Source organism: Sporotomaculum syntrophicum, from assembly GCF_009932395.1.
Taxonomy (GTDB): domain Bacteria; phylum Bacillota; class Desulfotomaculia; order Desulfotomaculales; family Desulfallaceae; genus Sporotomaculum; species Sporotomaculum syntrophicum.
Map to the genome: position 1 here is coordinate 198,355 of NZ_LSRS01000003.1, position 115,343 is coordinate 313,697.

Genomic DNA, 115,343 nt, shown 5'->3' on the forward strand with positions numbered 1-115,343 from the left:
ATCTGCTTCTTAGCTTTTGTTTTACAGGTTATGCTGGCCAAACTACTTAAAGACAGCAAGCATAGATTTAAAGATTTAATGCTTGACCTAAGGAAACTACATGCTGTTAAATTTACCATCGGTCAGGAAGAGTTTATTTTGCGCACAGAGTTAAAGGGCAATATCTTTGATATTTTTAAGGCTGTTGGTAGCAGACCGCCAAAAAGGATACTAGGATACAAATCTACCATATAAAGGAATATTGTAGTGGTACGTCTATTTGGTGTGCCCGGAAACCGTTGATATTACTGAATTCCTTTGGATAGTGCTGTCAAACTTGAGTATGAATGAATACATTACTTAGATACAGGGATAGTAACTTAAATATTAACCCAAAGGAGGATTGCTTATGTCCGATAAGCTCCGACTACCCTAGCTTTACTCGGGCCGGCCATGGGCCGCCTACATATATTATTTTTACCCGAGTTAAGATATTCATTGCAATAATTTCTAAAAAATTCTACACATTTCATACTTACGGGATTATAATCTAAAAAAACCTGAAAGTAACGGTCGAAAAAGCTTACAATGAAAACAAAAAACATTGACCTTAATTAAGTGCTTTGTTATCCTTTAAATGGCAGATACACAATATTGGTATAACGGTAATCCACTAAACAGCGAAGCACACATTTACTTGGCGGAAGGCATACGGGAGGCGAAACTATGACTAAGTGGCTGTATCCGGGTATGTTTTTTAAGCGCTGGCTTTTTCTGGCGCTGTTGGGGTGCGGGCTGTTATTAACCGGTGTAACGCTGGTGGTTTATTCCTTCACTCCTTACACAGGATTTTTTTTAGAAAAAATGATTAATAATATAACCGGCCAGAGCGGAATGCTGCTGCCAAGCATGGTTATTATGGTCGCAGGCGCTGGGTTAATGGTTTACGGATTATGTAAGGCCATGTATTCAGTAATCAGCGCGGTCACGCCAGGCGGAGACAAACTGGTGGATGTGATTTATCACCGGCGCCGGCGAAAGAAGGGACCACGGATAGTGGTTATCGGCGGCGGCACGGGAACTCCGGTTTTATTGCGCGGTCTAAAAAAATATACGGACAATCTGACAGCCATTGTTACGATGGCCGATGACGGCGGCAGCTCCGGACGGTTAAGGGATGATTTGGATATTTTGCCCCCCGGCGATATCCGCAACTGTCTGGTCGCTTTAGCCGACCGGGAACCTCTGGCTAAGGAACTGATGCAGTATCGTTTTGCTGCGGGGGAACTTAAAGGGCATAGTTTAGGCAATCTTGTACTGGCGGCTATGTGCGATATTACCGGCGGCTTTGACCGGGCGGTGCACAGACTCAGCCGGATGCTGGCGGTGCGAGGCCGGGTAATCCCTGCTACTTTGACCAATGTCCGGCTGTGCGCGGAAATGGAAGACGGCTCGGTTGTTTGCGGGCAATCTAAAATTCCACAAAGCGGCAAGAAAATTAGGCGTGTATTTTTAGAGCCTGGTAACTGCTATCCCATCGAGGATGCTTTGCAAGCTATCGAGGAGGCAGATGCTATTATAATGGGGCCGGGGAGTCTTTATAGCAGCGTTATGCCCGGGCTGATGGTGCAGGGGATTTCCGAGGCTATAGCCCGTGCCCGGGCCGCTAAAATTTATATTTGCAATGTTATGACCCAGCCCGGTGAAACTAACGGTTACTCTGCTTCCCAGCACTTACACGCTATCTTGAAGCACGCCGGTGCAATAGTGGATTATGCTGTTGTAAATACGGAAACCGTACCGGCCAAGTTGGTGGACTGGTATAACAGGGAGGGTGCCGCGCCGGTTGTGGCGGATCTCGAAGCTATTAACGCTTTGGGGGTAACTCCTATCTCCGGTGAGCTGCTGCAGGAGGGTGGAGTAGTGCGTCATCACCCCGACAGGCTGGCTCATTTACTGATCGGGCTTATCAATGGTTATCACCACCAGCCGAAGCACGCGGTGTATATAAACAATTATCTCCAACCCAAACATGTTGCTGGTGAGTAGAAAAATGAGGCGTGGGGGTAAGACAAATACTCTGTGTTTTTTTACTTTAGTAAATTATAAGCACTGAAATGGGCGCGCTTTTCTTGCGGCAGGCTCGCCATAGGCTATAACCGGGCGGGTAAAATAAATATGGCCGGTCGGGTATTGTTTGCTTTATAAATAAGACTGGGAAGTGGACAGAGTGGATTTTATAATTGAACTACTGGATACGCATGGACCTTTAACTGGGAGGGTGCTGCTGGAAAAAACAAAAATGGATGAGTTTAGTTTATGGAAAATTTGTAATAGCAGCGAAAAAATAATAACTATAACAATTGGCAGGAGATACCTGAGGCTTGATAAGCATGTTAAAGGATACGCCAGACTTTCACCATCCATCATCAGGGAGTTTTATGATTATACTATTATTGGCACCGCCAAAACCTTTTCGGAGATGTCCACCAAAGCAGAATTACTACATCAAGAGATCGTAAAAATAAGTAAAAATAAGCTCGAACTTGCCCGAGAGGTTATTAAAAAGATTTGTGAATCCCATAAGGATTCACAAACCATCAAAAATCGTGCTTGTTTCATTATGGCAGGTGATGTAGCTTACAGCATGGCCCACTTGGAACCCAGGCCTGAAACATCTACGGGAGAACTGGTTAAGGGCTCAGATCTGGATATTGTGGTAGTAACCCAGGATCTATCCGACAGTATAATTCAAAGCCTTGATTTAGCTATCTATGACCAAAAAAACTATCTTTTGAAAAATCCCAGTTATAAAGAAGAAATTGATTATGTTATCAAAGACATGGCCAAGGTACATGAGCAATTAAAATTCGACTGCTTTGAATCCATGGTAGCGGCAAAGATTCTTGATGAAGGAATTTTTCTTTATGGTAACCTGGATATTTTCCAAAAGGTTAAGCAGTTGCTCTTTGAGCAGCGCATACCGGATAAAATTGCAGACTTAGAAGAAATGGCTTTTGATAATCGAAATAACGCCATAAACTTTCTCTTAAAATATGAAGGAACACTTTCCGATGAAGATAATATGCAACTTTTTTATACCAAGGAAGAAAAAGAAGAGTTTTTTTAGTCTAGCAAAAACCATAATCACGCTTTAACTTTTCTACATGCATATAATACTCCAAGTTATTAAGGCTTGAGGCAGCATCCCTATCCAGTACAACGGTAACTCCCCCGCTGTGCAGTTGGATTGCCGAAGCCGTGATTTGAGAAGTTATGGGACCTTCAATGCTTTTGGCCACCACATCCGCCTTCTTTTTCCCATTGGCCAGCATGATGATATTCTTCGCCTCAAGAATAGTACCGATCCCCATGGTGAGGGCGAAATGCGGCATATCCTCCCTGGCTATGCCGGCTTTTTTATAAAAGCTTTCATAATTGTCATCGAGGGTTTGTGGGGTTAAGGCCTGTAATCTTGTCCTTGAGCCCAGCGATGACCCCGGTTCGTTAAAGGCCCAATGACCGTCACCGCCTATACCCAAAACTTGTAAATCAATTCCCCCGGCTTTGACAATCTCATCTTCATACCACCGGCAATACTTTTCAGGTTCTTTGGTCAGCCCGTCGGGAACATGTACGTTTTCCGGCTTAATATTAATATGCTTAAAAAGGTTCTCGTACATAAACCTGGCATAACTCTGATCTAAATCGAAGGGTTTATTCAAATCAATACCCACCCCATAGTACTCATCCAGATTGAAAGTTTTAACGTTGGAAAAATCGAGTCCTTCCTTATGCATTCTGACCAGTTCCTGGTAGGTTCCGATAGGTGTGCTGCCGGTCGCCAGCCCAAGTACGCAATTGGGCTTGGCTTTTATATAACCTGCAATTACCTCGGCTGCATACCTGCTCATTTCTGCATAACTTTCTCTTACTATAATATCCATGTTATCTATTCCCTCCTCAATTAGTTATTAAATATGTAAAATATTCTCTATTACAGGTCCTGGCAACCCAACTACACGCTCTAAGCTTTCACCACCTTTTAACTCTAATTAATATTTTTAAATTTAACGATACATTTTACCATAATAATTCAACTTTCTGCTAGTCTGTTATACGGGTTTGCTAAACTTTCCCGATATCTATCTATTCATACATTAAAGTATTGATACGGTTAATTCATTCGAAATATGGCATTTTCATGAAATAAATACCGCGAAATCGCCCGGCACGGGTTTACGACCCTGCTTGAAACAATTGTGCTGCCGTTCATTTTAAATTAAGCGAAAAAAACGCCCGGGGCTGCCCCCGGACGGGTTTTACTGTCCAGTAATGTTTTCTGGGTTTTCTTGCTCAGGCTCCTCCTCCGGATCCGGCTGCGGCTCAATTACCTCCGGTATAATTTCCACAGCAATATGCACCTGCTTGGGCTGTAACGAGATAACCCCGTTCGGCGGAACCAGCCCCACTTCCCTTGACACATCTTTAGTCACCCCGGAAATATCAACAGCCTGCGCGTTTACTTCGGTAAGAGCTTCAATTACCTGCTTGGGACCTGTTACCTGCACCGTAGCGGGCAGCACCGCTACCTCCCCCACCAAATATCCTTCCGCCGGCGCACCGGTAAGCTCGACCCGCACCGGCAGTTCTTTGACCGGCAACGAGGTCACCGGCACAGTTACCAAAACCCGTGAAGGACTGGCGGTAACACCTTTAACCCCGGTCTGCACAGTCACCTCTTTGACCAGGTCGTTCTCCACACCGGACAGGTCTACTGCGACACCAACGTGATTAATTCCCGCGAGAAGTTTACCCGGCCCCTCCAGTGTTATTGTCTGGGGCTGCAATACAGGCTTACCCTGGACCAGGCCACGAGCAACTTCACCCTTCAGGTTAAGCGTCACCGGTACATTTTTTTGGGTTATTTTGTCCGCGGCAACTCTTACCACCTTGGGGGTGACTTGAATCACCTCAACCCCCGGAGGGGCAGTAACCTGTACCGGCAGTTGTTGTTCACCTTCCGTAATACCTCTCAGGTTGACCTGGGCAGTGAAATCACTCAACCTCAGGGTAGCACTGAGATTTCTGGGGATCTTAGCTTTTATACTAACTTTGCCGGGCAACCCGCTGAGCACGTAACCTTCAGGTTTTCCCTGGACAGTTAAAGGTACTTGGTAGGTATGACTGCTCACCGGATTTTGCTCGTTAGTCACATATACCCAAAGGAGCACAGCCATAAAAAATGCAATTAGGCGAATGGAATTATCCCGCCAGCGGATCATCATAAGCACATCACCTTTTTTGCCAGAGTGAGGAAAGCGCACTGCGTGTGGTAGTAGGCTTGAGGAACTTAACCAGCAGGTCATGCAGTTCCACTTCCGTTAAACGCCGGTAAAGGATCCCTTCCAGGGTCAAAGACACAGCTCCTGTCTCTTCGGATACGACTACCGCTACGGCATCTGACTGCTCGGATAGCCCTACCGCAGCCCGGTGTCTGGTGCCCAGCTCCCTGCTTAAATGCCGGCTTTCGGATAACGGCAAAACACAGGCCGCCGCAGCCAGCCTATCCCCCCGGATAATTACGGCACCATCGTGCAGCGGTGACTTGCTTATAAATATATTCATCAACAGTTCGGCTGAGACAAGACCATCCACTTTGATGCCGGTATCAATAAGCTCCTGGAGGCCGGTTACGCGTTCCAGCACAATCAGCGCTCCGGTCCGGCTGGCGGACATATTCTGGGTAGCCCGAACCACTTCGTTGATTAAGGCACTCCGATCGTCTTCAGCCATCTGGGTCAGCGGGCGGACAAAGAAATCGCCGCCGCCCAGTTTTTCAAGGGCACGGCGCAGCTCAGGCTGAAACACAATTGGCAGTGCCACCACTAAAACCGTCATCGCCTGTCTTAGCAACCAGTGTACGGTATTTAAATTTAGCAGGCTGCTCACCGCGGTGGCCACCAGCAGCACCGCCAGGCCTTTGATTAACTGCACTGCCCGGGAACCCTGAATCAGCATCATCAACCGGTATAAGACAAAGGCTACGATTAAAATATCAATAATGCTGACAATATTAAATAAGTCTAAATTAAGATTCAGGTTCTCCTTTAGCCCCCTGAGATATTCCATGCCATTGCCCCCGATTTATTCACTTGCTTAACTATTTTAACACATGGCCTGGATAAAAACGAGTGTTCCAGTATTATTAAGCTTATCCCGGCACTCTAATATTTCCTGTCCAGCCTTAGGGCTGTTTCTCCAACCAACTCTCCGCAGCCAGCAGGGCTGCCCGGTACACATTTTGCAGTGGCACCTGTTGGTCCCGTGCCCTGGTCAGGCAATCTTCAAATTCCGGGGAACAGCGCAGCGGTCGCATCCCCGGCTCCTCCCGGGCCAGTTTAACCCGTACCGCACCATAGCTGGTCTGCACAGTGATAAGTTCCCGGTGCAGACACCTGCGACGCTCGGTGCGCAGGCGCACCCCCAGAGTAGAGGTTTCGGAAAAAATTATCTGCAATAGGGACTCCTGCCGGTCTTCCCGTGCGACTACTACAAGCATTACCCCGGGCCGACCTTTTTTCATGATGATGTGCTTCAGGTAGACATCCAGCGCACCGGCCTCCAGCAACCTGGCCATCAGGTAAGGATAGTACTCCGGGTTCATGTCATCAATAGCGGTTTCCATAAGCAGCACTTCTTCGCTGATTTTCCCTGCCTGTACATTGCCCGAGACCGGCTCGCCGAGCACGACATTAACCAGGGCTTTAAATATTGGTTCAGCTAAATTAACGCCGGGCTTTCCACCGGTCTTACCTCCCTCTGCCAGTTCTGCCCCGCAACCCGTTGCCCGCAAAATAAGCCCGGGCATTTGCAGGTCAGGTTTGGCCAGGCCCTTAAGTATGGCGGCACCTGTGGGGGTAATAATCGTTGCCTGGCCTGCTGCAGGACCAACGACAAAACCATTAAGCAAGGCAAGGACATTGAAAGACTGGCCGGACAGCCCGCCACCGGCACTGTCCAGGGGCAGCGGCGCAACAAATAGCTTAGCAGCCTGCAACGACTCCAGTGCCAGCACCGTACCCAATATTTCCACCAGCAGCTTGTCCGACAGGTAAACCGGTCCTGCCAACCTGGCCTGGTAATAACTGCTCAACTGCTCCATAACTTGAGCAAACCGCTCCAAAGCACCAGCGTCCAACCCCCTGGCTTTGAGCTCTTTGACCAAACCTTCTGCCGGGTATTGCTCACCGGCGAGTGGCTGAACCTTAACTCCGGTATACAGCAGCCCGTGCCCGCTGCACCCGGTAAAAGCGCTCAACCGCCCCGGCACCAGCTTTAAGTCCGCTAACCGGCTGTTCATCTCCTCAACATCTGCACCCGCCCCGATTAAGGCAGCCAGAGCAGCCCCGGGGCTAAAACCATATCTGCAGTTAAAATGAGCTACCGTCATTGGCTCACCATCCCCGCTCATAAAAATTTTCACCTATTACACCGGTTACTCCTGCACAAAATCTAGCCGGCCAATATACCGGTAAAGCAAGTAAAAAAAGCAATGCACGCCACCGCCTCTTTTAGGCCGGGGCATGATTGCCGGAGTTTCTAGCCTCTTTAAGTATTTCGTCTAAACTGCCGCTACGCAAACCGTGCAGGTCCAAAGTTACATATTGAAAACCCAGGTTCCGCAAGCAGCTTTGCACCTTAGACAGCACCGGCGGGCGCAAAAGTTCAGCCATTTGTTCAGCAGGGATTTCAATCCGAGCTATACTGCCATGATGCCGCAGCCGGACTTCAGGAAAGCCGGCCTCATGCAAAAACCTTTCCCCGGCTTCGATTTGCCTCAGCTTTGCAACTGTAATCGGGCTGCCGTAGGGAATGCGCGAGCACAGGCAGGGCGAGGAGGGTTTGTTCCAGACGGGTAGCCCCAGCTCTCTGGCCAGCTGCCGGATTTCCTGCTTGGTTAACCCGGCGTCGAGCAGGGGACTGAGCACTTGCAATTCCCGCACCGCTTGCATACCGGGTCGGTAATCACCCGCGTCGTCGGCGTTGGAGCCTTCGGCTACCGCAGCCAGTCCCTGTTGCCCTGCCAGGGTTTGAAGTTGACTCAAAATAATCCGTTTACAGATGTAGCAGCGGTTGGGGGGATTGGCACAAAAAGCAGGATTATCCAGTAAGCCTTCATCCTCAAAGACCGCTAACCGGCAGTTTAGGTGGGCGGCTAATTCCTGCACCCCGGTTAATTCGCCGGCCCCGTGTATAGCGGCATGGAAGTTAACGGCCAGCACATTACCCGGCCCCAGGGCGTCAATGGCCGCACCAAGAAGTAGAGCGCTGTCCACACCGCCGGAAAGGGCTACCAAAATACTTGGGTAGCCCCGCAAAATATCCTTTAACAGCCGGTATTTTTGCTTGGCCAGCAACTTGCATTCACCTTAGCTTAACATTTATTACGGATAAACCCGTTAATGATTTGGTCGGTGGCCAATTCACCTTTGTTTTCCAGCCGCAGCAAACCATAGGCAATGCTATCCACCAGCGCTTCCCAGCTGGCCTCAATGATATTGGGGCTTACCCCTACCGTACCCCAGGAGCTATGGCCGTCACCGGATTCCACCAGCACCCGTACTACTGCCCCGGTACCTTCTTTTTCATCCAGTACCCTAACCTTGTAGTCATTGAGCTGGAAGCTGGAGATTTCCGGGTAGAATCCTTCCAGCGCTTTGCGCAGCGCGTTATCCAGGGCGTTTACCGGGCCGTTCCCCTCGGCAGCAGTGTGCATCACCTGGCCGTTGACCTTAATTTTTATAATCGCCTCGGAATAAACCGTTCCCTCACGCAATTCAATTAACACTTTCAGGCTTTCCAGAGTAAACGGCTCCTGGTAATCATAAAAGGCCTTGCGCACCCGCAGTTCAAAAGAGCCCTCGGCACCTTCAAATTGGTAACCCTGATTTTCCAATTCTTTTAACTCATCAAGTAACTTGCGGTTATCTTCTTTCTCTAAACCTAGCCCCAAGCCCAGGTCAGACTCCTGGTATTTGTACACCAGGTTACTTAAGCCGCTCAGCTCGGAAACTAGCACCCGGCGCCGGTTGCCCACCTTTTCGGGTTCGAGATGCTCATAGGTCTGGGGGTTCTTCAGCAACGCGTTCACATGTACCCCGGCTTTGTGGGCAAAAGCACTGCCCCCCACAAAAGGCTGGTTATTCATCGGATGCATATTGGCCAGTTCGCTGACAAACCGGGACAGATCGGTGAGCTCCGCAAGACTCTCCTCCGGCAGGCTGGGTATATGACACTTAAAGGCCAGGTTAGGTATGATGGAGATCAGGTTGGCATTGCCACAGCGTTCCCCATAACCGTTAATGGTGCCCTGCACCTGAATTACCCCGGCCTGGACTGCAGTTATCGAGTTAGCCACCGCCAGCTCACTATCGTTATGACAGTGTATCCCCAGGGGCAGATCAATCACCTGCTTCACCGCAGATACCAGATCAAAAATCTCGTTGGGCAGGTGGCCGCCGTTGGTATCACAGAGAATTATCCTGGCAGCACCGCCTTTTTTAGCCGCCTGTAATGTGGCCAGGGCGTATTCCCGGTTGGCAATAAAGCCGTCAAAAAAGTGCTCGGCATCATAAAAAACTTCCATTCCCTGCTGTTTCAAATAAGCAACCGACTCTTCAATCATGTTCAGATTGTCTTCCAGGGTGGTCATCAGGGCATGTGTTACATGGAAATCCCACGTCTTTCCAAATATAGTGGCAACCGGGGCTTTGGAACGGACAATCTGCTGCAGATTTTCATCCTGGTCGGCGGCTGTACCGGATTTTCTGGTGCTGCCAAAAGCACAGATGCGCGCGTTTTTAAGTTGGTGCTCCCTGATCAGCTCAAAAAAACGCAAATCTTTAGGATTGGAACCAGGCCAGCCTCCTTCAATGTAATGAAAGCCCAGTTCGTCAAGCTTGAGGGCTATTTTAACTTTATCCTTGGCAGATAAGGATATACCCTCTCCCTGGGTTCCGTCCCGCAAAGTTGTATCGTATATTTCCACTCTTGGCAAGTCTATCTCCGTTCCTTTCATCTAAAAAAATTAATGACTGTTAACACAGGGCGGGAAGCGACACCTTTCCCGCCCTATGGCTAAAATTTCGCTATAAAAATCACAATAACACTATATATCAATAGGATTAAGTTTAAGAAAGTTTAAGCCTGACCCCAATTAGCTCGGCCATTTCGCGGGTACCTACTTGTTTCATGCCTGGCTGCATAATATCGGCGGTACGGTAGCCTTCGTTAAGCACGCCGGCCACAGCCTGTTCCACGAGGCCGGCGGTTTCGGGCATATCAAAGGAGTAGCGCAGCATCATGGCCACCGAAAGAATGGTGGCAATGGGGTTGGCCTGGTTTTGTCCCGCAATGTCCGGGGCGGAGCCGTGAATGGGCTCATACAATCCAATCTTACCACCAAGGCTGGCCGAGGGCAGCATGCCGATGGAACCGGTCAGCTGCGAGGCTAAATCGCTGAGGATGTCGCCAAACATATTCTCGGTGAGCATGACGTCAAACTGTTTGGGATTGCGCACCAACTGCATGGCGCAGTTATCCACCAAAATGTGGTTCAGTTCCACGTCGGGATATTCCCCGGCCAGAGATGTCACCACCTCCCGCCAAAGGCGCGAGCTTTCCAGCACATTGGCTTTATCCACCAAAGTAACTTTGCCGTTTCTTTTGCGGGCCAGGTCAAAGGCCACCCGGGCTACCCGCTCGATTTCCCCTGTGCTGTACTCCATAACATCCACTGCTTTAACATTGCCGTCCGGCAGCGTTTCCCGGTACTTGGCGCCAAAATAGATCCCTCCGGTGAGCTCCCGCACCACCATAATATCCAGGCCGTCAACCACTTCCCTTTTCAGAGTGCTGGCATCGGCAAGGGCTGAGAAAACTGTCGAAGGCCGCAGGTTGGCAAAAGCCCCCAATAGTTTGCGCAGGGGCAACAGCGCACCTATTTCGGGGCGCTTCTCCACCGCCAGGTTATCCCACTGGGGACCGCCCACCGCCCCCAGCAGCACCGCATCCCCCTCCAAGCAAAGCTTTTGGGTTTCTTCCGGAAACGGGTCGCCGGTAGCATCGTAAGCGCAGCCCCCAAAGAGAGCCTCCCGGGTAACAAACTGTACACCGGCGCGCTCCTGTACCGCCTTCAGCACCTGTACGGCTCCGGCCACTATCTCGGGGCCGATACCGTCACCAGGCAATAGCGTGATTGTATACATTTACTTCACTCCTTGATACTGCGATGTAGCTGGACCGCCCCGGTGCAATCACTCTTGAACAGCCCAACAGGGCACATTAGGCCTGGTCTGTTGGCCGCAGTCTCTTCGCTACGTAATCGATCAGTCCACCGGCATCGATGATTTGCTGCATAAATTCAGGTACAGGGGTGGCCTGGTAGGTCTCGTTTTTAGTTAGATTTTTCACTATCCCCCGGGCCGCATCAACCGCCACCTCATCACCTTCCTCGATAGCCTCCGCTGCTTCGGCGCACTCGAAAATAGGCAGCCCGATGTTAAAGGCGTTGCGGTAAAAGATCCGGGCATAAGACTTGGCAATCACACAGCTTACACCTGCCGCCTTGATGGCGATGGGGGCATGCTCCCGGGAACTGCCGCAGCCAAAGTTCTTATCGGCCACAATGATATCGCCGGGCTGCATTTTATTGGGGAATTCCGGGTCGGCATCCTCCATGCAGTGCTTGGCCAGCTCAGCCGGGTCAGAGGTATTCAGGTAGCGGGCCGGTATAATCGCGTCGGTATCCACGTCGGCGCCGAACTTCCATGCTTTTCCTTGCAATGCCATTTACTCCACCTCCCAGGGGGCGGCAATGCGGCCCAGCACCGCCGAAGCGGCAGCCACGGCCGGGTTGCACAGGTAAACTTCACTTTCCGGATGCCCCATCCGGCCCACAAAATTGCGGTTAGTGGTAGCCAGGGCCCGCTCGCCCCTGGCTAAAATGCCCATGTGCCCGCCCAGGCAGGGCCCGCAGGTGGGTGTGCTCACTGCCGCGCCGGCATTGATGAACTGTTCCACTAATCCTTCCTTCATGGCCTGCAGGTAAATCTCCTGGGTGCCGGGAATGACCAGCAAACGCAGGTTATCGCTGACCCGGTGACCTTTAAGCACCTCGGCAGCCAACTGCAAATCCGACAACCGGCCGTTGGTGCAGGACCCGATTACCACCTGGTCAATGGCCACATCAGTGGCTTCACTAACCGGGCGCGTGTTCTCCGGCAAGTGCGGGAAGGCAATCTGGGGCTCCAGCTTGCTCACGTCAATTTCTATTACCCGGGCGTAGTTCGCATCCGGATCGCTTTGGTAGAAGGTATACGGACGCTTGGCCCGGTTTTCCACATAGGCACGGGTGACCTCATCCGGAGGCACAATCCCGTTTTTGGCCCCGGCTTCAATGGCCATGTTAGCCATGGTCATGCGCCCATCAATGTTTAGAGCCTCAATGGCCGGGCCGGTAAACTCCATGGCCATGTACAGCGCCCCGTCTACGCCGATTTGCCCGATGATGTACAGGATCAAATCCTTGCCCCCCACCCACCTGGGCAGTTCGCCATTAAATACAAATTTAATGCTTTCCGGCACCTTGAGCCAGGTTTCCCCCAGCGCCATGGCCGCCGCTAAATCAGTGCTGCCCACGCCGGTGGAAAATGCCCCCAGGCCGCCGTAGGTGCAGGTATGGCTGTCGGCACCGATGACCAGATCCCCCGGGCCCACCAGGCCCTGCTCGGGGAGCAGGCAGTGCTCCACACCCATCCGGCCTACTTCGAAATAGTTTGTGAGCCGGTGCTTACGAGCAAATTCCCTTAATTGCTTGGCCTGTTCAGCGGACATGATGTCCTTGTTGGGCACAAAATGGTCGGGCACCAGCACTACCCGCTCCCGGTCCCAAACTGTCTCTACACCAATACGGTCAAACTCCCGAATGGCCACGGGGGCGGTTATGTCATTGCCCAATACCAGGTCAACTTTCACATTGATCAGCTGCCCGGGTTCCACCCGGTCCATCCCGGCATGGGCGGCCAGTATCTTTTCAGTGATGGTCATGCCCATCATTTGTCACCCCTATTTTTCTCATAAATCATTTTATTTACCGCGTCCACATAAGCCCGGGCACTGGCCTCCAATACATCGGTGCTGATGCCCCGGCCAATGTATTTTTTATCCTGGCTATCTTCGGCTATCCGCAGGGTCACCTCACCCAACGCGTCCTTACCTGACGTGATGGCGCTAATGCTCCAGCTGGCCAGGCTGCAGTTATAGCCCGTAATTTTATCCACCGCCTTGCAGATGGCGTCCACCGGGCCGTTGCCACAGGCCGCTTCCTCACGAATTTCCTCATCCTTGACCAAGCCCACTGTGGCAGTGGGCACCACGGTGGTGCCGCTGCTGATATGCAGGTAGGACAGTTCATAGGCCGCCGGGACCTTGAGGATTTCATTTTCCACGATTGCTTCAATATCCTGGTTAGTGATATCCTTCTTGCGGTCGGCTAAATCCTTGAAACGCCTAAAGGCCTTGTTAAGCTCTTCATCATTTAACTCAAATCCCAGCTCAATCAGCCGGTTACTAAAAGCATGCCGCCCGCTGAGCTTGCCCAGCACCAGGTTAGTGTGCAAGCCGACCATGGCCGGGTTCATAATCTCATAGGTGGTGCGCTCCTTGAGCACTCCGTCCTGGTGAATGCCCGATTCATGAGCAAATGCGTTCCTGCCCACCACCGCCTTGTTGGGCTGCACCTCCATGCCGGTGAGCTTGCTCACCAGCCGGCTGGTGCGAATGATCTCCCCGGCTCTGATACCGGTCTCCATACCGAAGCGGTCCCGCCTGGTATACAAAGCCATGGCAATTTCTTCGATGGAAGCATTGCCGGCCCGTTCACCGATACCGTTGATAGCCCCCTCAATTTGACGGGCTCCGGCCACTACAGCTGCCAGAGAATTGGCTACGGCCATGCCCAAGTCATCGTGGCAGTGCACGCTAAAGATTACCTTTTCAGCGCCCTTGGTACGGTCTATAACAGTGCCAATAAACTCGGCATATTCATCCGGGGTGGCATAGCCTACGGTGTCGGGCAAATTAATAGTGGTAGCCCCAGCGTCAACCACAGCCTGCACTACCCGGCACAAAAAATCAACATCGCTGCGGGATGCGTCCTCAGCGGAAAATTCAACATCGGCAGTGTAACTTTTAGCCCGTTTCACACCGGCCACCGCGGATTCAATAACCTGCTCTCTGGTCATGCGCAGTTTATGCTGCAGGTGAATGTCCGAAGTGGCGATAAAAGTGTGAATGCGCGGCTGTTCGGCTTCTTTAACGGCTTCCCAGGTCCGGTCAATATCCTCGAAATGAGTGCGGGATAATCCAGTTACGGTTACTCCCCTCACTTCACGGGCAATGTTCCTTACCGCTTCGAAATCACCCTGGGAACTGATGGGAAAACCCGCCTCAATGATGTCCACACCCAGCCGGGCAAGTTGTCTGGCAATCTCCAACTTTTCGCTGGCATTTAAACTCACCCCCGGGGATTGTTCCCCGTCCCGCAGGGTTGTATCAAAAATATACACCCGGTTGTTCATGTGGATCCCCCCATACTAACAATCGATAGCTTCACTGATAGCTTTACCGGCCGGCACCATTGGACTAACCCATTCCCCGGCGCTAACCAGACAATTAATCAAAACCGGCCCCGGCTCAGCCAAAGCCTGAGGCAGCAGCGTATCCACTTCTTCTTTGGTACGCAGGGTATAACCCTTAATGCCATAGGCTCGGGCCAACATTTCAAAGTCCGGGTGGAACTTGAAGTTTACCGCCGTGTACCGGCCTTCGTGATATACCTTTTGTAGCTGGCGTACCATACCCAGCACGTAATTGTTTAAAATAATCATTTTCAAGGGCAGCTTGTTTTCTACAATGGTGCCCAGTTCCTGCATCGTCATCTGGAACCCGCCGTCACCAGCCACCATGACCACCTGTTCACCAGGCAGTCCGAATTGAGCGCCCATGGCAGCAGGCAGTCCAAACCCCATGGCACCTAAGCCTCCCGACGATATTAAACCGCCGGCCCGTTTAAACCTGTAATATTGGGCTACCCACATTTGGTGCTGGCCAACATCGGTGGCTACCACGGCCGTGCCTCCGGTGATTTCAGCAAGTTTTTCCACCACATATTGAGGTTTCAGCTTGCCCTCCACCTCGTAGCGTAGGGGATACTCCTCCCGCCAGGCGTTAATCTGTTCCAACCATGTGGTGTCGGTTCTTTTTTCCAGACGGGGCAGCAATTCCTGCAGCACCTGTTTCACATCGCCCACAATAGGTATATGCACAGCTACATTCTTACCTATTTCTGCCGGATCAACATCCACATGAATAACCCCGGCCTGGGGCGCAAACTCGCTGATCTTGCCGGTCACCCGGTCGTCAAACCGGGCCCCCAGGGCAATGAGCAAATCGCAGTTGGTTACCGCCAGATTGGCGGCCCTGGTGCCATGCAGGCCCAGCATACCCAAAAACAACGGGTGGTCACCGGGAAAGCTGCTCAACCCCTGCAGGGTGTTGGTAACCGGCGCGTTAATGGTTTCAGCCAAAGCTAATAACTCGTCGCTGGATCGGCTGCGGGTGATACCGCCACCGGCGTAAATGACTGGTTTTTGCGACCGGGCAATCAGTTTAGCCGCCTCGGCTATCTGATTGTGATGCCCGCGAAAAGTAGGCTTATAACCACGCAAATGCACTGTTTCCGGATAATTAAATTTGATTTTAGTTTCAGCTATATCCTTGGGCAGGTCAATCAGCACCGGGCCTGGCCGCCCGGTAGTGGCAATATAAAAGGCGTTTTTTATCATCCTGGGTAACTGGGCAGCGTCTTTAACCAGGTAATTATGTTTGGTGATCGGCAGGGTAATGCCGGTGGTATCCACTTCCTGAAAGGCATCGGTACCTACCATGCCGGTGGCCACCTGGCCGGTAATGATCACCAGCGGTACCGAATCCATATATGCGTTGGCTATACCGGTGACCAGGTTAGTGGCACCTGGTCCCGAAGTGGCCACCACGACCCCCACTTTCCCGGTGGCCCGGGCATAGCCGTCCGCTGCATGCACCGCACCCTGCTCGTGCCGCACCAGCACGTGCTTAATGGCTGAATCATGCAGAGCATCGTATACTGGTAATATAGTCCCACCGGGGTAGCCGAAAATGAGTTCTACTTGTTCTTTTTCCAGGCACTGCACCAAGGCTTGGGCAGCCGTTATTTCCATGGCTAATCCCCCTCAAGCAATTATTTATTTCAAGTTAAAAAGGGTTATATCTATCTTCTGGTCTTTTTTAACCAGGGCATCAACGCCCGAATCTCCGCGCCCACCTCTTCAATGAGACTTTCTTTCTCCTGCTTACGAATGGCGTTCATAAAAGGTTTGTTGGTCTGGTTCTCCAGTAAAAATTCCTTGGCAAAGGTGCCGTCTTGAATCTCAGCCAGCACGTTCCGCATTTCCTCCCGGGTTTCCTCGGTGATAATGCGCGGGCCCACCATATAGTCGCCATATTCGGCAGTGTTGCTCACCGAATAACGCATTAAGCTCAGCCCGCCCTCGTTAATCAGGTCGACGATTAATTTCATTTCGTGCAGGCACTCAAAGTAAGCCATCTCAGGAGCGTAACCTGCTTCCACCAGTGTGTCGAAGCCGGCTTTAATCAGCTCGGTGACACCGCCGCACAGCACGGCTTGCTCGCCAAATAAATCGGTTTCGGTTTCCTCCTGGAAGGTGGTTTCAAACACACCGGCTCTGGTGCATCCGATGCCCTTGGCATAAGCCATGGCGATGTCCCGGGCTTTACCGGTGTAATCCTGCTGCACCGCAACCAGACCCGGCACACCTGCGCCCTCAGTGAACATCTGGCGCACCATGTGGCCGGGGCTCTTGGGGGCTACCATGATTACATCAACATTGGCCGGCGGCACAATTTGGCCAAAGTGAATATTAAAGCCGTGGGAAAACATCAAAGCCTTGCCTTCAGTGAGATAAGGCGCAATTTCCTCAGCATAAACCCGGGCCTGTAATTCATCAGGCAGCAGGATTTGGATCAAATCTCCCTGGTTGGCCGCCTCGGCCACAGTCATTACCGTCATACCGTCGGCTTCCGCCTTTTCCCAGCTGTCGTCAATTCCCTTGGCCAAGCCCACCACTACATCCAGGCCGCTGTCCTTCAAGTTCTGAGCCTGGGCATGCCCCTGGCTGCCGTAACCCATCACAGCAATCTTTTTCCCCTTGAGCATCGCTAAATCTGCATCTTGATCATGAAATACCTGTACCATAATTATAAACTCTCCTCCTTGGCACCATTTTCCTGGTAACCTGTATTTTTTGTACCTCTAACCATAGCAATTTTTCCTGTGCGCACTAATTCTTTAATGCCGTAAGGGCGCAGTGTTTCTTCCAAAGCATTTATTTTACCGTGATTGCCTGTGCATTCCAGGGTTAGGGTCTTGCGGCCCATATCCACAATGCGTGCCCGGAAGACATCACAAATTTGGATTACTTCGACCCGCTGAGTATGATCCGCATTTACTTTTATTAACACCAGTTCCCGGTCAACATATTCATCAGCGGTAATATCATTTATTTTAATTACATCCACCAGCTTGTGCAATTGCTTTGTGACCTGTTCCAGCACCCGGTCGTCGCCATCCACCACAATGGTCATCCGGGACACTTCGGGATCTTCAGTGCGTCCCACCGCTAAACTATCAATATTAAAGCCACGCCGGCTGAATAGCCCGGCCACCCTGGTCAGAACGCCCGGGCTGTTTTCCACCAGCACTGCAAGGGTGTGCAGCATATCCTACCCCTCCTATCCCAGCATTTTATGAATGGGTTCACCGGGAGCTACCATGGGATATACATTTTCCTCCCGTTCCACCGGGATATCCAGCACCACCGGTTTGTTCACCCCCAGGGCTGCCTCCAGGACATCCCGCAACTCAGATTTATTGTTCACCCGCATGCCCACAGCGCCATAGGCCTCAGCCAGCTTGACAAAGTCGGGGTTTTTTAGCTCGGTATATGAATAACGGCGATTATAGAACAACTCCTGCCACTGCCGAACCATACCCAAAAAACCGTTATTGATAATTGCTATCTTTACAGGCAAATTATAGTTCACCGCAGTGGCCAGTTCCTGGATGTTCATTTGGATACTGCCGTCCCCGGCGATATCGATCACCGTTTCATCCGGGCAGGCCACCTGCACGCCAATGGCTGCCGGGAAGCCAAACCCCATGGTACCTAAGCCCCCCGAGGAAATGAAGGTCCGCGGCTTAGTAAAGGTGTAATACTGGGCGGTAAACATCTGGTGCTGGCCCACTTCCGTGGTAATCCGGGCATTGCTCCGGGTAACGTTGCAAATCTCCCGGACAACCTCCTGGGGTTTCAGCTGCCCGTTGGTCACAAAGTCCAGGGGATGTTCCTTTTTCCACACCGTGATTTTATCCCGCCACTGGGTAGCCACCCGGGGCTTTAAACGATCAATGATCTGGCGCAGCGCCAGCCGGACTTCGCCAACTACGGGTATATCCACGCCCATATTTTTACCTATTTCCGCCGGATCTATGTCAATATGCATAATGGTAGCGCCGGGGGCAAATTCCTCAAGCTTGCTGGTTACCCGGTCATCAAAACGCACCCCAATGCCAATTAACAGATCACTTTCACTGACTGCGTAATTGGCGTATTTGCTGCCGTGCATACCCAGCATACCCACCGACAGCGGGTGGTCACCCGGGAATCCTCCCAAGCCCATCAGCGTAGTGGCCACCGGCATGAGCATCATTTCAGCCAGCTCCAGCAGTTCTCCGTGAGCCCCACCACTGACCACACCGCCACCGGCATAAATAACGGGCCGCTCGGATTCTTCAATTGCCCTGACGGCCCTGGCTATTTGTTCGGGATTTGGCTTATGATTAAATCGATATCCCGGCAGCTGCACCGGGCCGGGATCCAGGTGCTCGGCCATGCCTGTGGACACGTCCTTGGGCATATCGATGAGTACCGGCCCGGGCCGGCCGCTGGTGGCGATATGAAAAGCCTCCCGCACCGTCCTGGCTATATCCTTGGTATCTTTAATCAAAAAATTATGTTTAGTGATAGGTAAAGTTATCCCGGTAATATCGGCTTCCTGAAAAGAATCCCTGCCCAATAAGCTAGTTGCCACTTGCCCGGTTATCGCTACCACCGGCACCGAATCCATATAGGCATTAGCAATACCGGTTACTAGATTAGTTGCCCCGGGTCCCGATGTAGCCAGGCACACGCCAGGTTTACCGGAGGCCCGGGCATAGCCATCGGCAGCATGGGCTGCACCCTGTTCGTGCCGGGTCAGTATATGTCGAAGCTCAGAATCATAAAGCACATCATAAATCGGCAGTACTACCCCGCCCGGGTAGCCGAAAATAGTATCCACCCCCTCGGCCAGGAGACTATCGACCAGGATTTGTGCCCCGGATTTTTGCATACCCCTTCACCCTCCGGAAAATAATTTAGCAGCTGGCCTGTTAACTTGCATAACAGGCCAGTGTTCTATGCAGGCTAACTGTACAGGATTTGCGACCGGTACAGTATTTTTTATTAAATAACAAAGCTATTGCTTTATAACTTCTTTAGCACAGCACCGCGATCAGATGAAGTAACCAGCTGAGCATAACGAGCCAGGTATCCTTTAGTCACTTTGGGCTCCGGCTTTACCCACCTAGCCATCCTGGCGGCCAGTTCCTCGTCGCTGAGCAGCACATCCAGTTTGTTCTCGGGAATATTAATCTCAATCAGGTCCCCGTCCTGAAGTGCGGCAATGGGGCCGCCATCAGCGGCCTCAGGAGCCACGTGACCGATAGAGGCACCCCGGGTGGCCCCGGAAAAGCGCCCGTCGGTAATCAGAGCTACATCCTTATCCAGCCCCAATCCGGCCACAGTAGCGGTAGGGGTAAGCATTTCCCGCATCCCCGGACCACCCTTGGGCCCTTCATACCTGATCACGATGACATCACCCTTTTGAATTTGCTTATCAATCAGCGCCTGATAAGCCTCATCTTCGGAGTTAAATACCCTGGCCGGGCCGCGGTGTTTGAGCATTTCCGGATCTACCCCGGCCTTCTTCACCACCGCCCCGCTGGGGGCTAAGTTGCCCCGCAGTACGGCAATACCGCCGCTGGCACTGTACGGGTCGGCTACGCTGCGAATCACCTCGCCACGTTTAATGGCAACCCCCGACACATTTTCGCTCAGGGTTTGGCCGGTGACCGTGATAGCACTGCCGTCGGCAAACCCGTGGGTAATCAGCTCGTTAAGCACCGCCGATACGCCGCCGGCCTCATCCAAATCAAGCATAAAATGCTCGCCCATGGGACTCAACTTGCACAGGTTGGGCGTTTTTTCACTAACCTGGTTAAACAGGTCCAAATCTATTTCCACTCCGGCCTCGTGGGCAATGGCGGGCAGGTGCAGCACCGTGTTGGTGGAGCAACCTAAAGCCATGTCAAGGGCCAGGCCGTTGGCAAAAGCCTTGGCGTTCATAATATCGGATGGGCACAGGTTTTCGCGCACCAGATCCACCACTCGCATGCCGCTAAGCTTAGCCAGACGCCGGCGGGCCGCAGATACCGCGGGCATTGTGCCGTTGCCGGGCAGGGCCATGCCAATAGCCTCGGTCAGGCAGTTCATTGAATTGGCGGTGAACATACCGGCGCAGGAACCGCAGCCCGGGCACACCGACTCTTCAACCTCAGTCAGTTCCGCCTCGGTCATGTTACCGGCCCGCACTTTGCCAACCGCCTCAAAAATATTGCTCAGGGACATATCCCGCCCCTGGTAGCGACCGGGCAGCATTGGGCCGCCGCTGACAATAATGGTTGGGATATCCACCCGGGCTGCGGCCATCAGCATGCCGGGAATTACCTTATCACACGAAGTAATAAGCACCATGCCGTCAAAGGGATGGGCCATACTCATCACTTCGACTGAATCGGCAATAATATCCCGGCTGGCCAGGGAATATTTCATACCGGCATGGTTCATGGCAATCCCATCGCACACCGCAATCGAGGGAAACTCGATGGGAGTACCGCCATTCATCCGGACACCGGCCTTAACTGCCTCGGTGATTTCGCGCAGGTGCATGTGTCCGGGCACTATCTCGTTATATGAATTGCATACTCCAATGATTGGCCGCTCCAATTCCTGCTCAGTTAGACCCAACGCCTTGAACAGGGAACGGTGGGGGGCTTTTTCCAGTCCTTTTTTCATGGCATCACTGCGCATATTTAATCCTCCTATCAGAGCTGATAATGCTGACAACGTCTATTCAAATATAACTGGTCCGTCTTCTTTGGTCAATTCCCGGAAACCCTTGAGCAGGCTCCAGAATACTTCGCCGGGCTTGCCGGTGCCGATAGGCCTGCCATCCACCCGCACGCAGGGGATTAATTCCGCCGCCGAGCCGGTCAGGAAACATTCATCTGCATTATATACATCATGCCGGTTAAATAACTTTTCCTCCACCACCATGCCCATGGCTCGGGCTACTTCCATAACGGTATTGCGGGTAATTCCTTCCAGTAACCCCAGATAAACCGGCGGAGTAATTAGCTTGCCGTTTTTAACCAGGAAAATATTATCACCGCTGGCCTCAACCACATAACCCTCCTGGTTAAGCATCAGGGCCTCGCCAGCACCGGCTAATTTAGCCTCCATTTTGGCGTATATGCTGTTCAGGTAATTGAGGGACTTAACCCTGGGGTTGCAGGCCTCAGGAAGATTACGACGGGTAGCCACGGTAACCATCTCCAGACCATTCTCATACAATTCATCCGGATAAAGCTGGATGGATGAGGCAATACAGAACACCGTCGGCCGGGGACAATTTTGGGGATCCAGGCCCAGGTCACCCTTGCCCCTGGTTACCACCAGGCGGATGTAGGCATCCCGCAGGTTATTGCGACGCAATGTTTCCAGCACCGCTTCCTGCATTTCCTCAATGCTGATGGGAATCTGCAGGCAAATAGTGCGGGCTGATTCATATAACCTTTCCAGGTGATCCTGCAGTTTAAAAACATGGTTATTATAAGCCCGAATGCCCTCGAAGGCACCATCTCCGTACAGCAAACCGTGGTCAAATACCGATACAACCGCTTCTTCCTCAGGTACATATTTACCGTCCAAGTAAATGATCAAACCCATAATTTCACACTCCTGCTATAATTCAATAAGATTTATCTACACAATCCTTCACCAATCATGGCCCAAGCTTTTACCGGTAGCTGACCGGTTATTTGCGGAGATTGATTTCACCTCCCGTGCTAACTGAAAAGCCTCTTAAAATAAATAAGACCCGCTGATATTTTCCAAGAGTGGAACCTATCCGCTTGGGTCTTTTATCCCCACGGTGTAACCTCCGGCGTTTCAGCCCCGGCGGCCTGTACCGCTTGGTCCAGTCCCTCGCAATCGAGGCGGAACCCTCAGGTACACTTCCCTCCATGAACAGTCTATCAGCTAATTCTACCGCAAAGCTAAACCAAGGTAAATCATATGCCACAAAAAAACCAAAGCCCCTCATCCCTGGTGAATAAACACCAGGGACGAGAGGCATTCAATTCCTCCCGCGGTACCACCCTGCTTGTTCCCGCAAAATGGCGGAAACCTCTTGAGTGTGTCAGCGACACAATGGCAATAACGGGCCATCTGTTCCCGACTCTGCCTACTAGGCGACTCCTTTCAGCAAAGCAGTTCCGGGGCGATGCCTCCACCTGTTCCGGCACTGGTTTTCAGCACCCCAGCTCTCTGTGGCGCGGCTTGCAGGTATTGCTCCCCTTCATAACCTTTAATATAAATTTCAGTATACAGTAAACCAAAATCAAGGTCAACCATTTTTTCACTTATTTCATCGCATATTGCATCATTACCGTAAAAACACCCAGCAAGGCTCCCAGCAGGGCGCCCAACCAGGTAATGGCCACCAGCTCCTTGCGCATGATGCTCAGCAGCATCTCTTCTACCTGCAGCTCATCCAGCTCCTCCACTCTGGCCCGCACCATGCTCCTGATATCAATAAAGCGCATCAACCCCGGCAAAACTCTTTGTACTAAATAGCGGTAAAGCCTGGTGGCCAGGCCTTCCGGTTCGGACACAAAGCCTTCAGGCAGGCAATCCAGCAACCTGCCCAGGGGAAACTTCCAGGCGGCAGCGACTTCCCGCCGCACCAGGGCCTCCGCATACTGAGCCGGTGTATCCCGCTCCCAGAGGTCTTCCACCAAACCTTCCACAAAGACAGTTACTTGTTTAGAAGCAGCCGGATTTACCTGGTTAAGCATTTCCCGCCAGGTTAAATTACGGTTATTAGCTAGTATTTCCCTGATTCCGCCGGCCAGCCGCTCAAATACAGCCGGTTCACGCAGCTTAGCCATACCCCAGGCAGCAATTTCAGCCGCCTTTTCCCGCTTACCGTCCTCACCCAGGCCGGCGGCAATATCGGTTATGCTTTTACCCAGAGCTTCCTCAGCCAACCCATGCAGCATGCGCATAAATTCCTCCCGGTTTTTAGTATTAGCAAAAAACCGGGTAATTTCCGCAGCCAAACGCTGCACCAGCGTATCCGCGCTATTGCCCATCAGCTGGAATATTCCGTTGATAAACCGTTTAACCGCCGAGCTTTCGAAGAATCCTTCAATCCGATCTTTAATCGCCTGCCTGGCCGAGGGGGAATTAATAAACTGCTCAATAGCCTCAATTATACGGGGAGCCTGGTCATCAATAAACTGGTGGATGCCCTCGTGCACCGCCCCGGGCAAGTAATAGCCAATGGTTTGGGGGCTGTTGAAGAAATTTTCAATATGAACGGCCAGACGGCGCTGCAACTCCTGCTGCACGGCCGGCTTTTGCATTATGGCTGCGGGCAGCCGCTCCAGGGTTCCGGCGATACCTCCCCGACCACCCGCGTCAACCATGGCGGCCACAGTCTGGTCCAGCAGGTAATCTGCGGCCTCTTTAGCCAGCTGACTCATCGCCCGGCGCGCTGATTCACCCCGGACATACTTTAAGGCCAGGCCGGATACCAGCTCAGTAAATTCCGGCAAAAAGGACAAATCGTCCGCCGGGCTGCCCAGCACTTCACCTAAACTGACTTCCCGCTCCCGCAACCCGGCCATGCTACTGGCCAGAAAGCCTCGCATCTGTTCCTCCACTTCAGGCTGCAACAAATGCTGCACCACCTTTTTCTCGGTGAGCAGCATACCGCCCACCGCCTCTCCAATAGCCCTGGCCAGGCGTCCCTTACCACGGGGGATCACACCGGGAGTAAAGGGCAGACGCATACCCCACAGTCTCTTTTCCTGCAGGGGCCGGAACAGCATACGAATGGCCACCCAGTTGGTAATATAACCGATCACAGCCCCACCCAGCACCGAGAGGGCCATTTGCTGCCAATTCATTGGGATACCTTCCTTAACTTTGCTTAATAAGCCTTATACTTAGCAAGCCGCTGCCGGGCTGTCTGAATAACCTGTTGCACCGCTTCCGGGGCCGGGCCACCGGTAACGCGGCGGGCCGCCACGCAGTGAGCCACGCCGATGGCCTCATAAACATCCGCCTCAATAGCTGAAGAAAAGCTATGCAGCTCCTCGAGGCTCAACTCGTCCAGAGATTTATGCTGCTCCAGACAGTAAGCCACCGACCGCCCCACAATCTCATGGGCCTCCCGGAAAGGCACACCTTTTTGCACTAGATAATCCGCCAGGTCGGTGGCATTGGTAAAACCACCCCGGGCAGCCCGGGCCATGTTATCCTTTTTGACCCGCATAGTGGCCACCAGGGGCCGGAAAATTTTCAGACACTGCTTCACAGTATCCACCGCATCAAACAAGGCCTCCTTATCCTCCTGCATATCCTTGTTATAAGCTAGCGGCAGCCCCTTGAGCATGGTCAATAGAGCAGTTAAATCTCCAAATACCCGACCGCTCTTACCCCGGATCAGCTCAGCCACATCCGGGTTCTTCTTCTGGGGCATCATACTGCTGCCCGTGCTGTAAGCATCATCCAGCTCGATGAAATCGAATTCCGCTGAAGACCAGAGAATAATTTCTTCACAAAACCGGCTCAAATGTACCATAATCAAGGACCCGGCCGCCGCAAACTCAACTGCAAAATCCCGGTCGCTCACCGCGTCCAGGCTGTTCTCAGTAACCCCGGCAAAATCAAGTTCCCGGGCTACGAACTCCCGGTCCAGGGGGAAGGTAGTGCCGGCCAGCGCCCCGGCTCCCAGAGGCAGCACATTTACTCGCCGTCGGCAATCCTTTAGCCGCTCAATATCCCGGCTGAACATCTGGCAGTAAGCTAGCAGGTGATGGGCCAGGGTGATGGGTTGCGCCCTTTGCAGGTGCGTGTAGCCCGGCATCACCGTGGCCAGATGTTTTTCCGCGATATCCAGCAGTTCACCGATCAGACCGGCCAGCAGCTGTCCCAACCCGTCCAGCTCATCCCGCAAGTACATGCGCACATCCAGCGCCACCTGGTCGTTGCGGCTGCGGGCGGTGTGCAGCTTTTTGCCCACCTCACCAATTCTTTCAATTAACAACTGCTCCACATTCATATGAATATCCTCGGCGGCCACGGAAAATTCCACCCGGCCTGCTTCGATATCGTCCATAATACCGGTTAGACCGCTGACGATGGCCTCAGCCTCCGGCCGGCTGATAATGCCCACTTTTGCCAGCATTTTGGCATGTGCCATACTGCCGATAATATCATATCGGTAAAGGCGGCAATCAAAGGAGATAGAAGAATGAAAATCATCCACTATCCGGTCGGTTTCTTTTTGAAAACGCCCGCCCCACAACTTAGCCACTGCATCAACCTCTTTCAAATTTATATATGGTACACAGGCGATTCATTACCTGTGCTGCTTCATTTTGCCAAGAAATATGCTAAAATATTATAACATAGCTATAGCAAAGTTGGAAAAAGGACGAAAGAAAATATTAAATATCCGGCATAATCTGCTGTTTCGGCCCATATACTTTTTCCTGAACCAGCTGGCATTATTAGTTGTCCCAATCTCCCCTGCCAGGTTCTAGCTAAAAATTAATAGGTGCTTATTTAAAAAAATGTTATACTAATTAACCATTATGCACGATATATGTTAAAATAATAATTAATTAAACTGTTGTTTATAAAGGAGACGACATATTATGGAAAGAGAACTGACGCTGGAATTGGTGCGCGTCACCGAAATGGCCGCCCTGGCCTCCGCCCAGTGGATGGGCCGCGGCTGCAAAAATGAAGCCGACGAGGCCGCCACCAACGCTATGCGCACCGTGTTCGACTCAATAGCTGTGAACGGTACCGTAGTCATCGGCGAAGGGGAAATGGACGAAGCTCCTATGTTATATATCGGTGAAAAGGTAGGCAACGCTGAGTCACCGGAAGTGGATGTGGCGGTGGATCCCCTGGAGGGTACCAACATTCTGGCCAAGGGACTGCCCAACGCCCTGTCGGTGATTGCCGTTGCAGATAAAGGCAATCTGCTGCATGCTCCGGATATGTATATGGATAAACTGGCCGTGGGACCGCGGGCAGCCGGTCTGATTAACCTGGACGATCCAATTGAAAAAACCCTGGAAATTGTAGCCAAGGCTAACAATAAACGCATTGTGGACTGCACGGTAATGATCCTGGATCGCCCCCGGCACCAGAAGCTCATTAAAGCGGTACGCAAAGCAGGCGCCCGGGTACGCCTCATCGGTGATGGTGACGTAGCCGCGGTACTGGCTACGGGCTTTGAAGAAACGGGCATCGATATTTGCGCCGGCATCGGCGGTGCCCCGGAGGGCGTAATCTCCGCAGCAGCCCTAAAAGCCCTGGGCGGTGATATGCAAGCCCGCCTGGTACCCGAAGATGAAGCCGAATACCAGCGCTGCCTGAGCATGGGCATAACAGACCCACATCGCATTTTAACCCTGGACGACCTGGTGTGCGGAGACGACGCTATATTTGCAGCCACCGGCGTCACCGACGGCGAGCTGCTTAAAGGAGTGCGTTTTATGGGTGGTGAACAAGCTGAAACGTACTCACTGGTACTGCGGGCTAAGAGCCGTACAATACGCTTTATCAACACGATACATAACTTAAAATATAAGCCGCACTACGGACTGATTAAAGATAAATAAGTTTATTATTATCCTTTCTGACCCCGCTGATACTTTCCAAGGACAAAACATATCCGAACAATGCTTAGAGGGAGCGCTAAAGGCTCCCTCTAGTCCCTTCAATCATACCGGTTATCCAAATTTCTTTCAGCCTTTCTTATTCCAAAAACCCCGGGTTAAAGCTTGCTTTTAAAAAAGTATTGCTCCGGTTTTTTTATATTTTAATAGTAAATAATCGAAAGAACGATTCTCTCGATTTTTTACAGTAGTGAGACAAACCACACTCATTTGAATTACCCCGGAAATCATCCGTTTCCTATACTACCATAATAAAGACAAAATTAAAAAAATTGGTTATAATTAATTTAGAATTTACGCTAATCTAAATCACATTATGGAAATAATGGCGAGAAAAATATTTTTATACTGTCCATTGTTGTCCCGAGTAACCTGGACAGCTTAGCCTGCGAAAAAAAGCAAAAACAATTAAAAATATGCCCGCGCAACCGTTCTTCTTTCTTGTTGAATAGACTTAAACCAGGCTTCTATTTACAAACATAAATTCTATTCACTTGTCATGGCCCTTTTTAGCTCAGTGCTACTCCTGCCGATAACTGCGCACAATTAATATGCATCCAATATTCACCACGTATAACGCTTCTTGTTTATAAACACCGTAATTTATTTTGGCAAACTCACTACACTTTTGTAGTTTATAAGATATCTACCCTGATTTATTAGAAATATTAGGAATAAGCCTCTAAATAGTGGTGGCAAACTGTCCAACTCTTGTCAACACTCTATGAAAGGGGTGTTAGAATTGGAAATTACTAAAGATGCAAATATTTTCAATTGCATATTATTTTATCTTATAATATATGGGATATTTACTTTTTTAATCTTACCACGAGTAGTGAAAGCAGTTAACAGAACAGATAACCTGCCGCAAATAAGGGAAGCAGTTAAAAAAACAGATAACGAGATTACTGTATTGAAATTGGACGATAAAGATAAGATTGATATGGTTATTGATAATGTTTGTGGATGTATTTTGCCCTGGTCGAAAGCATATGTCCTAATTATAAATAATACAAGACATTACTTTTGCAGTTGGGATTGCAGGGAAAAATTTATTAATTCCAACAGCACATTATACAAAACTCCATTTAAATCCTAATTGTCCTTCTTAACCCATATATAAGATGCAAGCAGGGCGTTAAGTTGCCCGTTATTGTTGTTTCTGACCGGTAAAGCAAGCTGCTGTACAAAAAAACTGCGCAACATGGGGCAAATCTGGACAGGCTTAATAAAAATGCCTATAATTGGTGTAAGAAGCCAGGCTCAGCATATCTTTTGCATGAATGGCCGGATACAATACGCCGGTAATTATTGGTCAGAAAGTATAGCGCCACAATAGAAAGGACGAGGTTGATAAATGAGTTTTTTAGAACTAGCGCAAAAAAGATACTCGGTTAGAAAATATGAATCCAAGCCTGTGGAAGAGGACAAGCTGGTCAAAATCCTTGAAGCGGCCAAAGTTGCGCCCACGGCGGTAAATTACCAGCCGCAGCGTCTCATTGTCGTGCGCCAACCTGACAGGCTGGCCAAATTACAAAAAGCAGCCAATATCTACGGCGCCCCGCTGGCCATCATCGTCTGCGCGGACTACAACGCAGCCTGGAAAAGACCCCATGACAACAAAAACTTCGCCGATGTGGACGCCAGCATCGTGACCGATCACATGATGCTGCAGGCTACCGAACTGGGCCTGGGAACAGTGTGGGTAGGCCATTTCAAGCCGGACGTAATCAAAACGGAATTTAACCTCCCTGACCAGGTTGAGCCAGTCAATATTTTGGTGATCGGTTATGCCGCCGTAGATAGCGTCCCCACGGACAGGCATACAGACCGCAAACCGCTAACTGAGACGGTATTTTACGAAACCTTTTAGCACCTGCCGCCGGCCAGCAGCCCCGGAGGTAGAAAAAATAATCGCCAGTATTGAGCCAAAACAACCCTTGCCCTTATCAAATGGGGTAGGGGTTTTTTGTTTTTTAGGATATCCCAGCGGCGGCAAGACGCGGGCACTTGCACACCGGTTTGCCTAGCTGGTCAACGAAATAAGCATCCTGCCCGCCAGCATTCTCTGCGTCACCTTTACTAATAAAATGGCATGCATCCTGCTTGTCCGGCTCATGGCAGAGTTTTAACCGGTCACAAAAAACGAAAGCAATCTTGTAACTCAATCACATAATACATATGCTTTTTGGTGAACCTTAACTTAGTTATCTGCCTCCTGCCGCCGCCCCGCCGGTAGTTCAATCAAGTCACACGCCGGGTTGTAGCCAGGACAGCCGCGCTAAATTCTTTGTAAATACGTGAAAAATAGACTTTATTACGCCTATTCCTCCAAGGAACCCAACTTAATTAATTCCAATGTCGAGTTTTGGGTTGACGAATTTTACCTGACAACCTAAAATTATAATAAGTGTTGTCAGGTGTTTCTGTAATATTTTTTCTTGAGCGGGAACTTGCCAAAAAAATCAAATGGAGGGTGTAACATGAAAAAACCAGGGCGCTTATCAATCTTAATAGCCGTGCTTTGCGTATCTTTTGTGGTCATGCTGACGGGTTGCTCATCACCGGATTCAGAGAACCAGGTGGACAAACAAAAGGCTAAGATTGTACTTGCCGATCCCCAGTGGGACAGTGTGCAGTTTTGCAATGCGGTTGCGCAGTATATTATCGAAAAGGGTTACGGCTACCCAACAGAAGTTATGAGCGGAGCCTCTGCAATTGTTTTCGAGGGAGTAGTTAATGGAGATATCGACGTTGTTCTTGAGGCGTGGACCGAAAATTGGCAGCCTCGATATGACGAAGAGATCAAGAAGGGCACTGTTCAGGAACTCGGTATAAATTATGATGATAATGAACAAGGGTTTTATGTGCCGACTTATTTGATCAAGGGAGATCCGGCCAAGAATATTGAAGCACTGGCTCCTAACCTGAAAAGCGTGCAAGATTTACCGCAATACTGGGAGCTGTTCAAGGATCCTGAGGACCCATCCAAAGGGGTTATCTACGGTTCCCCGGCAGGCTGGGAGGCGGACAACATACTCCAGGCTAAAATCAAAAGCTATAACTTGGATAAACATTATAACTACCTCAACCCGGGTTCAGACACCGCACTGGCCGCTTCCATTACTAAAGCTTATAAAGAAGGCAAGCCGTGGCTCGGCTACTACTGGTCACCCACCTGGGTCACGGGTAAATATGATATGACTCTACTAAGCGACAATCCTTATTCGGAAGAAGCATGGAATAACGGCTATCAAACAGAATTTCCTTCGGTGAGGGTTGCCATTGCTGCCAATAAAGATTTATCCAAAAAAGCGCCGGAGGTTGTTGACTTTTTGAAAAATTTTCATACCAACAGTGCGTTACTAAGCGACGTCCTGGCTTATATGCAGGACAATAACGTTAAAGCCGATCAAACAGCGATCTGGTTCCTGGAAACCAGGGAAGATGTCTGGGTACCCTGGGTACCGGAGGATATCGCCACTAAGGTCAAAGCAAGTCTGTAATTATATATTTTAAGCAATAAGGGCAAGGCCGTGTCAAATTGCCGGCTTTGTCCTTTTAGTTAAGGAGAATGCTATGAGTTATTTCCCCGATAGTTTGCGTATTGATTTAGGCATGTACATCGACAGGGCTATTGAATGGTTAATGCATAACTTTGGCGGCTTCTTTGACGCGGTTTCAGCCGGGATCATCTGGTTCCTCAGGCAAATTGAAGAAATCATGTTCTTCGTGCCCTGGTGGGCGGTATTAATTGTCATCTTTCTGATCACCTGGAAAATAATCAACACCAAGGCTGCTTTAGTGTACAGCTTTATGATTTTTTTAGTCGGCTGCTTGGGCCTGTGGGAGTCGATGATCCTAACGCTGGCTATTGTACTCAGTTCAGTGGTATTTTCCATGGTTATTGGCATACCACTGGGGATACTGATGGCGGCCAGCGACCGTTTTAACGCCTATACCAGGCCGGTACTTGATGCGATGCAAACCATGCCCAGTTTTGTGTACCTGATTCCCGCTTTGTTATTGTTTGGCATGGGTAAAGTCCCGGCGGTTTTTGCCACGATGATTTACGCCATTCCCCCGGTGATGCGCTTAACGGATCTGGGCATCCGCAATGTGCCCAGGGAAATGATCGAAGCTGCCCATTCCTTTGGCTCTTCCAATTCGCAAACCTTGCTCAAGGTTCAGCTGCCTCAGGCGCTTCCCACCATTATGGCCGGGATTAACCAGACCATCATGATGGCTCTGTCCATGGTGGTGGTGGCTTCTATGATCGGTGCCAGAGGCCTGGGGCTGGACGTGTTGCAAGCTATTCAGCACATTGATATCGGACAAGGCTTCGAAGCCGGTGTCTGTATCGTTTTCCTGGCCATCATCATTGACCGGCTAACCCAGTCCATCGGCGGTAAATTTAAGTATCCCAAATAGGAGAGAAAAACGATGACAGTAAAACTACAGGTCGAGGGGTTGACCAAAATATTTGGCCATAACCCCCGGGCTATGTTGGAAAAAATTGAACAAGGTCTGACGAAAGAAACTATCCTCAAGGAATTTGGCCACACGGTGGGGATTAATCAGGTTTCCTTTATGGTCAATGAAGGCGAGATCTTTGTTATTATGGGACTGTCCGGCAGCGGCAAATCAACGCTGATCCGCTGCTTAAACCTGCTGAACAGGCCAACTGCAGGCAAAATCAAGGTTGATGGCGAGGATATTGTGAAATATGACGGGAAAAAACTGAAGGCCTACCGGCAGCATAAGGTGGCAATGGTGTTTCAGCATTTTGGACTCTTTACGCACCGGAAGGTGATCGATAATGTTGCCTATGGCCTGGAGATAAGGCGTGTTTCCCCGACTAAACGCAGGGAAATGGCCCAAAAGGCTATTGACATTGTAGGGTTAAACGGCTGGGAGGAGATGTATCCCAATGAACTTAGCGGCGGGATGCAGCAGCGTGTAGGCCTGGCCAGAGCCCTGGCCACCGATCCGGAGATTCTCCTGATGGATGAACCTTTTAGTGCACTGGACCCGCTAATTAGACGGGAAATGCAACAGGAACTGCTGGACATCCAGGCCAGGCTTAAAAAGACGATCATTTTCATCAGCCACGATATTAATGAAGCCTTTAAGCTTGGTGACCGGGTGGCCATTATGAAGGATGGGGTTATCGAACAGTTGGGCACTCCGGAAGAAATATTGGCTCAGCCGAAAAACAACTATATTAAGACTTTTGTTCAGGATATCGATCGTTCCAAAATATTGCAGGCTAAGAACATCATGGTCAGGCCTAATGCACTGGTTTCCCTGAAGGATGGACTTAAAGTTGCCATCAAGGAAATGGAGCAGGCCGGTATTTCCAGTATCTTTGTATTGGATCAAGAGCGACGGCTGCAGGGGTTGGTGACCATCGATGATGCTCTCAAGGCGCTTAAAGAGCACAGACAGATCAAAGATATACTGCAGCACACTTATTCGACAACTGGTCCGGAGACTTATATGAACGAACTGATCCAAATAGCCACAGAAACCAAATATCCTATAGCCGTCATCAATGACGAGCAGAAGTTACTTGGTATTATCGCGCGGGTAACCGTGCTTTCCAACTTAGTATAAATCGTTCAGGCTGAGTGCAACAGCCCTGCCTCCCCTCAAGGCTCTGTAATGTTAAATTACTGTCCCGACCTGCCTGCCGCCGGCAGGGCCACAAGCAAAGCCTGCTGCCCTTAACTGCTTGGCCAACCGGCGCGCTTTCCCCCACCCAGCCAAAGCCCGGCTTGCCATGGCTCACTTACGCCCACCCTTGGTTGGGTGACCTATCCGGCAAAACTACTTTCCCAGGTCTACTTGGCTTCTCCTTACCGTCCGCTCTAACTCGCTGCAGTCAATTTGATAGCTGCTCCCCGGCTTCCCTTTCAGGCAGCTGTTCCATGTACCTGAAAAAACCTTATATATTAGTATTGGAATTTTGGTTCATAGCAGCAATATGACCACTACACCCGGGTTTTAACCCTGTTCCAAGCGGGTTCCAACCTGATTCGTTTGGTGCGCTTGAAACAGCAAGTGACTTGGACTAGCTTATGCCGGTGGTCGCATATCTCGACTCCCCGGTTAGACTCCCCCTGGCTATCAGGTATTGCCTGGCCTGGAAGACCAGACTGGCAATAAATTCGTCCCGGTTAGTGTTGTCCCGGCCATCGTAGTAAACCGTGATAATGGGGAGGCCGGTTTCTCTGCTCAGCATGCCCTGATGCGCCTCCACCACCGAGGAGGGCATACAGGTAAATGGCGCTACGAAGATGGCCCCGCCGATTCTTTCACGCCCGGCTAAGGCTACAGCGCGGCCAATGGTCAGGGGCGGCTCACCGGCCGTATGCTCCGGGACATATTTGGCCGAGTACTCCCTGATCTTCTCCGCGGTGGGTTCTTCGCAGTCATGCAGCAGACCGGCTGCAGCTTGCTCCAGGAGGCGCTCATCGCGCTGAGATATCCAATGACTCGTGGCGTAGCCTAATTTACTCAAGTAACCCGGCAGGCTTTTTTTGTAAGCATAGTCTTTTTCTGCCTTGGTATATTTGGCGAAGGTGTCGTAACTAAAAAACTCGGTGGCCGGGGCTAAAGAAACCTCTCCTCCGGCGGCTTCGATCTGTTCAATAATGCCTTGATTACAACGGTCATCCAGGCGCACGTAGAATTCACCGGCCACCATGATCCGCGGGCGCAGGGGCTCGTTAGTACGGGGAATAGCGGCAAACTTCTCTGCTGCTTCCGCCAGTAAATGCTCCAGCGGCTTAAGATGGTTGCCGGCAATACAGCTGGACCAGTTAACGCGATGGCTGCGGGCAATAGAGTAAACCTGCTCACAATAGGCGTTAAAAAGCGCCTCTGTCGCGCCTTTATTTAGCTCATAGGGCCGGATTTGATGCAGCATTTTATATAAAATATCGATAGCCAGCAGGTTGTCAAAGGTTGCGACTACAAATTCCCGGCCAAATCTTTTGCCGATATCGTCGGTTTTAAAGGCTAAAATCCTCTGGGCGCCATAACCCGCACGGTTAACCAGCATGGACTGGGTCGGTGCATAAAGGCCGTAGCGGCAGGGGCCGCAGGACCAGCCCTGAAAGAGTACAACGCCCTCTGCCGCAAGGTTGGGGTGCTGTTCGGTATACTCCAGGTAATCCTGCATATTCTGGATAAACGGCAGGCATTCCTCGCCGTTACACCAGCGTCGGGCCAGGGTTAGGTCTTTATCGGTACCCCGGTCGAGCAGCTCAGCCTCAAGGCCATAGTTTTCAAACATGGACTTGAAAACTGCGGCGTGCTTAGAAGAGTTGGGGATGAGCACCTTGTTAAAATCCAGGTCGTCGGCTTTAGTCGTCCTGGCGCTGAAAAAGGGCGCCACCACGCTTCTCTTCCGGAAACGGCAGGTATTCTTGAGCGCCTCCAGCCGGGTAATCATACCTGCCGGAGCGGTGTGCTCGTCAAGGGTAAGCCGCAAATAACCTGCCACATTGTCTAAATAATGGCGGAACATCGAGTTAGGGCCGCATCGGAAAGGATCCTGAAGCACCAGGTGCAGCTGCGGCAAGCCGCTTTCCTCAGACCTTTCATTCAAGAATTGCGCCGCGAGCGCAGCCGACAGCATATGCTGAAGCTGAGCGGCGTAAATATTGTCCATATCGGCTATCTTCTGCTTCATATAGCTTTCAAATTCCGCCCGGCGGGCTTCCAGGTAGGGTGAAGGGATGCGTCCCTCGTACCAGCCGCGCAGGTATTCAACAAGGAAATCCTGGGGGATCGCCAGCAAGCCCCGCTGTGCAGCGTAAGTCATCACGTCCTTGGCCACAAAGGGGTCATACAGGGTATAGGAGCGACCTAAGATCAGTGTGACCACAGTTTCCCGGTAATCGCGCAGCCCTTCGATAATCCTGCGCCCTTCCTCTTCCATAGCCCGATGAAAATTATGCAGGGCCCGGTAGCTTTCGTCTATGGCCTTCTGGTACACTGCCTGGCTGAAGTTTTTCCCCAACAGTTTTTGGGCTACCGGCAGCAATTGCTTCCCGATTCGCTCCTGCCCCGCGCGGTAATTCAGCTGGGCCTGCAGCACCTTATTATCCGGAATATCCAACGCATGCACAGCCACCCCCCTGATCATCATCAGCAGCGGGCAGCTCAGCGTGTCCGGCCAATCTGTTGCCCAGGGGAGCGGCTCCCGGTCCATTACCTCGGGGATGAAAATATAATCCAGGTCCATATTAAGCAGCTCCCGGTAGTGCCCGATTAATACCTCGATGGGATAGCACATTTCGGTAGCCAGCTCCATCTTGCCCTGTTCCAGCAGCGCTTCCCCGGACTTGCCGCTTAGCACCACCTGGACGCCCAGTTCTCTGAAGAAAGCCGCCCAAAAAGGGTACAGCTCATGGTACAGGCCGCTGCAGGCAATGCCTACCTTAACCCCAGACTTGCACGGCTCACCGGCCGCCTGCTGAAAAATTTGCTCCCGGACATGCTGGTAATTGGGCAGATCACCGGTTTGCCTCTGCTTAGCCAATTCCGAATAACGGCCGCAGCGGTCACCGTATACAAATTTTGACCCGTCCATAAATTTAATTACGTCAAGCTGGCAATTATGCTGGTGATAACAGGGCGCCTTGCAGGGCCTCTTTTCCAGGGTATACTGGTTCAGGTACTTCAGATTGCGTAAGGTTTGAACAGGCCGGCCCCCTTCCAAATGCAGCACCCTGGCCATCAGCGCCGCACCCCTGGCTCCGGTTAGTTCGGGAAAGGGCGGAATATAAACCTGCCGGTCACACTCCGCAGCAAAGGCAGAGGCCAGGGCATGATTCTTGGCCGTGGCGCCGGTAAACACCAGCCGGCCTTCCAGAGCCCGGTTTTCGACGGTCTTATTTAAATAATTACGAGCCGAAGAATAAGCCAGGCTGGCCAGCTGCGCTTCCAGAGGCAGCCCACGGGCAGCAGCGGAAACCAGAGAAGACTGGGAAAGCAGGGTACAGGTATCCCCCAGATCAATGGCGTAATCAGCATGGAAAGCTTTTTGGGAAAACTCCTCCTTTATGTTCACCCCCAGCAGCTCAGCCAGGTTTTCCAGAAAGGTTCCGGTGCCGGCGGCACAGACCGGATTCATGTTATAGTCAAACAAGATACCGTTTTTTATCTGAACAAACTTGGAGTCCTCCCCGCCGATTTCAATAATAGAGAGGGTTTCATCCCCAAATAGGCTCTTCACGCCTTCCGCCTGGCAGGTAATCTCGTCCACGGCATACTCCGCGTTGAGTATTTTCTGGGCCAGAAACCGCCCGGACCCGGTTGTACAGGCGACGATGGGTGTTTGCTCCTGCAGCAGGCTGCCATACCGCTCCTCGACTTTTTTAAGCAGCTCCAGCAGCTGCAGCGCAGGACGCCCGGCCGTGGGCAGGTAAACGCCGCCCATCATGTTACCCCGCGCATCCAGCAGGGCGCACTTGGTGGATACCGACCCGCAGTCCACACCCAGGTACACGGTGGACAAATCGTAGGCCTGGTCCGCAGCTAAAGGCTCGCTGTAAGTGACCACTCCTGGTTGAAGCGGGGGCAGCGGTTTTTCCGGCACATAGCCGCTCACAGCTAACCGTTCCGGGCTCAGCTCATCTAAAGGCACTTCCGCTCCGTATTGGGCAGCCCCGAGGGCTAAAATATACTCGTGCTCATCAGGCACCTCAATAGCAATCGCCCGCTCCTGGCAATAAACCCCTAGGTGTTTGAGAATGGCCTGGTTGTTAGCCACACCGCCCAGCACCACCAGTTTCCCAGGTCCTTTGAGCCGGTTTTGGGCCACCCCGGCCACCACCAAGTCCACCAGGGCTTTGGCCATACCCGAGGCAACGGCCATTTGGGATGCGCCTTCGTTAATGGCATGGGTCATATCGGACTTGGCAAAAACAGCACAGCGGCCTGATATTTTCACTGAGGACAGGGCTGTTAAAGCCATAGCCGCAAACTCCTGGTCACTGTAACCCATCCTGGTGGCCTGCTGGTGCCAGAAGGAGCCGCTGCCGGCAGCGCAGTGACCGTTGCGGTTGAAAAATGTGACCGCTCCGCTCTGGTCAAGCTCCAGGTAATACATACTTTCGTGACCTAACGAAAACACCGCTTCGCCTGCAATTCCCCGGGCGACCAGCCCGGCCTGCAGCGCCTCCACCTCGAGAGTGGGGCTGATGCCTATTCTTTCAGCTACCAGCCTGGCGTTGTGACCGGTTAGTCCGAGTCGCACCACGGGAGCACTAACCTGCTGCAGCAAAAGATTAAGACATTCCCTGGCCACAGCGGCAGGATTTCCGGCGGTGGGGCGGTAAACCTTTTCCACCCGTGCACCGTCCAACAATACTCCTTTAACGGAAAAAACACCTATATCAACCCCAAGCCGGGGCGTAATATTGGTTTGTTTGAACAGCATGTCCATGTAATTACTCCTCTGCTATAATTAGATTAAATTCGAGCTTTTCATTGTTTTCTTCTTCAACCATATAAATCCCTTTATATTATAATTTCAAACAGCAAATTCTCAAGAACTTAACCGCTACTTGCCAGCCTTTTAGCCTGGCATCGTCCCGGTCTAATCCTGCCGGCCGCCGCTTTCATTGTTATGCCATATGTATACCGCCCTGCTTTAATCAATTGATTTATAGGCTATAATAAGTAAAAACATGGTTATTTAAACGTACAGGCGAAATTCACAGCCGTAAAAGTAAATCAGCATATATTTACCCTGTGTTTGTCCGGGAGACCCTGCAAATATAAATTAAATTTAGGATATCGTAGATGAAGAACACGTTTATACCGGAGGATTAATAATTAAAGAAATTTTATGCTGAAGTTGCTCCAAGAAGTGAAAGAAGAGATCCATTGGACTAGCTAGCTAAATATAAGCTTGGATGCCCAACAGAAGCAATTAAACAAAAGGAGGACCCATGAAAAAGATGTCTCTTGGCCTAGAAGAGGCCCTGCGTTTGACCCTGGAGAACATCCAACCCCTGGCTGCAGAAAACATAGCCCTGGCTGACAGTGAAGGCCGGATCGCGGCCTCAGATCTCCATGCCCTGGTGGATTCACCGGCCATTGATACCTCACGCAAAGACGGCTTTGCCGTTATAAGCCGGGAAGTAGCCCAGGCCACTGCCGCAAACCCTGTCCGGCTGCGTCTACTAGGTTCCATGGCCGCAGGCGGAAATAATGATTTTCAAGTCACCCCGGGGACCACTGTACGGGTATTGACCGGGGCTCGCATCCCGACGGGGGCTGACAGTGTGGTGTCTGAAGAATTTGTACAGCTGGCAGGCAGCGAGGTGCTGGTGGAGAAATTTAGCGGTCCCGGCAGGAATATCCGGTGGCGTGGCAGCGACGTGGCCCTGCATGAGTATATTCTCCAGGCAAACCAGCAGATCACTCCCGGCGTAGCCGGTCTCCTGGCCGCGGCCGGCTACAGCACAGTCCCAGTCTTTAAAAATCCCGTGGTCGGGATTATCGGTACCGGCGACGAGCTCGTTGAGCCTGGCCGGCCCCTGACGGAGGGCGGGGTTTACGCCAGCAATATCATAACCCTAGCCGGCTTCTGTCATAAATATCAAATGCAGACCCGGCTGGCGATTGCCGGAGATAATTATAAAGACATCTACAACACTCTTCAGCTAATGGTGGGCAAAACAGATGCCGTGCTCACCAGCGGCGGAGCTTGGACCGGTGAACGTGACCTGATGGCGCAGGTGCTTGCGGAGCTGGGCTGGCAAGAGGTGTTTCACCGTATTCGTATGGGGCCCGGCAAAGCAGTGGGTTTCGGGCTGCTGGATAGAAAACCTGTCTTCATCCTGTCCGGCGGGCCATCTTCAAACTTAATGGGCTACCTGCAGATCGCTTTGCCCGGCCTGCTCGCCCTTTCCGGCCATGCTAACCCGGGCCTGCCCAGGATAAAAGCCAGACTGGCCGTGGACCTGAAGGGTGAACCCGACTGGACCGATTTGTTCTACGGCATTCTTGAACATGCCGGCGACGGGCTGCCGGTGTTTAACCCTATAGGAAAACACGCCCCGGTGACCGACATCGCTAAGGCCACAGCCATAGCCTCAATAACTGAGGGACAGGAGCATCTCAAGGCAGATGCAGTAATAGATGTGCAATTGCTCAGGTAAATAATTCTGTTTCAGCTTAAAATAAATTATATTTTATGTTAAATTCATTTGTATTTCAGCTTAAATGTTTATGCTAACAATGACACTTAAGTTATCTTTCTTTTTAACTGCGTTTTTAAACGCAGTTTTTTTGTCCCCGGTCATTAGTGCACCGAAATCGTCGGCTGTTTATCCAATCAAATTTACAGCTATCAGCACCTTACCCTCAACGAGGTGCCATGCCCGCCGATGAGTCTGGTAGCCAAATGCACCTCTCCTATCTAGATATAATACATATAACTATTACCTGTTTTATGTTTTTGGGCTTCAGTTACCAGATCATTCAACGTAACACTTCCCATTGCTTTTTTCAACGCCGTTTGCAGTTTATCAAAAGCCACCAACCGCATAGCTGCTTCGATTTCCGGAGCCTTTTTTGAAACAGTTTCTTCCGTTGGCTCAAAAAGCGTAAGTTCAGTGGCTGACAAAACGTCCAGCAGGGTTATTTCCCGGGGCATCCGGGCAAGTTGGTAGCCTCCCTGTGAGCCCTTGGTTGAGGTAACAATGCCTCCCCTTTTAAGCAGTGAAAAAACCTGTTCCAGGTATATTTTGGATATGCCAAGTTTTTCAGCAATGCTAATTACCGTGATGTACTCTCCAGCCTGGTAATGCTCAGCCATACTAATCGTGGCCGCAAGAGCATAACGTCCTTTGGCCGATATTCTCATGTTCCATGCCCTCATTTCATACCTCTAATATATGTATTAAATATATTTAAGAAGTTCGCCATTGTCAATAACTTTATACTATAGGCGATATTAACTTCCGAATATCTTTAAAAAACTATTGCAAAAATAGAAGTGTAGCTATAATATAATACATATATAACATATATGAAATAATAATTATCAGGAGGTAATCTCATGGCACAGATATATAAAAGCTTAACCGATCTCATAGGGAATACTCCTCTACTGGAGCTAACCAACTACGAGAAAAAACATGCTCTGCAGGCTACAATTCTGGCCAAGCTGGAATATTTTAATCCTGCCGGCAGCGTTAAGGACAGAATCGCCAAGGCTATGATTGATGACGCGGAGACCAGGGGTTTATTAAAGCCAGGTTCGGTGATCATTGAACCAACCAGTGGGAACACAGGCATCGGCCTGGCCTCAGTCGCAGCAGCCAGGGGCTACCGGGTTTTACTCACCATGCCCGACACTATGAGCGTTGAACGCAGAAATCTGCTTAAAGCGTACGGAGCTGAGCTCGTCCTAACGGAGGGCGCTAAAGGCATGCAAGGCGCCATTGACATGGCTGACGAACTGGCGCGGAAAATCCCACAAGCCTTTATCCCCGGACAATTCGTCAACCCGGCCAATCCCAAGGTGCACCGGGAAACCACCGGGCCGGAAATCTGGGCAGCTACCGATGGTAAGGTTGATATTTTTGTCGCCGGTGTCGGCACCGGGGGCACGTTAACTGGAGTTGGTGAATTTTTAAAAGCCCTTAATCCCAATATTAAGGTGGTAGCGGTTGAGCCCTATGACTCCCCGGTATTGTCCGAAGGCCGGAGGGGGGCACACAAGATTCAGGGTATCGGAGCGGGCTTTGTTCCCGATGTTTTAAACACGTCAATTTATGATGAGATTATTCAGGTGCAAAGCGAAGACGCTTTTGCCACCGGCAAAGAGCTTTCCAAAACAGAAGGCCTGCTCGTCGGCATTTCATCAGGTGCCGCAACCTGGGCAGCGACCGAGCTGGCCAAAAGGCTTGAAAACGCGGGCAAGACCATTGTCGTACTCCTGCCGGACACAGGCGAAAGATATCTTTCCACCCCTCTTTTTGAGGAAGAATAACTTAAATAACCTGACATCACAGAGTTAAGCCCCTGTTCGTGTCAGGTTGTTTTTATTTGGCCGTCAACTTATGTATTAAATAAAATCAAACATGCCTTTAAGCACAATATAAATGGCAGGAATGTTAATTATTAGTCCTAACAAAAGCAAAAACCGGTTTTCTATCCACTTCCCTTTAAAGTCAGCAAAAAAATTTACAACGATACTTATAATAGCTCCACTTTTAAACAAGGTATAGTAGCTTTCTACTTCACCCCAGGGATAAAATAATAGAGATATATATCCGACAAGGGGTATGATTAGAGCTAGCCATATACCAAGCAACATAACCAACTCAAATGGTTTGAACTTTTTCATAAGCTAATCCTCCCAGCTTAATAAAGTCAGTTAGTAGATGAAAATATGGATTTTGTTGTAATCCTTGTCCTGCATTTGCAATCTCCTTATTTTAGATATTTGGGCAAGGACTACCTTTATCTCTATTATAAGGGTTTTTTCTTTGTTAGAGAACAGGATAACTGCACTATTAATTGAATATGGCCTGTTCGGCTTTGGTCAATTGGTTGAGTCTGGCTGTTACCTTTTGCATAACCTCATCATCTAGATCCAATATTTTTTATTTAGCGTTCGATATTCATGCCAACGATTGCCTCCTTTGCATTAATATAAAAATCCGCATCCTAAAACAGGTGCGGACTTTACCATCATCCTCACAACTACCGGTTATAACGCGAAGCCGGCATTGTAATTTTACAGGCAGGTCTCCTGACTCAGGTTCATCGCATTTTTTGTCCCTTCCCCTAAATAAAGGTGGTATGACAATTGCTCCCCAATACAGTGGCGGGTCCGTCCGGGAATCTCACTCTGCTCCCTATTCTCCAACTTGGTTGGCACCTGTAAAATAAAATATTTATTTGTTAACTGGTATAACCCTTTCATCATAACAAAAAAATATTATTTCATTCAAATTGTTTAGGGTCGCATGATCAAATTCCCTTTGTTCCACTGCCTCCCGCCGGTGTTTTTAACTCCAGCGGCAAACCCGCCACAACAAATATAACCCGGTCGGAGAGCTCGGCAAGTAACTGGTTGACCCGTCCGGCTACATCTCGGTATACCCTGCCCAATTCATACTCGGGCACCAGACCACAGCCCACCTCATTGCTGACCATGATTAAATGCAGTTGTCTATTGCGCGCCACCTGCACTATTCCCCTGGCCTGGTCAATAATATAATCTTCTTTGGCATCATCCAGCAACAAATTAGACATCCAGAGAGTCAAACAATCTATCAGAACCACCGCCCCCCGGGGGAGCGTAAGCAATACGCCCGGCAACCGGTGGGTTTCCTCCACCGTACGCCATTTGTCCGGCCGGCGCAGGCGATGTTGTCTAACTCGCTCGGCCATCTCATCATCATGCACACCGGCGGTGGCTACGTAAACCACCGCCCCGTTAGCTGCCCCGGCCAGTTTCTCAGCCAAACTGCTTTTGCCGCTGCGGGCACCACCGATAATCAAAGTTATTTCTCCTTTGGCCAAAATTGACCCACCTTCATTAAATTAGATTGTAAGGACCAGGCAGTTTGTTCGGCGTTTCTTAAACTTGACACGAAAAACACTAAGCAATACAGTTCGCCAAATGTTCGGGCTAACCTTTATTTAAAGCCGGCCAGTTAACTTAATTACCAAATTGGCGTTTTAATGATAAACACCAGGTCTGCGTCATAAACATTTTCGGGATATGAACCGGCTTTAGCCCACCAATTTACCGAAAATTAATTTTCTGGGAGATGCTTTTTTAGAAGGTTGTTCCAATCCCCAAAATCTGAAAGTAATTCTGGTTTTCCCACGGACCTGGTCTATTGTTTCTTTATCAAGGAAATAATAATCAATGAATTCTTTAACAAAGTTGGGGCTCCTGTCCGTTTCTGCATTCCCCTCATGTACATAACCGTATTCGTCGCTACGCCACAGAAGATCTGGACCGGAGGTTGTCATCGCCTCAAAATAATTTCTGGTATTCCCGCGGGCCAGGTCAATCTTCTCGTTGTCGGGGAAATAAAAATCAATCAGTTCGTTAACCCAGTCGGGACTCTTGTCCGATGTCGTATTCCACTCATGCACATAGTCAAATTCGTCGCAACGGCATCTTTTCATAATAAAGACCTCCTCCTATAAATTATAATATTTAGTAAAAAAAAGAAAGCTGAGAAGAGTATCAACAGCTTTCTTTCATAGAACCCTGTATGGCGCACGGATCGTTCAGGCTTTTTGCCTGATTACACAAAGTTATGCAGATGATTAAACTAATTAGAACATTCAATAATACCTTACCAATTCCTTCTTCTCTAAAACTAGAGTTCTTTTGATGATTGATTAAGTCTTTTAGGTCTAATATTTTACAGGGATTATACTCATCCAGGGGAGAAAAAACCCCTATTGCTCTCTTTGGTTTCAACTCTTTTTTATTATTTAACTTACTCTTGATATTTGCTGTCATGTTTTGATAAAAAAACTGTTGATGTTCCATCATAAATATCACCATATTTAAAATATGTACAATAGCATCTTCCACTATTAATGACTTTATTGATGGCTGCACAACGAACTATATACTCATTGTGCAGCCATTTTCTCTAGCTTAAACTTTCCTTATCTCTGATAAGGAGTTATAACCCATTTCAAGCAGTTATCCTTTTTATTGCCAAAGACATCATAACCGGTGACAATATCGTTTAAGGGAGCCCGATGGGTAAGCAGGAAGTCGGTGCTGATTTTCCCTGCTTGAATTAGTTTAATCAATTCCGGAATCCGGTTGGCATTAACCAGACCCATACTGATCTTAATGTTCTTTATCCAAAGCCTGTTCATGGGAAGTTCCTGGGACTTTTCAAAAACGCCGATTAAGGAAACGTTACCACCAGGTCTTACAGCATCTAATGCTATCTCATAGGTAGCCTTAAAACCATTGGCCTCAATAGTTCTGTCAGCTCCTCTACCTCCGGTTAATTCCATGATTTGCTCAACGGGATCTCCGTTCAGGGGATTGACTGCAACATCAGCTATACCTTGAGCTAACGCGACATCCAACCTTTGCTGGTTGATATCAACAGCAATTATCTTGGAAGGCCCCCATAACCTAGCTGTTGTCATAGCGCACATACCTACAGGTCCGCAACCTATCACCGCTACAGTATCACCCGGTTCAATCGCGGCGTTTTCCGCACCGAAGTAGCCGGTTGATAGGATGTCACCAACGAGTAGTACATTTTCCTCTGTCAAGCCATCGGGTATTTCAAACAACCCCAAATTGGCATGGGGAACTCTAACATATTCTGCCTGGCAGCCGTCAATCATATAACCGAAAATCCAGCTGCCGGTGGTGCAATGAGAATAAATGCCACGCACGCAATAGAAGCACTCACCACACTGCGTAACACAGGAAACGGCAACTTTATCCCCTACTTTGGAGTTTCTGACGGCAGGTCCTATTTCGACAACTTCCCCCACAAACTCATGGCCAATTATTCTTCCGGGCTCAACTTCCGGCATACCGCCGTGCCAGATATGAATGTCTGTTCCACAAATGGTAGATGTAGTAACTTTAACAATGGCGTCATCCGGCTCAATAATTTTTGGTACCGGCACATCCTCCAAACCAATCTTTTCTGGTCCGCGATAAACCAAGGCCTTCATAGTTTCTAGCATATTTGTTCTCCTCCCTATTTTTATGTTTATATTTATCTTCAAGGTTGTTTTCGTAATAATTATTTAAAAAACTATCCTCATTTTCTGAAAATATAAAAGACCAAGGTTATTAAGGAACAATCTACTAGAATTTCCTTAATAACCTTGGTCTTCCGCGAACCACCCGAAGGTATTTCGATAGCCTACCAAGAATATTTACTATTCAATTAGCCAATGTGCCTGGGTTTAAGTAAAAGAACGATCAAAAATCAAAGTATTCATCCAAAAATCCTTGTCCGGTTCCATGCCGCCTATATTATGGATTACCTTGGCACCTAATTTTTCCTCAAAATATCTGATGTTGTCCTGAAAGTGCTGCAGCGCTACGTGAGATCTTGCTGCTCTAATTGTTCTCCTTCCCGAGGGGGTCTGTGCAATAAACTTTTCCGGCTCCGTTAAAAAACCTTCCCCCCTTATAACCAGCATATCTTCGCAAATAGTAACTTTGGTATAGTCAACGCCTTTACCTAATTTCTGTTTAAAATATTGCTCCATATGTAGCTTAAATTCATGCTGCAATTTTTTGCGTTGCTGCTCGCTCAATTTAGGTTTAGTTTTTTCCCTACTGAAAGCATTAATTAAGTTATCCCCCACCTAATTCGCCCCCATAAATTACACTATTTAGGATAAGACAAATAAATAAGAACAATTTTGTTAAGGGATAATATGATTGCAGTTTCCCTAGAAAATTTGGTCTTCCACAGACCACCCGAAGGTAATCTTGTGATTACCATCAATTATTTGAAGCATTTTCTTTGCATATACAATAATATATTGTCGTTTATTTGTCAATACTGTCGAATGTTGCGTTAGTCAAAAAAATTGTACAGTATTTCTGTAACAAACCCAGCTTTGAGTCTAAACGACTAATTACACCATAAATAGCTGTAACAGAGGGCTTGTTTTGTACCGGCTTAACCTTAGTATGTTTTTCATATTCCGGATAAATCTGTGATAGTTATCTCGCAAACAGGAGGCTAAATATGGCTTCCTGTTTTTTTACTAGCATTGGATCATATCAATGCGGGCTCAACTCCACCGGGGCATAAAGATAATTCAAATCGCCGTGCAAAATCGTGCGCAGTTATGCACGCAAAAGTCTCACTGTCACAACTGTTGACAAAGTCTAACTGCTCAGCCTACAATAAAAAACAACCATACCAACTACTCTTTTGACAGACGGTTGAGAACCTGTCAAAGGTGATAATAATGCCAGCTCAGAGGAAGGGACAGCCGATACAAAACAGTTTTATATAATTCACATAATGATGCAAATTACTATCTTGTTGATTAATGAAAGGAGATTACTTTTTGAAAACAGATAATGAGCTTAAAACTCTAATTAAGCAATTTGCTCAGGATGCAGGTGCAGATATTATCGGCTTTGCTCCAGTCGAGCGCTGGGATGAATATAACGAGGTTCCACCTGACTTTAGGCCTCAGTCCTTATGGGAACCAACCCGTTCCGTAATTGTAATAGGAGTTTCAATGCCTTTGCCCATCGTTGAAACAACTCCTTCATTCTTGCACAAGGAGACTTATGTTGCCGCGAACCGAACGCTGGATGACCTGGCCTTCAATCTGGTTCGTTTTCTGAATCGGCAGGGTCAAGCAGCTTACTTCTTTACTAGAGATGGATTTGCCAGCCTCCGTCTCTTGAAGGACAGGCCCCGGGCGGCTTTTAGCCATGTTATGGCCGCAAAGTATGCGGGACTGGGAACAATTGGGCTTAATAATTGTCTCCTTACCCCTGAATTCGGACCCCGTGTGCGGTTCGTGTCTGTCTTCACTGCTGCCGTTTTAGAACCTGATCCTGTAATCGTAAAGGATTTATGTATTAAATGCGAGGCCTGTGTTAAATGTTGTCCGGTAAATGCCCTGACTTTACGTGAGGATCAAGTTAAGGGTGACTATGATGTAATGGCCTGCATAGACAGGCATATTGAACTAAACGTTGATAAGGTGTCTCCTTGTGGGATTTGCACAAAGGTTTGTCCCATCGGTAAAGATCGCAGCTTATACACACAGAAGGGCATCATGAAAAAATACCTGCAAGAGGATGAAGCCCTGTCTATCAACCCTGATGATCCGGTATACAAATCATGGACACATGTTCGCAACTACGGGAGTTGGAACAAGGACTACCCGCGCAACAGTAAACCCAACAAATAATTAGTAAATATTGGGGGAGGATTTGATTAAACATGACCATTAATAATCTTGAACAGTTTTGTCAGCAATTCAAAGCATTGTTGGATCAAAAACCCGAGTGGCCTGAACTACTGGTAAACGGCCGGGCAATGTTAAGTGAGTTGGTCAGTAATCATGATTGGTTCAAGGACACCTTGTCTCGATTGGTCTTGGATCAGGTCTTCTTACAAAACCAATGGCAGTCCATTGACCCGAATGATATTCAACTTTATTTTAGTCCTGACAAAGCTTTTTCAGTACGAGCTTTTATCTGGGAGCCCGGAGTTTGTTATCCCATTCATGACCATGGAGCCTGGGGAATAGTTGGAGCACATATAAACCAAGTGCGAGAAAGAAAGTTTGCCAGGGTGGATGATGGGTTAGATGTTAACCATGCTGAAGTTAAACAGATTGCCGATGCTACCTTATCACCCGGGGAAACCACTTTTGTCTTACCACTGCATGACGGGATTCATCAGATGCAAGCTCTAAATAACCAGGTGGCGGTAAGTATACATGTCTATGGAACGCCAATACGCAAAGGCTTTATCCATTATTATGATCCTCATTTCAATACTGCCATACGAGTCTATCCACCAGCCATCAACAAGAAAATGCTGGCCATTAAAACCCTGGGATCCATTTCCGAGGATTGGGCTAAGAAAGTATTATTGACTGCACTAAACTCAGCGGAACCGAATTATGTTCTGAATGAATGTAAGTATTCCCTGGATAAAATGGGGGACAAATAACGTCATTTTCATTCAGGCATACCCCATAATGAGAATGCTTTAATATTTTTATGCAAAAAATATGCGACCCTCGTGGTCGCTTTTGTTGTTGGCAGTATCCGCCACCGCGATATCCGCCGCATTGTCCAGAAGGTGCTGGCTTTGCCTGGCCCCGGCTAAAGTTATTTCGCTCAAACCGAATTTTCGCGTATATCAGGTTTTATAAAGTAGTTGCTGATTACAATGCAGGATAAGAAAAGTATCGCTACATCTATACCGCTTCGTAAAAGCATCTGTGACATGTAACCATTATAAATCAACCCAATAAAGCTATTAAAAATTATCCAGTTTACTCCTATAGTTTGTACAAGAAGTTTGATGGACAGCAGTAATTTGTTCTGTTCTCTGACTAGTACCGGGTATAAAACTAAATAACAATATCCCAGTACCATGCCAAATAATATTGTCCATATATAACACGGAATAGGATATGTATTGCAATTACCCGTAATTATACCTGTTTCATAGCCAATTACCCGCTCAGTCAAAAAAGCAAGCGTAATAAAGATAACTACTTTGATTTTTTCTGTTCTCCTTAAGGTTTGTACAGGTAAACAGGTGTTCGCATTGTCCAATGTAAAATATGCTACTGTCCCACATAGTAGCAGTACGGGTATTGCATCGCCCACGCCTATAAAGAATTGATAGCTAACGAATGCAACCCCCCATTCTCCAAAAGGAGAGCCCTCAACAACTACTTCCTGCATTCCAAAGAAATATAGTATTGCAAAGGCTAACCCAAAACGAATTCCAATTTGCAGTTTGGGGACATTTGACTGATTTCCCAAATATCGCATTACCACGACACAGTGTGTAAATAGTAAAACAAAGTAGGAAGCCGCAACTACAGGAAATCCTAAAAGCTTAACAAATACACTATCAAAATTCTCTGTATTTACACCGGCAGGCATAACAGCATGAAGTATTATCGCAATGGATGCAGCAAGTATAATAGCTAGTGTGTTTACTATAATTGCATTATTTGCGACGGCATCCTTTTCTATCATTGCACATCACAATCCCTCATTAACACTGGGACGTCTGTCTCAGATGAAACTTGTGTTACGTAATGTTTGCTTACTTAGCATAAATTCTGTAAAAACAAATAAATAATGTCTGCCATTCAAAGTGACAGACGTTGCGAAACAGGTTGATACGGCTTGTGAAAGATAAGGCCCCCTATGTTAAACACACGCGGGAGCCTACTACCATATATAAATATAATTTTACTTACCCTGCCAGACCGGTTGACGCTTTTCCATAAAGGCGGCCAGCCCTTCCTTGGCATCGGCAGTAGCCATTAGTTCATTCAGGTAAATATTATCGATGGCCTTTAAGCCCTCGACAAAGCCTTTATTTAAACCGGCCTTGATAGCTTTTTTAGTACAGGCCAGCACTACCGGGCTCATGGTCATGAACTTCTGCAAGAACTTCTGCACGCCTGCTTCAAAGGAGTCAGCGGGCAGAACAGCGTTGACCAGTCCCAGTTTATCAGCCTTGGCGGCATCGAAAATCTCACCGCTTAAAACCACTTCCATGACATGGGGCATGCGGGTTAAATGGGGAAGCCACACGACAGCAGTGGGCGGGAATACCCCGACCGCTATTTCCGGCTGTCCGAACCTGGCTTTTTCCGAGGCTACCACCATGTCGCAGGTCATAACCACTTCATAACCACCACCGAGCACTAAGCCATGAACAGCTGCGACAATAGGTTTCTCGTTTTCATACATGTTAATGAAAAGACGATCCAAAGTCTCAATCATTTTGTTTACTTTATCAGGTGTATGATCGGCTACGTCTACTCCCGCGGAAAAAGCTTTGCCTTCGGCATTTAACAGGATCAGTTTCGCCGGTTCCTGCTTGGTCCAGGCAAAAGCGTCGGCTAATTCCGCCAGCATAGGTATCGTTATTACATTCAGCGGCGGCTTGTTCAGGGTAATGGTAATTAAACCGGCTTCATTTTTAACTTTGATAAAATTGTAGCTCATATAATACCCTCCATGTCCAATCATGTTTTTGTCATTTATAAAATCTAATCAATTAGTTCAATTAAAACCCCGTGGTAGTCTTTTGGATTTAAAAAGGTAAATTTGCTGTTCCGCCATTTTCTTGGTGTTTCATCAAGTATCTTAATGCCCTCCTTGTCTAATTCCTTAATTGCCTCAGCCACATCGGGCACTTTAAAGGAGATTAAAAAGACGCCTTCCCCGTTCTTCTTTATAAACTTGGCTACTTCCCCGTCTTCACTGGTTGATTCCATTAGCTCAAAGGCTACCTCGCCGACCTTAAAGCGCACAACGTTAATTTTTTCCGGTTCATCCACATAGGCATCCACCTGTTCCAGCTGAAAAGCTTTGGTGTAATGTGCCACCGCTTCCTTGAGATCTTTCACGGCAATGCAGATATGGTCAATTTTTTCCGGTTTCACCAAGGTCTACCCCTCCTTAATTTCAAAATTGCCACAAAATTACCTTAATTTTAATTGTATCATCAAGAAGAGCTAACTTACAAGTTAGAAAATCAGCAACTCACAGAACACGTCCACATCGGTAAGTCCTTCATGTGTGTCTACAAAAATCAATCATGAGGCAAGTCATGAATTATAACCTGCAGGAAATTGCAGCCATTTGTTGAATCTAGACACCTAATAAATGTTATGCGAAAGCATGGTAAAGAGTTGAACGCGGGTATCCATCTTCGTCTTGTGTTTTATAAAAAGTGGATTTTAATGCAACGTTGTGGCTGAACAAACAAGCTAATTAATCTGTCAATAAAAGGAGGTAAATGGATATGCAAAGGAAAGGAATAGTCTGTGCATGGTTAATTAACATATTGCTGCTTATCGCTGTTATATCCGGTTGCAGCGGTAATACCGGGCAAGCAGGGCAGGATCATATAAAAGGGGAAGTAGCCCTAGCTTCGGATTTTGCTACATATAAAGATGTGCCGGTTAACTTTTCCACGGCCGCTCTGGACCCCTATGAGGTAGATCCGGAGCTAGCCAATGTAACTAATAAGGAGATGTTTCAACTCTCTCCGGAGGCAAAGCGGTTGCTGGTGGAAAACGGATTTGTGGTGGTGCCCAACCAACACCACCGGGAGTTTTTCATGCTCTATGAAATCAACCTGTATGATCCGGTGCCCAGCTTTATTACCACTGATTCAATGCTGCATAATTACCATTTGTTCTTCAGTCACCTTCTGCGGGTTATTGAAAAGGAAAAATTGGCTCCGGAATTAAAAGAGCTTACCGCAGCCATGCTCAACATATCCCAAAAACAATATGCCGCCCTTAAAGGAAGCGATTGGGAGAACGCCGCCCGTAGAAACGTTGGTTTTTTCGCCGTGGCCGAAAAGCTCTTAGATCCCCAAAAAACTGTTCCATATCAGGTAGAGCAGGTTGTGGAAGAGGAACTGCGGCTAATCGAAAACAGTGCCGGCATCTGCAACTCACCTTTAATGAATATGGGGCAGGACCTGAAGAGTCCGGACACCCTGCAAGAGGATTACTCCCAGTACATTCCCCGGGGCCACTACACTACTGACGAGCTGCTGCAATCATATTTCAAGGCTATGATGTGGTATGGGAGAATGACATTCCGGCTCAATAGTGAGGATGAAACCAAATCTGCTGTTTTGATAACTTCAGCTCTTGGTCAAAGTGATTTAAAGCAAAAATGGGATAAAATATACCAGCCCACCAGCTTTTTTGTAGGCAAGGCCGACGACCTGTCCTACCCGCAATACCGAGAACTGTTGGACAAAACCTTTGGTACCGGGGCTGGTTTAAAAGACCTGTCATCCGACGATAAAAAATGGGCCGCCTTTATGGAAGCGGCAGCAGAGCTGGAACCCCCGGTTATCAACTCCATTCCCATTTTTGAAGAGGATATACAACCCGATCGTGAAGGTGCAATCAAAGGCTTTCGCTTCATGGGGCAACGGTTTACCCTGGATGCCGCCGTTTTCCAGCGGCTGGTTTACCGCGATGTTAAAGAAAATAGCCAGGGCGAGCGCAGAATGCTGCCCAGGGGTTTGGACATCCCGGCAGCCATGGGCTCTGAGGAAGCTTACACCATATTGAAAAATGAAGGGGCAACACAGTACGAGGGCTATCCTGATAATATGAATAAACTACGGCAATACATCGCCGGTCTGGATAAAGGGATTTGGACACAGAACCTGTACTGGGGCTGGCTTTATACCCTTGAACCTCTGCTGCAGGAAAAAGGGAAAAGTTATCCCTCATTTATGCAAAGCCAGGCCTGGAACAGGAAAGACCTGAATTGTTTTTTAGCCAGCTGGACAGAGCTCAAGCACGATACTATCCTTTACGCCAAACAAATTTATGCTGAAATGGGCGGCGGTATGGCTGGAGTGGATGACCGTGGTTATGTAGAGCCCAACCCGCACCTATATGCCCGCCTAGCCGCATTGGTAGACATGACCCGGGATGGTCTAGAAGCGCGGAATCTTCTAGCTCAGAAGGACCGGGACAGCCTGGACCGACTGGAGCAACTAGCCCTTACCTTAAAGACCATATCGGAAAAGGAACTTTCCAATATACCCCTGACCGACGAGGAATATGAACTAATCCGTTCCTACGGGGGGCAGCTGGAACATTTCTGGCTGGAAGCACTGAGTGACATAGGGGTGGACCACCGCTCGGCAATAGATGAAAATCCTGCGGCACTAGTGACGGATGTGGCCACCGATCCAGGGGGTCGGGTACTGCAGGAAGCCACGGGAAACATCTTTGAGGTTTATGCTGTGGTGCCTGTTGATGGCAGCCTGAGAATTGCCAGGGGTGGTGTTTACTCCCACTATGAGTTTTCCTGGCCGCTCAGCGACCGCTTAACCGATAAAAAATGGCATGAACTGTTGAACTCAGGGCAGACACCACCCCTGGCCGGGTGGACCAAAACCTTTATCGCCCAATGAGAGTCCCACGGTTGCTATTGATCCTCCTGCCGGCGGTAGGTCTGCTGTACTGCTCCTGCGCCTGTACCCCGCAGCAACATGCCGGCAGCGGGAATTTCCATGACATGGCGGCTTTTAATGAGTACCGCATGCAGTTGCCGGAGAAACATGAACCACTGTGCCTGGTGGCTGTGGGAGATATCATGCTCTCCCGGTACGTGGCTCAAAAAATAAATGAACACAACGACCCGAACTACCCCTTTGCCGGCGTTAAATGGTTTTTGCAAGATGGGGACATTGTCTTCGGCAACCTGGAGGGGCCGTTAACCCCGGGTCGGGAAATAAAGATTCCCGAGATGGTTTTAAGAACCGACCCCTGTATGGCTGCAGCCCTTAAAGATGCCGGTTTTAATATCCTGTCACTGGCCAACAACCATGTACCGGATTTTGGCGAACAAGGGATACAGGACACCATGTGTTACCTGGACAGCACTGCAATCTACTATGCCGGTGCCGGTAACAATGAGCAAGAAGCCTTTGCCCCGAGATATATGAAGGTAAAGGGTGTAAAACTTGCTTTTTTGGCTTTTAATGATTTGACATTTGTACCGGATTCCTACATGGCTGATGATGGCCCCGGCACAGCTGTTTTGAAACCTGAAAAAGTCGCTGCTGCCGTCAGGGAAGCGGCTGATAACGCCGATTTCACGGTGGTATACCTGCATGCCGGCATTGAATATGCTTCTAAACCGGACGATACCCAGGTATATTTTGCCCACCTTGCCATAGATGCCGGGGCTGATCTGGTGTTGGGCAGCCACCCGCATGTGGTACAAAAGATTGAACAGTACCAGGGGAAATACATCCTATATAGCCTGGGCAACTTTATTTTTGACCAGCTTTGGTCCCGGGACACCCGGGAGGGTATTGTCGCCAGGATATTTATCAGTGAAAACAGTGTGGAAATGATAGAATTCCTGCCAGTATATATCAACGATAATGCGCGTCCCGTTGCTTTAAGCGGACAGGAAGCACAGAGGGTGCTGGAAAAACTGGGATTGCAACTGGATATGCAAACCGTACCGGCCTGGGATAATGAAAAAATGACTTTCACAGCAGCTGAACAATATATATTTCAGGCCGGTAAATCCCTGCCGGAATACAGACTGGTGCAAAGCCGGCAGTTCGACATGGACGGCGATGGCATCCTGGAAGAATTTAGTTTAAGAAACGGAAGAATAACGGTACGAAGCGCTTCCCGCACTCTCTGGCAATCACCAAACGACTGGTGGGTGGACTATTTCTTTTTGGGGGACGCCAATAACGATGGTCTACCGGAGTTTAGCCTGCTGGTTTGGAAAGAAGGAAGTTTCGGTCCCCACAGGCCGTTTTGGCTAGAAGAGGATGATACCGGCATTAAAAACCACCTTTTTATCTTCAAGCTGGAAAAAGGTGCCGTTAAACCGGTGTGGCAATCATCCAACCTGGATCATCCCAATTACCGCGCCGCTCTTACTGACCTTAATGACGATGATAAAAACGAGCTGGTGGTTACCGAAGGCAGTTATACCGACCCCGCCAGAAGAGAAGTGACCTTATGGGAGTGGAACGGGTGGGGTTTTTCCCGCATTACTTTAGATTCTGAGTCCGGAATCTAAGAGCCTGCAATAAGAAGGTAAAAATGCAACCGGGGCATTGCAGACGTCAATTTCCATACATTTTAGCAGCGACTCCGCTTTATTTAGGTCAAAATCACTGTATTGTTTACTGATTTTCCGGCAGGCCGGTTTACCGCACACAGTTGCTTATCCTCTATTACCATTATCAAACCTGCCATAAGTGAATAATCCCTGGCTAGTACTGTTTCCGTAATCGCTTTCTTTAACCGTGGTTTGATATTTTCATCCCTTGGGGCGTTTCATTGCCTCTAGTTTCTTTTCTTTTGGCATTTTTTCTATTGCATATCTTAATGCAGTTCTGGGCATTATTTCTCTCTTGCTTAATATATACCGATATACGTCCTCTTCATAATTATTACACGTGGATTTCAACATCCAGCCGTAACCTTTTTGAACCAGGTCATCGGTGTCTAATAACAGTACGTCTGCAATTTTAAATATATCATTTTTAAAAAGGCCTTTCTTCGTCGGTATGATAAGCGATACAGCGGATGCACGCCTGACCCATCTGTTTTTCGATTGGGTCCACTCTTTAAGTTTTTCTATGTACGAAGGATACATTTCCAGAAATGTCCCAATGGTATGGTTGCAAAGGGTATCACATGATGCCCAGTTTGTTACGTATTCGTTTACCCATCTTTCAAATACAAAAAAGTCATCTTGGGTATACTGCTTATACACTTCATATGACCAGTTGCACGCGATAAAGGACTCTTCCAGCATTCCTGACTTCCATAGCTGCTCACATAAATTAAAAATATCTTTTTTGGGAAGGTCTTTGATTATTTTAAATGCCTTTTTTGATATCTTGGTGACTATTGCGGTTTTAACGCCGTAAAGTTTAACTTCCTCCTTAAAGAATCTTTTACCGCTCTGCTTTGTCGTCTCATCAGCATTTTCCAGAAGTTCCTGCCTTATCTGCTCTATAAAATTTACCACTTTATCTCCTCCCAGCAGCGGATGCCACGCTCACCTAAGACAAAACAATATTTTTTCTATGTTCGTCGTTAAGTTTTGTTAGCAACATCCCCAACTTACTTACAGGGGCACTACGGTAGTAAATAACCGTCTTTACTGTCTATTTGATGATCGGCTTGATCATGAGGACACAAGGGGACGGTTCTTCTGTGTCACTGGCTAACCTTTCGCACAATGTCGAATGTAAAACCGGTTATCCTGTGCAATTTGCCGCAGGCTTAATACGATATTTATTCACGCCTCGCTCTCAAACTCTACCTTTTTTTATTTGACACAAAAGAACCGTCCCCTTGTGCTTCATTATTAGCATCTGCCAGCTTATCAACTAGCACCCTACTTTTTCTAAGCACAAAATAATATTCATTATCCACATATTCCATACCGTTATTTGAAATTCTCATATTTTTTAACGGTATACTATGGTTTTGCAGTGTTTTAAGCAGTTTTTCTCCTGTACTTTCTTCAACCTGATATTTCCTTCCCTTTCTACGGATCAGTGCTTCCAGCCTGACATCTGAGTCCTGTAAAGCATCCTGTGCATCATTGTGATGGTTGTTGGTTAGGATAATCCCTCCGGGTTTTATATACTTTTTGCAGGATTTTGTTATACCTCCCGCGTAGATTGCAATCAACAAATCATAGTTGTTCTCTCTTAGTGTAAGCTGATTGCTATAATCATTGTGAATAAACTTAATATAAACCGATTGTTTGTAGTTTTTATTGCTGTTTATTCTATTTATTATATTTTGTGTATCTTGAAAAAATTTCCTTGCCTCTTCGCTTATATCGACATAAACGACATGCTGAAAATAGAAAGAAGGCGTTATATGTATAGAGCAACCGGGATATAAGACGGTATTGCATTTATATTTTTTTTTAATTAACGCGAACAAATCTGCCCGTTCAAAACCCAAATCGGCGTAAAATCTTCTGTAAGGATCTTTAATATTATCCTTTCGCATAAATTTTCACCCCTGCCTAATGGTGTTTTACGTCAGCCTCTTTTTTAACTGTAGTACATGCTATCCCCTCCTAATAGGTAATCATTTGCGTACACCGAAATAATGCTATTTTTTTCCCGGCCTCATTTGTAACGGTGGCATCCCAAACTTGCGTTGTTTTACCGATATGTTCCGCAACAGCTTCACAATATATTGTTCCTTCAAGGCAAGTTCCGAGAAAATTACTTTTCAATTCAATAGTGGCAAAACCGCCGGCAGTTTCAGGGAGGTTAATGTAAGTTCCCCAACCACATGTTGTATCGGCTAAAGCAATAATTGTCGCGGCATGCAGATAACCGTTTGGAGCTAGATGTTGGAGAGTTACTTTCATCCGGCTCTTCAGTTTTTTTTCATCAATTTGCAATATTTCTAATCCAAGCATATCCGCAAGGCAATTTAGACCGGGTTTATTTATTGTTTCTAAAGTAATCTCACGTTTCATTAATTATTCCTCCTCACCAACTCTTGTCCATTTAATTCAGGTGCAATTTAAGTATGCATTTTTGTCTTTTTAAAATATTCAGACTATATTTTACCATAGCCGGCCGGCCTTGAATACAAATAATATTATTTATGCCATATAAAACTTCAATTAACCAATTGATACTCCGATTCAATATTATGATTATTTATGCTAAACAAATTTTTTTACTATTATCATGAATAATCATATATAATATGTTTGGCAGAAATCCAAGCTTTAATAGTCAATCAGGAGGGAAAGAGCTTATGTTTGATAATATAATCGATACTATTGGTCGCACTCCACTCGTTAAAATAAATAAATTAAATCCCAAACCACATATTCCGCTATACGCGAAGTTAGAGGGCTTTAACCCAACAGGGAGCATCAAAGATCGTATTGCCATAAAAATGATTGAACAGGCTGAGGAATGCGGCGCTCTCACTCCTGGAAAAACTATCATTGAACCTACCTCCGGTAACACAGGGATTGGTTTGGCTATGATAGGTGCCGTAAAAGGATACGCGGTTGAAATAGTTATGAGTGAAGCGGTTTCGGTTGAACGCCGCAAAATGATTGAGGCTTTCGGAGCCAAAACTACTCTAACAGATCCAACCAAAGGAACGGATGGAGCCATCATGAAAGCTCATGAACTTTGCCGTACCTATCCCGATAAATACTTTATGCCCAACCAGTTTTCCAATGAATATAATAAGCTGGCCCATTATGAAACCACCGCACATGAAATCTGGGAGGACACCGAGGGCAAGGTTACCCATTTCGTTTCCGCTCTTGGTACCTCTGGTACTCTCATGGGAGTAGGAATGGGCTTAAGAGCCAAAAATCCTAAGATACAGATAGTTGAAGCTCATCCTGTTGTGGGCCATTATATCCAGGGTCTAAAAAACATGCAGGAGGCTATAGTCCCGGCAATATATGATCCCACCCAGATCGACCACAGTGTGATGATTGAATCCGAGGATGCTTTTGCGATGGCCAGAAATATTGTAGCGCAGGAAGGTATCTTTGTTGGTATGAGCAGTGGCGCAGCCATGGTTGCTGCATTGGAATGCATAAAAAATATTGAAGAAGGTTTTGTGGTGGTAATATTCCCCGACAGGGGCGAGAAATACCTGAGTACAGGATTATTTCACCTGACTCATTGATATGCATTACCCGGGTCGTGAGAACGTAATTAATTGCGTTCTCACTTGATCTTACATATTACTTGGCAAATATATGTCTGCCTATTTTAGTAACCTCTCTTTGCTGCCAACTCCAGGGACTGTTAGACTTGGCCGGGTTCCAAAAAAACAAGCAGCCTCCGGTAGGATCTTCGCCATTTAAAGCATCTATGGCTGCCCGACGTGCATCTGTACTGACAGGTCGCCCGAATTGCCCGTTCTTCACTGTCTGAAAAGCACCGGACTGAAAAATTACCCCTTCCAAGGTAGCGGGATAAATACCGCTGTGCATTCTGTTTACTACCACAGCCCCTACAGCTACCTTACCCAAAAACGGTTCATCGGCCGCTTCACTTTCAATAAGGGCGGACAGCAGGCGTATATTTTGCTCAGTAATTTCCCTTTCCCGACTAGCCAATGCGGCCAGCAATGCCCTGGTTTGATTGTCTGCCACCCCGCTGACGCTCAACTTTTTTTGTTGTTGAAACTTTCGCACCGCCGCAGTGGTTTTACGGTCATAGAATCCTGTAACCGATCCATGATAAAAGTCGGCTGTTTTTAAGTCCCTTTGTATATTGGTTACATCAGACCCACGGTCTCCCCAGGATAATACCGTCCTACCTTCTTTCTGCAGGCTCCAGCCTGACACCAGTAGCAACACAACCAGCAGCCCTCCTCCAAATGCCTGCCATAATTTGTTTTCCCGCATCCAACCTTTGGGTAGTTTGCACTGGTCTAAGTACATGAGTACACCTCGCTTAAGTAAAACACTTATTGTTATTATTTTTCTTAAACATTAAGCGATATGCACTTTTACAGATAAAAGCCAATATTTATATATACCTTAAACTTGTAGCGAGTGTTCCTGTTGTAAATCGGTATTGCATTTAACTTATTGATCTTCTTCCCCAACAGGATCTACATGTATGTTTACCCGCGTATTTTGGAACTCTTCCCACATAGCCTTTTTAAGACAGCCGGTAATTTCATGTAATTCTAAAGCCGTAGTATATGGGTCAACAGTAATATGGAAATCAATATGCCTCATATTTCCCGATTTCCTAGTCTTAAGCTTGTGGAAACCTTTGAATTTATCACCGTGTTTTTCAATAACTGCTATAATTTTGGCCTCTTCAGTATCAGTCAACTTAGAATCCAAAAGGTAGTCAAAGGCATTTCTGCACAAATCCCCTGCTTCCTTGACGATTAGCAAAGCTACCAAAATAGCCACAATCGAATCAAGTTGTGAATGTCAATTAAATTTTTACAGTTTTCGATAAATAATTTTTTACACCTATAATTTAACAAATGTGGATAATGGGTTAGGTTCTCAAATTATTCCGGCATGATAGAGCCACCATTCCGGAAAAGGAGAGCCATTACTCCGGTGTTAAATGAGGCACACTTCTATTCAGGGAACCACTTAATATATTTACATGGCGGTCTCCAGAGGGAGGGTAAAGTTTCTCTATGCACAACAACCAGCCGCCGCTTGCGGTCGGAGCGAAGCGGAGAATCTTGATTCCATGTGCTAGGCTTAATAAACCCGACCGTAGCCAAGTGATTTGTTGGCGTATATCCGTCGGTCGGGTTACCTTTTAATCAGCACATGGAGTCAAGATCGGCGGTCACGATTTTATGATAATTATGGTCTAAACATGGTTCCGCTTTATTGGGTAAAAAGCATTACCGTCTCATTCATATCAATTGATTCCATTTGCGTTTCACAGTAAGGACAAGGAAATGGGGCACTTGACAAGAATCTTGTTGATTCAAATGAATCCATTATTTCTCCACAGTCAGCACAATGCATTTCAAACATGTGTTCAAGTATTTCTTCTTCTGCCATCACAAAAAGGACATCTTCAACAGTCTCTACCGGGCATTGTAGCAGTTGGGCTATCTTTGTGGGGTAAATTACGGTTACATTGTTAGCCAATAAGATTTTAATAATGCTCTGAATGTCACGTTTAAGTTTATTCATGATATTTCTTTCCCCCATTTAATCCTTGAATATCCGTTGTCTATGTTTCATGCGGTAGCTGTCTTTGTCATGAATGTTGATGATTTCGCATTTATGAACAAGCCTGTCCAATATTGCTGTTGTTATGGCCGGATCTCCAAGAAGTTCTCCCCAATCTTCCGGTCCTTTGTTTGACGTAATAATTATAGAGGTTTGTCCGTATAGCTTGTTTACTAACTGGAAAAAGAGGTTCGCTTCATTTTTTTCTATCGCCATGAACATTAGATCGTCAATGATGACTAAGTCAGAACCCACTATCCGTTTGATGCTGTTTCGGGATACACTTGAAATTTCTTGGGTTTTTAACGTATGGATTAAATCGGCCATGGTTATAAACCTGACCTTGTAACCGCTGTTTATGGCCTCTATTCCCAGGCCGACTGATATATGCGACTTCCCGACGCCGGGAGCCCCTAAAAATATTAGATTGAAGCCTTTTTCCAGCCAGGTCAGTTCTTTGAGCTGATTAAATTGCCGCCGGCTGAGTGTCTGCTGTTCTTCCAGGTTAAACTCATCTAATGTTTTATATTCTGGGAAACAAGCTTGTTTCAGCCTTTTTTCCAGCTTCCGCTTTTCACGGCTTTGAATTTCTTTAAGTAGGATTTGTTCCAGAAATTTTTCGCGGGTTTGGGATTGTTCAATGGATTGTTCGATCAGCCCACTCAAGGCTTCTGCAGCATGATGCAGATTGACTGTTTTCAACAGACTCATTGTATTCTCTATATAACTGTCCAACTTATTATCCTCCATGGTTTTCGCTCATAATCTTTACGTATTCCGATATATCCCGTATTCTGGGCTTTATCCCTATTTTAACTGAAGCTGTCTCGGTCAGTCCCGTAATCGGGGGGGTTGAAGCATTTTTTTCTTGGGTCACGATAGCGTAGTGTTTAACTGCATCTCGAAAATCCACCGCATTGTTTAGTCGATGACTCATACAAAAATCCAGCGCTTTATCGATGGCAATTCGGTCTGTTGTTTCTAGTGAGGCCTCGATAAGAGTAAGTTGATCACGGATATACCGGGGTTTTTCTTTGTGGATTTCCTCGAAAAAAGCCCGGGCCTTCTGACTATCTGAAAACTTTTCAGCAACCCTTTTCATTAAGGAGTTGATCTTTGGGCTTCTATCCCGTAAGTGATTGTTATTTCTGACCAAGTTCCCTTTAGTATAAGGTATTTCGAATTTGGCCAGTTCCTTTTCAGTTTCTAAATCAAAAATGATAAGGTGTTTATTCCCGATCTTGGTTACACCTACATAGGTACTGGGACCCTTGTATGTGCCTCGTGGCACGGTATACCGGTTTCCCTGGATCGGAACGGTATTGTCTTTTCTAACCTGATACGTTATACTGAGCGTACGAGATTTGGAAATTAATTTTTCCGTAACCGGTTGTAAGTATTTTTTCTCTTCAAGAAATACTTCGGCCGGAATTTTTCTTGTTGTCGCATGGACCTTGCCATTTCCCCTCCTTTTTAGCCATTTCAAGCAATCTTCATTCCAGCGGTCAATTCCGTGGAGTACTCTGTGACTGGCAAAATTATCCTTAACAAAACCCACCACCTTTTCGACTCGTCCTTTACTTTCGGGATCTGCTTTACGGCACATGTATACGGAAAACTTCCGCTTTTTCAGATATGAAGCAAATTCCTTGGTATAAATCAACTCTCCATGGTTTTCACTAACAAGGATAAGATGATCTTGGTCATATACGGCTTCTTGCGGAAATCCCCCAAAATACTCAAATGCATTTTCATGAATCCCGATGATATCCGTAGTGTTAAACGGACGGCCCTGCCATTCGCAATATTTATATCTGGAGTGGGAGAGGACAAAACACATTACGTATATCGTTATGACATTTCCTTCATCGTTAATGACTTTCTTCTCTCCAAAGTCTACTTGCATCTGTTTGCCCGGGGGAGGGTCTTCGACGGCTTCATATTGCCTAATGCCAGGCTCTTTGGGTATGTTGTATTCCTCTCTGATTGACCGGACATAATTTCGTAATGTGGGTTCGTTGAAGACTAAGTTTCGGTATTTTTCCTCTAACCAATCGTAAACCTGGGCAGCTGTCATGGCGGGGTATTGTTTGAGCCAGGTGATGATTTCCTCTCGATAAATATCGGGTTTCTTCTTTCGTTGCCGCTGATTCAGCATTTCCTGCTCAAATTTTTCAGCACTCATATTCAGATATTTTATTACCGTGGGTCTGCTAATCCCCAGCATTTTAGCAATTTTTGATTTGCTGAACCCTTGTTGTTTTAAACGATAAATATCAATATGTGAATCGTCAAATTAAAACTGATATTGTAAGCACTTTATTTTGGAGTAAAATGTACCTTTTTAGTCAAACTAGAACAGCTAGACGAATAAAAAGTGGATTACCCAGTCAAATTAGAACAGAAAAAAAGCGGCCGTTATCGAACCGCTTAGAGCATGGATTTTATAGTTCAATATCTCGGTTTGCTTCATAAACAACCTCATCGTCTAGTGAACGCATCTGGTTAGCGCAAGCATACATAAGACAACTTGTTACAAGGCTGTTGACCAGCCGGGGAGCCCCTTTTGTAATAGAAAAAATAGAATCAAAGGCACTGTCTGAAAATAAATTTGTATCCATGGTACCAGCATATTTCAATCGAGAGTGGATGTAATCCTTCAATTCCTCCTTCTTCAACCCTTGCATATGATATTTCACATTAATTCTCTGGCGAAGTGGAGTATTGATACCCATCTGCAGACGATTCCTAAGAGATGTTTGTCCGGCAAGAATGAGAATGAAAGGATTTTCGCTGTCCATGGAAAAGTTGAATAAGATGCGCAGGTCATCCAGGACCTTGTTGCTAAGGCTTTGAGCTTCATCTATGATAATAACGGGAGTTATCCTTTGATCATGATAGTAAGAATTAATTAGTTTTTGGATCTGCTCAAACATAGTCACCTTCTTATGAGTCGGTTCTTCACCTAGCTTTAAGATGAGACCACGATAGAAATCCATGACAGTAACCGTTGTCAGTGAATAATAACAGGGCTTGTATAATCCAGGATTAAGCCCCTTAGAGAACCGACGCAGAGCAGTGGTTTTTCCGGAACCTGCCTCTGCAGTAAGAAGAAAGATACCGCGTGTAGCCTGTATATATTTTAGTCTTGACTCTAATTCAAGGAAATCGGAACCTTGAAAGAGTTCTGATACAGGTATTTCCTTCGTAAAAGGATTGTATTTCAGACCAAAGAATTGAGTGAACATCATGAAGTCACATCCTTTTTATTCATGGCTGAAAAAGAGATCGTGTTTTTCGGTAAATTAATTGCAGGAGTAGCTTCCGGTGTATTCGTGACGGAATCTATGCTTTTGATTTTCTTAGCAGCAGCTGATGGCCGACCTCGACGTTTCATATTGGCATTATCGGAAAAATGAACCTTTTTGGCCGTGCCGATGCATTTGTCATCGGAATAGAGGAAAACTTCTTCAAGCCCTCGTTCAAGCAGATCAGGGTCATAACGAACATCAACCTTCCTACCGGCAAAGACAGGTGAAGTCTCATACAGAATACAGTTAATGCTTAAAGTAGCATCATGTTTGATAGTACGAGATGTCTTTACAAGAAATTTCTCGTTAAACAAAGAAAGGTTCGTTGGCAGAATAACGGATTCAGCTTGAGCCAGGAAACAGTCAAGGGGCGACATCCCCAGGGATGAATGGGACTTTTCATTATAATCAGAGGACAGCCATTCCCAAAACAAGGAATTCAGGTGGTCAAGATCCTTTACCTCATCTGCTATTAAGGTTGAAAGGAAGCGAAGGCGGCAGCTGCGGAAAAAGCGTTCAATTTTGCCCTTGCTGGTCGGAGTGAACGGCGACAGATCTGCCGGCAGGAAGAAGCCGTCCTTGACCATCATGTCATAGATGACGGTTGCGGGAGCTTTGGGATATTTGCAGCATTTCTCGGCTAGAGCATCGGATATCTCAGTAGTGACCTTACGGGAACCACCTTTATCAGTTCTCGGCTTAGGTTTTAAAGCATCAATACCAAGTCGGAGATAGTCCGAGTACCAGGAGGAAATGGTCTTTGGTGAATAATTTTTAAGACCATAGTGGGGCATGTCAATCACAGAGGAAGCCACTTGGGCACAATATTCCCCCTGATGTTCCACCTGCCCATTTAACAAAGGACTGATGATGGAAAATTTCTTAAGTGCAATAGCATTTCGGGTTACTTCATCAAGCAAAATAATGCCTCCTTTCATATAGGGCAAGCCTATCATTATCGAAAAGAGTAGCAAAGGAAAAAATAGTGTTGGAAAGAAACCCCGGGAATACTTCTCATTATGAGCTGCATGTGATATATTTTAAATTGCTGAAAGGGTTAAATATGTGCAAGACCCATGTGAGAACATGTCCATAGAAACAGTGTACGGGGTTGGAGCCGTTGTTTCTATTAGGTTGAGCGCATCTTTAACTCTTTTTCTGTCATAGACAGAGTCGGATATGGGACCATCAGGATGAAACTGGCGTACGAGATCCATCATAATGCGGTTGCAATTTTTAAGGATTCGTTTCCGGTATTGGTAAAGAAGCTGTCTGGTAAAAGGAATCCCATGATTGAAGACAAACTCCCGGATGAAAGAAACCATGGTGCCGGACCAACCAAAGAATCCGGCCAGAGAATAATGAACGAATCCCATGGAATACGTTCTTCTAGGGTGGCAGAACCATGGCAACAGGGATACGGTTCCGCCACAATCCGGACAGATGTAACGCCGTATCAGAATGATTCCTTCAAAACCTTTAGCAATCAGATATCTACGATAGAATCCATGAAGATGGAGATGCTGCTTATGGCATTGGGGACAAAACGAATGGGTGAGATCAGGAAATGGGAAAGACTTATCCTGACTTTTATATACATTGGGAGAAACATCAACCTTAAAAATTTTCTGCATCATGAAAAACTCCTTAAATAAGAATACGGTCTTAAAATGACAAAACATCATCACATAAGAACCGTACCTATTTTAATATAGCTATTTAATTTTGACTAGATCTTGGGGGTTTAAGAGATATTAATTTGACGCTTTACAATCAATATACATTCCCCAACCTTCTTCATTTTTCAAAGATCAATTCCCCCTTTTGTAGCTCTTTTTTGATTATACAAAAGGGCATTTGTTCTTTGTTAATCTTTTATTTAAACCTGCTGGATAGGCCATTAAACTTAAATGAATTTCCAGCGGTTTCAATACTTTTTTACATTTATTAGGGGAAAACTGTCAAATCTTATTTATCGTTTTCTGTCAAATTTATTTTATCATCTACACAAGTATCAGCAATCCGGTTAGTTTAATCAGCACAAGGCCAACTGCTACCCCCAAAGATGTGTAAACATCAGTTTTCAAATGCAGGGCATCTGCCTCCAGAGCCATCGAATCCTCTTCTCGAGCAACCTTATATAACTTCCTTGAGACCAGCAGATTTACCAGGGAAGCACCTAACATAACAGCAATAGCTAGGTTGGCATGTTCAAGTTGAATTGGCTCATAGATTTTCTTGGTGGCTTCCATCAAAATCATTGCAGCAGCAATAAAAATTAAGAGGCCTTCAGCTATCCCTGAAAGGTGTTCAATTTTACCGTGTCCATAAGGGTGCTGCCGGTCGGCAGGTTTGGCGGATTGTCTGACGGAAAAGAACGCTATTAATGAAGCAACTAAATCCATTCCTGAATGAATGGCTTCCGAGATGATACTTACTGAACCGCTTAATATACCTGCTATAACTTTAAAAATGATCAATGTTGCATTGGAAACTATGGATAATAGCGCAAATTTAATCTTTTTATCCCAGGACCCCACCATAAAACCTCCTAATCTAAAAAAACATCTGTAGAACATTATACTGTCCCACAGATGTTTTTATCTGCTGCCGTTGACCGGCCCGGCTACATGAACCCCGCAGGGTCTATAACCTGCTCAGTTTATACTTTAAATTTATATGCAAATAAATTATTAATTATATTAATCCTTACAAGTTATGTTGTCAAAAACAATTTATTGCTCTTGCTTAAATGCAGCAGCGGAATTATTTGTCACATACATGTTGGCTTAATGCTTATTTTCCATTATGGGGGTTAATTCACTCAAGATTGAGTAAATCTCCGGTATTTTCCTCTCTACATTAATTGGCTTAAAAGCCTTATCTGTCCATGCATGCATGGTTTCACCCGAAGCAAGCAGCTTTTCTAATTTGGCATTCGTCACTTTATAGGCAAAGCTAATTCTTACACGAGAAAGGTTATTAATACTTGTTAATACGGCAATCTCATCTTCATATTTGGCCGGTGCAATAAATTTACAACTCATTTCATACAATGGCAACAGTATCCCTTTGGCCTCAATAGTGGAATAAGCAACCCCGACATTTTTTAATAAGTCTGTTCTTCCCATCTCAAACCATACTGCGTAATTGGCGTGGTGTACAATGCCCATCTGATCTGTCTCGGCATACCTTACTGTAAAAATAGTTTTTGTTTCCATGATACCCTCACTTGTTAAGTTTTTTGAGCTGCTAAAAAATGTTTTGACGGCTGTTCATGTAGCTTTAACATGAACATGCTTTCACGCTGGAAGAAAGTTTATTCCACTTCATAGCAAACTTAATTTCACCAGTGTTTTCATCAATTTGTTCATTCTGAATAGAGAACTCCTCTCTTAAATAAAAGTTCACTGCACGATTGTTCTTTTTATAAACTTGCAAAAACAATTGATCGTATTTTTCTTTCACATGATTAAGTAATTTTTTTCCAATGCCTTTTGATTGACACGCGTTGCAAACAAAGATTCCAGCAATGTAACCATCTATTAGTCCGATAAATCCCTTAACAATTCCTTTTTGCTCATACACAAATATTGTAGCGTTAGAAATCATTACTTTTACTGCATCAAAGTTACCTTTCCAATAGTTGCTTTCAATAAAATCATGTGCCAAAATGTTTGTGTCTAGCCATAGCTTCATTACTTCTTCTATATCATCTTTTCTAAAGTTTCTAATCATAACTCCTCCTGCCCCCTTTCTCAAATTCTACCCGCCTTTCATTTGACACAGGCGTCGAGTAGATACGGGCCTCTTAAACTTTAGGAGACGCTTTGTTTTCACGGTTTCTCCCCGTTTCCTCTGGGAGTGTCACAATATTTGCTCCATGATTTAATTGGCCGCGCACCCCTCTCGGAACCGTGCATGCGCTATTAACGCACACGGCTCTTCCTATCACCATTATAGAATATAGCTTATATGATGCCGTAGATTATAAATGTTCACGCGGATTTTAGCTCTGGGTAGCGGATACATGCTGTATGTCAATTGATACTTTTCCCAGTTAAAACTCCTGCGCTGACTACGTCTATTCAGCCATTTGAATACGAATCTTTTGACTTTGTTATAAAACCTATCAACCATAATCCTGTTGTCGGTAACTGCATAGTAATTGTAATAGCCTTCTATCTTGCGACCCAATTTGCCCATTAATTCTTTAACCGGTAGGTGCCGGTTTACCTTTATCCAGTCGTCGACTTTGAGGAGACTAGCCTTGTACTTCTTTCGGCTGGTTTTACGCTTAACCCGGAATTTACCTTTCTGGCTTTTACTACAGTAATGCGTAAACCCCAGAAAATCAAAGGTATCCGGTTTCCTCCTGCCTTCTAAATGACAGAGTTGTGCTGCGTATCTGCCAAAGTTAATAATTCTAGTCTTATCCTCGGCGATTTCCAGCTTAAACTTGGCAAGCCTTTCTATGAGTGACTGATAGAACATTTTGGCTTCTTGCTCGTATTGGAAGCAGCAGACAAAATCATCGGCATAGCGCACCATGTATGCTTGTCCACGACAGTTCCTGCGTACAACCTTTTCAAACCATAGATCAAGTACATAGTGCAGGTATATGTTGGAAAGTATTGGCGAAGCTACGCCTCCTTGAGGCGCTCCGATTGGCGTATCATATTTTATGCCGGCCTCTACTACCCCGGATTTTAGCAGACGGCTGATAAGCCGGTGTATATTCGGGTCAGTGATGCGGTGCTTTAAGAATTTCATCAACCATTGGTGGTCGACATTATCGAAGTAGCTTCGTATATCGGCATCTACTATATAATTGATTTGGTCTCTTTCGATATAGTGATTTAGTATCTTTAGTGCATCATGACAGCCACGGTTAGGCCGAAATCCAAAGGAACAGTCCAAGAAGTCCGCCTCATATACGGCATTTAGTATTTTGGCAAGGGCCTTCTGTACTAGCTTGTCCTCATAGGCGGGTATGCCCAGTGGCCGCTTCTTATTAGTCCCTGCTTTGTCGATGTATACCCTTAGTACAGGCATTGGGCGATAGCTGTGGCTTTTAAGCCGGTTAACTAGGTCTTTAATGTTTTCGCTTAGTTTTGTTTCGTATTCTTCTTTGGTTACTTCGTCTACCCCGGTTGCTTTGTTGCCACTCATTTCAGTATGGCACAGCAATAGCATTTCTTCATTTATGTAGTGATATAACGAAGTAAATTTCTCGTTCGGTCTCATTTTGGCTACTTCTGTTATCCTAGCAAGCTTTGTTTCCATTTGTTTATCTACCCCTGTGTGTAGTAAATGTGTCCCTTGATAGGGCAATGATAGGTCACCGTCTTCCCTCCACGGGCATTACCCCGCTTCCTTGGTAATATACAGTGATCCGACTTCCCGACCGCCATTTGGCTTCCTTACTTTCTATCGCTTGTAGGCCATACTCCCATTGTCATGGAAGAGCAGACGGGATCTCCCGAGTTGCCGCGTCATAACATTGTGTAACGTGCCAAGGGCGTCGACCCCGGGGAAGCCATGTTCGTCTAGCCTATTGCGTCGAACATGATGTTGCTTTCTGTACGGTCCAACACATCAGCCTTCCCGATTAGGGATTTCGAGGCTCATTCCCATTCAGTTCTCTGACTTTCGGCCCGCTACCTTGTTTGCCTACGCTTAAATGCAAATGTTACCATTTACACTCCAAGGCTAACTACCAGTGGTCGGCTCAACCTTGCTGGGTGGGATTCACACCCACTATATGACGCGCCATTTCTCGGAAGCACGAACCGTCCCCCTTGTGTTTTGTGATAATATCACTGAGTAATTTTAGTAGGCCATATATACTAATAAAAAATTGCTTGAGGAGGCATAAGCAATGAAAGTTCACGAAAATATGCTGCGCAGGGTTAATCTACAGGCCTATACCTGGGTCGTTCTACCACTGGTGGCCATAGGCGGCTGGTTTTATCCCCTTTTAGGGTTCCTGCTCTTAGGCTGTATGTTGGGCGCAGTGGGCGTTTCCTTTTTCCGTGGTCGCAATTGGTGCGACTGGATGTGCCCCCGGGGTGCCTTTCTAGACCTGTTCCTAGGACCGATCAGCAGGAAAATTACCATTCCTTCTTTCTTTAAGCAAGCGGCGGTAAGAATCTTTATGCTGCTGCTGATCTTTACAGTGTTGGGGGTGCAGTTTTACTTGGCCTGGGGTGACTTGCAGGCTATGGGGTTGGCTCTGGTCAGGGTGCTAACCGTTACCACAGTGGCAGGCATATTGCTGGGTTGGAGCATCCATCCCCGCACCTGGTGCCACATCTGCCCAATGGGCACAGTTGCCCACTGGATCGCCCGGCGTCAAAAAACCCTGCAGACCGGCAGCAGTTGTATATCCTGCGGAATTTGCGCTAAAGTCTGTCCGATGCAGTTGAACCCGAATGAATTAGATAAGGAAAATTCTGATGAGTACAGCGATTGCCTGAGGTGCAACTCCTGCGTAAACAGTTGTCCCCAAAAAGCTTTATCATTTGAGGGCAGAGCAGCAGTTAATCGCCAAAAAGCAGCCTGATTATCGCCCTATCTCTTTAAGCTTGGGCAGATTCACGATGTGGATCTGCCCACGGGATAGTTTAATGATGCCGTCATTCTCAAGATATTTTAAGATGCGGCTAATTACTTCCCGCGCAGTCCCGAGATTTTTGGCAATGCTTTCATGGGTCATGGTCAGGATATCGGAGGTTTCTAAAACCGACTGTTCCAACAAAAAAACAGCTATCCGCTGCCGCATATTTTTAGAAACTATTTGCTCCATAACCCACATAACCTCAGAAAAACGCTCTGCAACAAGTTCCATCGCAAATTGCTTGGCATAAATGTCTCTTGCGGTTAAATTGCCCCAAAAAACCGCCGGAATAAAAAAAAGTACGCTGTCTTTTTCAGCCTCAAGAATCACAGTAAAGGTTATGTTCTTGAGTACGCAGGAGGCAGAAAGAATGCAAATATCATTGTCTAGCAGGCGGTAAAGTGTAATTTCTTTACCATCCTCCGTTTCAAAAAATGCCCTTAGCTGGCCGCTTTTAACGATTACCAGACCGTTGCACTCTGTATCCCGGGTATGTATAGTCTCTCCCTGCTGATAGGCGGATTTTGAGGCCGCGTCAAGAACCCTGCGCTTATCAGCCTGGTCTAGTTTCGCAAAAAAAGGTAAATGCTCTTGCAAGTATAAAACATCGCCATGATCAATCACCCGGCAAGACCTCCAAAAAATTTTCCAGCCACGTTCCTATGATAGCGCCGATAGCGACGGAAAGGATAAGTAATGTAAATATGCTGTATTATATCACAAATAACCATATGAAGAGCGCCAGCAACTAACTAAATGGTTTATATGAACAATACCCTCGATATGTTCCCATGAACGCATATCGAGGGTATATGTTGATGAAGAGAACGATATCTTCCCCATTATAGGATTTCTACATCGCCCTTCTTTGACTGCTGTAAGCCCCAATATCCTAGCTAGGTAGGAAATGTTTATTCCCTGAACAAGGCAGAGATAGTTACAACGCCTGGCCACATAGATTAGCAAAAACTGTCCCCTGTTAACAAATTGTCTGCTTTAAAAATTCCGGTTGCCATCCAAGAAACGGGTATTGGCTACTAAAAAGCCCTGGTCTGCATCCCAAACAACTTGCCACTACCTGGTTTGGCCATCTCAGACAGATGGATTAATGGCCTGACTGGCATTTAGCGATTAATCGTATCTGGGTTTATTGCGGAAGTAATGCACTATTTTCACGACCAACGCGATTACAAGCCCGATGGCTAATAAATTAATCAACAAGCCAAGGATGCTGCCAAGTATCCCCAGATCGCCCAATAAGCCGCCGAGCAGCATACCGGCTAAACCGCCGATTAATAAGCCTTTCATCAAACCGCCGTTAAAAAAGCCAGGTTTGGCTACCGTGTTCGGTTTTGATGTAGTATTCGTAGCTTTACTAGCATTCGTTGGCTCTGTTTGTTTTAAGTTGTTGCTTTGAGCCGGTGGCGTGTTGGAATTCTGGCTGCTAGCAGGAGCTTTGAAAGACCTGCCCTTAGCAGCATCAGCAACGCTGGTGATACTTACGATACTAAACGAAAAGGCAACGGTTAACGCTAACATAATCATAGATAACTTTTTCCACATCACATTATCCCCCCTCCATTACAATATAGTATTACATTATACAGCATGACAAGCAAAATAAGAATAGTTCTCCTTTAAATAAAAAGACAAGTCATGCATTTGCAGTTCTAAAATTCAGGGGGAGTTGAATCTCCCCTGAATTTTAGAACTTGCTTCAATTAATGGTGGAATAAACGAATTCCTGTAAAGCACATGGCCATACCATATTTGTTACATGTTTCAATAACATGATCATCACGAATCGATCCACCTGGCTCGGCAATATATTTAACACCGCTTTTATGGGCACGTTCAATATTGTCGCCAAAGGGAAAGAAAGCGTCCGAACCAAGTGATACCTCCGTCATCCGCTCTAACCAGGCACGTCTTTCTTCTCTGGTGAACACTTCAGGTTTAACTTTGAAGATACTCTGCCATTTACCTTCTGCAAGTACATCCAAGTATTCATCGCCAATATACAGGTCAATGGCATTATCTCTATCTGCACGTCTGATATCATTTAAGAATTGCAGGCCAAGTACTTTTGGTGACTGACGAAGGAACCAGTTGTCGGCCTTGTTGCCGGCCAGTCTCGTACAATGAATTCTTGACTGCTGTCCAGCACCAATACCGATGGCCTGTCCACCTTTGGCATAGCATACTGAATTTGACTGGGTATATTTTAAGGTAATTAATGCAATAACCAGGTCAATCTTGGCTGAATCAGGAATTTCTTTGTTCACTGTTACTACATTTTTTAGGAAATCCTTATCAATCTTTAATTCATTTCTTCCCTGCTCAAAGGTGATGCCAAATAGCTGCTTATGCTCAATTGGCTCAGGACGATACGAAGAATCAATCTGGATTACGTTGTAATTACCATTTTTCTTGCTCTTTAAGATTTCTAAAGCGTCCGGCTCAAATCCTGGAGCAATGACACCATCAGAAACTTCTACCTTAATGAGTTTTGCTGTTGCAACATCACATACGTCGGAAAGACAAATAAAATCTCCGTATGAACTCATTCTGTCAGCGCCTCTTGCTCTTGCATAAGCATTGGCAAGTGGTGTTAACTCGCCCTCATCCACCCAGTAAATCTCTCTTTCAACATCCGTTAAGGGAAGTCCAACTGCCGCACCTGCCGGTGAGACATGTTTAAATGATGTTGCTGCCGGAAGTCCTGTAGCATTCTTTAATTCAGATACTAACTGCCAGCCATTCAAGGCATCGAGGAAATTAATATATCCCGGCTTACCATTTAATACTGTAACAGGAAGCTCACTTCCGTCTTCCATAAAGATTCTGGATGGCTTCTGATTAGGGTTACATCCATACTTTAAAGCTAATTCATTCTTCATGGCAATGTCTTCCTCCCTAAGCTTTGTTTGCTATCTTATAATTCCATTCAGCAGCTCAAAACCATTCTCAGTAAATAAAAAATCAATCACCTCACTGTATAATAGAATGGCTGTGAATATAAAATTCTTCCTGACTTGGCTGGAATTTCTTTTCCATTTTTTCCAGACTCTCATCATAGCGCCCGGCTTCTTGTTCGTCTATCTTCATCACAGGGCTGTCATAGTAAACCCATTTCCTGCCGTCCAAAGCTTCCGGCTTCAGTTCTTTTACCATCATTGCTGCTGGGTATGTTCCATTCTCAAGACAGATATTGTACTTTTTACAGCTCTTAAAGCCAACACTTACATAATTGCTTGGGTTTCCAAATATCACAATCACATCATAGCCAAGTGCAACCGCTTGTGCAAAAGAATGCTCCATAAGCATTTTCCCGTAACCCATTCTTTGGTATTCCGGCATAATGCAAACCGGACCGAAGGTAAGGATTTCTTTTTCTAACCCAGACTCATCAACCAATTTTGCTTTTGTGTACATGATATTCCCGATGATCTGATTATCAACTTCAATCACCAGATCCAACTCCGGCAAAAAGTCTTTGTGGGATCGCATAACATGAACTAAATAGTGTTCAATGCATCCCGGAATATATAAATTCCAAAAAGCTTTCCTTGTGATTTCTTCTACTTTCTCATAATCTGTTTCTTGTTCATTCCTAATCTTAATCATTTTGTTCATTCATAGACCTCCGATAATTTACCCTATAATAATTGGTTTCACTATGTACTTTGAACCATCATTCCCCATATATCGCCAACACCCGCCTGGCATACTCGCAAATATCATCTTTCAGCCAGTCCGGTTCCAGCACTTCCACCATCTCGCCCCACTGCATGATCCAGGTTTTTAACTCGGCAATACCGCTAACCTCGAAGGAGATCACACCCCACCGTCGGGCAGCTCCTCTTCAATAACCTGTGAAGGGTGGTAGATCAGATTTTTAACCCGGTTCGCCAGCGCCGGGTTAAAGTTTAACCTGCCCCGACAGACCTACTTCGTTCAAGTATAGCATTGGCGTTAGGCATGTTAAATCCAGCTTTTTTTGCATTTTATAGCTTAGTACAGTTTATATTTTAGCCGTTAAATCAGCCTTTTCGGCTGCCTTCTTTGCGAACCACCGAGAATTTCTCAGTAGTCCAATCTTTCCCCAATTCCTTTTTTATCATATATTTTTTAGATGTAAAGAAATATTATCAGTAGAACAGTCCAAAAAATCAGCCATTACAATTCACTTCAGGTTATTCGAAACCAACAGCCCTAGAAAATATTATAATAGTATTCATCCAAGTTGCATAAAAAAACCTCCCAGGGGTCAGGCTTAAACTTTCTTTAAAAGTGCCTTTGGCCGGTAGTTTTAACAGGAAATAAAGAAATACGAAAACCAGGGGGCTTGACTTATTTTAGCACAGGTCACAACACCCACTAAACATACATAGTTATAGTATATTAAATAGTTATCCAACCTTGCTTATCAGAATAGTATTCAGAGGTGATCTTATTGTCCAATAAAACCGAAAACACAAAAATTCCGGAGAACGACATTCAGCAAAAATGCTCCTGTATGTCACACTTTCCTCAAAGGCCAAATTTCCTATTTCTTATGGTTGACGAAGAACGATTCCCACCAGCCTATGAAAGTTCAGAGTTAAAAGAGTGGCGCAAAAGAAATCTCGTTACCCAAGAGCTATTACGAAGAAACGGTGTAGAATTCATGCGCCATTATACAGGATCAACTGCCTGTTCACCAAGCCGGGCGACCCTTTTCACCGGCCATTACCCGTCTTTACACGGCGTCACCCAAACCGACGGAGTTGCCAAAGGTGCCTTTGACCAGGACGTTTTCTGGCTTGACTTCAATACCGTGCCTACAATGGGAGATTACTTCCGCACCGCGGGTTACCGGACCTTTTACAAAGGTAAATGGCATATCTCCCAGGAAGACATCTTGATACCCGGGACAAAGAATTCCTTTCCCAGCTATAACCCCGTCACCGGAGTGCCGGACCCGGAAGGGGAAGAGATTTACCGGCAGGCTAATCGCATGAACAGGTTTGGTTTTAACGGGTGGATAGGACCGGAACCCCACGGCATCAACCCGCGTAATTCCGCATCATCAGCGGCTCACGGTCTAAGCGGCCGGGATGTTGTATTTTCCCATGAGGCTGTTAAATTAATAAAAAATCTTGAAAACGAAAAGCAGGCCAATCCTGACCATAAAATGCCACCCTGGCTGATTGTATGCTCTTTGGTCAATCCCCACGATATCACCCTATTTGGCGCTTTAACAAGATTGAACCCGCAGTTTAATTTCACAGTCGACCCTACGGTTCCCAACGTCCCGCCGGCGCCAACTGCCAATGAAAATTTAAACACCAAGCCACGGGCCCAAAGAAGTTACCGCATTACTTATCCGGAAGCGTTTCAGCCTTTAGCCGACACTAACCTCTATCGTCGGCTTTACTACCAACTCCAAAAGAACGCCGACCAAGAAATGCTACGGGTCTTTGAAGCTCTCAAAAAATCTCCATTTTATGAGGACACATTGGTCATTTTTGTTTCTGATCATGGCGAATTACTTGGTGCCCACGGCCTGTTCCAAAAGTGGTACTGTGCTTATGAAGAGGCAATTCATGTTCCTTTTATTATACACAACCCCAGGCTATTCACCGGGCGCAAATCAATTGACATGCTAACCAGCCATGTTGATATACTACCCACCATGTTAGGGCTGGCTGGAATCAATGCAGGAGAGGTCCGGGATATCCTGCGCCGCACCCACAATGAGGTACACCCGCTGGTTGGGCGGGATCTCTCACCGCTTGTTCTGGATGAGGGAGAGCCCGAGCGTGCAGGGGAACCGCTCTTCTTTATGAGTGATGATGATGTCACCAGGGGGTTAAACCAGGTATCGGCCTTAGGCCAACCCTACAACTCGGTGTTACAGCCAAATCACATTCAAACTGTTATCGCCAACATTCGGATCGGGGAGGGCGAACAAACCTGGAAGTATTCCTGTTATTATGATAACCCCCAATTTTGGAGCAATCCCGGAGTCAATGATGAGGTTACCCGGCAGTTGGATGGCTCTGAGAATGTGCTGGATGAAATAAAAGCCTCTGTTTGTAAAACAACTATAAAGACACGTCCCGTACCTGAGCAGATTGAAATGTATAATTTATCTGAAGACCCACTGGAACAAACGAATCTGGCCCATCCCCGCTTTTCAACCCCCGAAACAAGGGTTATTCAACAAACGCTGGCCAGGATCCTAGAAGAGCAGTGCCGACAAAAACGCCTTGAGCCGGCTAGTGGCACTGTACCGGGAATGCCGTCATGCAGTATATGCGGCCCCAGTAATCCCCACGTTCCTGGTTTTTAAATGAATTGTCTTAAATCTTAACCACTTTTTAATCATACAACCTTACGAAGCAAATACGGTATGGCACAAGATCAACAACGAACAACGAAAATACAGAACTTGAGCCATACCGTTTTGAGCGGATGAAGAAAAAAACAAGTTTATTCTTTATTAGATTAACCATATAGCAATTCAGCTATATGCTTCCTTTTCTTATTATCTCCCCATATTAACATGTCTTTCTAAGCACAAAATAATATTCATTATCCACATATTCCATACCGTTATTTGAATTTCTCATATTTTTTAACGGTATACTATGGTTTTGCAGTGTTTTAAGCAGTTTTTCCCGTGTACTTTCTTCAACCTGATATTTCCTTCCCTTTCTACGGATCAGTGCCTCCAGCCTGACATCTGAATTCCGCAAAGCTTCCTGTGCATCATTGTGATGGTTGTTGGTTACGATAATCCCTCCGGGTTTTATATACTTTTTACAAGATTTTGTTATGCCTCCCGCATAGATTGCGATCAACAAATCATAGTTGTTTTCTCTTAGTGTAAGTTGCTTGGTATAATCATCGTGAATAAACTTAATATACGCCGACTGCTTGTATTTTTTATTGCTGTTTATTCTATTTATTATATTTTGAGTATCTTGAAAAAAATTCCTTGCCTCTTCGCTTATATCGACATAAACGACATGCTGAAAATAGAAAGAAGGCGTTATATGTATAGAGCAACCAGGATATAAAACGGTATTGCAATTATATTTGTTTTTTATTAACCCGAACAAATCTGCCCGTTCAAAACCCAAATTAGCGTAAAATCTTCTGTAAGGATCTTTAATATTATCCTTTCGCATAAACTTTTCACCCCTGCCTAATGGTGCTGTAGTACATGCTATCCCCTCCAACTTTATTTTAAACTATGACATAATTACTTCATGCCGAACAATCCTTTTGCTACATAAACATTTCCACTTTTCATTCTAGTATCAGATAGTAATCTGCCCTATCCCACTTCCTTAAACCTGTTATACCTAACCTCTAGCCTGTTTTGATCCGGCCAGAGTAGCTTGCTTTTTGGCAGAATTATTTTCTGGTCATGCAATTGCTGAATGCCATGCCTTAACATTGGGCCATCTGTCTCTGATAATATATCTTCACGCACCTTAATCTTATAGTCCGGAGTGATACCGATAATATTGCTGTCAAAGGCCGCATGGTGAATCTTGCACAAGGATAACCCGTTGTTTACTACGGGCTCACCCAATTCAACAGAATCCGGTATTATATGAGCAGCATCAAGAAGCTCAACATGTTTAAGTTTGCATAAAGCACATTGCGAGCGGTATGCCTCTAGAACCCTCTCACGGAAGGATTTCTGGTGTAACCTCTGTCTTATTGTTGAAGTAATATAGCTTCGCTTAAAATATGTACTGTCTTCCATTACATAGCCAGTTGGCTCATTATGTAAAAATAGCTGCGCAGCACTTGGATCATCCGCAGCAATGGTAAATGACAAAGCTTTAGGGTCATCCCCCATTACAAATACCGGCCATACTGCCAGGTACTTACCTTTAACTATGCCATGAAAATAAATTAAAGGTATTTGCTTGAACATGGCTTCTCGCAAGCCAACATTATCACGGTGATTTGGGTCTGTACCCCGGTAGCGGTAGACGAGGAAACCGTCATCATTAAAAAAATCGTCATAAGGTCCACTGTAAGTAGTAGTTAAAGACAGTGGGATTTTTTCGAATACTCTGGGCTTCCATATACCCTGGCGTCCGATAACTGTGACACGTTGGCCATTATAGATAAAGCCTTGCTCAAGTAGTTTACGCGGGAGCACATCTCCATGTATAAGCACTTGCTCCTCTAGCCATTTAAACGCGGCAAGCCTGATTTGTTCTTCCATATTAGTCCTTCTTCCCTCTCCTACCCCACGTACACATGGTCATTATGCCATCTTAAAAAATCTTTTGACGGCATCTCTTGGCTGCTGTCCGGTACCACAATAAGTTTTTGGCCATACAGCTAAAACAAGACCGCTATAGAACTTCCCATTTACTGATTAATTATTTTCGTCACTAAAGAAATCCATATCTATCCGTTTGATTTCATACACTGTTTCCGTTGTAACACCAAGATTATATTCAATCATTAGATTAGTAAGCATAACGCCATCAACTAGAATAACCTTTGTGGTATGCTGTTTTTTTGCGTATGCAAGTGCCTCACTCGAAAATTGTGCTGTGGTAACAAATAAACCTTTAGTCGCACCCTGGCCCGCTAATGCCCCCACAAATTTTTGAATTTCCGGTCTACCTATAGATTTATTTATATCCCAACGCTTGGCCTGTATGTAAATGAGGTTAAATCCAAGTTTATCCTCTCGAATAATACCATCAATGCCTTCATCACCGCTTTGACCGACAACAGTTCCTGCATCTTTTAGCGAACCACCATAGCCCATCTTTTCAAGAAGTTTTACTACCAAAGCCTCAAAGAATGAAGGTTGTTGTTTCATAATTTCAGCGAGTAACTCATCAGCTAGATTCGTATTAATCATTTTGAATGCATTATCTAATAAATCCTGTGGAGTGTCTTCTGTATTATCTGCCACAGGGATATCATTTCCATTAACATTTGGATTTTTAAATAAGCGAAAACTCTCGTAGCGCATGAGAAGATCATTATTTATGACGGCAGGATTCTCCGCCAATAACTTGCTGCCTTCTGTAGTAATAACAAACACTCCACGTGAAGGACTATCGATCAACCCAGCCTTTTTGAGATAGGTGCTCGTCCACCCAATCCGGTTGTCAAATATTGCCTGCTTTCCACTTGGAAGTAGTTTTTTTTGTTCTTCTTCCGTTACCGACATAACAGTAGCTATAACCTTTTTGATCTCTTGGCTTTTATGCGGTTGTCCGTCCTTCAAGCAATCAAGAAAAAGACGGTACATTTCATTGTATTTGGGTATTGCCATTCTGCATTGTTCTCCTTCTCTACTCAATTCAATTGCCATTTAAGGCTTAGCATATTGTTATCTCGCAACTTCAAACATACAGGATGGGGCTCACGAGGTGGTCAACTTTTATGCTAGCATTACTAGAAGTCGATGACAAGTATTCTGACAACAGGGAGCAAACGGCATGGCGTCAAATAATAAGGTAGCCTACCGAGTTGGCATAGAAGTTTATATACAGCGGTTCGGTGGTTTTTTTTAATGTATGAGTGCAATGAAACTTTTTAAACAAAATTAAAAGAGGACCAGACGCATCCAGTCCCCTTAAGTGTAAGCCGAAGCTATACACCGCAATTCTTTTATCATATGATACTACATTCTAATTTATTCGTAAAGTGCTGAAATGGGATTGAGCAAATAAGCACTCTTGTCCAACATATGGCAATGCTGAGAATAACCTGAGCGCCTGACAGGGTTTCTGCCGGGCATAGACATTCTACTTAATATGTTAACCTAGAGGTTAAAACATTAAACATTTGGGGTGGAACCTTAGATGTAACTTTTTAAACTATTTACTTTCTTTCTAAAATCAGACCCCATTATTGATGTGTGGACTGGTATTGGAATTATATTCCTGAGTTTTTCCGATTCAGCAAAGAATTCCCGTATAATTTTTTTCAATTCTGTTTTAGTTATATTTAATTTTTTTAATAGGAAGGTTAGTATGATAAAATAATCAACAATGTTATCAAAACTGATATTAGTTATACCAGTTTCACTTTGCAGGTACCCCTTTAACCTTGAAGGCGGGTTCGTCTTTTTAAATCTACAATCAAAAACTACAGAATTATGAGCTACAGCATTACGAAGTTCTTTAACTAGAAAAATTATATCCTCTACAATCCTCCCGTTTTGGTTATGGGAAGTGGTATGCATCCCTAAATCTTTAGCAATAGCTATTCTTACGTCTTGGTTTAAACAATGTAGGAAAAAGCCGAATTCCCCCAAACTTATTACTTCAAAAATGGCCCAAAGAGGTATTGGTTTATTACTGTGGAAGAAATGTGAAATAACAGCCTTTTTTTCTGCATAATTATAACTTATTGCCTGGTTAATCTTGTTTCTCAACTCTAACCTTTTCTTCATCTTTTCCCTATAATTTTTGTTCCCGGTATTTTCCTTTTTATAATCATTTAATAAATGGGAAAACACATAATCAAAATCAACTGGTCCCATACCAATTAAGGTATTTAATGTATAGTTTTTGATAGCCGTTTCAACAAACATAATCCTTGGGTATAGGATAGTCTTTAAATTAGTATCAAATTCGTAAACAGCAATTATTTCATCAAAACTTGTATAGGGGATTTTATTTTGTGAGTGACCAATAAAACGATATCCTTTGTACCCATGGTAGTACCCCATGTTTAGTAATTCTTTCTTATTTTTACTTCCTTGTATAGTAACACCATGATTATCTCGTAGATGGCGCATTAGGCCATTGGTTGTCTTTCCCTTTACCAAAACAAATCTCTCCCATAAATTGCGAGGTTGTTTTTTAAAAAAATTGTACCCTAAAACAAATCCCTCTTCTTTGCTTCAACTTCGCGCTGCAAACGAGATAAAACGGTAGCAATATCCAGATTTCCCTTGTGTTTTTTCAAACTTTCCGCCAGGCGAAATGCTGAATTAATAGCCGAGCGTACGAAAATGCGTGGCACTCGTAACATGACTTTATCACCGACGCCGGGCACCTGGCAGCTAAACAGTAAATCTTTTGAGCAGGCCCTCAGAATATCGCCCGGCAAATCGCCCACCTGCAAGTATTCGCGCTCTTCCAGCATAGCTTCAATTTCGCGTAAGATGGGCCAAACCAGCGCCCCTTCTTCCATGCCTACTGCCCTGGTTTTTAGGAGATCCTTGATAATTGCCAAGTTAAGCATTTCGTGTATTAAGGCGGCACGTTTATTATCGCGTTCAATGCGTCCCGCTGCTAGATATGGTGCAAACTCTTGCCGAGCTAACCGGGCCAGTTGTTGCCGTACCGGTTCTACCTCGGCTTCAGTTAAAGATTCGTCTGTAGCTAATTGCAGCCCCTCGAGGTCACGCCAGGACCTGATAAACTGCACCTTTTTCTCACCGGTGGCGGTATAACAAGCTGCCGCATAACCAACCACCTCAGCATCTGCCAGACCGGGCACCGGAACGGCAACTCTTCGACAACAGGCAAGCAGTTCAAAACTGCATAAATGTTCAAGGATAGTATCAAAGATGGGGTCACCATAAGAGGCAAAATGCACTCGCCAGCCGCCATCGACCAGGCCTTCGTCATATAAGGTACGGGAGACTGAAAGCACTGTATCACTGGGAACACCTGCTATTCCGGATACAGATAGCGTCTGGCGGGTGTCTTGCCCGGAAATACGGCACCCCAGGGCTTGCAGATATAGAGATTGGCTTAACCCTTCCCAGATTGCCGATAAGTTTACCGGAACAGGGTATTGCTCACCAATTGGGGACATGCTCGTATAAATCTCGTACAGCTCTTGGGGATGCATCTCCACACTCTGGGTATATTTGCGCTGCAACTCCAACTTTTCCTTAGCCCTGATCATTAACTCCTCCTGGGACAGGGTCCCCTCGGCCAGCCAGCGAAACTCATCCGGTTCTACGGGCAAGAGGGATATCTGCTGGGTACCCACAATCATGTTTGCTTCAGCCAACCGGGCCAGCAAGCGCCCGTAAACTATTTCCTCCGCACTATCAGCATAGCAGAGGTTAAGCACATAAATATCCTGATGCTTCTGGCCAATACGATCAATACGTCCAATGCGCTGCTCCACTTTCATGGGATTCCAGCCCAGATCAAAATTAACCAGCAAATCAGCAGTTTGCAGGTTCAGGCCTTCAGCCGCTGCGTCAGTACAGACAAGAATGTCTATCTCTTCGCGTAAAAAACGCTCCTTAACTTCTTCCCGGTCAACTTTGAGCATGCGACCCGTGCTTGGGTCAAAACACCGGCCACCCTGCCCGGAATAAGTGCCCACCAGCATACGTGGCTCTGCTTGAAATAGCCGCCTAACAATATCTTTGAGGGTATCATAAAAACGAGTGAAGATAACCGTTTGCTTAATTCGTCCGGTTCTCCGGTCCTTGCGCCGGTCCAGTGTTTGTAAAAGCACCTTAACTTTTGAGGAATCACCAGTTAATCCTTCCAGGGCACCGAGCATAGTTTTAAGCTGCTTTTGCTCCCATTCCAGGTCCGGCCGGGTACGGTTGAACAGTATTTTATCTGCAACCAGGTCATCTTCATATTCTTGGTCGTAGACAAAGTTCTCGAACGTAGCCTCTTCTTTATCACTATCTGTTTCAAAGACAAGCATGTTGCTCAGCGTTGCCTCAACTTTATTCAAGCGTCGTTCCAATGTCTTACGAAAGGCATATAAACTAGAGGCAAACCGCAAGCGTAAAAAGCTAAGCAAAAAACTTACCATTTGCCCGGTTTTTTTATCACCATGTTTAGTTAATTGTTTGGTTAAACCGTTACAATAATCTTCAAGCTGATCATAAATAAGCTTTTCTAATGGATTAAATTTAATTCCCTGTACCGGTAAGATATGACGCCTGGCCAGGTTTTGCTGTAATTGCCCGTTATCCCGGTAAATCTCCAGCAACTGCCGGGTATGCCGCAGCATCACCCGGGAAAGCGGGGAGACGCTGAAAATTAAGCGGAACATCAGCTGTCTATCCCTGCCCCGGGGTATATGCCCGTACTTTAACCACTGGCGCACAGTGGCCCGCAGGCGCCCGGCGATAACGTTGTCTTTAATAAAGCGCCATAACAGGGGATCCTGATTACACACTGCCTGTACCGCCCGGCACAGAAAATCCCATTCCTGTTCGCCCTGCTCTTGCCCGTGGACAAGTTGGCCTAAGATTTCATAATACTGCAAAATAAGTGTGGGGTCGTATTGAAAAGCGCCTACCCGATTGGTGAGCGCCAACAAATCACATACTTCCACAGGGTCAATTTGCATGGGCGTAGCTGTGGCCAGCCATAAACTGCGTGTATTTTTACGGAGATAATCACGGATGGAAATGTAAAGATGGCCAAAATCAGGATGTCCTAAAATGCCCTTCGCTGGATTACGACGCCTGGCCGCGTGCGCCTCATCAACCAAGGCAATGTCAAAAGTACCCGTGTTTCTAAGGGCTGTGGCGCGCTCACGGCGTGCCAACAGTCCAGTTGATATGATGACCAGATCGGGCTCGTAAATGGAGCTAGCCGGTCTTTGTTCTTCCACCGGTAATATGTATTGATGGGCGATATTGGGTGTCGTCTGGGTAAGCCCAAAAGCCAGCAATACCTTAGAGGCCATCTGGCGGTGCCACTGCCGGGTTAAGCTGGCCGGTGCCGCAATAAGAATACGTTTTACTAAACCGGATAAATAGAGGGAACGGAAGGCCAACCCCGCTTCAATGGTTTTACCGAGACCTACCTCGTCGCACAAAAGGTAAGAATAAGGCCAGGTTTCAATTAAACGGCTAACCACTACAGCCTGGTGCGGCCAGGCTTCCACCGGTGCCGTTGCCAAACCGACAAAGCGGCCGCCAGGCATACGAGGTGCATCCTTGATTATTGCAAACCTCAACCGCTCTATAGCCGACGGAGACTCGGTTTCTTGCCGGGCAGCGATTGTTCCGTCAACCTCTTTAGGCCGGCTCATTCCTTCAGCCAGTTTAATTAATTTGCTCTGCACCGCTTCAGGCAGGGTTAAAACCGACATATGGGGAAATTTATTAGCCCACAGGTTTTCGAAATCACGGGTAGCCTGTTCCACCCGCAGCCGGTCCGTTTTCCCCCACCAGTCACAGTGCAAATCGATATTCTCGGCGTTTAAAACCAACGCTGTTTTAGATTCGTTAAGGGTACCTGTTGCGTATATACTGTTGCCACAGGCATCTTTTAAAATAAGCCATTTCTCATGGACATAGCCATCATCTACAGCATCCCAGGTCAGGGGTGTGCCTGTTTTCCCGTGTACTCGGAAGGCTACGCGCACTTCTAAAAAACCATGCGCTACCATCCAGGCCAGCAGAGTTACTCCGTTACGTACCCCCTCCGGCCATAAGGCTACGTTTTCCAGCTCACCATTTAATTTGGCAGTTAGCCGCTCCTCGTCTCCGTTTAATATAGCTTGCACATCTCCGGGCTCCAAATCTGCGCCCACAATCAGGCGCATTTTACCCTGCCGGCCCACAAAGGCAGAGAAGCCCAGTGAGGCGGCCGCCAGTGAAGAAGAGCGAAAGTAGCCGGCCACCCGGTCATACCGCACTGCCGCACTCAATGCCGGTATGTAGAAATCGTGCAGCATATCCACCGGGCGGCCATCAATAATGGTAGATGATGTTTTATAGGAAAGAAGCCAATCCCGGCCTTTTAAGCCTTGATCGGTTAAATTAGCTTCAATTGGTTCCGTCATCTTATTCCCTCACCCAAACAGTAGCTGCCTGGTTATTTTAAACTAAAGGCAATTGCCTCCGCCTCTTTACGCAGCTTTTCATCGCCCATTTCCGCTGCCCAAACCGAGAGTAAATCGAGTATTAATTGCTCCCGCCCTTCCGCATGCCGGGCCAGGTAAACGCGGGCCACGGGTGCATCGCCTTCACGATAGGCTTGAATTAAACCGTGCAGTATATCCCACTCGGTTTGTGGTTTCTCCAGGCGTTTTTTATGGCGTTCCTCCGGCAGGGCCAGGCGCAGCTTTGAGCCACGGCGCACAAGGGGCGCGTGATAGCCGGTGTCCTCAGCATCGCTGCGTCTTGCACGGCTGCCCCTGCTTTCATTATTTATACCAATCAATTGGCCATTTACTGTATACCCGGCAGGTTTACCTTCCAAACTGATACCTAGTGAGCGCGAAAGGTTTAGCGCTTCATCAAAGGAGAAGTCAGCCAGGTTAAAGATACCGTAAAGGGTTAAGGCCATAGCTGCTTCACTATTTAAATCGCTGACTTTTAAACGCCCCTGGGTTAACCGGGCCACTTGATGCTGGGCCACTACCGCACTGGCCTCATTCATGGCACGGATAGGACTGACCGGTTCATCGCCGTCCAGCACCGGCCAGTTTTCAGATAGCACCTGCAATGCCCGCCCGTAACTAGCCACCATCTCGTCCACGGCGTTGAGTTTTAGCTGGGCAAACTCTTCTAAACCCTGGCGCACCGCTTCACGCACCTGCCGGGCAACCCCGGTGCCGCCAAAACCGGTCCAGGTGGCAGTTGCAGTATCGGTAACTTGGCGCTTGCGGCAAGTGAGAAAAATAGAACTTGCCGCAGCAGCCATGCCCTTCTGATGCATGGAAGCTGCAGATTCAGATTCTACAGGCATAGAAGAAGTGATTTTCCAACCGTTTTCTATTAACGAGCGAGTTAATGTTTCCCAGGCTTCCTGGGTTTTGTGGGTAAACATGATGGTCATAATACCGGTGTCTTTAAGCACCCGCCGGCACTCAGCAAATATCTCACCCATTAAACGTTCATATGCTTGAGCAGCCCCGGCAGCTGACCCATCCCGGGCAGGGTTGGCCACTGCTTCTTCTGTTTTATTGGTCAACCGCCGGCGGAATAAATCAGGATAGAGGTCCTTTAAGGTGCGCCGCTGCCAGACGTAGAAGTAATCGGAAAGCTCCGCATACTGGACGTTGTTGTAATAGGGTGGGTCGATACAAACCAGGTCAACCGAGTTTTCCGGCAAATCCGTATTGGCCGCTGTATTATTGCGGATAACCACCGGAGGGGCAGCTCCGGCAAGTTCGTTGTGCAGGGGTGACATTAATTTAGCTATGCCAGCATACGCGTCCAAAATTTGGGAAAGGCCCCAGGCCGCGCCAGAATTGGGACCGGTAAAAATCATTTCCCCAAATGTCCATTTTAGTGAAAAGTCATGTCTGCCAAAGGTTCCTTTTACAATCCCCCGGGTATATTCCCAGCGTGTTTGCCTGCTGTTGTAATCAAGACATTTATCAATCATAAACTGCAGGTAGGTAACCACCGCGCGACCGCGTTCCTCACCCAGTTCCTGCAGTATTTCCGGCTTAAGCCGGTTGAGTTCCTCTACCAGGATAAGATGCCCTAATAGCTGGCGTGGCGTGAACATGTCACACCAGCGGTTAACACCAACGCGGAGCAGTTCCATCGTTTTGTGGCCTTGAGGTATATTTTCCGTAGGAATGAGCCCCTGCCGTTCCCAAGCAGGCCAGCGTTCCTGCAAGCGTTGGGCAGCCTTATCAAGGGCTTGTAAATCTTGTTCGTTAGCAGGGCGAAAGAAACGGACTTTCTCAGTCTTTATTTCCCCGGCCATAACCCCGGTTTTATAACGCTGCAGCTTGCCGTTTTTATCCAACTTGGGTTGGTAACGTACGGCCGCTATACAGTAAAGACGATCTTGCCATTTGCCATAGGGCGACTCTCCCCGGGCCTGGGCTTTAATCTCATCGGCAGAAATAGCCTGGCGGCAGTGTATACAGGTGCCCACACCGTTGCTAACCGTAGCAAAGTTGGGGTCCTCGCCCCTGGGGCCTTTGCTGCCCGTGAGGCGATAGGTTTCAAAATGCACTCTGCCTTTCTTGGGAAGACCGTCAGGTACAATACGCACGCCCCATTTTTCGCCCTTCTTGGACAACCAGCAGGTGTTTAACAGCGGCGCTTCGCCGCCACAATGGGGACAGGTGACCTGGCGACAATAAATCAGCCCTGTTTGGTCGTACTCAGGACCACTACTAAACTGGGGAACAATTTCTTTACATTCAATACAATGTTTATTTAGTTCATCTATTTCTTTTACAGGGAGTGGGGAAAATGGCGTTACATCGGCCATCTGCTGTTCGACATGTGATATAAGCTTTTTACCCCATCTTTCTATATCATATTTTAAGTCAAGTCCAAACCTGGCAGGATAATTAAGAGTAGCATAAAGTATTATGTTTGTCACCGGATTTAAATCATTAGCAATAACATTATGTCCGAGGCGCAAAGCCTCAAATGGTATAGATCCGCCACCAGCTGTGGGATCGAGCACCGTTATTGTATTATCCATAGTAACTGGGTTACGTGAATATGCCCGAATATAACCGTATAAGTCTTCAGCATCCCATTTTATTTGTTTACCTAATATGCACTTAACACGGTCAGATTTGGCAAATTCAATCCGCTCATTTACATGCGCCGGGTCCGCAGCTACCCGATTTACTTCAAGATTACTGCCTTCCAAAGGCAATGGTTCTGGAAGTTGCTGTGAGTCCTGTTGCCAGCGCATAATTACTGGATGGTTTATCAAGGCAGGATCAGCGTCGCAAATTCTTTGGATTACCTGGCGGTTTTTCTCTCGCCGCTGCTGTTCTTTTTCCAATGCCCTCAGTACAAAGCTATCTACAGGCAAACGTTGGTATCCAGAATCATTTACTTCAACTTGTTCTAATAGTCGCCCTGTTAGTGTCCACGGTACCCCGTTAACCATAGCTTGTACCTTTTCAATCCCCAATTGACGCAAAAACCAAGCCGGATCAGTACCAGCGGGCAATATTGAACCAAGTACTGCGGCGCGGCTGGCCGTTAGCGGTCGCCGCGCCCACCAAACGTGAAGAAAATATAGTGGCGGGAGAGCTGAACTTGAACCGCGCTCCCGCTGCGTCTCAGCCCCCACTTGATGACAGGGAAAACCCGCCTCGATAAGTCTTTTATCATTAACAGTTTGGCCCGGCATAAAAATAATCCTCCCTCAACTACCTGCGCAGCTTTTCCAGCATGGCCGGTACCGCTTTATCCCCCGGTTGACCGCCAAGCATGGTGCGCATGCCAGCCCTGGCCCAACGGTTAGCCGCATCGCCAAAATGTATCACCCGGCTTAACCAGTAGGCAGCCTCTTCTGCGCTGAAACGCTCGACCCGCCAGGCAATTAGTTCAACACGATCCATGTCTTTAATCCGTTCCTGCAGCTTAAACATTAGAGCTAATTTGGTACCGGCCTCTTCGTGCAAGGGCAGGTTACCTCGAAAAATAATGCGATCGCTAGCAATAAACCGCTGCAAATTCAGCGGTATCCCCGCATCATCACATACACCGCTAATAACTAAGCGGATGATAGGCAAACAACGCCGCAGGGACTGCCCATAAAGTAACCCCCTGTCTTTTAATAACTTTTTTTTCGGTGCATTGCTGTTTTTATCTGCACTATGCTCGGTTAAAGTCCGCTCCTTGACCAAAAAAACGGGTACAGGAGTGTCTTTATATTCGGTGATGCGCAGAACCCAGGGGGATTGGCCCACCAGAGGCTGTATTTTTTGCTTATAAGTTTCGAACATGTCCCATTGGTTAGTTGAACTGCCTTTTGTCATTTAAGTATGCCTCGCCTTATGCTTTCTTTAGTTCCTGAATCAATAAGCAATCTTCATCCGGCTCCTGGATTTCCAGTAAAGCCTCAGTATCCTCGCCCTGCTCAATAACACTATCCAGCACTTCAAAAAATTCTCCCAGCGCCTGCATTGAACCCGGAGGCACATTGTCAAGCTGAATGCGCAAGGTACCACCTTCGGGTAGTTCAAGTTCGAAAAGATCCATAAAATCAATGTGCGACTTGGCACCTCTGTTATAAAGACTGCCCAATCGTTTGAGCAGCGGTAGTAATTTACCTGCCCCTTCTTTGCCTGCTAGTTTAAATACACGGTCCTTCTCGCGCACCCAACCCCGTTCTATGACAGTAACCGGAGTAATGACAACGTCATTTAATTGCGGTGTATATAGGGCTGCCTCGGCACCGTGATACAGAGGCTCCGGTTTTTCCTGCTGCTCCGGGGTACCCTGGTAAGCATATAACCGCTCATCCTGGACCAGGTTGGTTACCGCCTCTTCCAGGTCTTGAGTTGAACAGGGGTCATATTTAGCAGCATATTTATCAAAAACAGCCTGTACATAATCAGCACCATTGTCCGCCACCGTATAAACCACTTGCTCTTGCACAGTAATTGGGTTGACTTTTTCAGGAACTGTCCAACCCCGCTGTTTGGCTCCCTGTATAGTAATCATGGTATAGCCGGGCTCACTGAGATTAACTCCTATAGGAATCACTTTGTCCTGGTCGTAAAATTCGTCCGGTATAATACTGGCTTCATGCTCCATACGGAAGATACACCAGATACCCTTTTGCACGCCGGACCGTACTATTTGTTCCAGCACCCCGGGACTTTCCAGCACCGACCAGCTGCGATTACAGCAGAAATTACTTTGCAGCTTGGCCAAGGTTACGGTATCACTATCAAATAAAAGCTTGCTTTCAAAAAAGAGCTTATGCAAATTTAACAAATCAGACTTTTGGATATGGTTTGCGGTTAGCAGCTCACCATTATCAATTAACACTTCTCTAATCAGCTCGATAAAGGATGCTCCGCTTTCTCCCCCGGCGGTCTTAATTTCTTGACGTACAATATAGCCGGCTGTTGAGGGGTAGTAAAGCCCGGTGTAAATGCCGGATACAGCCGTAACTAACGCATTTTCGCGTTCACTATGGCGTTTCTTAAAATCCCCGTCTTCTAACCGGTGGGGGTTCACACCATAATTTTGCGGTTTATCTTTTAACAGGCGCATAGCTTTAACCTGCCGGGCAATACCTTCAATGCGCTGCCTTAATTCCTGGTGTTTTGCATTATATTCTCCAAAGAAGCCTGGTTGCTCGCTGCCGACACCATGCACATGGACAGTTTCCGGGACCAGAAGAAAAATCAGATTTTGCTGTTCGCGAGGTTTGTTTGCACCTTTAGTAGTCACCATTGCCTCAATATCTATGCTGTCTGCAGTAAGAGCAACTACGCCCAGTATGAGCCGTCCTTTGCCGTCAGGTAAATGCTCGGGCAGTGAAACGTCATGCTCGATATGAAATAAGCTTGTATTGCCTGTAATTATTTTACGGGCTGTGGCTTCCAACAGTTCGTCAATTTGTCTGGTGTTAAGCGTGCGGCGTATTCTGGCCAGTACACTATTAATGGTGGGCTCTTCGCTGGCATAATACTTGCCTTGTTCGTAGCGCAAGTAAAAAGCACTGTTATTGATTTCCTCCAGAGCTGTAAGTACTTGGGGCGGGGTAAGGCCGGGGAAAGATACGCTAAAAAGAGCATCAGCTTCGGTTAAACCAAAGATCCTGGAATTTAGCCCTTCCGCGCGCCCTACGAGGCTGTGTAAAAATACCGTTTTCCAGGTGTATTCATAAAGCGGGTAGCCTTCCGGGTGTGGGTTATCCTGGTCTGCTAGTTCAGCGTTGCTGCGGCCACCTTCTAAGGTGCCAGTATCAACGCTTCCCACATCGGCATTGAGGACAAACATCAAGTCAGAACTGCCTGTGCGACCGAGTATTTCATTAACAACCCGCTCAGAGCGCAAATCCAAATGAAAGGTATGAATCATGGGTACCGCCTGTCGAGTTTGCCATAAACTGCGCACGGCCAGTGATAATACCCGCAAAACACCACGGGTACCCTGGAAATTTTCAGCACTGGACAGTTTCATATTGAGGAAATCCACCAAGGTAGGATGAAATGGGTAGTTGGCCGTCATGCGCTTCTGGAAATTATCGGTAGTAGCTTCATCCGGTAGCGACGAAGCGTTTCTCCGGTACATTTGAGTGTATTCCCATGCTGTTTCCCTGGCCGCGTGGCTGTTAATAGAAACAAACAGCCGCTTGGCAAGAACAGCGGAAATTTCCGAAGCTTGCACGGGTGTAATTTGCACGGCATCTCTGGCCACGACACTGGCTATGCCTTTGACTGCTTTTTCCCCCAGTCCAAGTGCGTCATCTTCATTAATGTCCTCACCGCGTACGTCGCTGATTAACTTGGTCAACTGTTCCGTTTGTTTGCCAAAGGCATCAGATGCGCTGGCTAGAGTGAGCACTATAGCCACCCCCGGGTTATTGCGGACATAACTATGTAAGGTCATGAGAAAAGCGGCTAATTGGGCGCCGCCATCGGTGCGGGCTGCTTCCAAACGCGCCGCGTACTGAGCTAACTCGTCCAGCATAATCAGAACTTTGCGACCGCCAAACACTTTATTAAAGTAGGTTTTGCCCGGCGCGGCAAAGGAGTTAGCCTCGTCTTCAACCTCATGGTAGAGCGCTTCACCACCTATTTGATATGCAATTTCTCCCCACAGAGTATAGGGCACCAGTACGCTGCCTTTAGGTTGGTGGACGGGTATTTCTTCACCTGCAACACCAACCACAGCCACGGTACCGGGCTCGGGTAGGTACTGCTCGTCAAGAAGGTCCTTAACGACACCGAGCAGTTTTTTCCCTTGCCAGGCTATATGGGTACATGCAATGAGTGTGTGGGTTTTACCACCCCCAAAGGATGTTTCCAGACGATGAATAGCCGAAGCCGTTGTATCGCCGGCGATGCGGCGGAACACATCAGACAAAGCCCGGCGCATACCCTGGGTTGGGTAGGTGGCCTCATTGAAGAAGAGTTCAGCATTGGTGTAAATACTGTCTATTCTGCTGCTGCCATGACGATAGTATTCAATAACAGGGCTAAGTGAGGCTGTGAAAACCTCCGGGTTAAAGGTACCGGCCAGTATTTCCGGACGCGGTGTACAAGTTTCCAATACCGATTGCAAGCTACTCCAACCCCCCGTTTTTTATCTATTAAAACGATATTTGCTTTATTTGCGCTCTCGCTTGGTTATATAGCCGCCGGGTCCAAGGTTAAACCCAAGAAAAGGGAAATAAAAATAGGATTATTGAAGCTTTTATAGATATTGTAGTCATTTCTACATTATTATTGTTATATCCTGCATGGTGTTGGCATTTGTTAATATATCTAAAGCACCCGGCATCGTATTAATAATATTGAGAGGGTGTTATTGGATAACGGTCTCCTATTTGGGCGAGATTGGGTATTTTAGAAAAAATGGTGATACAAAAAAAACACATCATCAGGCGATGGTGTGCTTTTTGGTGCTGGGGGAGGCCGGGTGGTTGCTAACCAACCTTACCATAAACAATTTAACCATTATGGAATATATTGTTATATAAAACGAGAGGAGGGCTGTCTATGACTGGTACCGACCAGTCAACTCAACTAACTGAAGAGAGTGGTCAGACCCATACACATGAGTTTTTAGGAAGTACAAAGTTAGCGGAAGAAGGAGAAGACAGGCATAACCACCGCTTTGCAGGCGTTACTAGTGAGATAATACTAGTACCGGGTGGCCATATTCATGCAATGGTAGTTAACACTGATTTTTTTGACCATCTGCACGAAGTACCCGTTAGAACAGGGCTTCAAAGATTTGTCGGCAATGGTAAACACGTTCATTTTGCTGAAGGGAATACTACGTTCAACGATGACCATTGCCACAAATTCCAATTTGCAACTTTAATAGATTCACCTCTTCTTCCAGAAGAAGACTGTCCTTAAAACCTAGTGTTTAATGGCACAGAAGCTAGGAATAATTTTCTAGCTTCTTCTTTATTTTTGATGCATATTGAATACTCTGCATAAATCGCTCAATTTTCTCCGGGTCCTTTTCCCCCGGTTTATTTTCAACCCCTGTCAGGACATCCACTGCAAAGGGGTGTATCTTTTGAATTATTGGCAGGATATTAGTTGGATTTAGGCCACCTGCCAGGATAACCGGCAAAGAGCTCTCTTGTTGGATGGTTTTAAATGTTGCCAAATCGACCCTAACTCCTGTTCCACCAGGCATTGAGTTGGTGTAGGAATCCACGAGTATAGCCGCTATCCCGGTTTTAGCAAGTACCCGTGCCGCCGTGGCAGGATCGGAGATTTCGAAATCACACTGCCCGTTACTATCTATCCGCAAAGCCTTGATTGTTTTTATCCCCCGTATTTTTAACCGGCGGGCTAATTCCTTTATCTCTGCCAACGTTTCTTGATAATGAAGCTGAACGACATTAGGATTAGTTTTACTTACCAGCGTCAAGACTTTTTCGCACGAACCACCTGTGACGATGCAGGTACCGACAAACGGAGGAACCTGCCCAATGAGCTCCCTGGCTTTTGCCGGAGTCAAGTTCCATGGTACTGGAATAGGGTACTCTACAACAAAGCCGAGCATATGCACACCGGCGCGCACACACAGATTGATATCCCGGCGGTTCATTAAGCCACATATTTTAACACGTGTCAATAGCTTTACCTCCCGGCTTCGCTGAGCACCTTATAGAATGCCGGCGGATTCTGAGCCCGGAGTATGGCAGTTCCAACCAAGACCGCATGAGCTCCTGCTGCAGTGGCACGTAACACGTCATCAGGGGACGCAATCGAGCTTTCGCTTAATAATAAAGCCCCAGGGCGGACTAAACCGGCTAGCTTTTCAGTGGTATTAACGTTTCCGTCATCCATTTCCCATTCCATGATGTTCCGGTTATTAATGCCGAGAAAGGTTACCATTAACTCGTTTCCAGCAATAATCTCCGCCTCGGTATGCGTTTCGACGAGGGGTTCCAGTCCAAGCGCCCAAGCCTCATCAATAAGTTCACGCAGTTGTTCTATCTCCAGTATTGCAGCAATCAACAGTACCCCACTGGCTCCTATCTCCGCACTCTCATGTAATTGTTCACGAGTAGTAATAAAATCCTTACGCAAAATCGGCACTGAGGTAGACTGTGCAATCTGTCTTAGCAATTCCGGGGAACCCCCAAAATGCTCTGTTTCGGTTACCACCGAGAGGACCGGGGCACCGGCCGCTGCCAGGCTTTTTGCCAGCGCTATGGGATCTCTGCCCCTTAGCAGGTCGCCTGCCTCCGGGGACTTACACTTAATGTCCGGAATAACCGGTATCTTACCCAAACGATGCCGGGTCCACAGCGCTGTAGTACATTTCGTGCATGCCATTTCAAACCACCTTTTTGTAGTCATGCGAGGCAACTATAAGCTGTTCCAGTTTGTTTTGTGCCGCTCCACTGTCAATAATCTCCGCAGCATATTTTATGCCGTCCGCGAAAGAATCTGCCTTATCGCCTATCATCAAGGCTCCGGCAGCATTCAATATAACTGCCCGGCGACGCGGGCCTTTGTCCTTGCCGGAGAAAACATCCCGGATCATGGCAGCATTCTCTTCTGGAGTTCCTGTTGCTATTTCTGCAAGGGTACAACGGGACAAGCCAAAATCCTCAGGAGCGATTTCGTATCTGCTGAAAGACCCGTTTTTTAGTTCAATAATTTTGGTTTTACCCAAGAGGGAAATTTCATCCAAGCCGTCCTCACCATGAACAAAGAGTGCCCTCTTATAACCTAAAGATGCGGCAACCCGGGAAACTATATCTAGCAGCTCCGGTTTATAGACACCTAAAACATGTTTTGTCGCCTTGGAAGGATTAATCAGTGGTCCAATAATCGTATAAAAGATGGTCTTGATACCGAGATCCTTTTCCGGCGGCAGCACTTTACCCATAACCGGATGGAAGAGAGGTGCATAAAGAAAGGCAATGCCTATGTCTTCAATAAGCTTCTCCACGCCATTAGGACTTTGATTAATTTCCACATGCAGAGCTTCCAAAACATCAGCGCTGCCGGAAAGACTAGCTATTGATCTACTGCCGTGTTTGGCTACTGGAATACCTGCTGCTGCAGCTACAAAAGCAACCGAAGTTGAGATATTAAACGTGCTTAAGCCTCCACCGGTACCGCAGGTATCCATAAGCTCATCATTTACCTTCGGGTCTATTTTATTACATATGTCACGCATTGCCCGGGCAATTGCCGTGATTTCCGTTAAGGTCGGGCCTTTCATCAGGAGGGCTACCTGAAAACCGGCAATCTGAACATCACTCAGTTCATCATTTTTAATGGCTACAATCAGGCTGTAAGCCTCTTCTGCAGTTAAATCTTCTTTTGTAGTCAATTTCTGTAAAATGTTTTTAATCACGCTACTCTCGCCTCAGTTCATTATTTGATATTTTTATAAAATTTAATGTTTTTTTCCATCATGGATGCCAAAGTGCCCACTCTACATGTTATTGGTACTCGCGGGCTTGTGAAAAATAAAAAAGCTTTTGCCCCTAATCAAAGGGACAAAAGCTGTAAGCTTCTGCGGTACCACCCAAATTGACGATAAATCGCCCACTCATTTTGCATACCATCATATGCACCCTACTGATAACGGACAGGGTTCCCGTCGGCGCCTAATCTCTTTCGATTTCGGGCCGCCCTCGCAAGTCCATTCGGAATCATCACTGTAACCGCATTCTCACCAACCGGCGGCTCTCTGAGTACAGCCAATCATTCTTACTTCTCTTGCTCATCGGTTTATTTTTTATTATTACGGAAAAATTCTAGCATTAAAGTTTATTCGCGTCAATCACTTTAAGAACGAAAATAGCTGGCTAATTCCCGATACTTTGTTTAAAATGAAAAAAGCGGGGGAATGCAACCATGCGTAAGGATATATATATTGCAGATGACGAACAAAACATACGTGATGTTATAAAATCTTTTCTGGAAAGTGAAGGATACCACGTCACCGCTTTTGAAAACGGTGATAAGCTTCTTGCTGCTTTTAAAGAAGATCCATGTGATCTTGTAATCCTTGACGTCATGATGCCGGGATCCAACGGTTTTGCCATATGCTCAGAATTGCGCGAGATTAGCACGGTGCCCATAATCATGCTTACGGCACGTGATAGCGACATAGATTACGCCACCGGGATAAATCTCGGCAGTGATGATTATTTTACCAAGCCTTTTTCCGCCCTGTCTCTGGTCATGCGGGTTAAGGCGATATTCCGCAGGATAGAATTTGATAAAGGTCAAGACAATTCTTCTCCGCGCGTTCTTACATATGCCGACATACAAGTCAACTTGAATCACAAGACCGCAATGCTTGGAGGCGCTCCTTTAGAGCTTACGCCGAACGAGTACAGTCTCTTATGCTACCTCATCGAAAACAAAGACAGGGCTATATCAAGGGACGAGCTACTCAGTAAAATATGGGGATACAACAGCGAAGTGGAGACCCGAGCGGCGGACGACACCGTGAGAAGGCTGCGCAAGAAACTATCGGGCAGTAGGACGGTAATCGACACGGTATGGGGCTTCGGCTTTCGTCTAAAGGAGCGTGAAGCCGGTGAGTAACATCAGCGGACGCAAGATAAGCATCCGCACAAGGATACTCGTTATGGTGCTGTCGCTTATCGCATTCATTTTTTTAATGGTCCTGACCGTTTTTAACCTGCTGGTTGGAGAATACATCAAGAGCAGCGTAAACGAGCAACTTAAAGATGCAAGGAAACTAGTGCATTATGAGGCGATACCACCAAAACTCCCGTCGGACAGGCAACCTCCGCCGAGTCCAGAATCCATCCCCGACATGCGAAGGCTGCCGGTAGGCCCAATGGACAAGGCAGAGGTGATGGTTGTCTCAGATAATTATGAACTCATCTTCCCCAATTCGAGCATGGCATTTATACAAAAATTTGATGAAATAACTGCTTTAGCTGCACAGCTGAAGCATGAGCAGGTGGACCTGCAAAGCAGCGAAATCACACGGGTAAAGGCCTCCGACCGGGAGTACTATTTTGTGTCGGCAAAAATGCAGCCAAACCCGCTCGGCAGCGTATCCTATTTGGTGTACTATATCGACATGACGGCAATCAAATCCTTTGCAAGTCGCATCAATATTGTACTTTTGGCGGTCATGGGTATAGCCGGGATTCTGGCTGTAACGCTCTCTTTCTTCTTGTCCGGTCTGATTGCAAAACCTGTTAGGGAGCTTACCCGGTTCGCCATGCGAATCGGCAAAGGAGATTTTTCGAGAAACACCTTTAATTACAGCGATATAGAGTTAGCGGAGCTAGCCGAGAGCATGAACAAAGCAGCGGCTCAGCTTGATACCTACGACAAGGAGCAAAAACAATTCTTCCAAAATGTATCCCACGAGCTTAGAACTCCGCTGCAAGTCATTAAGTGCAATGCTGAAGGCATCGAGCAGAGGATTCTGGACCCCGAAAAATCAAGCCGGGTGATCATAAGCGAGACCGATCGGCTAAGCGAAATGGTTGAAGATTCCCTTTACCTCTCGCGTATCGACAACATAACAACAGGCAGTAAAATTGAGGAATATGATTTGCGCGAGCTGCTTTCTAACTGTGTGGAGCGTCAAAGAAGCTTGGCAACGGATCGAAATATCCAGTTCGTTTTTAGATTTGATGATCAGCAGGTAAATATGTGCTGCGACGAAAAGCATATGTCTCGTGCCTTTTCAAATCTCATATCGAACGCAATCAGATATGCAAAAACCGGGATCACACTTACATGTCATCAGGTTAGCGGCAGGATAACCATTTCGGTAGCCGATGATGGTAAAGGTATATCGAATGAAGACCTGCCGCATATCTTTGACCGTTTTTACAAAGGTAACGGGGGTAATTACGGTATAGGGCTTTCCATTGTAAAGTCAGTTGTTGAGCAGCACCACGGCAATATTGAAGCTCAGAACACCGGTATGGGAACCCTCTTTACAATCACCTTTTAAAGGCCAAGCAGGAACAAAAAAATCTCTATTAAAAGGAACAGAGCAGTTACCGGGCTGCCTGTTCTCTTTTTTTGCGGCATTTTTGCGTCATTTTTACCACCTGTTTTCGGTGATTTGCAGCTTTCCCCCGGACTAAAATAAAAATGGTAAGAAAGGGTTGCCATTGGCTATCGTCAATCCTTTCGGGTATGGATTGTTTTGCAAAAAAAGTGGGGTGATTATTGATGACCGGCTTAAAATATCGTAATGAATTAAAACACATCGTTTCTATGGCGGATGCACTGGTGATCAGAAGCAGGCTGTCTTGCATGCTACGCAACGATAAAAACGCCGGGCTCGATGGCAGATACCATATCCGCAGTTTGTATTTCGATACTCCGGAGGACAAGGCTCTCTTTGAAAAGATGGAAGGGCTGCCGATAAAGGAAAAATTCCGCATTCGCTTCTACAATCATAATCACGGCTTCATTCGGTTAGAAAAAAAAGTCAAACACTACAGCAAAACCGCCAAACTTGGCGCAAGTTTAACCAAAAGTGAGGTACAGGATATCCTTGACGGCAGTATCACTTTCCTGAAAAAGTCGGATCAGCCATTACTGCGAGAGTTTTACCTTAAGCTGAGGACGGAAAGGCTGGAACCCAAAACAATAGTCGACTATATGCGGGAAGCCTACCATTACACGGCCGGCAATGTACGAATAACTATGGACAGTGATATCAGAACGTCCATAAGTTCCACCGACCTCTTTGATGCCGTCCTGCCAAACGCAACAGCACTGGATTCCGGCTTATGCATACTTGAGGTCAAGTATGACGGTTTTTTGCCCGAGTTTATCCAGGACATTGTGCAGCTGAACAAGTGTACCTCAACTGCGTTTTCCAAATACGCGGCCTGCCGTCTGTATAATACGTCCATCCGAGGCATTATGTAAACACCGAAGCTAGGCATTAAAAGGAGTGGGTTAATATGGAATTCAACTTTAACGACATTTTTAACACTAACTTTCTGAAAAAGGTATCCGGTTTTTCCTTCACCGACGCGGCTCTGGCCATAACAGCCGCTTTCCTGGTGGGCATGTTCATATACCTCATCTACAAGAAGACTTTTGGCGGTGTAATGTATTCACGGGCATTCAATATCTCGCTTGTGCTGCTGACCATGCTGACTACTTTAGTTATTCTGGCCATTACCTCAAATGTAATCATCGCCCTGGGCATGGTAGGCGCACTATCCATCGTTCGCTTCCGCACCCCTATTAAGGATCCGATGGATTTAGTCTTTCTGTTTTGGTCCATAGTCGCAGGTATAGTGATTGGCGCCGGCCTAATACCCCTGGCCGCACTGGGCTCGGTAATTATCGGCATCATACTTATCGCCTTTGTCAGCCGGAATGTTATTGAAACACCCTACATCGTGATCATTAACTGCGCGGACGAGAACGCTGAAGGCAGTGCCGTGAACCTCATGAAAAAGGTCTTCTCCAAATACCGCGTAAAGTCTAAAACCGTTACCGCGGGAAAAGGTATTGAGCTGGTATATGAGATACGATTGAAAAACGGGGAGACAAAGTTTATTAATGAGCTGTCAGCCATACCGGGTATTACAAACTCCGCTCTGGTAAGCTTTAACGGAGAATACGCATCCTAAAGGAGCGGATGGTTATGACAAACACCAAGCTGATATTACTATCCCTGGTGCTGGTAGTTTTTGCAGCCCTGTTTATTGGGGCCTTTACAGTGTTTGGCACCGGTACCGTTAAGGTCTACGGAGATGAATATGTAACCAAGTATTTTCAAAGAGACAAAGTCATGCAAGTAAACATTCAAATCGATGAAGCTGATTGGAATCATATGATGGCCAACTCCACTGCAGAGGAATTTGTCACGGCTACAGTTGTTATAAACGGCGATGTCTACTCGTCGGTGCAAATAAGACCCAAGGGCAATTCCAGCCTCATGTCGGTTGCCGGCAGCGACAGCAACCGTTACAGCTTTAAGATAAATTTCAATGACATAGTCGAAAACCAGACTATGGCAGGGCTGACCCAGCTAAACCTAAACAACTGCTTTTCTGATCCCTCTTATATGCGGGAATATCTCTCCTACCAGATTTTTGAGGAAATGGGGGTAGCCGTTCCGGCTTTCTCCTATGCTGCTGTATCTGTAAACGGTGATTATTTTGGGCTTTATCTTGCGGTGGAGAGCATATTGGAGCCATTTCTGGAAAGGAATTTCGGGGACATTTCCGGGGACCTGTATAAATCCATGGGTAATACCCTTAAATATAACGGCGACAACCCCTCAGACTATTCAGGCCTGGAAGTGAAGAGTACACTAAAGAATGCCGATTGGTCTAAACTGATCAAAATGCTTGAGGTGTTGAATAACGGCGGTGACATTGAAAAATACCTCGACGTTGAAGCGGCACTAAAATATATTGCCGTCAACACGGCCCTGGTTAACTTCGACAGTTATCTGGGCAATTTCGGCCACAATTACTACCTTTATGAGCAAAACGGCGTATTTACAATAATCCCGTGGGACTTAAACATGTCCTTTGGTGGGTTCGGCTTCGGTAGTGATACTTCCAGGCTATATATCGACGAACCGACCCAGGGGGCGCTTGCCGACAGGCCTCTAGTAGCCAAACTATTAGCAAACGAAAAGTATCTACAAGCCTATCATGGTTATCTGGAACAAATCACCACCAAGTATTTAAGCGGCGGCTACTTGGAGGCGGAAACCGACCGGCTGTACATACTGATTTCCAAATATGTCAGGACTGATCCCACAGCCTTTTTCAGCTACGAACAGTTTGAGCAAAGCATTTCCGGCACTGACACCGGCAGTCCTGTGGAAGATAAAGAAACGGTAAGAGTAATAGAGGGCCGGCAGGAGAAAGAAAATGAAGATCCCGCCCGTAATGGCTTCCCGGTGAACAGGAAATGGGGTTTCGGCAACAATGCCCCCGGCATCCTAAAGCTTGCTGCCGACGTATCCGATGCAATACAAAAGCAGCTCGCCGGGGAATTACACTCCACCAATAACGGCAACGGAATGGGCATGGGCAGAGGCATGCCTATGGGCGATATGCCCGGTAATAATGCCACAGGGCCACCTGGTCAACAGCGTCCCGGTGGGAATGTTGATATGAGGGAGCGGGAAGGCGGAGAGCGGCCGCCCGGAGGGATGGCGCTACCGCCGCGAGGTGTGGGCAGGGAGGCCATTGAGGCGCTTGGGCAGGAAATCAGGCAGGCAGGTGAGCTCACCGGTGAGCTGCGTAATAAAGCCGAAAAACTGGGCATTCCTAATGATATGCTCGAAATGATGGCTCGCAGCCGGGAGCAAATAATGTTTGGCGGGATGGGCCCGCCTGAAGGTGATGATGGTAATCGCCCAATGGGTATGGGCAGGCAACAACAATCACCCGTTGACAAAAATGCGTTAACCAGGCTACTGGCAGTATCAGGGGTACTTATTACAGTAGGGATAACCATTGCCCTGTTGTTCAAGCGCAGAAGATATTATAAAGCTTGATAGTAAACGTAGAGCCTCCCGGCCTGTATTACCAGGAAGCCAATGGGGAGGCCACGCTATACCTTCCGGTAGGTATGACTTATTACAAATCTTAACCATTATATGTCCCGCTTTATATACTATTACTTGGAACTTGCTGCTTGTGTTCATTCTTAATATTGATAATTAAAGCAAAAGCAATAGTGCCATAAGCCACAAAGCTTCGGAAGTATTCTCCCAGGGCAGCGTTGTGGAATAAATTCTGTCCAGCCTGAGGAGAAACAATAAACAGAGTATGGAATAGAAAAATACCTATAATCGCATGCCTTATTTTGGCATCTTTAATACTTGCTCCGCCTGCCAAAAGAGCAGCGCAGGATATCAGGTCGGCATTCATGTGGGCAGTATAGACATCAAACATACCAATATTTTGCAAGAAAAACAATTGGCCAAGAGCTGCCAGTACAGTGGATAAAACCATCGCCATAATCCTGACCATATTTACATTGATGCCGGAAACCTCTGCTTTTTCATTGGAGTTACCCACCGCTTTGACTTTCTGGCCAAATCTTGTATTTAACAGATAGTAAATTAAGCATGCAAACAACAGCACCACCAGAATCATAAATAATGGAATTTCAATGTTCCCAAGTTTGCACAGCCAGAGTTTATCAATAGTATTGCGATACATATCTAAATCAACGGCATTTCTTACCCCGATACCCCGTGAGAGAATAATTTCTTCATTGCCAATGGGGATAATAGTTCCGAAGCCTACTAAGAAAACCAGTTGATACAAGCTATTGGCCAACGTTCCAATGATAATCGTGACTATCATTTCTTTCCCTTTGACCATATTCAAAATATGTCCAATAACCAGGCCTGCCAACGTGGAAAAAGTTATACAAAGGAGAGCTACCAGCAATATGCCAGCGATTCCATTTACCTGATAATTGATGACAAATAATAGTGCTGCTTGTGCACACATAGCCCCTACGGTAACGGCAAAATTAAGCCCCATACCCGCCGCTATCGGAATAATTAACGACAGGACTAAGATGCCGTCCCTGATAAATCGGGTGATAACCTGGTTGAGTACGAACGCGCCGGATAGTCCGGAAAATTGCCAGGCCAGGTACGAAAGCAGCAAGAATATAATGGGTACCAAGCGCTCGCTATGAAAAAGCTTGTCTGCCTGCTCTCTTTTGTTCAATGGCTGAGCCTCCGTCCAGATCTATGCAACAAGGCGTATAAAATAATGCTGTAGGTGATCAGGGACCTTAAGATTTCAGTTATCTCAGGGACCAATATTTCATTAGCGATAGGAACACTAAGCAAGTAAATGGTTTGCAATAGATAGGTTCCCAGCACCGCCTCAAAGATGAAGGCTCTCCGGCCGGTACTGCCTCCTATTAATATCGCTGAGATAGCCGGAAAATACATCGCTAACGGTTCATCATAAAGCTGAATGAAACCATAACTTTGCGAATATACACAAATGCCGATTCCGGCCAGAACTGTAGAGAGGATTATGGCAATAAGTCTAATTTTAGCTATATCAATTCCTGACAGCCTGGAAAATTCTTCGTTTTCCCCAGTGGCAATGGTTGCCCGGCCTACCTTAGTTCGGTGAAAAAGGGCTAATAATAAACATATCAGGCTGAAAAAAGCTATAAATCCCAGGGGTATTTCTACAGCGCCTATTTTCGCCAGAGCCATATTGTCCAAAATATTATTAAAGTAGGGCTCCAAAGATATTTTAGGCCGCAAGCCCTGACCACCAATGGGATAGAGCATCTGCCTGTTTTGAAATGGCACCAGAGTCCAAAAACAGTTCATCAGGGGGATCATTGACAAACCGATGAAAGTACCGGCAATTTCCTCTCTGCCCTTAACCTTGTTTAAGAGCATCCCGTAAAGCCAACCGAGCATACAGCAAAAAACCACACTCAACAATAACGAAGTGAAAAAGCCCGCAAAACCGGTAAGCCTGAAGTTCACGGTGATACATAAACCGAGTAAACCTCCGATAATACCCACGGGCAGACCAAAATTAATACCTGCACCTGCATTAATCATGGGTATTAAGGCAAGCACGAGTACCCCGTTCATCATCAGCTTAATCAAGGATTCGTTAAATAAATCAACTAAATCCAAATGTAACATATAGGCTAGTCCCACTAAAACACATAGAAAGATTAAAATAATTACCTGGGGCGGCTTGATTCTGTAAACTTCCATTTTATATGTTCTCTTCACCTGCCAGTGCTAAGCCAAACTCGACGTCTGAGGCATCGGGAGATAATATTTTAAAAAGCCTTCCCTCGACCAAAACGGCTATCCGATCACAAATACGTTTTAATTCATCCAGTTCACTTGAAGCCATCACAATGGTAGTTTGTTGGCTGCGGTTTGTTTCAATCAGCATCTGGAGGATTTTTTCTTTGGCTGAGATATCAATCCCCCTGGTTGGTTCTGCCACAAACAACAATTTGGGATTGACGGTCAGAGCCCTGGCAATGCAAACTTTTTGCTGGTTTCCGCCGCTTAATTCCTTGATTTTTTGCGTTATTGCCGTACATTTTATTTCGAAATCATGTACCAACTGCGTTACATACCTATGAGCCTTTTGCTGATCAAGGAAACCGGTAAAAGGCCGGGGCAGGCGCAAAGAAAAGAGATTTTTTACCTGGTTGCCCGTAAAAATAATATTATCTGCTACGGAATGCTCAGGGAGTATGCCCAGTCCTTGCCGGTCATCCGGCAGTACATAGATACCTTTAAGAATGTTGGTTCTAGAGTCCATCCGGTGGAGCTTTTGCTTGCCATATATAACCTCTCCGGCCGCAGGATACAAGCCCATCACACCATAACCCAAAGCCAGTTTGCCATGCCCGGAAAGACTGGTAATGCCTAATATTTCACCTTCATATACCGTCAAATCCAACTCTCTTATTTCCTCACCCGGCATTGCCACCGAGAACTTTTTAAAGATCATGGCCGGGTTGTTGCTGACTGTCCTGGTGGGGGCAACCGCTTTTGTGACCGTATGGCCAATCATATCTCTGGCCAGGTTGGTGGTGGATATCTCCCCCTGGTTATACCGGGACACCACTTCTCCATCTCTGAAAACGGTTACCCGGTCACAGATCTGCTTGATTTCTTCCAGTCGGTGGGAAACGAATAAAATCGCTACTCCGGCACGCGACATAGCCAGTAAGACGTTAAGCAATAGCTGGGCGTCATCTTTATTTAGGGTCGCCGTAGGTTCGTCTAATAATAAAAAATTCAAATCCTGGCGGCCTATTTCCCTGGCCATCTCAACAAATTGCTTGATATTGGTGGAGAGATTGCGCACTTTTAGGCCGACATCAATATCCAGACCTAACTTATTTAGTATTAACGCCGCACTTTGAGCATTTAGTTTTTTATCTACAAAGGAATATTTATGGCCAAACAACCGATTGGTAAGTTTATTGGTTATTTCACGGCCCAGCTTAATATTTTCAGTTATAGTAAGCTCAGGAATTAAGGCAAATTCCTGGTGTACCATGCCTATACCCAGAGATATCGCCTCAGCACAGTTATTTAACCGGAGCAGGTGGCCCCGGTGATATATTTGCCCCTGGTAGCCTCCAGTCTCACGGATGATCCGGTTGCCAAACAAAATATTCATCAAAGTACTTTTACCTGAGCCATTAGCGCCAACAAGGCCATGTATCTCACCGGCTTTTACCGTTAAGTTAACATTTTTTAAAGCAGGGATCCCGTAATAGTTTTTGCTCAGGTTAATAATTTCTAAGATATTACCCATGACATTAATTATACTCCGAATGGTGTCTTGCTCTAAACAGTGCCGGTAATAAAAGATAGGCTGTCCTATACCAAGACAGCCTTTTGTTCTGAAGATTGGTTATAAATGATAAATTAGTAGAGGATGGAATCCATAATCACAACATTATAATTCTCAAGTGCAGGGCCATCTTCAGTTGGTTTAAGCTTACTAAAGGTTACCGGGTAGCCCAATGTATCTTTGGCAAATTGGTTTAAACTATCCAGACTCTGGAAATCAAAACCTGGATCTTCAATCATTTGTTTAGCCAGTTCGATGGCATATTGAGGTACGAATACAGTAGCCGGCATGGGCCAACCACCAAGTCTGCCGGTCATACCTGCGGCGGCTGCTTTTTCGCTAATCATTTGATTAAGCTTATCCCAGTTCCAGGCATCTTCTTCGGAAATTTCCAATCCCATAACGGTGGGGTAAGCTTGAGTTGGTGTAGGACAGCATTGTTCAGCAACCATAAATTTTTCTTTCAGCGCTTCATCAATAATCACATCATACATCGGGCAGTTTGTCCCAAAAATATTAGTATCTTTACCGTATTTGGCGATTTGGCGGGGAATATCCTCCCTTAAGAACTGCAGCATTGGTCCTGTTCCGTCACCGGTTTGCGGGTCGGGGGTAACTACCTCAACCCATTGCATACCCAATTGATTGGCGGTTTTTTCCATCATGTTTTTTCTTTGCGAAATCATTTCTTTGGCCAGATGAGTGGGGAAGGAATAGTGAATTATTGTTTGAGCGCCCATTTCATGTGCCTTGCGAGCAATAGTTTCGCCTCTGCCAATCATGTCTGTATCCAAATTAACATCTACATATTTTGACATCAGCACGGGGTCGTCCCAAATAGGAGCAGTCATCGTGATAATGTCGGGTTTTGTTTCTTCCACTTTCTGCAAAGCCGGCAGTAAACCTGATTGTCCTGAAATAACTATAATGGCTTTCATTTGCGGGTCATCGGCCAAAGAAGTAATCTGGCTTATGGCTGTTTCGATTTCGGTGGAGAAGTTTTCCGGCAGAGTGATGTGTTTAACGATGTCAGGGTACTTTTCAGCCATCATAGCAGCTGTCCTGAACTCATCTTCACTGGTGGATAATGTTGGTGTAACGACACCAATTTTGTATGTAACGGTATCATTAGTTACTGTGCTGCCACATCCCGATAAAACACCGGCTGCGAATAAAAAGCATAATAAAATTGTAATTGTTTTCTTCATTTGTTACTTGCTCCTTTCCTATTAAATTAACTACTGAATACAATAATAATTAAAACATTCTAACCCGTCCAATTAATATTTTTTATTTAAAAATTAAGTATCATAAGCTTTGTAATATAGACATGGAAAAACAGCAACACCAGGTCCAACTAGGCTTCCGTTGCCGGCTAGACGTTCTAATGCAGGAACGAATCGGTTTAAAACTTCATCCGACGCTTTTTGCTCCAGGAAAGTGGAATGGGTTATTACAGCTGTGGGTAACCTAACAAATATAAAATGCTAAGAATGGGGTGTAAAGGTTTGGAGTTTTCGGATAGACTAACCAGAGGGTTCCTGGCAGGGTTAGTTGGCGGCATCCTCATGGACATAATAAGTTATATTTCCCTAAAACTTAAAATAGCCGATTTACACCATTCGGATTGGCCAGCCATTATCCTTTTCGGTCATCAACCCACTAATACTATAGAAGCCGTTTTTGCCCTATTAATTCAATTGATATTCGTAGGTTTTTTGGGCATATTGTTTACTTATTTAGTCACCGGACTATTTTCAAACGAAAATTACCTTTTTAAAGGCTGGTTATTTGGCGTAATATCCTGGTTTATTATCTATGTAATAACTTTTTTGGCTAAAATACCCGAATTGGCACCTCTTGATACAGGCACCGCTATAACGGATTTTATCGCCGGTTCCGTTTATGGCCTGGTTCTGGCTGAAACAATACACCGGTTGGAAAACAAAGTATTTAGAGAAATATAATTGTCAAGGATGCATGGGGTCAGGCTTTAACTTGTTTAAATTAACTGTATTATTTGAATAAACAAGGAGAGAGGAGCTACATAGTTAATTCATAGTTAACACGTACAATAAGTACGTGTTTTTACACTTTTGACACAATATTAACTGGATTTGAAATAATCATGTGCCGGAATTTAATAGCGCCTCCAGCTCAATAGAATGGCTTTAGACATTCATTTTTTGTGATAACTAAACTTGCTCCTTTTAAGGCTAGTTATTTGCAAATTATAGTTGACAAAGACTAATCAAGCAATATAATACTAATATCATAGGATTTATGGGAATTGCTATAGCAGTTAAACATTATTGGGTATGCTCTGCTTAAAGGTTAATAAATTTGTTGTCAATTAATCAAATATATTCCAAGTAACAATAAGAAATAAGCCAGGGAGAGATTGAAATGAGTAAGAGAAAGCTAAAATTTGATACTTTGCAGGTACATGCAGGCCAGACAGCCGACCCCACAACGGGCTCACGGGCAGTACCTATCTATCAAACCACGTCTTATGTTTTTAACAATGCCGAACATGCGGCCAATTTATTTGCCTTAAAAGAAACCGGCAATATTTATACCCGAATTATGAACCCCACCACCGATGTGCTTGAACAGCGAGTAGCCGCTCTGGAAGGCGGAGTGGCAGCCCTGGCAGTAGCTTCAGGCTCAGCTGCCGTTACATATGCAATCCTTAATATTGCATCTGCAGGCGATGAAATAGTATCAGCCGGTACTTTGTATGGCGGTACCTATAATTTGTTCTCAGCTACATTTCCCAATTTCGGGATAAAGGTTCACTTCGTTGACCCGGACGACCCTGAGAATTTCCGGAAGGCTATTAATGATAAAACCAAGGCATTATACATCGAAACGATTGGCAATCCCGGTATCAACCTGGTGGATATCGAAGCAGTGGCTAAAATCGCCCATGAAAACGGTATTCCTCTAATAATTGACAACACTTTCGGCACACCTTATTTGATTCAACCCATAGAGTTTGGGGCGGATATTGTGGTTCACTCGGCAACCAAATTCATTGGTGGGCATGGTACATCGCTAGGGGGGTTAATTGTCGACTCCGGTAAATTTGATTGGGCCGGCAGTGGAAAATTCCCTGGACTAACCGAACCCGATCCCAGCTATCATGGGATTAGATATGTCGCAGATGTAGGGCCGGCAGCCTATGTAGTTAAAGTTAGGGTCGGATTACTCAGAAATACCGGAGCTGCGATTAGCCCATTTAATGCTTTCCTATTGCTCCAGGGCTTAGAAACCTTATCTTTGCGCGTAGAAAGACATGTGGCCAATGCTAAAACCATTGCTCAATATTTAAAAGATCATCCCCGGGTTGCCTGGGTTAATTACCCCAGCCTCGAAGGTGACAAATACTATGCTTTGGCTCAGAAGTACTTGCCCAAAGGCGCCGGGTCTATCTTCACTTTCGGCATTAAGGGTGGAATAGAGACCGGCAAGAAATTTATCGACAGCCTGGAAATATTCTCGTTGCTGGCCAATGTAGCCGATGCCAAGTCTTTGGTCATACATCCTGCCAGTACCACACATTCACAGTTATCCGAAGAAGAGTTGGTTGCCGCCAGTGTAACCCCGGATCAAATTAGATTATCTATAGGCATTGAGGATGCCGGCGATTTGATTTACGACCTTGAACAGGCTCTCGCTAAGGCCGCACAAGTTTAATCGGCATGCAACGCTCGGCTGATGTTAACAAACACAGGTTATTACTTGAAAGGGGGGCCATAAATGCCTATAAAAATTCCGGACAATCTTCCGGCAGCTGAGATCCTAACTAATGAGAATATTTTCTTAATGGGTGAGAAGCGCGCTTTTACCCAGGATATCCGGCCACTGCGGATTGTTATTTGTAACCTGATGCCCATAAAAAGCGTTACGGAAACCCAGTTGCTTCGTTTACTGAGCAATTCCCCCCTGCAGGTGGAGATTATTTTTCTATTTATGGAAAGCCATACTTCAAAAAATACTTCACAGCAACACTTGGATAACTTTTATAACACTTTTGAGGATATTAAAGAGCAAAAATTTGATGGTCTCATTATAACGGGTGCCCCTGTGGAACAGCTGGAGTTCGAGGAAGTCAGCTACTGGGAAGAGTTGCAGAAAATAATGCAATGGTCTAAATCCCACGTATTTTCCACCTTGCATATCTGTGTGGGGGCCCAGGCAGGACTTTATTACCATTATGGAGTTCCCAAATATGTGCTTCAGGAAAAAATATTTGGTATTTTCCCCCACACGGTAAACAAAAAAAATGTCCCCCTGCTACGGGGCTTTGATGATGTGTTCCACGTACCCCATTCGCGGTACAGCGAAGTCAGGCGCGAGGATATCGAAAAGGTAGCCGACCTGGAAATACTTTCCGAGTCGGAGGAAGCCGGCGTTTATATAGTAGCTTCCAAAAATGGACGCCTGATTTTTGTTACCGGCCATTCTGAGTATGACGACAATAGCTTGAGGGACGAATACGAGCGGGATGTGGCCAAAGGGTTGGCTATCGCCCTGCCTAAACACTATTTCCCCAATAATGATCCCGGCCGGCCGCCCCTGGTTACCTGGCGCAGCCATGCTAATTTGCTGTTTACCAATTGGCTTAACTACCATGTCTACCAGGAGACGCCCTACGACCTGGATGAATTAAAATAATTCAGTAACTCTAAGTGCGCTCGCAATAGAGCGTACTTTTTTTAATTGCTATGCCTACTGCCGCTGCTTCTCATTTGCCTCCCGAAACGTAATAAAAAGTTTGGCCATTAATGATACTAAAACCGCAGACCAAACTATTACTAATCAGGAGAAAAAAGCCCCTGTTTTAAAACAGGGGTTGGCAGATATTTTTCAAGATTTTTATGTAAGGAGAGGTGTATCATCGCCATTTGAGCTATTTTGCACTTTGCATCATACCGTTACCCATCATGCCTGAATTATTCATACAGGAACCCATCGGGCCAAAACCGTAATTGGCGTGAAAATCACGCATGTAATTGAAATGCTCCTGCCAGGCTTTGGCCTGTTCTGGAGTTACACTGCCGGCCTTTTGAGCCTGCTCAAGCCAGGCCTGGTGCCATTTAAACATCTGGTCTGCAAACTGCTGATCCTAGACTTTCTGGTCGTTGCCATTAATCGATCCAAAAGCTGCCGGGGCTGCCAGGGACAAGACCAAAACACCTACTAACGCCAGCAACCAAATCTTATTTTTTCTCATTATCAATGAACCTCCTTGTTATTTGATGATTTGGTTTGTCTGGAGTAATTATATAATAAAGTTATCACGTTTTTGTTACAAAAGGTTAACGGTTTCATAACGTTTGCTATGCTTTCACCAGGACATTATTTGCGTCTTCCTTTCGATATAAAATGCAAACAAAAGATGTGCAACTAGGTTAGAAAGCGGTGTCTTCCATCCATTTAACCCTAACCCTAAAATACCTGGCTTCTTTACGACACCCCGACGCATTTGGGGGTTAACCACCCCAACCAAAGGCATCACCAAAAGTGAAGAAAGTAGGAACAAAGCAGAGCCAAACTTTATATAAAAAAGAGAATTAGGGCGTTCACTGGTTGAGGCTAGTGTTTTATATAAGGTACTCCAAAATACTGCACCGGAGTAAAACATTATGGCTCCGATAAACGAAGCAATTATTCCCAGTTTTAAAAATAATGTACCGTTAATAGTTAGGTAGTCAATCCTTGGTAAATGAAATCTTGGTGCTATCCTGAAAAAAGTCTCCATAATTATAAAAGCTTTAAAAAACTGCAGCCAGGTGATTGAGTTTGTAAGATAAGTAAAGAATCGTTTCAAAAATCTTATAAGATTCACACCAACCTTAAAATATATTTTAACAAATCCATGATGGTGGCCATGTTCATGTTCATGTGTTTGAGTTTCTTTAAAGTTCATTTATTTACCCCTCTCCGTTTTTTCAATTAGACATCTTATAATTTCTATGGATTTTGTAGGGTTTGCCTTGTAAATAAAAACAGGCAACTTACCTGCTAAAGATTGTTGTTTATATGCATCACTATAACTAAGAAATATCACAAAACTGTTTCAGAAATATCACATTTTGTTTATATTCGCCCACTAAGATGCTCACCTGCAAAGAGGAATCACTCATATTCAGGTTGCTTAAAATTTTCCATATAGTATGTCTATGGTTTCTACAATCTTTGTCCACCTGAAAAATGCTTCAGTACACAATAAATACTTGACTTAACCTATCGACTTTATGTATATTTATTTTAAGCTTTTAATTTACGTTTGGTAAAAGGAGTGTAGCAAAATGTCTAAACCGGCTGTATATCAGCAGCGAGAAATCACAGTTTATGATAACGGTACACTTAAAGATATAAAGGATGCGGTAGTTGAAGAAAAGCCTGTAACACTATATTTAAATCATGTTGAGCTGGCCACGATGATCTGCACTCCAGGTGCCTATGAAGAGCTAGGGGTCGGTTTTTTACTCAGTGAAGGGCTGCTCGAGGACCCGGACGATATTGTGTCCATAACCTGTCAGGAAGAAGAAGGCCTGCTCTACATTGAAACCGGCCGGCCGGTTACCCAGGCCGGAAGCTTTCTGCGCCGTCATATAGCCAGCTGTTGCGGTAAGAGCCGGGCCGGTTTTTACTTTATCAACGATGCCCGCCAGGTGAAGCCAATTGAATCCGATGTGCAATTTAAAGCTGAAGATTTGTTGGCTGCCATCAACAAGCTGGAGGAAAAGTCGGAAACTTTTCATCTTACCGGTGGAGTGCACAGCGCCGCACTGGCCGATGGCGCAAATCTGATGTCGAGGTATGAAGATATTGGCCGGCACAATGCCGTAGACCGAGTTATCGGCAGCGCTTTTTTGCAGAGGATCAACACCGGCGATAAATGCCTGCTCTTGAGCGGGCGTGTTGCCTCCGAGATTCTCATCAAAGCGGCCCGCGCCCAAATCCCCCTTATTTTGTCGCGCTCGGCGCCAACCGGCTTAACCCTGGATTTGGCCGAAGACTTAAATATAACGGTGGTTGGTTTTGCACGGGGCCGGCGCATGAGCATTTACACGCATCCCGGAAGGGTCATAACTTCCGGGGAAAGCACCACAATTGTCCAGCAAAACCGGCAGTTGGCTGAAGACATCAAACGCCTGAAAAAAGAAAAGGACGTATATATTATCGCTCATTATTACCAGCGCCCCGAAGTGCAGGATATCGCCGATTTTGTCGGGGACTCTTACGCTATGGCCGTAGCCGCCAAGGACTCCCCTTGCGCTAACATCCTGGTAGCGGGGGTGGATTTCATGGCGGAATCGGCCGCGATCTTGTGCCCCGATAAAACGGTGCTGTCGCCGGAGCCGAGGGCCACTTGCCCGATGGCCAACAGCATCGAGGTTGACGATGTGCTGCAATTCAAACAGGAGCACCCGGATGGCCTGGTGGTTAGTTACGTAAATACCCCGGCCGGCATCAAGGCGGTTACCGATATATGCGTTACCTCCTCCAACGCGGTGAAGATCATCAACAAACTGCCCCGCAAGGCCCGGATTTTCTTTATCCCGGACACCAACCTGGGTACCTTTGTGGCCGGCCAGCTGGACCGGGAACTGGATTTGTTCCCCTCCCACTGCCCGACCCACGCCCACATTACCAAAGCGGATATCCTGCAGCGCAAAGCCGAGCACCCGGAGGCGGAGGTTTTAGTGCACCCGGAATGTGACCCGGAGGTAGTGGCGCTGGCCGATTACGTGGGCAGTACCGCCGGTATCATCGATTACGCCGTTAAATCCGATAAAAATACCTTTATTATCGGCACTGAATGCGGTGTCTTCCATAAGATACAGCAGCTCAGCCCCGATAAAGAACTGGTGCTGGCTCAGGATGACCTGGTCTGCCCCAATATGAAGAGCATCAATTTGAAAAAAATCCTCAGCACCCTGGAAACGATGGAGACTAAAATTACGGTTCCGGAGGCTACCCGGGAGAAAGCCGCCCTGGCCCTGGAGAAAATGATTGAATATGCGTCTTAAAATATACACGTTTGGAGATGTAACAGGTGAAATTATCGACTAAAGGCAGATATGGACTGCGGGCTATGATTGAATTGGCCCAGAGCACTGAAGAAGGCCCTATTACTATCCATAGCATTGCCTCGCGGCAAGACATACCCGAGCGCTACCTGGAACAGCTGATGGCGCCGTTAAGAAGAGCGGGACTGGTGAAAAGTGTGCGTGGTTTTCAAGGCGGCTATATACTCGTCAAAAATGCCGAAGACATTACGGCCGGAGATATTATCCGGGCGCTGGAGGGACCGATTGCTCCGGTAGAATGCGTTAGCGAAGTCAGTCCTGAAGCATGCGAACGCTCCGAACATTGTGTAACCCGGGATTTATGGATAAAAATGAGAGATTCCATCGCTGAAGTGTTGGATGCCTATTCTCTGGCCGATCTGGCCGGGAAAACGCCGAGAACAGCAGCCAGGGAAGCTTTTAGATATAAATTATAGGTCCTAGCAGCGAAAAACATTGGGAGGTATTTTATGAAATCTATATATATGGATCATAGCGCTACCACACCGGTAGATAAGCAGGTCTTTGAGGCGATGGTGCCTTACTTTACTGAAATATACGGTAACGCCGCCAGTGTCCACTCCCAGGGGCGACAGGCCTCCCGGGCGGTAGAGCTGGCCCGTGAACAGGTGGCCGCCTTAATCGGGGCTTCTCCGGAGGAGATTATTTTCACCAGCGGAGGCACCGAAGCTGACAATCAAGCCATCATTGCCTATATGCTGGCCAACCGGTCTAAAGGGCGTCATATAATAACGTCGGCCATCGAGCATCATGCCGTCCTGCATTGCTGCGATTGGTTAGCCAGGCAGGGCTTCGAAATAACCGTATTGCCGGTTAACCCGCTGGGAGTTGTAGAACCCGCTACGCTGAGCAAGGCGCTGCGGCCCGATACGGCACTGGTTTCGATCATGCATGCCAATAATGAGGTGGGCACACTGGAACCAATTGCCGAGCTTGCCGCTATTGCTCACGAAGCGGGGGCAGTTTTTCATACCGATGCGGTGCAAACCGTTGGCAAGATCCCGGTTGATGTACGGGAATTGGGGGTCGACCTCCTCTCCGCTTCCGCCCATAAGCTCTATGGACCAAAAGGGGTAGGCTGCCTGTATTCCAATAAAAAAGTTGGCATCACCGGTTTTGTGCATGGCGGAGGGCAGGAAAACGGCAAACGTGCCGGCACCACCAACGTCCCTGGGATAGTAGGCTTTGGTAAGGCAGCTGAATTAGCCGGTCAAAACCTACCCGTCCGGGCGGCCAAGTTAACTGAGTTAGGACAGCGTTTGATTAAAGGCCTGCTGAAGGAGATACCTCACACTCGCTTAAACGGCCACCCTACTGAGCGCTTGCCCGGCAGTGTTAGTGTAAGTTTTGATTATGTTGAAGGAGAGTCTATTTTATTGATGTTGGATAGCTACGGGATCATGGCTTCCAGCGGTTCTGCCTGCACCTCCGGGTCAACAGATCCGTCTCATGTCTTATTGGCTCTGGGCATCCCCGTGGAGTCTGCACACGGTTCCCTGCGCTTGACGATGGGCAAGGACAATACCGATGCTGATGTTGATCGAGTGCTTGAGGTGTTGCCAACCATCATAAAAAAATTGCGCGCCATGTCACCACTGGGACATTAAAGCTTCATACGTTTTTTGCAAAGTGGCTTTGAGCTGCTTTTCTTTGCGACTGATCTATAACAAGCTTAAATGTTGAGATAAGTATGGTTAGTATACAATAACGCTTAGATATGCGCACATACAGAAAGGAAAGGTGAACAGGAATGGGTTATGTAGTAGCGGTTTGCACCAGCCCCAGAAAAGGTATGCGTAAAAAAA

At 46.5% G+C, this 115,343-nt stretch carries 97 protein-coding genes, 2 pseudogenes, 2 riboswitches and 2 other annotated features (1 of these 103 running past the window's edge); of the genes and pseudogenes, 31 read left to right on the forward strand and 68 right to left on the reverse strand.

From position 1 onward, the window contains the following. From SPSYN_RS05955 to SPSYN_RS05965, 3 genes and pseudogenes are all read left to right on the forward strand, one after another. Positions 1–234, forward strand: a pseudogene (locus tag SPSYN_RS05955) (IS1634 family transposase); the annotation flags it as partial. A 471-nt stretch (positions 235–705) separates the two neighbouring features. Continuing rightward, positions 706–2,028 (forward strand): gluconeogenesis factor YvcK family protein, encoded by a 1,323-nt coding sequence (locus SPSYN_RS05960; protein WP_161821583.1) that lies wholly within the window; start codon positions 706–708, stop codon positions 2,026–2,028. 181 nt (positions 2,029–2,209) lie between these two features. Further along, a complete protein-coding gene (locus SPSYN_RS05965) occupies positions 2,210–3,109 on the forward strand; it encodes a hypothetical protein (RefSeq protein WP_202623746.1) in 900 nt (299 codons plus the stop codon). 1 nt (position 3,110) lies between these two features. On the opposite strand, the gene nagB is transcribed toward SPSYN_RS05965, so the two are convergent. From nagB to argH, 19 genes are all read right to left on the reverse strand, one after another. Continuing rightward, on the reverse strand, positions 3,111–3,926 hold the full coding sequence (nagB, locus tag SPSYN_RS05970; RefSeq protein ID WP_161821585.1) for a glucosamine-6-phosphate deaminase: 816 nt from the start codon (positions 3,924–3,926) through the stop codon (positions 3,111–3,113). A gap of 375 nt (positions 3,927–4,301) precedes the next feature. Further along, a complete protein-coding gene (locus SPSYN_RS05975; RefSeq protein WP_161821586.1) occupies positions 4,302–5,267 on the reverse strand; it encodes a CdaR family protein in 966 nt (321 codons plus the stop codon). A 7-nt stretch (positions 5,268–5,274) separates the two neighbouring features. Next, positions 5,275–6,111, reverse strand: coding sequence for a diadenylate cyclase CdaA (cdaA, locus tag SPSYN_RS05980; protein ID WP_161821587.1), 837 nt, complete (start codon positions 6,109–6,111; stop codon positions 5,275–5,277). Positions 6,112–6,226: 115 nt separating this feature from the next. Then, entirely contained in the window at positions 6,227–7,453 is a 1,227-nt protein-coding gene (gene larC2 / locus SPSYN_RS05985) for a nickel pincer cofactor biosynthesis protein LarC2 (RefSeq protein WP_161821588.1), read from the reverse strand. A 100-nt stretch (positions 7,454–7,553) separates the two neighbouring features. Then, positions 7,554–8,399 carry an ATP-dependent sacrificial sulfur transferase LarE gene (larE, locus tag SPSYN_RS05990; RefSeq protein ID WP_161821589.1) on the reverse strand — a complete coding sequence of 282 codons (846 nt, stop codon included), beginning with the start codon at positions 8,397–8,399 and terminating at the stop codon, positions 7,554–7,556. 17 nt (positions 8,400–8,416) lie between these two features. After that, positions 8,417–10,039, reverse strand: coding sequence for a citramalate synthase (gene cimA / locus SPSYN_RS05995; protein WP_161821590.1), 1,623 nt, complete (start codon positions 10,037–10,039; stop codon positions 8,417–8,419). Between the two features lie 133 nt (positions 10,040–10,172). Next, positions 10,173–11,249, reverse strand: a complete 1,077-nt coding sequence (leuB, locus tag SPSYN_RS06000; RefSeq protein ID WP_161821591.1) for a 3-isopropylmalate dehydrogenase — start codon at positions 11,247–11,249, stop codon at positions 10,173–10,175. A gap of 76 nt (positions 11,250–11,325) precedes the next feature. Beyond that, positions 11,326–11,832 carry a 3-isopropylmalate dehydratase small subunit gene (gene leuD, locus SPSYN_RS06005; RefSeq protein WP_161821592.1) on the reverse strand — a complete coding sequence of 169 codons (507 nt, stop codon included), beginning with the start codon at positions 11,830–11,832 and terminating at the stop codon, positions 11,326–11,328. After that, the gene (leuC, locus tag SPSYN_RS06010) at positions 11,833–13,095 is read right to left on the reverse strand and encodes a 3-isopropylmalate dehydratase large subunit (protein WP_161822210.1); all 1,263 of its coding nucleotides are present in this window, start codon (positions 13,093–13,095) and stop codon (positions 11,833–11,835) included. After that, the gene (locus SPSYN_RS06015) at positions 13,095–14,621 is read right to left on the reverse strand and encodes a 2-isopropylmalate synthase (RefSeq protein WP_161821593.1); all 1,527 of its coding nucleotides are present in this window, start codon (positions 14,619–14,621) and stop codon (positions 13,095–13,097) included. The genes leuC and SPSYN_RS06015 overlap by 1 nt, the downstream gene beginning before the upstream one ends. A gap of 15 nt (positions 14,622–14,636) precedes the next feature. Then, complete coding sequence (gene ilvB / locus SPSYN_RS06020) at positions 14,637–16,301, reverse strand: biosynthetic-type acetolactate synthase large subunit (RefSeq protein WP_161821594.1); 1,665 nt, start codon at positions 16,299–16,301, stop codon at positions 14,637–14,639. Positions 16,302–16,351: 50 nt separating this feature from the next. Then, positions 16,352–17,356 (reverse strand): ketol-acid reductoisomerase, encoded by a 1,005-nt coding sequence (gene ilvC, locus SPSYN_RS06025; RefSeq protein WP_161821595.1) that lies wholly within the window; start codon positions 17,354–17,356, stop codon positions 16,352–16,354. A gap of 2 nt (positions 17,357–17,358) precedes the next feature. Further along, positions 17,359–17,880, reverse strand: a complete 522-nt coding sequence (gene ilvN / locus SPSYN_RS06030) for an acetolactate synthase small subunit (RefSeq protein ID WP_161821596.1) — start codon at positions 17,878–17,880, stop codon at positions 17,359–17,361. Positions 17,881–17,892: 12 nt separating this feature from the next. Next, positions 17,893–19,551, reverse strand: a complete 1,659-nt coding sequence (gene ilvB / locus SPSYN_RS06035) for a biosynthetic-type acetolactate synthase large subunit (protein WP_161821597.1) — start codon at positions 19,549–19,551, stop codon at positions 17,893–17,895. 134 nt (positions 19,552–19,685) lie between these two features. Further along, positions 19,686–21,350, reverse strand: a complete 1,665-nt coding sequence (ilvD, locus tag SPSYN_RS06040; RefSeq protein WP_161821598.1) for a dihydroxy-acid dehydratase — start codon at positions 21,348–21,350, stop codon at positions 19,686–19,688. A 39-nt stretch (positions 21,351–21,389) separates the two neighbouring features. Further along, positions 21,390–22,268 carry a branched-chain-amino-acid transaminase gene (ilvE, locus tag SPSYN_RS06045; RefSeq protein ID WP_161821599.1) on the reverse strand — a complete coding sequence of 293 codons (879 nt, stop codon included), beginning with the start codon at positions 22,266–22,268 and terminating at the stop codon, positions 21,390–21,392. A gap of 88 nt (positions 22,269–22,356) precedes the next feature. Continuing rightward, positions 22,357–22,677 (reverse strand): hypothetical protein, encoded by a 321-nt coding sequence (locus SPSYN_RS06050; RefSeq protein WP_161821600.1) that lies wholly within the window; start codon positions 22,675–22,677, stop codon positions 22,357–22,359. Beyond that, positions 22,660–22,912 (reverse strand) — a binding site (T-box leader). (Overlaps the previous gene by 18 nt.) A 51-nt stretch (positions 22,913–22,963) precedes the next feature. Then, on the reverse strand, positions 22,964–24,514 hold the full coding sequence (locus SPSYN_RS06055) for a DUF445 family protein (protein WP_161821601.1): 1,551 nt from the start codon (positions 24,512–24,514) through the stop codon (positions 22,964–22,966). A gap of 23 nt (positions 24,515–24,537) precedes the next feature. Next, positions 24,538–25,926, reverse strand: a complete 1,389-nt coding sequence (gene argH / locus SPSYN_RS06060) for an argininosuccinate lyase (RefSeq protein ID WP_161821602.1) — start codon at positions 25,924–25,926, stop codon at positions 24,538–24,540. A 343-nt stretch (positions 25,927–26,269) separates the two neighbouring features. On the opposite strand from argH, the gene glpX reads away from it, so the two are divergent. The 6 genes from glpX (at position 26,270) to SPSYN_RS06095 (ending at position 32,920) form a co-directional block, all read left to right on the forward strand. Next, entirely contained in the window at positions 26,270–27,247 is a 978-nt protein-coding gene (gene glpX, locus SPSYN_RS06065; RefSeq protein WP_161821603.1) for a class II fructose-bisphosphatase, read from the forward strand. 799 nt (positions 27,248–28,046) lie between these two features. Next, complete coding sequence (locus SPSYN_RS06070; RefSeq protein WP_161821604.1) at positions 28,047–28,403, forward strand: transcriptional regulator; 357 nt, start codon at positions 28,047–28,049, stop codon at positions 28,401–28,403. A gap of 258 nt (positions 28,404–28,661) precedes the next feature. Further along, positions 28,662–29,177, forward strand: a complete 516-nt coding sequence (locus SPSYN_RS06075) for a nitroreductase family protein (protein ID WP_161821605.1) — start codon at positions 28,662–28,664, stop codon at positions 29,175–29,177. A 610-nt stretch (positions 29,178–29,787) separates the two neighbouring features. Further along, positions 29,788–30,810 carry an ABC transporter substrate-binding protein gene (locus SPSYN_RS06085; RefSeq protein ID WP_202623748.1) on the forward strand — a complete coding sequence of 341 codons (1,023 nt, stop codon included), beginning with the start codon at positions 29,788–29,790 and terminating at the stop codon, positions 30,808–30,810. A gap of 73 nt (positions 30,811–30,883) precedes the next feature. Beyond that, positions 30,884–31,735 (forward strand): ABC transporter permease, encoded by an 852-nt coding sequence (locus SPSYN_RS06090; RefSeq protein ID WP_161821606.1) that lies wholly within the window; start codon positions 30,884–30,886, stop codon positions 31,733–31,735. A 12-nt stretch (positions 31,736–31,747) separates the two neighbouring features. Continuing rightward, the gene (locus tag SPSYN_RS06095; protein WP_161821607.1) at positions 31,748–32,920 is read left to right on the forward strand and encodes a quaternary amine ABC transporter ATP-binding protein; all 1,173 of its coding nucleotides are present in this window, start codon (positions 31,748–31,750) and stop codon (positions 32,918–32,920) included. 457 nt (positions 32,921–33,377) lie between these two features. On the opposite strand, the gene SPSYN_RS06100 is transcribed toward SPSYN_RS06095, so the two are convergent. Next, positions 33,378–37,763, reverse strand: a complete 4,386-nt coding sequence (locus SPSYN_RS06100) for an acyl-CoA dehydratase activase (RefSeq protein WP_161821608.1) — start codon at positions 37,761–37,763, stop codon at positions 33,378–33,380. A gap of 508 nt (positions 37,764–38,271) precedes the next feature. On the opposite strand from SPSYN_RS06100, the gene SPSYN_RS06105 reads away from it, so the two are divergent. Next, positions 38,272–39,486 (forward strand): molybdopterin molybdotransferase MoeA, encoded by a 1,215-nt coding sequence (locus SPSYN_RS06105; protein ID WP_161821609.1) that lies wholly within the window; start codon positions 38,272–38,274, stop codon positions 39,484–39,486. A gap of 260 nt (positions 39,487–39,746) precedes the next feature. Here the strand turns inward: SPSYN_RS06105 and SPSYN_RS06110 are convergent, their stop codons facing one another. After that, the gene (locus SPSYN_RS06110) at positions 39,747–40,193 is read right to left on the reverse strand and encodes an RrF2 family transcriptional regulator (protein ID WP_161821610.1); all 447 of its coding nucleotides are present in this window, start codon (positions 40,191–40,193) and stop codon (positions 39,747–39,749) included. A gap of 195 nt (positions 40,194–40,388) precedes the next feature. Between SPSYN_RS06110 and cysK the strand changes: the two genes are divergently transcribed. Next, positions 40,389–41,324 (forward strand): cysteine synthase A, encoded by a 936-nt coding sequence (gene cysK / locus SPSYN_RS06115; protein WP_161821611.1) that lies wholly within the window; start codon positions 40,389–40,391, stop codon positions 41,322–41,324. Positions 41,325–41,399: 75 nt separating this feature from the next. Here the strand turns inward: cysK and SPSYN_RS06120 are convergent, their stop codons facing one another. From SPSYN_RS06120 to SPSYN_RS06145, 6 genes are all read right to left on the reverse strand, one after another. Beyond that, positions 41,400–41,681, reverse strand: coding sequence for a hypothetical protein (locus SPSYN_RS06120; protein WP_161821612.1), 282 nt, complete (start codon positions 41,679–41,681; stop codon positions 41,400–41,402). A gap of 381 nt (positions 41,682–42,062) precedes the next feature. Further along, positions 42,063–42,237: riboswitch (cobalamin riboswitch) on the reverse strand. A 73-nt stretch (positions 42,238–42,310) separates the two neighbouring features. Further along, on the reverse strand, positions 42,311–42,865 hold the full coding sequence (gene cobU / locus SPSYN_RS06125; RefSeq protein ID WP_161821613.1) for a bifunctional adenosylcobinamide kinase/adenosylcobinamide-phosphate guanylyltransferase: 555 nt from the start codon (positions 42,863–42,865) through the stop codon (positions 42,311–42,313). A gap of 213 nt (positions 42,866–43,078) precedes the next feature. Next, on the reverse strand, positions 43,079–43,483 hold the full coding sequence (locus SPSYN_RS06130; protein ID WP_161821614.1) for a hypothetical protein: 405 nt from the start codon (positions 43,481–43,483) through the stop codon (positions 43,079–43,081). 61 nt (positions 43,484–43,544) lie between these two features. Next, a complete protein-coding gene (locus SPSYN_RS06135; RefSeq protein ID WP_161821615.1) occupies positions 43,545–43,901 on the reverse strand; it encodes a hypothetical protein in 357 nt (118 codons plus the stop codon). Between the two features lie 77 nt (positions 43,902–43,978). Further along, complete coding sequence (locus tag SPSYN_RS06140; protein ID WP_161821616.1) at positions 43,979–45,034, reverse strand: alcohol dehydrogenase; 1,056 nt, start codon at positions 45,032–45,034, stop codon at positions 43,979–43,981. Between the two features lie 225 nt (positions 45,035–45,259). After that, the gene (locus SPSYN_RS06145) at positions 45,260–45,667 is read right to left on the reverse strand and encodes a Na-translocating system protein MpsC family protein (protein WP_161821617.1); all 408 of its coding nucleotides are present in this window, start codon (positions 45,665–45,667) and stop codon (positions 45,260–45,262) included. 717 nt (positions 45,668–46,384) lie between these two features. On the opposite strand from SPSYN_RS06145, the gene SPSYN_RS06150 reads away from it, so the two are divergent. Further along, the gene (locus SPSYN_RS06150; RefSeq protein WP_243152936.1) at positions 46,385–47,245 is read left to right on the forward strand and encodes an epoxyqueuosine reductase; all 861 of its coding nucleotides are present in this window, start codon (positions 46,385–46,387) and stop codon (positions 47,243–47,245) included. A gap of 32 nt (positions 47,246–47,277) precedes the next feature. Beyond that, positions 47,278–48,015 (forward strand): cysteine dioxygenase family protein, encoded by a 738-nt coding sequence (locus SPSYN_RS06155; RefSeq protein WP_161821619.1) that lies wholly within the window; start codon positions 47,278–47,280, stop codon positions 48,013–48,015. A 48-nt stretch (positions 48,016–48,063) separates the two neighbouring features. Here SPSYN_RS06155 and SPSYN_RS16165 read toward each other — a convergent pair whose 3' ends face one another. The 4 genes from SPSYN_RS16165 to SPSYN_RS06170 form a co-directional block, all read right to left on the reverse strand. Next, on the reverse strand, positions 48,064–48,189 hold the full coding sequence (locus tag SPSYN_RS16165; RefSeq protein ID WP_279279246.1) for a hypothetical protein: 126 nt from the start codon (positions 48,187–48,189) through the stop codon (positions 48,064–48,066). Beyond that, the gene (locus tag SPSYN_RS06160) at positions 48,186–49,061 is read right to left on the reverse strand and encodes a hypothetical protein (protein ID WP_161821620.1); all 876 of its coding nucleotides are present in this window, start codon (positions 49,059–49,061) and stop codon (positions 48,186–48,188) included. The genes SPSYN_RS16165 and SPSYN_RS06160 overlap by 4 nt, the downstream gene beginning before the upstream one ends. 219 nt (positions 49,062–49,280) lie before the next feature. Next, positions 49,281–50,045: an enoyl-CoA hydratase/isomerase family protein gene (locus SPSYN_RS06165; RefSeq protein WP_161821621.1), complete on the reverse strand. Its 765-nt coding sequence runs from the start codon at positions 50,043–50,045 to the stop codon at positions 49,281–49,283. Positions 50,046–50,089: 44 nt separating this feature from the next. After that, entirely contained in the window at positions 50,090–50,485 is a 396-nt protein-coding gene (locus SPSYN_RS06170; RefSeq protein WP_161822212.1) for a VOC family protein, read from the reverse strand. A gap of 362 nt (positions 50,486–50,847) precedes the next feature. Here SPSYN_RS06170 and SPSYN_RS06175 point away from each other — a divergent pair, with 362 nt between their 5' ends. Together SPSYN_RS06175 and SPSYN_RS06180 are read left to right on the forward strand one after the other, a co-directional pair. Further along, the gene (locus SPSYN_RS06175) at positions 50,848–52,998 is read left to right on the forward strand and encodes a DUF3160 domain-containing protein (RefSeq protein WP_161821622.1); all 2,151 of its coding nucleotides are present in this window, start codon (positions 50,848–50,850) and stop codon (positions 52,996–52,998) included. An 11-nt stretch (positions 52,999–53,009) separates the two neighbouring features. Then, the gene (locus SPSYN_RS06180) at positions 53,010–54,635 is read left to right on the forward strand and encodes a CapA family protein (RefSeq protein ID WP_161821623.1); all 1,626 of its coding nucleotides are present in this window, start codon (positions 53,010–53,012) and stop codon (positions 54,633–54,635) included. Between the two features lie 243 nt (positions 54,636–54,878). Here SPSYN_RS06180 and SPSYN_RS06185 read toward each other — a convergent pair whose 3' ends face one another. The 3 genes from SPSYN_RS06185 to SPSYN_RS06195 form a co-directional block, all read right to left on the reverse strand. After that, positions 54,879–55,595 (reverse strand): DNA alkylation repair protein, encoded by a 717-nt coding sequence (locus SPSYN_RS06185; protein WP_161821624.1) that lies wholly within the window; start codon positions 55,593–55,595, stop codon positions 54,879–54,881. 293 nt (positions 55,596–55,888) lie between these two features. Then, on the reverse strand, positions 55,889–56,596 hold the full coding sequence (locus tag SPSYN_RS06190; RefSeq protein ID WP_161821625.1) for a class I SAM-dependent methyltransferase: 708 nt from the start codon (positions 56,594–56,596) through the stop codon (positions 55,889–55,891). Between the two features lie 70 nt (positions 56,597–56,666). Further along, the gene (locus SPSYN_RS06195; protein WP_161821626.1) at positions 56,667–57,077 is read right to left on the reverse strand and encodes a PaaI family thioesterase; all 411 of its coding nucleotides are present in this window, start codon (positions 57,075–57,077) and stop codon (positions 56,667–56,669) included. A 287-nt stretch (positions 57,078–57,364) separates the two neighbouring features. Here SPSYN_RS06195 and SPSYN_RS06200 point away from each other — a divergent pair, with 287 nt between their 5' ends. Continuing rightward, positions 57,365–58,264, forward strand: coding sequence for a PLP-dependent cysteine synthase family protein (locus SPSYN_RS06200; protein ID WP_161821627.1), 900 nt, complete (start codon positions 57,365–57,367; stop codon positions 58,262–58,264). A 58-nt stretch (positions 58,265–58,322) separates the two neighbouring features. Here SPSYN_RS06200 and SPSYN_RS06205 read toward each other — a convergent pair whose 3' ends face one another. From SPSYN_RS06205 to ltrA, 12 genes and pseudogenes are all read right to left on the reverse strand, one after another. After that, entirely contained in the window at positions 58,323–59,027 is a 705-nt protein-coding gene (locus tag SPSYN_RS06205) for a cell wall hydrolase (protein WP_161821628.1), read from the reverse strand. Between the two features lie 147 nt (positions 59,028–59,174). Continuing rightward, entirely contained in the window at positions 59,175–59,468 is a 294-nt protein-coding gene (locus SPSYN_RS06210; protein WP_243152937.1) for a cation diffusion facilitator family transporter, read from the reverse strand. 483 nt (positions 59,469–59,951) lie between these two features. Then, positions 59,952–60,266, reverse strand: a complete 315-nt coding sequence (locus SPSYN_RS06215) for a hypothetical protein (protein WP_161821629.1) — start codon at positions 60,264–60,266, stop codon at positions 59,952–59,954. Between the two features lie 18 nt (positions 60,267–60,284). After that, on the reverse strand, positions 60,285–61,040 hold the full coding sequence (gene istB, locus SPSYN_RS06220) for an IS21-like element helper ATPase IstB (RefSeq protein WP_243152938.1): 756 nt from the start codon (positions 61,038–61,040) through the stop codon (positions 60,285–60,287). Positions 61,041–61,044: 4 nt separating this feature from the next. Then, entirely contained in the window at positions 61,045–62,586 is a 1,542-nt protein-coding gene (gene istA / locus SPSYN_RS06225) for an IS21 family transposase (RefSeq protein WP_161822214.1), read from the reverse strand. A gap of 163 nt (positions 62,587–62,749) precedes the next feature. After that, complete coding sequence (locus SPSYN_RS06230; protein WP_202623749.1) at positions 62,750–63,556, reverse strand: ExeA family protein; 807 nt, start codon at positions 63,554–63,556, stop codon at positions 62,750–62,752. Further along, positions 63,553–64,536 carry a Mu transposase C-terminal domain-containing protein gene (locus tag SPSYN_RS06235; RefSeq protein WP_161821631.1) on the reverse strand — a complete coding sequence of 328 codons (984 nt, stop codon included), beginning with the start codon at positions 64,534–64,536 and terminating at the stop codon, positions 63,553–63,555. The genes SPSYN_RS06230 and SPSYN_RS06235 overlap by 4 nt, the downstream gene beginning before the upstream one ends. Positions 64,537–64,656: 120 nt before the next feature. Continuing rightward, positions 64,657–65,301: a DUF6431 domain-containing protein gene (locus tag SPSYN_RS16465; protein WP_423828286.1), complete on the reverse strand. Its 645-nt coding sequence runs from the start codon at positions 65,299–65,301 to the stop codon at positions 64,657–64,659. A gap of 324 nt (positions 65,302–65,625) precedes the next feature. Further along, a pseudogene (locus SPSYN_RS06245) lies at positions 65,626–66,159 on the reverse strand (cation diffusion facilitator family transporter); the annotation flags it as partial. A gap of 38 nt (positions 66,160–66,197) precedes the next feature. Further along, a riboswitch (NiCo riboswitch) is annotated at positions 66,198–66,287 on the reverse strand. Between the two features lie 118 nt (positions 66,288–66,405). Continuing rightward, positions 66,406–66,837, reverse strand: coding sequence for an acyl-CoA thioesterase (locus SPSYN_RS06250; protein ID WP_161821634.1), 432 nt, complete (start codon positions 66,835–66,837; stop codon positions 66,406–66,408). 64 nt (positions 66,838–66,901) lie between these two features. After that, positions 66,902–67,378 (reverse strand): N-acetyltransferase, encoded by a 477-nt coding sequence (locus tag SPSYN_RS06255; protein ID WP_341478856.1) that lies wholly within the window; start codon positions 67,376–67,378, stop codon positions 66,902–66,904. 195 nt (positions 67,379–67,573) lie between these two features. Next, positions 67,574–68,902, reverse strand: coding sequence for a group II intron reverse transcriptase/maturase (gene ltrA / locus SPSYN_RS06260; protein ID WP_161821635.1), 1,329 nt, complete (start codon positions 68,900–68,902; stop codon positions 67,574–67,576). A 595-nt stretch (positions 68,903–69,497) separates the two neighbouring features. Between ltrA and SPSYN_RS06265 the strand changes: the two genes are divergently transcribed. Beyond that, complete coding sequence (locus SPSYN_RS06265; protein ID WP_161821636.1) at positions 69,498–70,181, forward strand: 4Fe-4S binding protein; 684 nt, start codon at positions 69,498–69,500, stop codon at positions 70,179–70,181. Here the strand turns inward: SPSYN_RS06265 and SPSYN_RS06270 are convergent, their stop codons facing one another. The 5 genes from SPSYN_RS06270 to SPSYN_RS15945 form a co-directional block, all read right to left on the reverse strand. After that, positions 70,182–70,859 (reverse strand): Crp/Fnr family transcriptional regulator, encoded by a 678-nt coding sequence (locus SPSYN_RS06270; RefSeq protein WP_161821637.1) that lies wholly within the window; start codon positions 70,857–70,859, stop codon positions 70,182–70,184. 507 nt (positions 70,860–71,366) lie between these two features. Continuing rightward, positions 71,367–71,798, reverse strand: a complete 432-nt coding sequence (locus SPSYN_RS06275; protein ID WP_161821638.1) for a hypothetical protein — start codon at positions 71,796–71,798, stop codon at positions 71,367–71,369. A 158-nt stretch (positions 71,799–71,956) separates the two neighbouring features. Beyond that, the gene (locus SPSYN_RS06280; RefSeq protein WP_161821639.1) at positions 71,957–73,135 is read right to left on the reverse strand and encodes a phosphoribosylaminoimidazolecarboxamide formyltransferase; all 1,179 of its coding nucleotides are present in this window, start codon (positions 73,133–73,135) and stop codon (positions 71,957–71,959) included. Positions 73,136–73,226: 91 nt separating this feature from the next. Beyond that, a complete protein-coding gene (locus SPSYN_RS06285) occupies positions 73,227–73,871 on the reverse strand; it encodes a GNAT family N-acetyltransferase (RefSeq protein ID WP_161821640.1) in 645 nt (214 codons plus the stop codon). Between the two features lie 58 nt (positions 73,872–73,929). Further along, entirely contained in the window at positions 73,930–74,076 is a 147-nt protein-coding gene (locus SPSYN_RS15945) for a WCX domain-containing protein (protein ID WP_243152940.1), read from the reverse strand. Between the two features lie 615 nt (positions 74,077–74,691). Between SPSYN_RS15945 and SPSYN_RS06295 the strand changes: the two genes are divergently transcribed. After that, positions 74,692–76,572 (forward strand): sulfatase family protein, encoded by a 1,881-nt coding sequence (locus tag SPSYN_RS06295; RefSeq protein ID WP_243152941.1) that lies wholly within the window; start codon positions 74,692–74,694, stop codon positions 76,570–76,572. Between the two features lie 208 nt (positions 76,573–76,780). Here the strand turns inward: SPSYN_RS06295 and SPSYN_RS06300 are convergent, their stop codons facing one another. The 8 genes from SPSYN_RS06300 to SPSYN_RS06335 all read right to left on the reverse strand — a co-directional run bounded on the left by SPSYN_RS06300 (position 76,781) and on the right by SPSYN_RS06335 (position 92,184). Then, positions 76,781–77,413 carry a class I SAM-dependent methyltransferase gene (locus SPSYN_RS06300; protein WP_161821641.1) on the reverse strand — a complete coding sequence of 211 codons (633 nt, stop codon included), beginning with the start codon at positions 77,411–77,413 and terminating at the stop codon, positions 76,781–76,783. Between the two features lie 149 nt (positions 77,414–77,562). Further along, a complete protein-coding gene (locus tag SPSYN_RS06305; RefSeq protein ID WP_161821642.1) occupies positions 77,563–78,471 on the reverse strand; it encodes an HNH endonuclease in 909 nt (302 codons plus the stop codon). A gap of 156 nt (positions 78,472–78,627) precedes the next feature. Beyond that, the gene (locus tag SPSYN_RS06310; protein WP_161821643.1) at positions 78,628–79,545 is read right to left on the reverse strand and encodes a restriction endonuclease; all 918 of its coding nucleotides are present in this window, start codon (positions 79,543–79,545) and stop codon (positions 78,628–78,630) included. A gap of 528 nt (positions 79,546–80,073) precedes the next feature. Continuing rightward, positions 80,074–81,048, reverse strand: a complete 975-nt coding sequence (locus SPSYN_RS06315; RefSeq protein ID WP_161821644.1) for an Abi family protein — start codon at positions 81,046–81,048, stop codon at positions 80,074–80,076. A gap of 50 nt (positions 81,049–81,098) precedes the next feature. Then, a complete protein-coding gene (locus SPSYN_RS06320; protein ID WP_161821645.1) occupies positions 81,099–85,007 on the reverse strand; it encodes a helicase-related protein in 3,909 nt (1,302 codons plus the stop codon). A gap of 32 nt (positions 85,008–85,039) precedes the next feature. Continuing rightward, the gene (locus SPSYN_RS06325; RefSeq protein WP_161821646.1) at positions 85,040–88,288 is read right to left on the reverse strand and encodes a DUF1156 domain-containing protein; all 3,249 of its coding nucleotides are present in this window, start codon (positions 88,286–88,288) and stop codon (positions 85,040–85,042) included. 19 nt (positions 88,289–88,307) lie between these two features. After that, positions 88,308–88,919, reverse strand: a complete 612-nt coding sequence (locus SPSYN_RS06330) for a DUF7680 family protein (protein WP_161821647.1) — start codon at positions 88,917–88,919, stop codon at positions 88,308–88,310. Positions 88,920–88,935: 16 nt separating this feature from the next. After that, complete coding sequence (locus SPSYN_RS06335) at positions 88,936–92,184, reverse strand: ATP-binding protein (RefSeq protein ID WP_161821648.1); 3,249 nt, start codon at positions 92,182–92,184, stop codon at positions 88,936–88,938. Between the two features lie 437 nt (positions 92,185–92,621). On the opposite strand from SPSYN_RS06335, the gene SPSYN_RS06340 reads away from it, so the two are divergent. Next, on the forward strand, positions 92,622–92,987 hold the full coding sequence (locus tag SPSYN_RS06340; protein ID WP_161821649.1) for a YmaF family protein: 366 nt from the start codon (positions 92,622–92,624) through the stop codon (positions 92,985–92,987). Positions 92,988–93,012: 25 nt separating this feature from the next. On the opposite strand, the gene SPSYN_RS06345 is transcribed toward SPSYN_RS06340, so the two are convergent. Genes SPSYN_RS06345 through trpD form a run of 3 tightly spaced genes read right to left on the reverse strand, consistent with a single transcriptional unit; the run spans position 93,013 to position 95,460 of the window. Continuing rightward, positions 93,013–93,720, reverse strand: a complete 708-nt coding sequence (locus tag SPSYN_RS06345) for a phosphoribosylanthranilate isomerase (protein ID WP_202623750.1) — start codon at positions 93,718–93,720, stop codon at positions 93,013–93,015. Positions 93,721–93,725: 5 nt separating this feature from the next. After that, positions 93,726–94,427 carry an indole-3-glycerol-phosphate synthase gene (locus tag SPSYN_RS06350; RefSeq protein ID WP_161821650.1) on the reverse strand — a complete coding sequence of 234 codons (702 nt, stop codon included), beginning with the start codon at positions 94,425–94,427 and terminating at the stop codon, positions 93,726–93,728. Between the two features lies 1 nt (position 94,428). Further along, positions 94,429–95,460, reverse strand: coding sequence for an anthranilate phosphoribosyltransferase (gene trpD / locus SPSYN_RS06355; protein ID WP_161821651.1), 1,032 nt, complete (start codon positions 95,458–95,460; stop codon positions 94,429–94,431). Between the two features lie 138 nt (positions 95,461–95,598). Next, positions 95,599–95,845 (reverse strand) — a binding site (T-box leader). Positions 95,846–95,966: 121 nt separating this feature from the next. Between trpD and SPSYN_RS06360 the strand changes: the two genes are divergently transcribed. From SPSYN_RS06360 to SPSYN_RS06380, 5 genes are all read left to right on the forward strand, one after another. Beyond that, positions 95,967–96,665, forward strand: a complete 699-nt coding sequence (locus SPSYN_RS06360) for a response regulator transcription factor (protein WP_161821652.1) — start codon at positions 95,967–95,969, stop codon at positions 96,663–96,665. Then, positions 96,658–98,064, forward strand: a complete 1,407-nt coding sequence (locus SPSYN_RS06365) for a sensor histidine kinase (protein ID WP_161821653.1) — start codon at positions 96,658–96,660, stop codon at positions 98,062–98,064. The genes SPSYN_RS06360 and SPSYN_RS06365 overlap by 8 nt, the downstream gene beginning before the upstream one ends. Before the next feature lie 224 nt (positions 98,065–98,288). Then, the gene (locus SPSYN_RS06370) at positions 98,289–98,996 is read left to right on the forward strand and encodes a polyphosphate polymerase domain-containing protein (RefSeq protein ID WP_161821654.1); all 708 of its coding nucleotides are present in this window, start codon (positions 98,289–98,291) and stop codon (positions 98,994–98,996) included. A 35-nt stretch (positions 98,997–99,031) separates the two neighbouring features. Beyond that, a complete protein-coding gene (locus SPSYN_RS06375; RefSeq protein ID WP_161821655.1) occupies positions 99,032–99,712 on the forward strand; it encodes a DUF4956 domain-containing protein in 681 nt (226 codons plus the stop codon). A 14-nt stretch (positions 99,713–99,726) separates the two neighbouring features. Continuing rightward, positions 99,727–101,601 carry a CotH kinase family protein gene (locus SPSYN_RS06380; RefSeq protein WP_161821656.1) on the forward strand — a complete coding sequence of 625 codons (1,875 nt, stop codon included), beginning with the start codon at positions 99,727–99,729 and terminating at the stop codon, positions 101,599–101,601. Between the two features lie 112 nt (positions 101,602–101,713). On the opposite strand, the gene SPSYN_RS06385 is transcribed toward SPSYN_RS06380, so the two are convergent. The 4 genes from SPSYN_RS06385 to SPSYN_RS06400 form a co-directional block, all read right to left on the reverse strand. Then, positions 101,714–102,793, reverse strand: coding sequence for an ABC transporter permease subunit (locus SPSYN_RS06385; protein ID WP_243152942.1), 1,080 nt, complete (start codon positions 102,791–102,793; stop codon positions 101,714–101,716). Next, positions 102,790–103,821 carry an ABC transporter permease subunit gene (locus SPSYN_RS06390; protein ID WP_161821657.1) on the reverse strand — a complete coding sequence of 344 codons (1,032 nt, stop codon included), beginning with the start codon at positions 103,819–103,821 and terminating at the stop codon, positions 102,790–102,792. Before SPSYN_RS06390 ends, SPSYN_RS06385 begins: the two co-directional genes overlap by 4 nt. A 1-nt stretch (position 103,822) precedes the next feature. Beyond that, complete coding sequence (locus tag SPSYN_RS06395) at positions 103,823–105,394, reverse strand: sugar ABC transporter ATP-binding protein (RefSeq protein WP_161821658.1); 1,572 nt, start codon at positions 105,392–105,394, stop codon at positions 103,823–103,825. 113 nt (positions 105,395–105,507) lie between these two features. Next, positions 105,508–106,641 carry a DUF3798 domain-containing protein gene (locus SPSYN_RS06400; RefSeq protein ID WP_161821659.1) on the reverse strand — a complete coding sequence of 378 codons (1,134 nt, stop codon included), beginning with the start codon at positions 106,639–106,641 and terminating at the stop codon, positions 105,508–105,510. A gap of 300 nt (positions 106,642–106,941) precedes the next feature. Here SPSYN_RS06400 and SPSYN_RS06405 point away from each other — a divergent pair, with 300 nt between their 5' ends. From SPSYN_RS06405 to metA, 3 genes are all read left to right on the forward strand, one after another. Beyond that, the gene (locus SPSYN_RS06405) at positions 106,942–107,400 is read left to right on the forward strand and encodes a YqhR family membrane protein (protein ID WP_243152943.1); all 459 of its coding nucleotides are present in this window, start codon (positions 106,942–106,944) and stop codon (positions 107,398–107,400) included. Between the two features lie 439 nt (positions 107,401–107,839). Next, positions 107,840–109,132, forward strand: coding sequence for a homocysteine synthase (locus tag SPSYN_RS06410; RefSeq protein WP_161821661.1), 1,293 nt, complete (start codon positions 107,840–107,842; stop codon positions 109,130–109,132). Between the two features lie 63 nt (positions 109,133–109,195). Continuing rightward, positions 109,196–110,113, forward strand: a complete 918-nt coding sequence (gene metA / locus SPSYN_RS06415; RefSeq protein ID WP_161821662.1) for a homoserine O-acetyltransferase MetA — start codon at positions 109,196–109,198, stop codon at positions 110,111–110,113. Positions 110,114–110,348: 235 nt separating this feature from the next. Here metA and SPSYN_RS06420 read toward each other — a convergent pair whose 3' ends face one another. Further along, a complete protein-coding gene (locus SPSYN_RS06420) occupies positions 110,349–110,543 on the reverse strand; it encodes a hypothetical protein (RefSeq protein ID WP_161821663.1) in 195 nt (64 codons plus the stop codon). 243 nt (positions 110,544–110,786) lie between these two features. Beyond that, complete coding sequence (locus SPSYN_RS06425; RefSeq protein WP_161821664.1) at positions 110,787–111,368, reverse strand: hypothetical protein; 582 nt, start codon at positions 111,366–111,368, stop codon at positions 110,787–110,789. A 382-nt stretch (positions 111,369–111,750) separates the two neighbouring features. Between SPSYN_RS06425 and nadA the strand changes: the two genes are divergently transcribed. The 4 genes from nadA to SPSYN_RS06445 all read left to right on the forward strand — a co-directional run. Continuing rightward, positions 111,751–113,478: a quinolinate synthase NadA gene (gene nadA / locus SPSYN_RS16310; protein ID WP_161821665.1), complete on the forward strand. Its 1,728-nt coding sequence runs from the start codon at positions 111,751–111,753 to the stop codon at positions 113,476–113,478. A gap of 26 nt (positions 113,479–113,504) precedes the next feature. Further along, positions 113,505–113,954 carry an RrF2 family transcriptional regulator gene (locus SPSYN_RS06435; protein WP_161821666.1) on the forward strand — a complete coding sequence of 150 codons (450 nt, stop codon included), beginning with the start codon at positions 113,505–113,507 and terminating at the stop codon, positions 113,952–113,954. Positions 113,955–113,987: 33 nt separating this feature from the next. Further along, positions 113,988–115,145: a cysteine desulfurase NifS gene (nifS, locus tag SPSYN_RS06440; protein ID WP_161821667.1), complete on the forward strand. Its 1,158-nt coding sequence runs from the start codon at positions 113,988–113,990 to the stop codon at positions 115,143–115,145. A gap of 143 nt (positions 115,146–115,288) precedes the next feature. Continuing rightward, on the forward strand, positions 115,289–115,343 hold the 5' end (the start) of the coding sequence (locus SPSYN_RS06445) for an MOSC domain-containing protein (protein ID WP_161821668.1). It continues 380 nt past the right edge of the window; only the first 55 of its 435 coding nucleotides appear in the window; its start codon is at positions 115,289–115,291; its stop codon lies off the right edge, out of view.

Excerpts from the sequence above, each read along its gene's own strand:
- SPSYN_RS05960 (WP_161821583.1), top strand. The coding sequence starts at position 706 with ATGACTAAGTGGCTGTATCCGGGTATGTTTTTTAAGCGCTGGCTTTTT.
- nagB (WP_161821585.1), bottom strand. The coding sequence starts at position 3,926 with ATGGATATTATAGTAAGAGAAAGTTATGCAGAAATGAGCAGGTATGCA.
- SPSYN_RS05975 (WP_161821586.1), bottom strand. The coding sequence starts at position 5,267 with ATGATGATCCGCTGGCGGGATAATTCCATTCGCCTAATTGCATTTTTT.
- cdaA (WP_161821587.1), bottom strand. The coding sequence starts at position 6,111 with ATGGAATATCTCAGGGGGCTAAAGGAGAACCTGAATCTTAATTTAGAC.
- larC2 (WP_161821588.1), bottom strand. The coding sequence starts at position 7,453 with ATGAGCGGGGATGGTGAGCCAATGACGGTAGCTCATTTTAACTGCAGA.
- leuB (WP_161821591.1), bottom strand. The coding sequence starts at position 11,249 with ATGTATACAATCACGCTATTGCCTGGTGACGGTATCGGCCCCGAGATA.
- leuD (WP_161821592.1), bottom strand. The coding sequence starts at position 11,832 with ATGGCATTGCAAGGAAAAGCATGGAAGTTCGGCGCCGACGTGGATACC.
- leuC (WP_161822210.1), bottom strand. The coding sequence starts at position 13,095 with ATGGGCATGACCATCACTGAAAAGATACTGGCCGCCCATGCCGGGATG.
- SPSYN_RS06015 (WP_161821593.1), bottom strand. The coding sequence starts at position 14,621 with ATGAACAACCGGGTGTATATTTTTGATACAACCCTGCGGGACGGGGAA.
- ilvB (WP_161821594.1), bottom strand. The coding sequence starts at position 16,301 with ATGGAAATAACGGCTGCCCAAGCCTTGGTGCAGTGCCTGGAAAAAGAA.
- ilvC (WP_161821595.1), bottom strand. The coding sequence starts at position 17,356 with ATGGTACAGGTATTTCATGATCAAGATGCAGATTTAGCGATGCTCAAG.
- ilvN (WP_161821596.1), bottom strand. The coding sequence starts at position 17,880 with ATGCTGCACACCCTTGCAGTGCTGGTGGAAAACAGCCCGGGCGTTCTG.
- ilvB (WP_161821597.1), bottom strand. The coding sequence starts at position 19,551 with ATGCAAAAATCCGGGGCACAAATCCTGGTCGATAGTCTCCTGGCCGAG.
- ilvD (WP_161821598.1), bottom strand. The coding sequence starts at position 21,350 with ATGCGCAGTGATGCCATGAAAAAAGGACTGGAAAAAGCCCCCCACCGT.
- ilvE (WP_161821599.1), bottom strand. The coding sequence starts at position 22,268 with ATGGGTTTGATCATTTACTTGGACGGTAAATATGTACCTGAGGAAGAA.
- SPSYN_RS06050 (WP_161821600.1), bottom strand. The coding sequence starts at position 22,677 with ATGCCTCTCGTCCCTGGTGTTTATTCACCAGGGATGAGGGGCTTTGGT.
- SPSYN_RS06055 (WP_161821601.1), bottom strand. The coding sequence starts at position 24,514 with ATGAATTGGCAGCAAATGGCCCTCTCGGTGCTGGGTGGGGCTGTGATC.
- glpX (WP_161821603.1), top strand. The coding sequence starts at position 26,270 with ATGGAAAGAGAACTGACGCTGGAATTGGTGCGCGTCACCGAAATGGCC.
- SPSYN_RS06075 (WP_161821605.1), top strand. The coding sequence starts at position 28,662 with ATGAGTTTTTTAGAACTAGCGCAAAAAAGATACTCGGTTAGAAAATAT.
- SPSYN_RS06085 (WP_202623748.1), top strand. The coding sequence starts at position 29,788 with ATGAAAAAACCAGGGCGCTTATCAATCTTAATAGCCGTGCTTTGCGTA.
- SPSYN_RS06090 (WP_161821606.1), top strand. The coding sequence starts at position 30,884 with ATGAGTTATTTCCCCGATAGTTTGCGTATTGATTTAGGCATGTACATC.
- SPSYN_RS06095 (WP_161821607.1), top strand. The coding sequence starts at position 31,748 with ATGACAGTAAAACTACAGGTCGAGGGGTTGACCAAAATATTTGGCCAT.
- SPSYN_RS06100 (WP_161821608.1), bottom strand. The coding sequence starts at position 37,763 with ATGGACATGCTGTTCAAACAAACCAATATTACGCCCCGGCTTGGGGTT.
- SPSYN_RS06105 (WP_161821609.1), top strand. The coding sequence starts at position 38,272 with ATGAAAAAGATGTCTCTTGGCCTAGAAGAGGCCCTGCGTTTGACCCTG.
- SPSYN_RS06110 (WP_161821610.1), bottom strand. The coding sequence starts at position 40,193 with ATGAGAATATCGGCCAAAGGACGTTATGCTCTTGCGGCCACGATTAGT.
- cysK (WP_161821611.1), top strand. The coding sequence starts at position 40,389 with ATGGCACAGATATATAAAAGCTTAACCGATCTCATAGGGAATACTCCT.
- SPSYN_RS06120 (WP_161821612.1), bottom strand. The coding sequence starts at position 41,681 with ATGAAAAAGTTCAAACCATTTGAGTTGGTTATGTTGCTTGGTATATGG.
- SPSYN_RS06130 (WP_161821614.1), bottom strand. The coding sequence starts at position 43,483 with ATGAAAAGATGCCGTTGCGACGAATTTGACTATGTGCATGAGTGGAAT.
- SPSYN_RS06140 (WP_161821616.1), bottom strand. The coding sequence starts at position 45,034 with ATGCTAGAAACTATGAAGGCCTTGGTTTATCGCGGACCAGAAAAGATT.
- SPSYN_RS06155 (WP_161821619.1), top strand. The coding sequence starts at position 47,278 with ATGACCATTAATAATCTTGAACAGTTTTGTCAGCAATTCAAAGCATTG.
- SPSYN_RS06160 (WP_161821620.1), bottom strand. The coding sequence starts at position 49,061 with ATGATAGAAAAGGATGCCGTCGCAAATAATGCAATTATAGTAAACACA.
- SPSYN_RS06165 (WP_161821621.1), bottom strand. The coding sequence starts at position 50,045 with ATGAGCTACAATTTTATCAAAGTTAAAAATGAAGCCGGTTTAATTACC.
- SPSYN_RS06175 (WP_161821622.1), top strand. The coding sequence starts at position 50,848 with ATGCAAAGGAAAGGAATAGTCTGTGCATGGTTAATTAACATATTGCTG.
- SPSYN_RS06190 (WP_161821625.1), bottom strand. The coding sequence starts at position 56,596 with ATGCGAAAGGATAATATTAAAGATCCTTACAGAAGATTTTACGCCGAT.
- SPSYN_RS06195 (WP_161821626.1), bottom strand. The coding sequence starts at position 57,077 with ATGAAACGTGAGATTACTTTAGAAACAATAAATAAACCCGGTCTAAAT.
- SPSYN_RS06200 (WP_161821627.1), top strand. The coding sequence starts at position 57,365 with ATGTTTGATAATATAATCGATACTATTGGTCGCACTCCACTCGTTAAA.
- SPSYN_RS06205 (WP_161821628.1), bottom strand. The coding sequence starts at position 59,027 with ATGTACTTAGACCAGTGCAAACTACCCAAAGGTTGGATGCGGGAAAAC.
- SPSYN_RS06215 (WP_161821629.1), bottom strand. The coding sequence starts at position 60,266 with ATGAATAAACTTAAACGTGACATTCAGAGCATTATTAAAATCTTATTG.
- SPSYN_RS06230 (WP_202623749.1), bottom strand. The coding sequence starts at position 63,556 with ATGATGTTCACTCAATTCTTTGGTCTGAAATACAATCCTTTTACGAAG.
- SPSYN_RS16465 (WP_423828286.1), bottom strand. The coding sequence starts at position 65,301 with ATGATGTTTTGTCATTTTAAGACCGTATTCTTATTTAAGGAGTTTTTC.
- SPSYN_RS06250 (WP_161821634.1), bottom strand. The coding sequence starts at position 66,837 with ATGGAAACAAAAACTATTTTTACAGTAAGGTATGCCGAGACAGATCAG.
- ltrA (WP_161821635.1), bottom strand. The coding sequence starts at position 68,902 with ATGGAAACAAAGCTTGCTAGGATAACAGAAGTAGCCAAAATGAGACCG.
- SPSYN_RS06265 (WP_161821636.1), top strand. The coding sequence starts at position 69,498 with ATGAAAGTTCACGAAAATATGCTGCGCAGGGTTAATCTACAGGCCTAT.
- SPSYN_RS06275 (WP_161821638.1), bottom strand. The coding sequence starts at position 71,798 with ATGTGGAAAAAGTTATCTATGATTATGTTAGCGTTAACCGTTGCCTTT.
- SPSYN_RS06280 (WP_161821639.1), bottom strand. The coding sequence starts at position 73,135 with ATGAAGAATGAATTAGCTTTAAAGTATGGATGTAACCCTAATCAGAAG.
- SPSYN_RS06285 (WP_161821640.1), bottom strand. The coding sequence starts at position 73,871 with ATGAACAAAATGATTAAGATTAGGAATGAACAAGAAACAGATTATGAG.
- SPSYN_RS06300 (WP_161821641.1), bottom strand. The coding sequence starts at position 77,413 with ATGCGAAAGGATAATATTAAAGATCCTTACAGAAGATTTTACGCTAAT.
- SPSYN_RS06305 (WP_161821642.1), bottom strand. The coding sequence starts at position 78,471 with ATGGAAGAACAAATCAGGCTTGCCGCGTTTAAATGGCTAGAGGAGCAA.
- SPSYN_RS06310 (WP_161821643.1), bottom strand. The coding sequence starts at position 79,545 with ATGGCAATACCCAAATACAATGAAATGTACCGTCTTTTTCTTGATTGC.
- SPSYN_RS06320 (WP_161821645.1), bottom strand. The coding sequence starts at position 85,007 with ATGACGGAACCAATTGAAGCTAATTTAACCGATCAAGGCTTAAAAGGC.
- SPSYN_RS06325 (WP_161821646.1), bottom strand. The coding sequence starts at position 88,288 with ATGCCGGGCCAAACTGTTAATGATAAAAGACTTATCGAGGCGGGTTTT.
- SPSYN_RS06330 (WP_161821647.1), bottom strand. The coding sequence starts at position 88,919 with ATGACAAAAGGCAGTTCAACTAACCAATGGGACATGTTCGAAACTTAT.
- SPSYN_RS06340 (WP_161821649.1), top strand. The coding sequence starts at position 92,622 with ATGACTGGTACCGACCAGTCAACTCAACTAACTGAAGAGAGTGGTCAG.
- SPSYN_RS06350 (WP_161821650.1), bottom strand. The coding sequence starts at position 94,427 with ATGGCATGCACGAAATGTACTACAGCGCTGTGGACCCGGCATCGTTTG.
- SPSYN_RS06360 (WP_161821652.1), top strand. The coding sequence starts at position 95,967 with ATGCGTAAGGATATATATATTGCAGATGACGAACAAAACATACGTGAT.
- SPSYN_RS06370 (WP_161821654.1), top strand. The coding sequence starts at position 98,289 with ATGACCGGCTTAAAATATCGTAATGAATTAAAACACATCGTTTCTATG.
- SPSYN_RS06375 (WP_161821655.1), top strand. The coding sequence starts at position 99,032 with ATGGAATTCAACTTTAACGACATTTTTAACACTAACTTTCTGAAAAAG.
- SPSYN_RS06380 (WP_161821656.1), top strand. The coding sequence starts at position 99,727 with ATGACAAACACCAAGCTGATATTACTATCCCTGGTGCTGGTAGTTTTT.
- SPSYN_RS06390 (WP_161821657.1), bottom strand. The coding sequence starts at position 103,821 with ATGGAAGTTTACAGAATCAAGCCGCCCCAGGTAATTATTTTAATCTTT.
- SPSYN_RS06395 (WP_161821658.1), bottom strand. The coding sequence starts at position 105,394 with ATGGGTAATATCTTAGAAATTATTAACCTGAGCAAAAACTATTACGGG.
- SPSYN_RS06400 (WP_161821659.1), bottom strand. The coding sequence starts at position 106,641 with ATGAAGAAAACAATTACAATTTTATTATGCTTTTTATTCGCAGCCGGT.
- SPSYN_RS06410 (WP_161821661.1), top strand. The coding sequence starts at position 107,840 with ATGAGTAAGAGAAAGCTAAAATTTGATACTTTGCAGGTACATGCAGGC.
- metA (WP_161821662.1), top strand. The coding sequence starts at position 109,196 with ATGCCTATAAAAATTCCGGACAATCTTCCGGCAGCTGAGATCCTAACT.
- SPSYN_RS06420 (WP_161821663.1), bottom strand. The coding sequence starts at position 110,543 with ATGTTTAAATGGCACCAGGCCTGGCTTGAGCAGGCTCAAAAGGCCGGC.
- SPSYN_RS06425 (WP_161821664.1), bottom strand. The coding sequence starts at position 111,368 with ATGAACTTTAAAGAAACTCAAACACATGAACATGAACATGGCCACCAT.
- nadA (WP_161821665.1), top strand. The coding sequence starts at position 111,751 with ATGTCTAAACCGGCTGTATATCAGCAGCGAGAAATCACAGTTTATGAT.
- nifS (WP_161821667.1), top strand. The coding sequence starts at position 113,988 with ATGAAATCTATATATATGGATCATAGCGCTACCACACCGGTAGATAAG.